Annotated in this window: 101 protein-coding genes and 3 pseudogenes (2 of these 104 cut by a window edge); 61 read left to right on the top strand and 43 right to left on the bottom strand. The window is 70.0% G+C overall.

All coding sequences use genetic code 11. The annotated features are described in order from the left end of the window. Together D456_RS27970 and D456_RS27335 are read left to right on the top strand one after the other, a co-directional pair. Nucleotides 1-372 carry the 3' portion of an IS1182 family transposase gene (locus tag D456_RS27970; RefSeq protein WP_017574295.1) on the top strand. Its footprint begins 105 nt before the window's first position, so the window shows 372 of its 477 coding nt (coding positions 106-477); its start codon lies off the left edge, out of view; the stop codon is at nt 370-372. A 2-nt stretch (nt 373-374) separates the two neighbouring features. Beyond that, nucleotides 375-698 carry a transposase gene (locus D456_RS27335; protein WP_040698417.1) on the top strand — a complete coding sequence of 108 codons (324 nt, stop codon included), beginning with the start codon at nt 375-377 and terminating at the stop codon, nt 696-698. Nucleotides 699-751: 53 nt separating this feature from the next. Here the strand turns inward: D456_RS27335 and D456_RS27330 are convergent. After that, nucleotides 752-892, bottom strand: a pseudogene (locus D456_RS27330) (transposase); the annotation flags it as partial. 57 nt (nt 893-949) lie between these two features. Between D456_RS27330 and D456_RS23430 the strand changes: the two are divergent. Next, entirely contained in the window at nt 950-1,963 is a 1,014-nt protein-coding gene (locus tag D456_RS23430; protein WP_338036316.1) for a transposase, read from the top strand. Continuing rightward, nucleotides 1,863-2,159 carry a transposase gene (locus D456_RS27865; RefSeq protein ID WP_308433802.1) on the top strand — a complete coding sequence of 99 codons (297 nt, stop codon included), beginning with the start codon at nt 1,863-1,865 and terminating at the stop codon, nt 2,157-2,159. The genes D456_RS23430 and D456_RS27865 overlap by 101 nt, the downstream gene beginning before the upstream one ends. Before the next feature lie 66 nt (nt 2,160-2,225). On the opposite strand, the gene D456_RS23425 is transcribed toward D456_RS27865, so the two are convergent. The 3 genes from D456_RS23425 to D456_RS0101040 all read right to left on the bottom strand — a co-directional run bounded on the left by D456_RS23425 (nt 2,226) and on the right by D456_RS0101040 (nt 6,149). Then, a complete protein-coding gene (locus D456_RS23425) occupies nt 2,226-2,399 on the bottom strand; it encodes a hypothetical protein (RefSeq protein ID WP_169335991.1) in 174 nt (57 codons plus the stop codon). A gap of 95 nt (nt 2,400-2,494) precedes the next feature. Further along, nucleotides 2,495-4,567, bottom strand: a complete 2,073-nt coding sequence (locus D456_RS0101045; protein WP_017574292.1) for a hypothetical protein — start codon at nt 4,565-4,567, stop codon at nt 2,495-2,497. Between the two features lie 328 nt (nt 4,568-4,895). Further along, nucleotides 4,896-6,149: a class I SAM-dependent methyltransferase gene (locus D456_RS0101040; protein ID WP_017574291.1), complete on the bottom strand. Its 1,254-nt coding sequence runs from the start codon at nt 6,147-6,149 to the stop codon at nt 4,896-4,898. A gap of 230 nt (nt 6,150-6,379) precedes the next feature. Here D456_RS0101040 and groES point away from each other — a divergent pair, with 230 nt between their 5' ends. The 9 genes from groES (at nt 6,380) to D456_RS0100995 (ending at nt 17,317) form a co-directional block, all read left to right on the top strand. Beyond that, nucleotides 6,380-6,688, top strand: a complete 309-nt coding sequence (gene groES / locus D456_RS0101035) for a co-chaperone GroES (protein ID WP_017574290.1) — start codon at nt 6,380-6,382, stop codon at nt 6,686-6,688. 119 nt (nt 6,689-6,807) lie between these two features. Then, nucleotides 6,808-8,403 carry a chaperonin GroEL gene (groL, locus tag D456_RS0101030; RefSeq protein ID WP_017574289.1) on the top strand — a complete coding sequence of 532 codons (1,596 nt, stop codon included), beginning with the start codon at nt 6,808-6,810 and terminating at the stop codon, nt 8,401-8,403. Between the two features lie 386 nt (nt 8,404-8,789). Then, the gene (locus D456_RS0101025) at nt 8,790-9,344 is read left to right on the top strand and encodes a sigma-70 family RNA polymerase sigma factor (protein WP_026115461.1); all 555 of its coding nucleotides are present in this window, start codon (nt 8,790-8,792) and stop codon (nt 9,342-9,344) included. A gap of 190 nt (nt 9,345-9,534) precedes the next feature. Beyond that, nucleotides 9,535-11,025: an IMP dehydrogenase gene (gene guaB / locus D456_RS0101020; RefSeq protein ID WP_017574287.1), complete on the top strand. Its 1,491-nt coding sequence runs from the start codon at nt 9,535-9,537 to the stop codon at nt 11,023-11,025. A 116-nt stretch (nt 11,026-11,141) separates the two neighbouring features. Further along, nucleotides 11,142-12,248 (top strand): GuaB3 family IMP dehydrogenase-related protein, encoded by a 1,107-nt coding sequence (locus D456_RS0101015; protein WP_017574286.1) that lies wholly within the window; start codon nt 11,142-11,144, stop codon nt 12,246-12,248. A gap of 46 nt (nt 12,249-12,294) precedes the next feature. Next, nucleotides 12,295-13,143, top strand: coding sequence for a lytic transglycosylase domain-containing protein (locus D456_RS0101010; protein ID WP_017574285.1), 849 nt, complete (start codon nt 12,295-12,297; stop codon nt 13,141-13,143). 235 nt (nt 13,144-13,378) lie between these two features. After that, nucleotides 13,379-15,106 carry a glycerol-3-phosphate dehydrogenase/oxidase gene (locus D456_RS0101005; RefSeq protein WP_017574284.1) on the top strand — a complete coding sequence of 576 codons (1,728 nt, stop codon included), beginning with the start codon at nt 13,379-13,381 and terminating at the stop codon, nt 15,104-15,106. 115 nt (nt 15,107-15,221) lie between these two features. Next, complete coding sequence (locus D456_RS0101000) at nt 15,222-15,908, top strand: response regulator transcription factor (protein WP_017574283.1); 687 nt, start codon at nt 15,222-15,224, stop codon at nt 15,906-15,908. Nucleotides 15,909-15,913: 5 nt separating this feature from the next. Further along, a complete protein-coding gene (locus D456_RS0100995; RefSeq protein ID WP_040698415.1) occupies nt 15,914-17,317 on the top strand; it encodes a sensor histidine kinase in 1,404 nt (467 codons plus the stop codon). 10 nt (nt 17,318-17,327) lie between these two features. Here the strand turns inward: D456_RS0100995 and D456_RS25300 are convergent. After that, a pseudogene (locus D456_RS25300) lies at nt 17,328-18,287 on the bottom strand (TAXI family TRAP transporter solute-binding subunit); the annotation flags it as partial. Nucleotides 18,288-18,442: 155 nt separating this feature from the next. On the opposite strand from D456_RS25300, the gene D456_RS0100985 reads away from it, so the two are divergent. The 7 genes and pseudogenes from D456_RS0100985 to D456_RS25295 form a co-directional block, all read left to right on the top strand. Next, on the top strand, nt 18,443-19,444 hold the full coding sequence (locus D456_RS0100985) for a TAXI family TRAP transporter solute-binding subunit (RefSeq protein WP_017574280.1): 1,002 nt from the start codon (nt 18,443-18,445) through the stop codon (nt 19,442-19,444). Continuing rightward, nucleotides 19,444-19,959, top strand: coding sequence for a DUF1850 domain-containing protein (locus D456_RS0100980; RefSeq protein ID WP_017574279.1), 516 nt, complete (start codon nt 19,444-19,446; stop codon nt 19,957-19,959). Before D456_RS0100985 ends, D456_RS0100980 begins: the two co-directional genes overlap by 1 nt. Before the next feature lie 43 nt (nt 19,960-20,002). Next, nucleotides 20,003-22,117 (top strand): TRAP transporter permease, encoded by a 2,115-nt coding sequence (locus D456_RS0100975; RefSeq protein ID WP_017574278.1) that lies wholly within the window; start codon nt 20,003-20,005, stop codon nt 22,115-22,117. A gap of 70 nt (nt 22,118-22,187) precedes the next feature. Then, a complete protein-coding gene (locus D456_RS0100970; RefSeq protein ID WP_051049375.1) occupies nt 22,188-23,225 on the top strand; it encodes a hypothetical protein in 1,038 nt (345 codons plus the stop codon). A 699-nt stretch (nt 23,226-23,924) separates the two neighbouring features. Then, complete coding sequence (locus D456_RS0100965; protein WP_017574276.1) at nt 23,925-24,119, top strand: hypothetical protein; 195 nt, start codon at nt 23,925-23,927, stop codon at nt 24,117-24,119. A 112-nt stretch (nt 24,120-24,231) separates the two neighbouring features. Further along, a complete protein-coding gene (locus D456_RS0100960) occupies nt 24,232-25,017 on the top strand; it encodes an SAM-dependent methyltransferase (RefSeq protein WP_017574275.1) in 786 nt (261 codons plus the stop codon). A 69-nt stretch (nt 25,018-25,086) separates the two neighbouring features. Further along, nucleotides 25,087-25,304: pseudogene (locus D456_RS25295) on the top strand (endonuclease/exonuclease/phosphatase); the annotation flags it as partial. A gap of 8 nt (nt 25,305-25,312) precedes the next feature. Here D456_RS25295 and D456_RS0100950 read toward each other — a convergent pair. Further along, entirely contained in the window at nt 25,313-26,050 is a 738-nt protein-coding gene (locus D456_RS0100950) for a polyamine aminopropyltransferase (RefSeq protein WP_017574273.1), read from the bottom strand. 234 nt (nt 26,051-26,284) lie between these two features. On the opposite strand from D456_RS0100950, the gene D456_RS26385 reads away from it, so the two are divergent. After that, the gene (locus tag D456_RS26385) at nt 26,285-26,410 is read left to right on the top strand and encodes a lasso RiPP family leader peptide-containing protein (RefSeq protein WP_017574272.1); all 126 of its coding nucleotides are present in this window, start codon (nt 26,285-26,287) and stop codon (nt 26,408-26,410) included. Nucleotides 26,411-26,765: 355 nt separating this feature from the next. Here the strand turns inward: D456_RS26385 and D456_RS0100940 are convergent, their stop codons facing one another. From D456_RS0100940 to D456_RS0100920, 5 genes are all read right to left on the bottom strand, one after another. Beyond that, nucleotides 26,766-27,512, bottom strand: coding sequence for an ABC transporter permease (locus tag D456_RS0100940; protein WP_017574271.1), 747 nt, complete (start codon nt 27,510-27,512; stop codon nt 26,766-26,768). After that, nucleotides 27,509-28,276 carry an ABC transporter permease gene (locus D456_RS0100935; protein ID WP_017574270.1) on the bottom strand — a complete coding sequence of 256 codons (768 nt, stop codon included), beginning with the start codon at nt 28,274-28,276 and terminating at the stop codon, nt 27,509-27,511. Before D456_RS0100935 ends, D456_RS0100940 begins: the two co-directional genes overlap by 4 nt. Then, nucleotides 28,273-29,172 carry an ABC transporter ATP-binding protein gene (locus D456_RS0100930; protein ID WP_017574269.1) on the bottom strand — a complete coding sequence of 300 codons (900 nt, stop codon included), beginning with the start codon at nt 29,170-29,172 and terminating at the stop codon, nt 28,273-28,275. The genes D456_RS0100935 and D456_RS0100930 overlap by 4 nt, the downstream gene beginning before the upstream one ends. Nucleotides 29,173-29,285: 113 nt before the next feature. Continuing rightward, nucleotides 29,286-29,981, bottom strand: coding sequence for a response regulator transcription factor (locus D456_RS0100925; protein WP_017574268.1), 696 nt, complete (start codon nt 29,979-29,981; stop codon nt 29,286-29,288). Then, complete coding sequence (locus D456_RS0100920) at nt 29,978-31,207, bottom strand: sensor histidine kinase (protein WP_017574267.1); 1,230 nt, start codon at nt 31,205-31,207, stop codon at nt 29,978-29,980. Before D456_RS0100920 ends, D456_RS0100925 begins: the two co-directional genes overlap by 4 nt. 190 nt (nt 31,208-31,397) lie before the next feature. On the opposite strand from D456_RS0100920, the gene galE reads away from it, so the two are divergent. Continuing rightward, nucleotides 31,398-32,426: a UDP-glucose 4-epimerase GalE gene (gene galE, locus D456_RS0100915; RefSeq protein ID WP_017574266.1), complete on the top strand. Its 1,029-nt coding sequence runs from the start codon at nt 31,398-31,400 to the stop codon at nt 32,424-32,426. Between the two features lie 92 nt (nt 32,427-32,518). After that, entirely contained in the window at nt 32,519-34,099 is a 1,581-nt protein-coding gene (gene guaA / locus D456_RS0100910) for a glutamine-hydrolyzing GMP synthase (RefSeq protein ID WP_017574265.1), read from the top strand. A 73-nt stretch (nt 34,100-34,172) separates the two neighbouring features. Here the strand turns inward: guaA and D456_RS0100905 are convergent, their stop codons facing one another. Then, complete coding sequence (locus D456_RS0100905; protein ID WP_017574264.1) at nt 34,173-36,167, bottom strand: serine/threonine-protein kinase; 1,995 nt, start codon at nt 36,165-36,167, stop codon at nt 34,173-34,175. A 259-nt stretch (nt 36,168-36,426) separates the two neighbouring features. On the opposite strand from D456_RS0100905, the gene D456_RS0100900 reads away from it, so the two are divergent. Further along, nucleotides 36,427-37,377, top strand: a complete 951-nt coding sequence (locus D456_RS0100900; RefSeq protein ID WP_083904465.1) for a 4-(cytidine 5'-diphospho)-2-C-methyl-D-erythritol kinase — start codon at nt 36,427-36,429, stop codon at nt 37,375-37,377. 64 nt (nt 37,378-37,441) lie between these two features. Here D456_RS0100900 and D456_RS0100895 read toward each other — a convergent pair whose 3' ends face one another. From D456_RS0100895 to D456_RS0100880, 4 genes are read right to left on the bottom strand one after another with little or no spacing between them, the layout of a single operon-like run. Beyond that, complete coding sequence (locus D456_RS0100895; RefSeq protein ID WP_017574262.1) at nt 37,442-38,335, bottom strand: carbohydrate ABC transporter permease; 894 nt, start codon at nt 38,333-38,335, stop codon at nt 37,442-37,444. After that, entirely contained in the window at nt 38,332-39,294 is a 963-nt protein-coding gene (locus D456_RS0100890) for a carbohydrate ABC transporter permease (protein WP_017574261.1), read from the bottom strand. The genes D456_RS0100895 and D456_RS0100890 overlap by 4 nt, the downstream gene beginning before the upstream one ends. Further along, nucleotides 39,291-40,649, bottom strand: a complete 1,359-nt coding sequence (locus D456_RS0100885; protein WP_026115458.1) for an ABC transporter substrate-binding protein — start codon at nt 40,647-40,649, stop codon at nt 39,291-39,293. The genes D456_RS0100890 and D456_RS0100885 overlap by 4 nt, the downstream gene beginning before the upstream one ends. Before the next feature lie 17 nt (nt 40,650-40,666). Beyond that, nucleotides 40,667-41,674 carry a zinc-dependent alcohol dehydrogenase family protein gene (locus D456_RS0100880; RefSeq protein ID WP_017574259.1) on the bottom strand — a complete coding sequence of 336 codons (1,008 nt, stop codon included), beginning with the start codon at nt 41,672-41,674 and terminating at the stop codon, nt 40,667-40,669. Nucleotides 41,675-41,875: 201 nt separating this feature from the next. Between D456_RS0100880 and D456_RS0100875 the strand changes: the two genes are divergently transcribed. The 5 genes from D456_RS0100875 to D456_RS0100855 all read left to right on the top strand — a co-directional run bounded on the left by D456_RS0100875 (nt 41,876) and on the right by D456_RS0100855 (nt 47,745). Next, complete coding sequence (locus D456_RS0100875; RefSeq protein WP_051049378.1) at nt 41,876-42,883, top strand: sugar-binding transcriptional regulator; 1,008 nt, start codon at nt 41,876-41,878, stop codon at nt 42,881-42,883. Nucleotides 42,884-42,930: 47 nt separating this feature from the next. Beyond that, the gene (locus D456_RS0100870; RefSeq protein WP_026115457.1) at nt 42,931-43,641 is read left to right on the top strand and encodes a thiamine pyrophosphate-dependent enzyme; all 711 of its coding nucleotides are present in this window, start codon (nt 42,931-42,933) and stop codon (nt 43,639-43,641) included. Between the two features lie 79 nt (nt 43,642-43,720). Further along, on the top strand, nt 43,721-44,620 hold the full coding sequence (locus tag D456_RS0100865) for a transketolase family protein (RefSeq protein WP_026115456.1): 900 nt from the start codon (nt 43,721-43,723) through the stop codon (nt 44,618-44,620). 579 nt (nt 44,621-45,199) lie between these two features. After that, entirely contained in the window at nt 45,200-45,925 is a 726-nt protein-coding gene (locus D456_RS0100860) for a VanZ family protein (RefSeq protein WP_017574255.1), read from the top strand. A 56-nt stretch (nt 45,926-45,981) separates the two neighbouring features. Next, nucleotides 45,982-47,745: an ABC-F family ATP-binding cassette domain-containing protein gene (locus D456_RS0100855; RefSeq protein ID WP_017574254.1), complete on the top strand. Its 1,764-nt coding sequence runs from the start codon at nt 45,982-45,984 to the stop codon at nt 47,743-47,745. A 21-nt stretch (nt 47,746-47,766) separates the two neighbouring features. Here the strand turns inward: D456_RS0100855 and D456_RS0100850 are convergent, their stop codons facing one another. Further along, nucleotides 47,767-48,357, bottom strand: coding sequence for a helix-turn-helix domain-containing protein (locus D456_RS0100850; protein ID WP_017574253.1), 591 nt, complete (start codon nt 48,355-48,357; stop codon nt 47,767-47,769). A gap of 81 nt (nt 48,358-48,438) precedes the next feature. Here D456_RS0100850 and D456_RS0100845 point away from each other — a divergent pair, with 81 nt between their 5' ends. Continuing rightward, the gene (locus D456_RS0100845) at nt 48,439-49,407 is read left to right on the top strand and encodes an NAD(P)/FAD-dependent oxidoreductase (RefSeq protein ID WP_017574252.1); all 969 of its coding nucleotides are present in this window, start codon (nt 48,439-48,441) and stop codon (nt 49,405-49,407) included. Between the two features lie 39 nt (nt 49,408-49,446). On the opposite strand, the gene D456_RS0100840 is transcribed toward D456_RS0100845, so the two are convergent. The 4 genes from D456_RS0100840 to D456_RS0100825 all read right to left on the bottom strand — a co-directional run bounded on the left by D456_RS0100840 (nt 49,447) and on the right by D456_RS0100825 (nt 53,076). Beyond that, nucleotides 49,447-50,463: a GDSL-type esterase/lipase family protein gene (locus tag D456_RS0100840; protein WP_017574251.1), complete on the bottom strand. Its 1,017-nt coding sequence runs from the start codon at nt 50,461-50,463 to the stop codon at nt 49,447-49,449. A 91-nt stretch (nt 50,464-50,554) separates the two neighbouring features. Next, complete coding sequence (locus D456_RS0100835; RefSeq protein ID WP_017574250.1) at nt 50,555-51,064, bottom strand: MarR family winged helix-turn-helix transcriptional regulator; 510 nt, start codon at nt 51,062-51,064, stop codon at nt 50,555-50,557. 85 nt (nt 51,065-51,149) lie between these two features. Then, nucleotides 51,150-51,815, bottom strand: a complete 666-nt coding sequence (locus tag D456_RS0100830) for a TetR family transcriptional regulator (protein WP_017574249.1) — start codon at nt 51,813-51,815, stop codon at nt 51,150-51,152. A 298-nt stretch (nt 51,816-52,113) separates the two neighbouring features. Further along, the gene (locus D456_RS0100825) at nt 52,114-53,076 is read right to left on the bottom strand and encodes an acyl-CoA desaturase (RefSeq protein ID WP_017574248.1); all 963 of its coding nucleotides are present in this window, start codon (nt 53,074-53,076) and stop codon (nt 52,114-52,116) included. A gap of 535 nt (nt 53,077-53,611) precedes the next feature. Between D456_RS0100825 and glmU the strand changes: the two genes are divergently transcribed. The 5 genes from glmU to pth all read left to right on the top strand — a co-directional run bounded on the left by glmU (nt 53,612) and on the right by pth (nt 59,417). Further along, nucleotides 53,612-55,075 carry a bifunctional UDP-N-acetylglucosamine diphosphorylase/glucosamine-1-phosphate N-acetyltransferase GlmU gene (gene glmU / locus D456_RS0100820; RefSeq protein WP_017574247.1) on the top strand — a complete coding sequence of 488 codons (1,464 nt, stop codon included), beginning with the start codon at nt 53,612-53,614 and terminating at the stop codon, nt 55,073-55,075. A 16-nt stretch (nt 55,076-55,091) separates the two neighbouring features. Then, entirely contained in the window at nt 55,092-56,060 is a 969-nt protein-coding gene (locus D456_RS0100815) for a ribose-phosphate diphosphokinase (RefSeq protein WP_017574246.1), read from the top strand. A 362-nt stretch (nt 56,061-56,422) separates the two neighbouring features. Then, the gene (locus tag D456_RS0100810) at nt 56,423-57,052 is read left to right on the top strand and encodes a 50S ribosomal protein L25/general stress protein Ctc (protein WP_017574245.1); all 630 of its coding nucleotides are present in this window, start codon (nt 56,423-56,425) and stop codon (nt 57,050-57,052) included. A 410-nt stretch (nt 57,053-57,462) separates the two neighbouring features. Continuing rightward, nucleotides 57,463-58,767, top strand: coding sequence for an RNA-guided endonuclease IscB (gene iscB / locus D456_RS0100805; RefSeq protein ID WP_017574244.1), 1,305 nt, complete (start codon nt 57,463-57,465; stop codon nt 58,765-58,767). Between the two features lie 29 nt (nt 58,768-58,796). Next, nucleotides 58,797-59,417: an aminoacyl-tRNA hydrolase gene (pth, locus tag D456_RS0100800; RefSeq protein ID WP_026115454.1), complete on the top strand. Its 621-nt coding sequence runs from the start codon at nt 58,797-58,799 to the stop codon at nt 59,415-59,417. Between the two features lie 55 nt (nt 59,418-59,472). Here pth and D456_RS0100795 read toward each other — a convergent pair whose 3' ends face one another. Then, the gene (locus tag D456_RS0100795; protein ID WP_017574242.1) at nt 59,473-60,627 is read right to left on the bottom strand and encodes an endo-1,4-beta-xylanase; all 1,155 of its coding nucleotides are present in this window, start codon (nt 60,625-60,627) and stop codon (nt 59,473-59,475) included. Between the two features lie 386 nt (nt 60,628-61,013). On the opposite strand from D456_RS0100795, the gene D456_RS0100790 reads away from it, so the two are divergent. From D456_RS0100790 to D456_RS0100775, 4 genes are all read left to right on the top strand, one after another. Next, on the top strand, nt 61,014-61,805 hold the full coding sequence (locus D456_RS0100790) for a 3'(2'),5'-bisphosphate nucleotidase CysQ (RefSeq protein ID WP_017574241.1): 792 nt from the start codon (nt 61,014-61,016) through the stop codon (nt 61,803-61,805). A 50-nt stretch (nt 61,806-61,855) separates the two neighbouring features. Then, nucleotides 61,856-62,788, top strand: coding sequence for a sulfate adenylyltransferase subunit CysD (gene cysD, locus D456_RS0100785; RefSeq protein ID WP_017574240.1), 933 nt, complete (start codon nt 61,856-61,858; stop codon nt 62,786-62,788). Between the two features lie 513 nt (nt 62,789-63,301). Further along, nucleotides 63,302-64,573, top strand: coding sequence for a sulfate adenylyltransferase subunit 1 (locus D456_RS0100780; RefSeq protein WP_017574239.1), 1,272 nt, complete (start codon nt 63,302-63,304; stop codon nt 64,571-64,573). Between the two features lie 387 nt (nt 64,574-64,960). Then, a complete protein-coding gene (locus D456_RS0100775) occupies nt 64,961-66,121 on the top strand; it encodes a S8 family peptidase (protein ID WP_017574238.1) in 1,161 nt (386 codons plus the stop codon). A gap of 211 nt (nt 66,122-66,332) precedes the next feature. On the opposite strand, the gene D456_RS0100770 is transcribed toward D456_RS0100775, so the two are convergent. From D456_RS0100770 to D456_RS0100760, 3 genes are all read right to left on the bottom strand, one after another. Beyond that, nucleotides 66,333-67,556, bottom strand: coding sequence for a phosphotransferase (locus D456_RS0100770; protein WP_017574237.1), 1,224 nt, complete (start codon nt 67,554-67,556; stop codon nt 66,333-66,335). 58 nt (nt 67,557-67,614) lie between these two features. Further along, nucleotides 67,615-69,315 (bottom strand): hypothetical protein, encoded by a 1,701-nt coding sequence (locus D456_RS0100765; protein WP_026115453.1) that lies wholly within the window; start codon nt 69,313-69,315, stop codon nt 67,615-67,617. A gap of 202 nt (nt 69,316-69,517) precedes the next feature. Further along, nucleotides 69,518-69,910: a hypothetical protein gene (locus D456_RS0100760; protein WP_017574236.1), complete on the bottom strand. Its 393-nt coding sequence runs from the start codon at nt 69,908-69,910 to the stop codon at nt 69,518-69,520. A 351-nt stretch (nt 69,911-70,261) separates the two neighbouring features. Here D456_RS0100760 and purN point away from each other — a divergent pair, with 351 nt between their 5' ends. From purN to D456_RS0100745, 3 genes are all read left to right on the top strand, one after another. Next, nucleotides 70,262-70,897 carry a phosphoribosylglycinamide formyltransferase gene (gene purN, locus D456_RS0100755; protein WP_017574235.1) on the top strand — a complete coding sequence of 212 codons (636 nt, stop codon included), beginning with the start codon at nt 70,262-70,264 and terminating at the stop codon, nt 70,895-70,897. After that, nucleotides 70,894-72,465 (top strand): bifunctional phosphoribosylaminoimidazolecarboxamide formyltransferase/IMP cyclohydrolase, encoded by a 1,572-nt coding sequence (gene purH / locus D456_RS0100750; protein WP_017574234.1) that lies wholly within the window; start codon nt 70,894-70,896, stop codon nt 72,463-72,465. Before purN ends, purH begins: the two co-directional genes overlap by 4 nt. A gap of 69 nt (nt 72,466-72,534) precedes the next feature. After that, nucleotides 72,535-73,392, top strand: a complete 858-nt coding sequence (locus D456_RS0100745) for a bifunctional methylenetetrahydrofolate dehydrogenase/methenyltetrahydrofolate cyclohydrolase (protein ID WP_017574233.1) — start codon at nt 72,535-72,537, stop codon at nt 73,390-73,392. Between the two features lie 71 nt (nt 73,393-73,463). Here the strand turns inward: D456_RS0100745 and D456_RS0100740 are convergent, their stop codons facing one another. Further along, nucleotides 73,464-74,168 carry an FHA domain-containing protein gene (locus tag D456_RS0100740; RefSeq protein WP_017574232.1) on the bottom strand — a complete coding sequence of 235 codons (705 nt, stop codon included), beginning with the start codon at nt 74,166-74,168 and terminating at the stop codon, nt 73,464-73,466. Between the two features lie 425 nt (nt 74,169-74,593). Between D456_RS0100740 and D456_RS27325 the strand changes: the two genes are divergently transcribed. Next, a complete protein-coding gene (locus tag D456_RS27325) occupies nt 74,594-75,040 on the top strand; it encodes a DUF3017 domain-containing protein (RefSeq protein ID WP_017574231.1) in 447 nt (148 codons plus the stop codon). Nucleotides 75,041-75,204: 164 nt separating this feature from the next. Then, entirely contained in the window at nt 75,205-76,422 is a 1,218-nt protein-coding gene (locus D456_RS0100730; RefSeq protein ID WP_017574230.1) for an NADP-dependent isocitrate dehydrogenase, read from the top strand. Nucleotides 76,423-76,966: 544 nt separating this feature from the next. Here D456_RS0100730 and D456_RS0100725 read toward each other — a convergent pair. Then, nucleotides 76,967-78,226 (bottom strand): LCP family protein, encoded by a 1,260-nt coding sequence (locus tag D456_RS0100725; protein ID WP_040698409.1) that lies wholly within the window; start codon nt 78,224-78,226, stop codon nt 76,967-76,969. A 123-nt stretch (nt 78,227-78,349) separates the two neighbouring features. Beyond that, nucleotides 78,350-79,471, bottom strand: coding sequence for a galactokinase family protein (locus tag D456_RS0100720; RefSeq protein WP_026115451.1), 1,122 nt, complete (start codon nt 79,469-79,471; stop codon nt 78,350-78,352). Nucleotides 79,472-79,699: 228 nt separating this feature from the next. Here D456_RS0100720 and D456_RS0100715 point away from each other — a divergent pair, with 228 nt between their 5' ends. The 5 genes from D456_RS0100715 to D456_RS0100695 all read left to right on the top strand — a co-directional run bounded on the left by D456_RS0100715 (nt 79,700) and on the right by D456_RS0100695 (nt 85,274). Beyond that, entirely contained in the window at nt 79,700-80,812 is a 1,113-nt protein-coding gene (locus tag D456_RS0100715) for a YihY/virulence factor BrkB family protein (protein ID WP_026115450.1), read from the top strand. Nucleotides 80,813-80,967: 155 nt separating this feature from the next. Then, complete coding sequence (locus tag D456_RS0100710) at nt 80,968-82,128, top strand: glutamate--cysteine ligase (RefSeq protein WP_026115449.1); 1,161 nt, start codon at nt 80,968-80,970, stop codon at nt 82,126-82,128. Nucleotides 82,129-82,169: 41 nt separating this feature from the next. Next, complete coding sequence (locus D456_RS0100705; RefSeq protein WP_017574226.1) at nt 82,170-83,408, top strand: amidohydrolase; 1,239 nt, start codon at nt 82,170-82,172, stop codon at nt 83,406-83,408. A gap of 139 nt (nt 83,409-83,547) precedes the next feature. Beyond that, nucleotides 83,548-84,648 carry an adenosine deaminase gene (locus D456_RS0100700; protein ID WP_026115448.1) on the top strand — a complete coding sequence of 367 codons (1,101 nt, stop codon included), beginning with the start codon at nt 83,548-83,550 and terminating at the stop codon, nt 84,646-84,648. Beyond that, nucleotides 84,645-85,274 carry a hypothetical protein gene (locus tag D456_RS0100695; protein WP_017574224.1) on the top strand — a complete coding sequence of 210 codons (630 nt, stop codon included), beginning with the start codon at nt 84,645-84,647 and terminating at the stop codon, nt 85,272-85,274. The genes D456_RS0100700 and D456_RS0100695 overlap by 4 nt, the downstream gene beginning before the upstream one ends. 471 nt (nt 85,275-85,745) lie before the next feature. On the opposite strand, the gene D456_RS0100690 is transcribed toward D456_RS0100695, so the two are convergent. After that, complete coding sequence (locus D456_RS0100690; RefSeq protein ID WP_017574223.1) at nt 85,746-86,570, bottom strand: purine-nucleoside phosphorylase; 825 nt, start codon at nt 86,568-86,570, stop codon at nt 85,746-85,748. A 190-nt stretch (nt 86,571-86,760) separates the two neighbouring features. Between D456_RS0100690 and D456_RS0100685 the strand changes: the two genes are divergently transcribed. Further along, the gene (locus D456_RS0100685) at nt 86,761-88,143 is read left to right on the top strand and encodes an NAD(P)H-quinone dehydrogenase (RefSeq protein ID WP_017574222.1); all 1,383 of its coding nucleotides are present in this window, start codon (nt 86,761-86,763) and stop codon (nt 88,141-88,143) included. A 162-nt stretch (nt 88,144-88,305) separates the two neighbouring features. Here D456_RS0100685 and D456_RS0100680 read toward each other — a convergent pair whose 3' ends face one another. Together D456_RS0100680 and D456_RS0100675 are read right to left on the bottom strand one after the other, a co-directional pair. Continuing rightward, entirely contained in the window at nt 88,306-89,559 is a 1,254-nt protein-coding gene (locus D456_RS0100680; RefSeq protein WP_017574221.1) for a hypothetical protein, read from the bottom strand. A 220-nt stretch (nt 89,560-89,779) separates the two neighbouring features. Then, the gene (locus D456_RS0100675) at nt 89,780-91,291 is read right to left on the bottom strand and encodes a dicarboxylate/amino acid:cation symporter (RefSeq protein ID WP_017574220.1); all 1,512 of its coding nucleotides are present in this window, start codon (nt 91,289-91,291) and stop codon (nt 89,780-89,782) included. Between the two features lie 564 nt (nt 91,292-91,855). On the opposite strand from D456_RS0100675, the gene D456_RS0100665 reads away from it, so the two are divergent. Then, nucleotides 91,856-92,482 carry a Uma2 family endonuclease gene (locus tag D456_RS0100665; RefSeq protein ID WP_040698404.1) on the top strand — a complete coding sequence of 209 codons (627 nt, stop codon included), beginning with the start codon at nt 91,856-91,858 and terminating at the stop codon, nt 92,480-92,482. A 54-nt stretch (nt 92,483-92,536) separates the two neighbouring features. On the opposite strand, the gene D456_RS0100660 is transcribed toward D456_RS0100665, so the two are convergent. The 3 genes from D456_RS0100660 to D456_RS0100650 all read right to left on the bottom strand — a co-directional run bounded on the left by D456_RS0100660 (nt 92,537) and on the right by D456_RS0100650 (nt 96,226). Next, the gene (locus D456_RS0100660) at nt 92,537-94,300 is read right to left on the bottom strand and encodes an acetyl/propionyl/methylcrotonyl-CoA carboxylase subunit alpha (protein WP_017574218.1); all 1,764 of its coding nucleotides are present in this window, start codon (nt 94,298-94,300) and stop codon (nt 92,537-92,539) included. 88 nt (nt 94,301-94,388) lie between these two features. Then, complete coding sequence (locus D456_RS0100655; RefSeq protein WP_017574217.1) at nt 94,389-94,619, bottom strand: acyl-CoA carboxylase subunit epsilon; 231 nt, start codon at nt 94,617-94,619, stop codon at nt 94,389-94,391. After that, a complete protein-coding gene (locus D456_RS0100650) occupies nt 94,616-96,226 on the bottom strand; it encodes an acyl-CoA carboxylase subunit beta (RefSeq protein ID WP_017574216.1) in 1,611 nt (536 codons plus the stop codon). Before D456_RS0100650 ends, D456_RS0100655 begins: the two co-directional genes overlap by 4 nt. Before the next feature lie 349 nt (nt 96,227-96,575). Between D456_RS0100650 and D456_RS0100645 the strand changes: the two genes are divergently transcribed. The 5 genes from D456_RS0100645 (at nt 96,576) to D456_RS0100625 (ending at nt 102,595) form a co-directional block, all read left to right on the top strand. Beyond that, entirely contained in the window at nt 96,576-99,137 is a 2,562-nt protein-coding gene (locus tag D456_RS0100645; RefSeq protein WP_026115447.1) for a phosphoenolpyruvate carboxylase, read from the top strand. Nucleotides 99,138-99,227: 90 nt separating this feature from the next. After that, nucleotides 99,228-100,082, top strand: a complete 855-nt coding sequence (locus D456_RS0100640) for a biotin--[acetyl-CoA-carboxylase] ligase (protein WP_017574214.1) — start codon at nt 99,228-99,230, stop codon at nt 100,080-100,082. Nucleotides 100,083-100,170: 88 nt separating this feature from the next. Beyond that, nucleotides 100,171-100,692, top strand: a complete 522-nt coding sequence (locus D456_RS0100635; protein WP_040698454.1) for a PH domain-containing protein — start codon at nt 100,171-100,173, stop codon at nt 100,690-100,692. Nucleotides 100,693-100,794: 102 nt separating this feature from the next. Beyond that, nucleotides 100,795-101,796, top strand: coding sequence for an adenylate/guanylate cyclase domain-containing protein (locus D456_RS0100630; protein WP_017574212.1), 1,002 nt, complete (start codon nt 100,795-100,797; stop codon nt 101,794-101,796). 163 nt (nt 101,797-101,959) lie between these two features. Then, a complete protein-coding gene (locus tag D456_RS0100625; RefSeq protein WP_017574211.1) occupies nt 101,960-102,595 on the top strand; it encodes an MBL fold metallo-hydrolase in 636 nt (211 codons plus the stop codon). A 407-nt stretch (nt 102,596-103,002) separates the two neighbouring features. Here D456_RS0100625 and D456_RS0100620 read toward each other — a convergent pair whose 3' ends face one another. Continuing rightward, nucleotides 103,003-104,022 (bottom strand): LysR family transcriptional regulator, encoded by a 1,020-nt coding sequence (locus D456_RS0100620; protein ID WP_026115446.1) that lies wholly within the window; start codon nt 104,020-104,022, stop codon nt 103,003-103,005. 131 nt (nt 104,023-104,153) lie between these two features. On the opposite strand from D456_RS0100620, the gene D456_RS26240 reads away from it, so the two are divergent. Genes D456_RS26240 through D456_RS0100605 form a run of 3 tightly spaced genes read left to right on the top strand, consistent with a single transcriptional unit; the run spans nt 104,154 to nt 107,500 of the window. Continuing rightward, nucleotides 104,154-104,810, top strand: a complete 657-nt coding sequence (locus D456_RS26240; RefSeq protein ID WP_017574209.1) for a succinate dehydrogenase cytochrome b subunit — start codon at nt 104,154-104,156, stop codon at nt 104,808-104,810. Continuing rightward, entirely contained in the window at nt 104,811-106,757 is a 1,947-nt protein-coding gene (locus tag D456_RS0100610; protein ID WP_017574208.1) for a fumarate reductase/succinate dehydrogenase flavoprotein subunit, read from the top strand. Continuing rightward, nucleotides 106,754-107,500, top strand: a complete 747-nt coding sequence (locus tag D456_RS0100605) for a succinate dehydrogenase/fumarate reductase iron-sulfur subunit (RefSeq protein ID WP_017574207.1) — start codon at nt 106,754-106,756, stop codon at nt 107,498-107,500. The genes D456_RS0100610 and D456_RS0100605 overlap by 4 nt, the downstream gene beginning before the upstream one ends. A gap of 83 nt (nt 107,501-107,583) precedes the next feature. On the opposite strand, the gene D456_RS27320 is transcribed toward D456_RS0100605, so the two are convergent. The 7 genes from D456_RS27320 to D456_RS0100570 form a co-directional block, all read right to left on the bottom strand. Next, entirely contained in the window at nt 107,584-107,742 is a 159-nt protein-coding gene (locus D456_RS27320; RefSeq protein ID WP_230479884.1) for a hypothetical protein, read from the bottom strand. Between the two features lie 236 nt (nt 107,743-107,978). Further along, a complete protein-coding gene (locus D456_RS0100595; protein ID WP_083904464.1) occupies nt 107,979-108,194 on the bottom strand; it encodes an Arc family DNA-binding protein in 216 nt (71 codons plus the stop codon). 82 nt (nt 108,195-108,276) lie between these two features. Further along, a complete protein-coding gene (locus D456_RS0100590; RefSeq protein WP_026115444.1) occupies nt 108,277-108,921 on the bottom strand; it encodes a GNAT family N-acetyltransferase in 645 nt (214 codons plus the stop codon). Between the two features lie 115 nt (nt 108,922-109,036). After that, nucleotides 109,037-109,666: a GNAT family N-acetyltransferase gene (locus D456_RS0100585; protein WP_026115443.1), complete on the bottom strand. Its 630-nt coding sequence runs from the start codon at nt 109,664-109,666 to the stop codon at nt 109,037-109,039. 53 nt (nt 109,667-109,719) lie between these two features. Further along, the gene (locus tag D456_RS0100580; protein WP_017574202.1) at nt 109,720-110,430 is read right to left on the bottom strand and encodes a TrmH family RNA methyltransferase; all 711 of its coding nucleotides are present in this window, start codon (nt 110,428-110,430) and stop codon (nt 109,720-109,722) included. Between the two features lie 21 nt (nt 110,431-110,451). Further along, nucleotides 110,452-110,841 (bottom strand): hypothetical protein, encoded by a 390-nt coding sequence (locus tag D456_RS0100575; protein WP_017574201.1) that lies wholly within the window; start codon nt 110,839-110,841, stop codon nt 110,452-110,454. A 22-nt stretch (nt 110,842-110,863) separates the two neighbouring features. Beyond that, nucleotides 110,864-111,262, bottom strand: a complete 399-nt coding sequence (locus D456_RS0100570) for a DUF3054 domain-containing protein (protein ID WP_017574200.1) — start codon at nt 111,260-111,262, stop codon at nt 110,864-110,866. Between the two features lie 229 nt (nt 111,263-111,491). Here D456_RS0100570 and D456_RS23410 point away from each other — a divergent pair, with 229 nt between their 5' ends. Further along, nucleotides 111,492-113,237 carry a serine/threonine-protein kinase gene (locus D456_RS23410; protein WP_051049374.1) on the top strand — a complete coding sequence of 582 codons (1,746 nt, stop codon included), beginning with the start codon at nt 111,492-111,494 and terminating at the stop codon, nt 113,235-113,237. A 41-nt stretch (nt 113,238-113,278) separates the two neighbouring features. After that, a complete protein-coding gene (locus D456_RS0100560; RefSeq protein ID WP_040698401.1) occupies nt 113,279-115,105 on the top strand; it encodes a serine/threonine protein kinase in 1,827 nt (608 codons plus the stop codon). A 70-nt stretch (nt 115,106-115,175) separates the two neighbouring features. On the opposite strand, the gene D456_RS0100555 is transcribed toward D456_RS0100560, so the two are convergent. Next, nucleotides 115,176-115,343 carry the 3' end of a S9 family peptidase gene (locus tag D456_RS0100555; RefSeq protein WP_017574199.1) on the bottom strand. It continues 2,031 nt past the right edge of the window, so the window shows 168 of its 2,199 coding nt (coding positions 2,032-2,199); its start codon lies off the right edge, out of view; the stop codon is at nt 115,176-115,178.

The following is a 115,343-nucleotide window of genomic DNA, read 5'->3' as shown; positions in this document are numbered from 1 at the left end:
CTGGGGCCGGTCTTCACCGACGAGCGCTTCACCACCGCGTTCTCCTACCGAGGCAGACCCGCCGTCTCTCCCGGATCGCTCGCGCTGATCTCGGTCCTGCAGCACGCCGAAGGACTCACCGACCGCCAGACCGCTGAGGCGGTCCGCTCCCGCATGGACTGGAAGTACCTTCTGGGACTGGAAATACACGACCCGGGCATCGCCCACGCCACCCTGAGCCACTTCCGCTCCCGCCTGCTCGAACACGGGCTGGAGAACCAGCTCCTCCAAGCCGTGTTGGAACGGGCCGACCAGATCGGGCTGCTCGCCACCGGTGGCCGCCAGCGCACCGACGCACCACCTCGACCAACCCCAAGTGGGGACGCTCGTTGACGATGCGCCGCCGGGCCCAGCACGAGGAACTGGCCCGGCTGCGGGCCGAGCAGAGCACCCAGGAGTGGAAACGGCGGTACGGGATGCGTGCGGGGGTGGAGGGGACCATGCGGCAGGCGACCACGACGTGCGGGAACCGGCGCAGCCGCTATCAGGGGCTGGACCGGACCCACCTGTCCCACCTGTTGACCGGGTGCGCGATCAACCTGAGAAGGATCGATGCCCGCCTGTCCGGCGCCCCTGCCGCGGGCACGCGTACCGGCCACCTGGCTACCCTCATCGCGGAGGCACCGGCCACGTCTGGCGCCCGAAACACGCCTTCTTGAACAGACTCGTTCACGCCCGGGAGGAATCGCTTCTCAAAGCTCGCGATGTACTCCTCGACCACGGCGAGCGGCGCGTCCCCGCAGGAGGCCGCGAAATAGGACAGCGACCAGAAGTGCTCGCTCCACAGGTACGTGCGGATACGGGAGGGCAAACCCCTGGCCCGGCCTGCGGGCGCAGGCGACGTGAGGACCACGTCGGATTTCCGGATTTGGCCCCCGAAGTGTCAGAGGGCGGCGCTACGCTCACGCGTGTGAAGATCACGGTGCAGGTCAAGCTCACCCCGGGCGCCGACCAGGCGTTGGCGCTGTCGGAGACCCTTCACGCGGTCAACGGGGCCGCCAACCGGGTCTCGGAGGCCGCGTTCGAGCGCGGTGTGCCGCGTGAGTACGAGCTGCGCAAGCACACCTACGCCGACCTCAAGGCCGAAGGGCTCGGCGCGCAGGCGGCCCAGCACGTGATAAAGAAAACACGGGATGCCTACACCACGCTGCACGCCAACATCCGGGCCGGGAACCTCGGCAAGCCGGGCTCCAAGCGCCGGGTCAAGGCGGAGTCCGAGCCCGTCGTGTTCCGGCCCGAGGCTGCCCAGCCCTACGACGGCCGGTGCCTGTCCTGGCAACTGGACGCGCAGACCGTCTCCATCTGGACCACGGCCGGCCGGGTCAAGAACCTCGGCTCCGCCTGTTCGGCCGAGGCACTCAAAATGCTCCAGGAACACCGGCAGGGCGAATCCGACCTCGTCGAGCGCGACGGGGTGTTCTACCCCCTGGCCACGTGTGAGGTGGCCGAGGCCGAGCAGTACGAGCCGGAGGGGTTCATCGGTGTGGAGCTGGGCATCGCCCACATCGCCACGACCTCCGCCGGCTACCAGGCCGCGGGACGCAAGCTCAACCGCCACCGCAGGCGCCAGCTCGCCCTGCGGGCCAAGCTCCAGAAGAAGCGCACCACGTCCGCCGAGCGGCGGCTCAGGGCCCGCGCCCGTAAAGAGGCGCGCCACGCCAAGAGCACCAACCACACCATCTCCGAGAGGATCGTGACCGAGGCTGAACGCACCGGGTGCGGACTGGTCCTGGAAGATCTCCAGGGCCTCCGCTCCCGGGTCCGTCCCGCCCGTCGCCCGCCACCACCCTCAAACGACGGCCTGCGGCCGCGGTCTCTTTCCGATGCCCCAACGGGTCGCGCTCCATTCCTGGGCCTTCGCCCAGCTCGCCGGCTTCCTCGCCTACAAGGCCCGGCGGGCGGGTGTGCCCGTGGTCTTTGTTGATCCTGCTTACACGTCGCAGACGTGCGCCGAGTGCGACCACGTCGGCAAGCGCAACCGTGTGGGCCAGGGGCTTTTTGTCTGCCGGGGGTGCGGGGTCGTTGCCCACGCCGACCGGAACGCTTCCCACAACCTCGCCACCCGCGGCCAGAGCGTGTGGAACGCGGGGCGTGAGTCACGCGCCCCTGTCACCCCATAGCGGGAGTGGCTGGACGGAGGGGCCCACCCAGCAGCCAGCTGGGCGCTACCTTCAAGCCCGGCTTCTTCAGGGCCGGGTCAAGTTGACGACCGAGAGCACACTCTTGACGAGGGCTTCCTCCCGGCCTTCCTCGCGTCCCTGGGCGGCGTAGGTGCGAGCGAAGTCACTCTGCCACTTGTAGGTGTCCACGGACATCAGGCCCTCCAGGTGGATCCGGGCGGCCTCTCCAAGGTCGGCCAACACATAGTCATAGTAGAACGCGCGTCGGTCCGGGTCGGGCACAGCGTGGGCCCGGCCGCGCTGCGACCGGGCCCTCAGCGAATGATGACGGGACGTTAGTCGTCGTCGTCCTCGTCGTCGAAACGGCGCTTCTTCTTGCCGTCACTGCCAGGACGCAGCAGCGCCTCGGCGAGCGCGAGCATGGTCTCCTCCAGGGAGGCCAGGCGCTTGCTCATGTCGTCGTGGGAGTTCTCCACCGCGTCGCTGACGGTCTCCTCGAACTCGTGCCGGTCCGGGCGCTGCTTGAGCTCGTGCAGGACGGGCTCCACGGCGGAGGTGACGTGGGAGTCGATCTCGTCGAGCTTCTCGGTGTTGTCGACCACGGGACGCTCCACCAGTTCGGTGATGCGCCGGTGCAGCTCACTGACCTCCAGGGTCTGCGGGAGCTGGTTGAGGCGCTGGTTGAGCGCTTCGAGACGGTCGTCGATGGCCTCCATGCGCCCGTCGACACCCTCGAAGTGGCCGTTGACCCCCTCGAACTGGCCCTCGACCCCGTTGACACGCCCGTTGAGCCCGTCCAGGCGGCCGTCGACCCGGTCCAACTTGCCCTCGACCGCCTCGAAGCTGCCCTCGAAGTGCCCCTCGAAGGTGTCGAAACGGTCGGTGAGCCGGCCGAGCTCGTGGTCGACCTTGCCGGTGATCTGCGACAGGTGCGAGTCGACCTTCCCGGTGAGGGACTCCCGCTGGCGCTCCAGGCGCTCGTCCAGGGCGGTGCGGTGCGTCTCGACCTGCTCGGTGAGGGCGTCGGTCAGCGACTGGTGGCGCTCGGTGTCCTCGCCCGCGGCGCGGTCGGTGCGCTCCTCGACGAAGGTGCGCAGTTCGGCGAGGTCGGCGGCGACCTTCTTCGCGTCCTCGGCGACGCGGGTGGTGAGGGCGTCGGTGCGCTCGGTGAGGGTTTCGCGCAGCTGCTCGGCGGTGGCCTCGTCCTGTTCCCGCGCTTCGGTGCGGGCCAGTTCCATCTGCTCGGTGACCTCGGACAGGCGCTGGCGCAGGTGCGTGCGCAGGTCGTTGAGGGAGGACTCGTGGGTCTGGCGGACCTTGGCCAGCGACCCGGTCAGGTCGGCGACGGCGGCGGTGGCCTCGGCGTGGTTCTCCTCGGCGAGGGTACCGAGCTCGCCCACACGTTCGGCGAGCTCGCCGTGGCGCTGCTCCGCGGCGCCCGCACGCTCGGTCAGCTCCGAGTGGAGGGTCTCGTGGCGTTCCTTGGCGGCGCTGGAGAGGGACTCCAGCTCCTCGGCGAGCTTCGTGGTGCGCTCACCCAGTTCACCGGTGTTCTCCTGCAAGCGCTCCAGCAGGGTGGAGTGCTGCTCGGCGGTGCGCTCCTCGACGAAGGTACGCAGCTCCGCGGCGGTGGTGTCGAGCTTGCCGGTGACCTCCTCGCCGAGCTCCTTGCCGGTGGCCGAGAGGCTCTCACGGGCCTCGGTCAGCGCGGTGGCCAGGGCCTCCCGGCCTTCCTTCACGGCTTCGGCGAGCTCGTCCTTGCCGCTGGTCAACGACTCGGTGATCTCGGTCCTGTTCTGGGCCAGGACCTCGGTGAGCGCCTCGTGCCGCTCCCCGGAGGACTCGCTCAGGGAGTTGAGCGTGGCCTCCACGGCCTCGGTGCGCTCGGAGAGCGCGGCCACGGCCTCGTCCAGGGAGGTCAGGCGGGTCTCGACGGTCTCGCTCAGCCCGGTGAGGCGGTCACCGAGCGTGTCGACCTGCTCGGCGGTCCTGTTGCCGGTCTCGGCCATGCGCTGCAGACGGGTGAGCGCTGTGTCGAGGTGACCGGCGATGCGGTGGGTGTCGGCCCGGAGGGAGGGCATGTCGGCGAGGGGCTTGACCCGCTGGCCGACGATCTCTATGTGCTCGGCAAGGGTCTCGGCCCACTCCGGAGGGCGGGCGAGGAAGTCGTCGATGCGGCCGTTGACCGCGTCGATCGACTCGGAGAGGGAGCTGAGTTCACGCTCGCGCAGTTCGCGCAGCAGCCACTCCATCCCCTCCAACCGCTGACGCATCTCCTCGCTGACCGCCCCTTGGGACTTCTGCTCGGAGACGTGTTCCTGCGCGGCCTGGGAGAGGAGGTCGCGCATCCGGTCGGAGATCCCGGTCTGACCTCCACCGTTGAGGAAGTTGTGATTGGTCTGTTCCACCGAGGTGCTCCTTATGGTTTCGGCGCTCCCGTACGTACCCGGGGGAGTGGACGGTGGTCCGGGCGGTCGGGACTCTCGATGCTCCCCGGGGAGGGCCCCGCCCCGCACAGGCACTGCCACAACGTGATGGAAGTGTGACTGAGGGTGTCAATCTCGGGCAGAGTTCTTGAACCGGTCGATCCGCGTCGCGGTTCGCTCACTGGGCCTTCCGGGGGAATCCATGAGAAGAGAAGGGTTCGCTCCCCAACCTTAACCAACCCGCCTCCGCTTGCCCCAGGGGACGAGGGAACTTCGGACTCGTCCGCATAACGATCCGGGAAGCCCGCGCTCAGGCCACCTCGCGGCACACCAGCGCCCAGGGGCGTTCGCCCACCCTCGTCAGGACCACCGTCGCCGCCTCCGGACCGGACGGGCGCAGGTCGCGCCGCAGCCGCTCGGTGTCCACCGCCGACCCGCGCTTCTTGACCGTCACCGTCCCGACCCCGCGTTCGCGCAGCGCCGCCCGCAGCTTCTTGAGGGAGAACGGCATGACCGCCTCGACCTCCAGCACCCGCCACAGCGGTGAGAACTCGGCCCGGTCGGAGGTGAAGTAGGCGATCCGCTCGTCCAGCAGGGCCCCGTCCACCCGTGCGGCGGCCTCCGCCACCAGGTGCGAGCGCACCACCGCGGGGTCGGGGTCGTACAGGTACCGGCGTGCCGGGGCCACCGGTGCCGGGCCCGCGTCCGGGTCGGCCTCCAGGTGCGCGGCCTCTCCCTCGCGCTCGCGCAGGCCCGGACGCTCGTGCAGCACCGTCGCGCGCCGCTGCCGGTTCTGCGCGAGCGCACCGAACCAGAGAGCGGCCTCCTTGAGCTCGCCGTCCACCGAGATCCACTCGGCTGCGGAGTCCTCCGGGAGCACCTCGTGCGGGATCCCCGGGGCCGCCTTCAGGCAGGCCGCCTGTGATTCCCGGGCCAGCTCCACCGCGGAGCCCCACGGCGGGGAGTAGGCATCGGGGTCGAAGACCCGGCCGCGCCCGCCCCGCCGCGCGGGGTCGCAGAACAGCACCGGGTAATGGCCCGGCGCCGTGACGGTGGCATCACCCTGCCGTGCCCGCGCGGTGTCCTCCAGGCCCAGGGCCGCGATGTTGGCGCGCGCCACCGCCACGGTCAGCGGGTCCGTGTCGGTGCCCTCGACCGGGACCCCGTGCTCGGCCAGGGCGATCAGATCGGCCCCGATCCCGCAGCAAAGGTCCCCTGCCGGACGCGCGTCCGAGAGCTGCACGCCGGCCTCCGCGAGGCGTCCGGCCCGGTAGGCGGCCACGCTCGCGCGGGTGGCCTGCTCGGCGCCGTCCGGGGTGAAGAACATCGAGGCCGCGCGGTCGCCGAATTTGGCCCGTGCGCGTTCACGCAGAGTGATCTGGGTGAGGAGTGCGTTGACCAGGTCGGAGGCGGGTAGGTCCGGCCGCAGGGCCGCGACGCCGGGCTCGGCGCGCAGGCGTGAGGCCACCGCCAATCGGTCGTTCGCGGCTTCCGTCGGGTCGATCCCTCCCAGGAGTTCCCGCCCCGCTTCGGTGAGCAGCGCCTCGAACGCGGCCGCGTGCATGGATCCCCCCGTGCGCGGTGATCTGTGGTGGTGAATGCGGGTCCCCGGCGGGGATCACGGTCTCATTTCCATTCTGGCACTCTCGGGGGTAGAGTGCTAATCGCGACGAGGCCGGTCTGGCACCCGCGACGACAGGCCGCCGCGGTCGCCCCTTTTTCTCGTAGAGGTCCACGCAAGAGGCGTGGGCCGTAGTGCAAGACACCAGAAACTGTGAAGGGGGAGGTCAGACAGTGTCGACCGCCACCAAGACCGTGCTGAAGCCGCTCGAGGACCGCGTCGTGGTCAAGACCCTGGAGGCCGAGCAGACCACTGCCTCCGGTCTGGTCATCCCGGACACCGCCAAGGAGAAGCCCCAGGAGGGCGAGGTCCTGGCCGTGGGCCCCGGGAAGCTCGACGACAAGGGCGCCCGCGTCGCCCCCGAGGTCAAGGTCGGTGACGTCGTCCTCTACAGCAAGTTCGGCGGCACGGAGGTCAAGTACGAGGGCGAGGAGTACCTGGTCCTCTCCGCCCGCGACCTCCTCGCGGTCGTCGAGAAGTAGGTCCCCGCGGCCCCGAGCCGCACCACGGATCACGCATCCCGCATCCGGTCGGCCCTCTGCCGGGCGGGGCGGGATGCTTTTCTTTCTTCTCACCAACGGCCCGACGAGGAGTCAGCCACATGCCCAAGATCCTGGAGTTCGAGGACGACGCCCGCCGTGCACTCGAGCGGGGCGTCGACCGCCTCGCCGACGCGGTCAAGGTGACGCTCGGCCCGCGCGGCCGCAACGTCGTCATCGACAAGAAGTTCGGTGCACCCACCATCACGAACGACGGTGTGACCGTCGCCCGTGAGATCGAGCTGGACGACCCCTACGAGGACCTCGGGGCCCAGCTCGTCAAGGAGGTGGCCACCAAGACCAACGACGCCGCCGGCGACGGCACCACCACCGCCACCGTGCTGGCCCGGGCCCTGGTCCGCGAGGGCCTGCGCAGCGTGGCCGCCGGGGCCTCCCCGATGTCCCTGAAGCAGGGCATCGACGCCGCGGCAGAGCACATCGCCAAGACCCTGGTCGAGCGCGCCGTCCCGATCGAGGAGCGCGAGGACATCGCCTACGTGGCGACCAACTCCGCCCAGGACGCCCAGATCGGTGAGCTCATCGCCGAGGCCTTCGACAAGGTCGGCAAGGACGGTGTCATCACGGTCGAGGAGGCGCCCACCTTCGGGCTCGACCTCGACTTCACCGAGGGCCTCCAGTTCGACAAGGGATACGTCTCTCCCTACTTCGTCACCGACAACGACCGCCAGGAGGCGGTGCTCGACGACGCGCTGATCCTCATCCACCAGGGCAAGATCAGCAACCTCAACGACCTCCTCCCGCTGCTGGAGCAGGTCCTGCAGAGCAAGAAGCCGCTCCTGATCATCGCCGAGGACATCGAGGGCGACGCCCTCGGTGCCCTGGTGCTGAACAAGATGCGCGGCACGCTCGACGTCGCCGCCGTCAAGGCGCCCGGCTTCGGTGAGCGCCGCAAGGCCATGCTGCAGGACATCGCCGTTCTCACCGGCGGCCAGGTCATCGCCGAAGAGGTCGGCCTGACCCTGCAGAACGCCGGTATGGAGACCCTCGGCAGCGCCCGCCGCATCACCGTCACCAAGGACGACACCACCGTCGTCGACGGTGCCGGCGAGCAGAGCGAGGTCGATGACCGCGTCCGCCAGATCCGTAGCGAGATCGAGAACAGCGACTCCGACTGGGACCGCGAGAAGCTCCAGGAGCGTCTGGCGAAGCTGGCCGGCGGCGTCTCCGTCCTGCGGGTCGGTGCGGCCACCGAGGTCGAGCTCAAGGAGAAGAAGCACCGCCTCGAGGACGCCATCTCGGCGACCCGTGCGGCCATCGAGGAGGGCATCGTCGCCGGCGGCGGCGCCTCCCTGGTGCACGCGGCCAAGACCCTGGACGGCCTGGGCCTGGAGGACGACGCCCGGACCGGTGCCGACATCCTGCGGCGCTCCTTGGTGGAGCCGGCCCGCTGGATCGCCGACAACGCCGGTGCTGAAGGGTACGTCGTCACGCACCGCATCTCCGAGCTGGAGGTCGGCCACGGCTACAACGCCTCGACCGGCAACTACGAGGACCTCACCTCGCAGGGCATCCTGGACCCGGTCAAGGTCACCCGTTCGGCCGTGCAGAACGCCGCGTCCATCGCGGGCATGCTCCTGACCACCGAGGCGCTGGTCGTGGACAAGCCCGAGGAGGACGAGGACGACCACAACCACTGATCGTCCTCGTGCTGGGCCTCGGCCCCGCTCCGGTCCGCCCGTCAGGTGCTCCCGAACCCGCCCTCCGGGGCGGCGAGGGTCCGGGGCGGGTTCCACGGGCCGGGGCCGGGCCGCGAGGGGCACAGGACCGTGGTTCAGGGGCGGGGCGCTTCCGGGCGCCCCGCCCCGCCCATTACCATGGGAAACACCCCATAGACAGAGCCTAATTGGGCGGTTTCGGGTTATTTTTGCAAAATGTGACCATTCCGTAGCGTCCTGTTGGAGCGGTCAGGTCCCGCACGCGGGGCATCATTTCTGACGTGACGGATGCAGGCGCCCCCAGAGGCGTTGCCGCGCAGCGGCCAGGAGCGCACGTGGCCGGGGAGGCCTCGGCGCCCGACCAGGGCCTGAACCACCTGGGAACACGTGCTGTGCAAGGTGAGGACGGGGCCATGGACTCCCTCCTCCGGGAGGTCCGCCCGATGGTGGTCCGCTACTGTCGTGCCAGACTGGCCCGGGTCTCCGGACTCGCCCACTACTCCGACGACGTGGCGCAGGAGGTCTGTGTCGCGTTGCTCTCGGCCCTGCCCCGGTACGAGGACAGGGGGCGCCCCTTCGCCTCCTTCGTCTACGGGATCGCGGCCCACAAGGTCGCCGACACCCTCCGTGTGGCGGGCCGGACGGAGACGGTGCCCACCGACACGCTCCCCGAGCGCGCGGACGAGGGCCCCGGTCCGGAGGAGGCGGCGGTCCGGGTCATCGAGGCCCAGAAGGCCCGAGAACTACTCGACGAATTGCCCGAACAGCAGCGCAGACTGCTCGTCATGCGGGTGATCGTCGGTCTGACAGCGGATGAGACGGGACATGTCCTTGGAATGTCGGCAGGAGCGGTACGGGTTGCCCAGCACAGGGCTATTGCTCGGCTTCGGAAGGTGGCCGTGGCGCAACGCCTCCTCCCATGAACCGCCCCGGCGCACCCGTTCCCGCCGAGTCTGTCCCTTCCGTCCCGTCCCGCGCAGCGGTTACTGCCGGCTCCCGGCGAAGTGATCGGTCGAACATCCTGTTTCACCTGGGCCGTGTGGACGAACGACCTAGGATGAGACGACACGCGGGGCTGCCGCCTTGAACGTTCAGGACAGCGGAGGTTGTGTCATGGGCCAGGAGTACAGCGACTACGGGGACAAACTGCTTCCTCCGGGGCTGACCTACGACGACGTGCTCCTCGTACCCGGCTATTCCGATCTTCAGCCCGGAGACGTCGACACCACCACTGCCCTCTCCCGAAACATCCAGATCCGCATGCCGCTGCTGTCGGCTGCCATGGACACCGTCACCGAAGCGCGCATGGCCGTGGCCATGGCCCGCCAGGGCGGGGCCGGGGTGCTCCACCGCAACCTCTCCGCCGAGGAGCAGGCCGGTCAGATCGACCTCGTCAAGCGTTCCGAGGCCGGTATGGTCACCGACCCGGTCACCTGCCAGCCCGACGACACCCTCTCCGACGTGGAGGGGCTGTGCGCCCATTACCGCATCTCCGGTGTCCCGGTCACCGATGCCGCCGGCAAGCTCGTCGGGATCGTCACCAACCGCGACATGCGCTTCGAGGACGACCGGGGCCGCCTGGTCCGCGACGTCATGACCACCGAGGACCTCGTCACCGCGCCGGTCGGTGTCTCCCGCGAGCGGGCCTTCGAACTCCTGCGCAAGTACAAGGTCGAGAAGCTCCCCCTGGTGGACCCCGACAATCGCCTGCGCGGGCTCATCACCGTCAAGGACTTCATCAAGAGCGAGCAGTTCCCCGACGCCACCAAGGACACCGACGGCCGCCTCGTCGTCGGTGGCGCCGTCGGGGTGGGCGAGGAGGCCGAGCAGCGCGCGAGGCTCCTCGTGGAGGCCGGTGCCGACTTCGTCGTCGTCGACACCGCCCACGGCCACTCCAGCGGCCTGGCGGACATGATCGCCAAGCTCAAGGCCAACTCCGGCGCCGACGTCGTGGCCGGCAACGTCGCCACGCGCGCAGGCGCCCAGCTCCTCGTCGACGCCGGTGCCGACGCCGTCAAGGTAGGGGTGGGCCCCGGTTCCATCTGCACCACCCGTGTGGTCGCGGGTGTGGGCGCACCCCAGCTCACCGCGATCCTCGAGTCCTCCCGGGCCTGCGGCCCCGCCGGAGTGCCGCTCATCGCCGACGGCGGCCTGCAGTACTCCGGTGAGATCGCCAAGGCCCTCGTTGCCGGTGCGAGCAGCGTGATGCTCGGCAGCCTCCTCGCCGGTGTCGAGGAGAGCCCCGGCGAGCTCATCTTCATCAACGGCAAGCAGTTCAAGGCCTACCGCGGTATGGGCTCGCTCGGGGCCATGCGCGGGCGTTCCTTCTCCAAGGACCGCTACGCCCAGGCCGAGGTCTCTGCCGAGGACAAGCTCATCCCCGAGGGCATCGAGGGCCAGGTGCCCTACCGCGGCCAGCTCTCCGCCGTCGCCCACCAGCTCGTCGGCGGTCTGCACCAGTCCATGTGGTACGCGGGCGCCCGCACCGTGCCCGAGCTGACCGAGCGCGGCCAGCTCATGCGCATCACCAGCGCGGGTCTGCGAGAGAGCCATCCGCACGACATCAAGATGACCGTCGAGGCTCCCAACTACAACGCGCGCTGAGACCTGTGCACCCCGGCGCCGTCCCCGGTTCCGGACCGATAGACTCACCTGCGCAATCCTGCGCCGGCCCTGTGGGCCGGTGACACACGTCAGAGGGGATCGAAGCGTTGGCTCAGGTGGAGATCGGGCTGGGCAAGAACGGGCGCCGGGCCTACGAGCTCGACGAGATCGGGATCGTGCCCGCCCGGCGGACCCGTGACCCGGAGGAGGTGTCGATCACCTGGCAGATCGACGCCTACAGATTCGACACGCCGCTGGTCGTCAGCCCCATGGACAGTGTCGCCTCGCCCGAGACGGTGGTGGCGGTCGGTCGGCAGGGCGGTCTCGGTGTTCTCGACCTCGAGGGGCTGTGGACCCGTTACGAGGACCCCACCCCGCTGCTCCAGGAGATCCGCGAGCTCGACGAAGAGGCCGCCACCGCGCGCCTGCAGGAGATCTACGCCGCGCCGATCCAGGAGGAGCTCATCGGCCGCCGGATCGAGGAGATCCGCAGCACCGGCCTGGTCACCGCCGCACGCCTGTCGCCGCAGCGCACCGCCCAGTACCACCGCGCGGTCGTCGACGCCGGGGTGGACATCTTCGTGATCCGCGGGACCACCGTCTCGGCCGAGCACGTGTCGGGGCGGGCCGAGCCGCTCAACCTCAAGCAGTTCATCCACGACCTGGACGTGCCCGTCGTCGTCGGCGGCTGCGCGACCTACACCGCCGCCCTGCACCTGATGCGTACCGGTGCCGCGGGCGTGCTCGTGGGCTTCGGTGGCGGTTCCGGCCACACCACCCGCTCGGTGCTCGGTGTGGCCGTGCCCATGGCCAGCTCCATCGGTGACGTCGCCGCAGCCCGCCGCGACTACCTCGACGAGTCCGGCGGCCGCTACGTGCACGTCATCGCCGACGGCGGTATGAGCGGCAGCGGGGACATCGCCAAGGCTCTGGCCTGCGGTTCCGACGCCGTCATGGTCGGCTCTCCGCTCGCGCGCGCCACCGAGGCGCCCGGCGGCGGCTTCCACTGGGGCAGCGAGGCCCACCACAGCGAACTGCCCCGGGGCCACCGCGTCGAGGTCGGCACCATCGGCAGCCTGGAGTCGATCCTGCACGGGCCCGCCTCCACCAGTGACGGCTCCATGAACCTCATGGGCGCCCTGCGCCGCACGATGGCCACCTCCGGCTACAGCGACCTGAAGGAGTTCCAGCGAGTCGAGGTCGTGGTCAACCCCCACGGCTGATCCGCCCTGTTCCCGGCCGAGGGCTCGACCCCCGATGGAGACACGTATGGGTGGCAGTACATCCGGAACCGTTCGTAAGGGGCGGGGGACCGTCATCACGGCCTGCGCGGCCCTCGTGGTGTGCCTGGTGCTCACAGGGGGCGTGCTCTACGTGGCCGGCCGTGTCTCCACGGCCCTGGGCGAGTGGGAGCCACCCGTGGGTGCACCGGTGGAGCCCTCGGACGGAACCATCCAGACCCCGCCGCACAGCGAACTCGACGGCCCGCCCGAACAGGCGGAGGTCATGGGGGAGAACGAGGGCGCCGCCGACGAGCGCTCCGCCCCCGAGGAGGCCTCGCCCCGGCCCGACGGTGCCTGGCTCGAACGGGTCGCCGACGACACCGGCATCCCGGCCCGAGCCCTGGAGGGTTACGCCGGCGCCCAGCTCGTCGTCGACCGGGAGACGCCCACCTGTGGCCTCTCCTGGCCCACCCTGGCCGGGATCGGGTTCGTGGAGTCCCGGCACGGCACGTTCGCGGGCGGGCAGATCGGTGAGGACGGCACCACGACCGTCGACGTCATCGGGATCCCGCTCGACGGCACCGAAGGTACCGAGGCGATCCCCGACACCGACGGCGGGGACTACGACGACGACACCGAGTGGGACCGCGCCGTGGGACCCATGCAATTCATCCCCAGCACCTGGGAGCATTGGGCAGAACCGTCGGAGGGCGGCGAACCCGACCCGCACAACATCGACGACGCCTCCTTGGCGGCGGCGCGGTACCTGTGCGCGGACCAGCGCGACCTCACCGCCGGGGAGGACTGGGAAGCCGCGGTGATGGACTACAACCGTTCCGGTGAGTACGTGACCGACGTGCTCGCCTACGCCCACGCCTACGCGGACGCCTCCTGAGGTGCCGCAGGATCCAGGCGGCCTCTCAGGAGCCCGTGTCCGGGCCCCGAGAGCCGAAAGATGCCGATTTCAGGTGGGGTAACCCACATGGCCGGACTGTCGGTGCAGGTCAGCGGCGTGTGTGTCTGAAGTGCCCCATGTGACCTGGGTAGCCTGATCCAGGCCGATCCGGTGGACGGGACGCGGGGTGGGTAGGCGCCCCTCAGAATACCTGTCGAGTTGAAGGGACTACCTCATGGCGACCACGTGGCTGGGGCCCAAAGGCCGGGACGCGGCACTCGCGTCCATGGCCGACGGGGAAGAAGAACTGGACGTCCTCGTCGTCGGAGGGGGCATCGTCGGCGCGGGCATCGCCCTGGACGCCGTCTCGCGCGGTCTCTCGACCGGGTTGATCGAAGCACGCGACTTCGCCTCCGGCACCTCCAGCAGGTCCAGCAAACTCATCCATGGCGGTCTGCGTTACCTGGAGCAGCTGGATTTCGAGCTCGTGCAGGAAGCGCTCCAGGAGCGCGGACTGCTGCTGAGCACCATCGCGCCGCACCTGGTCCGCCCGGTGCCGTTCCTCTTCCCCTTCAGTAAGCACTGGGAACGGTTCTACATCGGCGCAGGTGTCACGCTCTACGACGCGCTCGCGCACACCTCCCGCAACAACCGCGGGCTTCCCGCGCACAGGCACCTGTCCCGCTCCGGGGCACTGCGTGTGTTCCCGGCGCTCAAACGCGACTCCGTGGCCGGCGCCGTCCAGTACTGGGACGCCCAGGTCGACGACGCCCGCTACGTCACCACGGTCCTGCGCACCGCCGCGGGGCTGGGCGCGCACGTCGCCTCGCGGGTGCAGGCCGTCGGTTTCCTGCGTGAGGGCGAGCACGTGGTCGGCGCGACCGTCACCGACCTGGAGAAGGGCGGGGAGAAGCAGATCCGCGCCCGCCAGGTCGTCAACGCCGCGGGTGTGTGGACCGACGAGATCCAGGAGATGGTCGGCGGACGCGGGCAGGTCCACGTCAGCGCCTCCAAGGGCGTCCACCTGGTCGTGCCGCGCGACCGCATCCAGGCCTCCTCCGGGATGATCCTGCGCACCGAGAAGAGTGTGCTGTTCGTGATCCCGTGGGGCCGCCACTGGATCATCGGCACCACCGACACCCCCTGGGACCTCGACAAGGCCCACCCGGCCGCGAGCCGCACCGACATCGACTACGTACTCGACGAGCTCAACAGGGTCCTGCGCACCCCGTTGACCCACGACGACGTCGAAGGGGTCTACGCGGGGCTGCGGCCTCTGCTGTCGGGGGAGTCGGACGAGACCTCCAAGCTCTCCCGCGAGCACACGGTCGCCCACCCGGTACCCGGCCTCGTGCTCATCGCCGGCGGGAAGTACACCACCTACCGCGTCATGGCCAAGGACGCGGTGGACGCCGTCGCGCACGGTCTGGGCGGTGCCCTGCCGCCCTCGGTGACCGACAAGCTGCCGCTCGCGGGTGCGTCCGGATACCAGGCCCTGGTCAACCAGCGCCACGCCCTCGCCCACGACTCGGGCCTGCACGTCTCGCGCATCTCCCACCTGCTGCGCCGCTACGGGACCCACGCCCGTGACCTGCTCGACCTGGTGAAGGAACGTCCCGACCTGGGCAACCCGCTGGAGGGGTCCGAGGACTACCTGCGCGCCGAGGTCGTCTACGCGGTCGAGGCCGAGGGCGCCCGCCACCTCGACGACGTGCTCACGCGCCGCACCCGCATCACGTTCGAGACCTGGGACCGCGGTATCGCCGCCGCCGAGGAAGCCGCCCGGCTCATGGCCGAACCGCTGGGCTGGTCCGACGAGCAGGTCGAGCGCGAGGTCGAGTACTACCGCAAGGGCATCGAGGCCGAACGCGCCGCGCAGGAGCAGGACACCGACCGGGAAGCCGACGCCGTGCAGCACGGCGCCCCGGAGATCGTTCCGGAAGCAGAGGTGCACCGGATCTGATCCGGCGGCCCACTGTGGCCCAGGACACAGGCCCGCCTCTAGGGTGTGCAGGAAACACTCCCTCGGGGCGCGGTGACCGGACACCGCGCCCCGCCACCCGGAGGACCCGGACGCCATGATCAAGGTGCTGCTCGTCGAGGACGACGTCCGCCTCGCGGACGCCCTCGCCGGGGCCCTGGAGAGCAACGGTTTCGAGGTCGCGCAAGTGCGCACCGCAGCCGGTGCGCTGGAAGCCGCCCCGGTCGATGTCGTCCTGCTCGACCTCGGACTGCCCGACACGGACGGCCTCGAACTGTGCTCGCTCCTGCGTGAACGGAACGACTTCGGGGACACCGCGATCATCATGGTCAGCGCGCGCGGCCGCCGGCGCGAACGGGTCCGGGGCCTGCGTTCGGGCGCCGACGACTACGTGGTCAAGCCTCTGGCCGTCGAGGAACTCTGCGCCCGTATGGAAGCGGTCCTGCGCCGGACCCGGCGCCGCCACGATCCGGTCCTGCGGGTAGGACCGCTCCGGGTGGACCTGGACGCCCGCACCGTCGCTGACGCAGACGGCCCCATCGGACTCACCCGCAAGGAGTTCGACCTGCTTGCGGCCCTGATCCGGGAGGAAGGGGCGGTGGTCACCCGTGAACAGCTCCTGCTGCGTGTGTGGCGCACCAGCTGGCCGGGCACGCTGCGCACCCTCGAGGTGCACGTGGGGACCCTGCGTTCCAAGCTCGGGGTGGTGGGGCTCATCGAGACGGTGCGCGGGGTCGGTTACCGGCTCTCCACGACCGGGACCGCCGCGACCGGGCGGTCCTGACCCGCATGCGCCGGCGTGTGAGGACGGTGTACGTGACCCTGCTCGTGGTCACCTGTCTGGGCCTGGCCCTGCCCCTGTGCGGGAGCATCGCGGCCCGGGGCACCTCCGAGATGCTCCTCGACCGCATCAACGACACCGCCCGGCTGTCGGGGGTGGCCGAACCGAGTGTGCTCACCGGGTCGGTCGGCACATTGTCCGGGGAACTGGCCGCTTACGACGAGCTCTACGGGGTCGCGGGTGTGGTCCTGGACCGTGACGGCGGCGTCGTGGCCTCCTCCCGTGCCGGCTTCGACGGCACGGGACTGGAGGAGGCCGTGGGCGGGGCGCCCGCGGAGCTGCCCGCCGAGGTACGCACCGCGCTGGCCGGGGGCCGGGCGGGTGCGGACACCGTCGTGTGGCCCTGGAACACCGAACCGCTCGTGGTCGCCGAACCGATCGGTTCCGGGGAGATCGTGGGTGCGGTCGTGACCTCCTCGCCCACGGGAGGGCTGCGCCGGGCGATCCTGCTCCAGTGGCTCGGGGTGTGGGCAGTGGCCCTGTCCGTGCTGGTCGCGGGTATCGTCGCGGCCGACCCGCTGACCCGGTGGGTGCTGCGGCCCATCGACGACCTCGACGAGGCCACCCGGGCCGTCAGCGGGGGCAGCCTCGACGCGCGTGTGCCCGCAGGTGAGGGCCCCCTGGAACTACGCCGCCTGGGTGAGTCCTTCAACCGGATGGCCGACACCATCACCTCGATGCTGGAGAGCCAGCGCACCTTCGTCGCCTACGCGGGCCACCAGGTCCGCAACCCCCTCGCGGCACTGCGGCTCCGCGTGGAGTCCTTGGGGCGCCACCTGCCCGAGGCCGGAACCCGTGAACACCGTCTCGCCCTGGACGAGGTCGACCGCCTCACCCGCATCTGCGACAGCCTGCTCACCCTCGCCCGGAGCGGGGACACCGGTCACTCACTGGTGGAGGAGGAGATCCGCGAGGCGGCCGAGGACCGGGTCGCCGCCTGGCAGCCCATCGCCGAACGCGCCGGTGCCCGCCTGGAGTGCGGGGGCGACGGCACGGCCGTGGTCCACTGCGTGGAGGGCACCCTCGAACAGGCCCTGGACGCCCTCATCGACAACGCGCTCAAGTACGGCGGTCCCGGGGCGCACATCCGGGTCCTGGTGGAGGCCCCGGCGACGGTCCGGGTGGTCGACGACGGCCCCGGACTCCCGGCCGAACAACTGGCCGAGGCCACCCGGCCGTTCTGGCGCGACGGGGGCCCGGGCGGCTCCGGGTTGGGGCTGTCGATCGTGGTCACCCTGCTGGAGATGCAGGGCGGGACCCTCTCGCTCGGCCCCGCGGACCCGCACGGCATCGACGCGCGCGTCGACCTTCCGGTGACGGGGGGACCGCCCACGGGTCGTGTGCGTACTTGACCGAACGGTAGTGGTCGGCCGCTCCCGGATGCAGCGGAACCGGCCGTGTCGCGATCGCCGAACGCGGGTCCAGGTGCAGGGCCACCGGATGGACGGCGCTCAGGTCCGCCCGGGACTCGAACAGCGTCCGGGTCAGGTCGCGGGCGTCCTCCCCCGGCATGTGTGCGGAGACGACGAGCATGCTCGGCACCCCGATCGTGCGTACCGCCGGGACCCCCGGATAGGTGTGGGCGGGCACGGGCAGTTCGGAGAAGTACTCGCCGTACCCCTCCACGAGCTCGGGCACGTGCTGGGACAGGTCCAGCAGCCGGACCGGTGTCTCCTCGGCCAGTTCGGCCACGGCGCGGGTCGGCAGCCCGCCCGACCACACGAACGCCTCGACCTCACCCGAGGCCAGGGCCTCGGCGGACTCCTCGATCGCCAGCCGCCGCCGGTCCACCCCGGGACCGTCACTGCCCTCACCGATCCCCGCGAGCCCGAGCAGCCGTTCGGCCATCATCTCGGTGCCCGAACCGGGTGCGCCCACCGACACCGCCGTCCCCTCCAGGTCGGAGACTTCCTCGTAGGGCGAGTCCCGGTGCACGACCACGTGGGTGTGGTTGTCGTACAGGCGCGCGACCGCCGCCACCGGCAGGGGCCCGTCGAAGGGCGGCCGACCCGCCACCGACAGCGCCGCCACGTCGGCCAGGGTGAAGGCCGCATCGACCTCGCCGCGCGCCACCAGTTCCAGGTTCTCCACGCTCGCTCCGGTCACACGCGTGGAGATCTCGGTGTTCGGAGAGGCGGCCGTGACCTGGGCCAGACCGTCGCCGTAGACCTGGTAGACCCCGCCGGGGCCGCCCGTGCCGACCGTCACCCGCAGCACACGCGCGCCCTCCGGATGGGAGAGCGTCAACACGAGGACGAGTACCAGGGCGGTGCAGGCCGACAGGGGTGCTGTGCCTGGGCGCGGGGAGGGGGCCCGTTGCATGGCGTCACCCTAACCGCTGCGCCACGACCTCAGAAGAGGCTCAAATCCCGGCGCTGGGACTACGGAAGTCCGGGGTGCGGCGGTTAGGTTCCCTGCTGCGGAGTGGTGCGCGCCACACCCCGTCGACCGTCCGTCCCCCCGAGAGGACCCAGACCATGCGTCGCTCCCTGATGAAGGCCGCCGTGATCCCCGCCGGCGTCCTCCTGCTGTCCGCCTGCTCACAACCGGCCGAGAACACCGACGGGCCCGTCGAGAACCTGAGCATCGCCACCGGTGGCACCAGCGGCGTCTACTACCCCATCGGAGGGGTCCTGGCCACCATCATCGAGAGTGAGTTCGAGGGGCACCAGGCCTCGGTCGAGGCCACCGGCGCCTCCGTGGAGAACCTCCGCCTCCTCGACTCCGGAGACGCCCACATGGCCCTGGTCCAGGGGGACTCCGCCGACCAGGCCATCACCGGCACCGCCGACTTCGAGGGCGAGGAGATCCGGACCCGTACCCTCGCTGTGCTCTACCCCAACGTCTTCCACGCCGTCACGTTGGACTCCACCGCCGAGTCGGAGGGCTACGAGTGCTTCTCCGACGTGGTCGGTACCCGCTACTCCGTCGGTGACATCGGCAGCGGCAACGAGACCACCACCAACCAGGTGTTCGAGAGCCTCGGCATCGGCGAGGACGACATCGAGATGGACCAGCTCGGCTACTCCGAGACCGCGACCGCACTCCAGAACGGCCGGCTCGACGCCGGGTCCTGGGTCGTCGGAGAGGGGCACGCCGGCATCGTCGAACTCGGCACCACCGACGACATCGACATGATCTCCATGTGCGAGGAGGAACTCGACCAGGTCGTCGAGGGCGAGGGCGGCTACACCGAGCACACCATCGAGGCCGGAACCTACCCGGGCGTCGACGAGGACGTCACCACCGTCGCCACGTGGAACGCCCTCGTGGTCCCGGAGGACTTCGACGAGGACCAGGCCTACGAGATCACCGAGGCCGTGTTCGACAACATCGACGACGTCGTCGGTGCCTACGCCCCCGGCGAGGAGTACATGGTGCCCGAGACCGTGGAGAACGCGCCCGTTCCCGTCCACCCCGGCGCCCAGCGCTACTACGAGGAGCAGGGCGTCGAACTCTCCGAGGACATCCAGGGCTGATGCGCCTGCCGCCGTGGCCCCGTGCGGTGGCGGCCTCCGCCCTGGCCGTCGCCGTCCTGACCGCCCTGCTCTGGCCCGCCCGGACCGCGTTGCGTGTGAGCGGCCAGGACCGGCCCCTGGGACACCTGCCGTTGGCCGAGGGCGAGGTGCTGACCGTGGCCTACACCCACTCCATCGACGGGCTGCCCATCGAGGAGGACCTCCTCGTCGAGGACGGCCGCCTCGTCGTCGACGCCACCCGGCTGCACCAGTTCGGTGCCGGTATGGGACAGATCCCCGGCGAGGGCACCGGCCGCGCCGACGGGCAGTGGTGGGTCGTGGATGGCCTCGACCGCGACATCGGCACCGAGATGGTCCTGCGGGTCGGCTCCGCAGAGGTCGACCACCGGCTGCGGGTCCCCGGCGCCGAGGTGGAACTGTCCCCGTGCCTGGCCGGGGAACCCGTGACGGTCGAACCGGCCCGCATCTCCGTCCTGCGCTCGTGGTTCGGCAGCATCCCCCGGCCCGAATGCTGAACCCCTACGACCCCGAACCCGGCCCGACCACCCGAGGTGGACCATGACCCACACTCCGAGACAGGACCGGGGTGAGGCATCCGTACTCCCCGACGTCGAGGGACACGGCGCCGAACTCCCGCCCGTCTGGCGCCGCATCGCAGCCGAACGCTGGGGGAGCGGCCGCACCGCCGACACCGTGGGCCTGCTCGTGCTCGTGCTGGCCACGGCACTGACCGCCTTCCAGCTCTACGTGTCGCTGGCGGCGGGGATCGACGCACGCCAGCAACGCCTCGTGCACCTGATGTTCGTGATGCTGCTGGTGTTCCTGACGATGCCGCCGCTGAAGGCGGTCGAGGACGAGGACGGAAACCCCCTCGACACCGCCGGCAACCGCACCCGCACGATCCTCGGTGCCGGCATCGACCTCGCCGCCATCGGCCTGGCAGTGGTCACCAGCCTGTACCCGATCGTCCTCCAGGAGGAGCTGGCCTCCCGCGCCGGCGGCTACGAGAACACCGACTGGATCATGGGACTGCTCGGGATCCTCGTGCTGCTCGAGGCCACCCGCCGTGCCGTCGGATGGGTCATGGTCGTCCTCGTGTCGCTGTTCATGTACTACGCCTGGCTCGGGCCGCTGATCCCCGGCGAGTTCGGGCACACCGGCGCCACAGTCCAGCGCATCGCCACCCACAGTTACCTGGGCAACGACGGCATCTACGGGATGACCCTCGGCGTGGTCGTCACGTTCGTGTTCGTGTTCATCCTCTTCGGAGCGGTCCTGTCCAAGACCGGGGGCGGCAACTTCTTCGTCGGCCTCGCCTACGTGCTCACCGGACGCATGACCGGAGGCCCCGCCAAGGGTGCGGTGCTCGGCAGCGCCCTGATGGGGTCGGTCTCCGGCAGCGCCATCGCCAACGTCGTCACCACCGGCCCCTTCACCATCCCCCTCATGAAGCGGGTCGGTTACAAGAAATACGACACTGCCGGGGTGGAGGCCGCCGCCTCGACCGGGGGACAGGTCCTGCCGCCCATCATGGGCGCGGGCGCCTTCATCATGGCCGAGCGGCTCGGCGTCCCCTACGCCGAGATCGTCAAGGTCGCCATCATCCCCGCACTCATGTACTTCGGCGTGATGTTCCTGTTCGTGGACATCCTCGCCCGCAAACACGGGATCGGGGCCCTGCGCGCCGACGAGGTCCCCCGGTTCCGGACCGTCATGAAGGCCGGCTGGCACTTCCTCGCACCGCTCGTGCTGCTCATCGTGCTCCTGCTCAACTACGTACACCCCGCACAGGCCGGCCTCTACGCCTGCGGCGCCCTGCTCGTGGTCGCGATGCTGAGGGCGAGCAGCCGCCTGGGGGTGCGCGACTTCTTCGAGGTCTTCGTCATCGCCGCCCGGAACACCCTGGCGGTCTCGGTGGCCTGCGCCGTCGCCGGCATCATCGTCGGCGTGGTCGGCCTCACCGGGCTCGGGCTGGTCTTCTCCAACGTGCTCGTCACCGCGTTCTCCGGGAGCCTGCTGCTGACCATGGTCATGGTCGCCCTGGCTTCGCTCGTTCTCGGTATCGGCCTGCCGGTGACCGCCTCCTACGTGGTGTTGGTGATCCTGGCCGGCCCCGCCCTGGAAGAGCTCGGTCTGGCCCTGATCGTCGCGCACATGATCGTGTACTGGTACAGCCAGGACTCCAACGTCACGCCACCGGTCTCCTTCGCGGCCTTCGCCGCAGCCGGGATCGCCGGGTCCAAGCCCATGCGCGCGGGTGTGTCCGCGTGGAAGTTCGCCAAAGGCCTCTACCTCGTCCCGCTCCTCATGGCCTACTCGGCGCTCATGGCCCTGGACGGCCCTCCCGCCGACGTGGTAATCGCCGTGGTGACCGGGTGTGTGGCCCTGACGGCGTCGGCGGTGGCGATCGAGGGCTTCTTCCTGCGCAAGGTCGTGCTCGCCGAACGCCTCGGCCTGCTCCTGGCCGCGGTACTGGTGATGGTCGCCCCCGAATGGGCCGGGCTCTTGCAGGCCGTGCTGTCCCTGGACCTGCACCACTACTGGTTCGTGCTCACCGGGACCGCTCTCGGTGTGGTGCTCCTGGTCCTGCACGTGATCAACCACCGTCTGGCCCGGCGTTCCGGTCTGCCCGAGGAACGCACCGAGACCGCGGCCGGCGTCCACGCCGGCTGACTCGGCCCCCGGTGCGCGCGCCCGTCCTGCGCGCACCGGGCCCTTCCCACCACCCCCTAAGCTCGGTGGCATGTGGCGTTTCGGTTGGAATCGGAAGAGGGTGCTGGGCGGTACCGGCATCGGTGAACTCCTGGTGCCCGCCGGATACGGGACCGATCCGGCCGTACGTGCCGTGTGCGAAGCTGTCCTCGGGGGCGAGCTGGCCCCCGGGCTCACCCTGCTCGCCGACACCCGCGACGACCCCCACGCCCGGGTCCACGCGGCCGAGGCCCTCGGCCGCGCAGCGGTACAGCGCATCGGCGACGTCGCCGAGCTCGCCGAGGACGGCGCCGACCAGGCCGACGTGCTCCTGTGGGTGGGCCACACCCTGCTCGCCGGCGCCCAACGCCGCCCCGGATCCTCCCGTGCCGACCGCAAGGGTCTGGCGGCCGCACTCCAGGAGGTGCGCATCCCCCTGGAGACCTCCGCCGAGCTGCGTCCCGACGACGCCGCGCCCTGGACGGCACTGCAGACCGTCGCCATGGGTCTGGGCGCGAACCGTGACGAGAAGGACCGCCTCTGGCGCGAGATCACCGACCGCGCACCCGCGCTCTTCCCCGCGCACATGACCCGCGTGCGCACCCTCTCGCCCACCCGTGGCGGCACCACCGAGGAGATGTTCGCGAGCGCTGGTGCCTCCGCCGACGTCGCCCCCGAGGGCGACCCGCTGCCCGCCGTGCTCGCCCTGGCCCACGCCGAACACCTGCGCGGGGAGGAGAAACGCCTGGTCGCCGAAGGCAAGAACCCCGAGATCGCTCACCTGGGCCTGGGCCGCCTGCACGGCGAGCCCGTGCAGGAACTCTTCGACCTCGCCCGGTCCTGGGCCGAGAACGCCGTCCCGCACGTCTACGACACGCAGGCCCACCACCTGTTCGGCTGGGCCTTCCACCGGGCCGGCATGCCCGATCCCGCCCGCTGGCACCTGGGATCCGTCGGCCGCCACTCCTGTGACCTGCCGTGGTCCTTCTTCGGCGCACCCCGCGCCGAGACCGCCCGTGCCATGGCCGAACTCGGTGTCGATCCCACGGCCCACGACACCGTCGGAGGGGATCCGCGCCGCGATCCCTAGAGCGTTGATGGGGGTTCAGGGTAGGGAACGTGGCCCTGCGCGGGGGCGGACCCGGTGGGTCGGTGACCGGCCGGTGGAGGAGTGACAGGTGGGACGGGTCCATGGACCGGTGGTAGGTGGGTGGTGTTCGTCGGAGCGTCGAGCGTAGCCCGGCCGGGGCTTCCCGCAACCCGCATCGGCGCCCCGCCACATACCCGGCACCCGCTGAAGGGTACGGCGTTGTGGTGGGTTGTTCGCGGCGCCTCGGGGTGTGCGGTCCACCCCTTCCCCGGGCTGGCCCGCTCTCGCCGCCGAACACCCAACGGCCGCAGACCAACCATCCGCCCGAAGAAGTGTGGGGGCACGACCAACCCCCAGGGGCGAGTCACCGCGCACACGCCGCCAGCGGTGGTCACAATGGCCCGCCACAGGGGGAGGAAAGCGCCCACCGTTCCTTTGGCAGCCGGGCGCCGGGGTGTGGGGGTTCGTCGACAAGGGTCGGGAAAGCCCGGCGCAAAGGGTCGCAGCGCACACTCCGAGGCGCCGGGGCCAGCCCACCACACACCCGCCACCATGAGCACCGGGAATCAGAACCGGGGGCGGCGCCGAAGCGGGTTGCGCAGACCCGGCCGGGCTACAATTCCCGACCCCGACGAACCATCACCCGGCACCACAAGAAACCCCCCACACCCTGAGCCGCCGATCGGTCTGAGGGAGGGCGTGATCCATGTCGACGAGGACCGGATCCCGGACATGCTCACGCAGTTCGAGGGGTTCGACGGCGAGCGCTCGGTCGCTGTGCCGGAGAACGCACCCGCACCTGCATCGGGTCTCGAGGCAGTGGTCGCCGAAGGGGCCGCAGCGGTCGCCTACATCGCCGAGGACGGCGAACGCTATGTGGCGGGGCTGCAGTGAGCCATACCCGGCGCTACCATACGTGACGCGCCGCCCAGCCCCGAGGCCCAGGGCGGCGCGCCCGCCCCCCAGCCACCCGAACCGCCCACCCCCATGGAACGAGGCACCTCCCATGCCCGACGGTCCGCAGATCGACACCACCCGTACCCACTCCGCCCGTATCTGGAACTACTGGTTGGGCGGCAAGGACCACTACCCGGTCGACCGCGCCGCCGGTGACCAGGTGGCCGAGCACTTCCCCGAGATCACGGACCTGGCCCGCGGCGGCCGTGAGTTCCTCATCCGCGCCGTGACCCATCTGGCGCAGGACGCCGGCATCCGGCAGTTCCTCGACATCGGCACCGGGATGCCCACGGCAAACAACACCCACGAGGTCGCCCAGGCCGTCGCGCCCGAGAGCCGCGTGGTCTACGTGGACAACGACCCGCTCGTGCTCACCCACGCACGCGCGCTCCTCGTCGGCACCGAGGAGGGCGCCACCGACTACATCGACGCCGACCTCCGCGCCCCCGACAAGATCATCGAACGCGCCGCCCGGACCTTCGATCTCGACCAGCCGGTGGGGCTCATGCTCATGGGGATCCTGGGCCACATCCCCGACGAGGAGGTCGTGCCGGTCGTACGCCGACTCATGGACGCTCTGCCCTCGGGCAGCTACCTGGCCAGCTACGACGGCAGCAACACCAGCGAGGCCTACAACCAGGCCATCGAGGTCGGCAACGAACAGGGGGACGTGCCCTACATCCTGCGCAGCCCGGAGGAGATCGCGAAGCGATTCGAGGGTCTGGAGCTCCTCGACCCCGGTGTCGTCCCCTGCCCCCTGTGGCGGCCCCGCCCCGTCGAGGTCGGCAGCAACCGCGGGATGGACCAGTACTGCGGGGTGGCACGCAAGCCCTGATACGGGTCGAGCGGGGGCGGGACGGACGGAACCCACCGGGGTTCGCGTCCGACCTCCGCCGGTTCCGTCGACCTCAACGGCTTCCAGTTCTCCCGCACGCTGGAGGTGCTCACCGGGGACGGGCCGCTGCACGACCCGATGACCGGCCTGGACACCGGCGAGCAGTACAACTACGTGTTCGACGGCAGCTCGCAGGCCCTCGGCCACATCCCGGTCGCCGATCCGAGTTCCACGACCGGGTCAGCGACCACGACCCGCAGGTGATGTGGTTGGACACCCGCGGCTGACGCCGCACTCAGCCCCCGGTCCCGGTGCCGGGGGACACCGCCAGGTAGACGGTGTTGCTGGAATCGCGCTCCTGGATCGGGTTGGGGAAGCTGACGACCTCGGCCCTGACCCGGTCGAACACGGTTCCCAGCAGCTCGGTGAAATCCTCGTCCGGTGCGTCGTTGGACCACAGGGCGAAGACCCCGCCGGGCAGCAGGAGCTCGTCCCTGAGGTGCCGCAACCCCTCGTCCGTGTAGAGGACGGCGTGGCCGGGGTCGAGCACGTGGCTCGGTGAGTGGTCGATGTCGACGAGCACCACGTGGAACGGTTCCGGTGCGGGTTCGGGCACGGCTCCCGAACCCGCACCCACCATGGCGAAGAAGTCCCCGTGCACCAGTCGGCAGCGGGGATCCCGCACCAGTTCGGGGCCGAGGGGGATCAGACCCTGCCGGTGCCAGTCGATGACCTCGGCCAGGGTCTCCACCACGACGAGGGAACCGACCGCCTCGGCCTCCAACACGGCCTGCGCGGTGTATCCCAGGCCCAGGCCGCCCACGGCCACACGCAGGTCCGTGCCCTCCGCCTCGGCCAGGGCCAGCCGGGCCATCTCGACCTCGGCCACGGTGAACAGGCTCGACATCAGGAACTCGTCCCCGAGTTTGATCTCGTGCACCTCGGCCCGGAAGAGCGGGTCGTAACGGCGGCGCAGGCTGAGTTCCCCCATGGGAGTGGTCCGCCAGTCGAGCTCCTGGAAGCGGGCGCTCATCATTGTCTCCTGGGGTCGGTCGTCCGGTTCGCACCGACCGTAGCGCGGCGGCGGGACCAGCGTGTGTGTTCTCCGGGGGAAGAGCGGAGGAACCACCTGGACACCCTCGGGTCGAAAGATGGTCAGGGCTCAGGAAGCGTGGACCGCGAGGGTGGGCACCAGCACCGGGCGCTGACGGTTTCCACAGCGGGAAGCGCTCGAGTGTGGTCCACTCCCGAGAGATTGAGGAATGCGATGAACGGGAACGTCGAGATCTACGAGCCCCCGCAGATCGCCGATGTCGGCGACTCCGCAGAGCTGACGCGTATCACCTCCAGCGGCGGCTGGATCGACAGCCCCGGCTGGGGCTGGTGGCTCTGACGGTACTCTGGCCCCTCGGAGCCGGTGGCCGTGCAGAAGAAGGCGGACCTCGTGGCGGGGTCGGCGACGCCGGGGCCCTCCAGGCCCTGGCGGTGGCGGGGGTGATGTCGGTGCGACCCTCTGGACCTTCCCGTGGCTGGTGCTGCCCTTGGTGGGGGTCTTCGGTCTCGCCGTTGCGGTGCCGGGTGCGTTGTTGGCCACGCGCGGCCTGATGCGCTCCCTCTCCGAATGAAAGGCGCGCCGTCACCGCTCTCACAGCCGTGACGGCGCGCACGCGGCTCACGTGACCGTGCGGCTCAGGGGGCATGTATGGCTGACGGGCCGACTGCGGGCACATCCGTGTGGGAGCCGGGGTTCACCGCATCTCCCGGCGGGCCAGCAGCACGGCCGACAACGCCCACACGGCCGCGGTCAGGGCCCCGGCGGCGGCCACGATCGTGCCCACGGCGCCGGGATCCAGCGACGCCGAGTCCGCGACCGCCGTGTTACCGAGGAAGAGCGCCGAGGACACCAGTGCCTGCGGCACCAGGTGGCTGAGTACACCGCCCCCGCCGCCGAGCAGTACACCGGCCCCGGCCACGCACCCGAGCAGACCCAGGGCGACGGGAGCGGCGAACGAGCGAATGGACATCGACAGCAGCGACTGCACCGCGATCACCGGTGTCGCGGCGACCACGGCCAACCCCGCCACGGCGGCCTGTTCCCACGGCGGCATCCCCTCCAGGCCCAGGACGAGACGGCCGACCACTGCGACCAGTACCAACAGCACCAGCTGCATGAACGCGACCACGAGTGCGAGCGCCGCGATCTTGGCGCCCACGATCGCAGCAGGGCGGATGGGTGTGGACATCAGCAGGTTCCAGTTGTGGCCGCGGTGCTCCATGCGCCAGGCGGCCGAGGCCAGGACCGCCACCCCCATCGACAGGAACAACAGCCCGTAGAACAGCACCACCTGTGACCAGAACGGCGCCCACCCCGACGACAGCATGCTCCGGTTGCCGGCGTAGTTCAGCGCCCCGGCCGTCACGGTCAACACGGGCAGAACCAGTGCGACCAGCCACAGGGCCGAACGGCGTAGTTTGACGAGTTCGGCGAGGATCATGCCGGACCCTCCTCAGCACGGTCGAAGCGGCGGCAGGCCACGGCGAACAGCACCACCACGGCGCTCAGGTACGGCACCAGCACCCCGTAGGCGGGGGTGACGGCGGCCAGACCGCCGTCCGGTCCGGTGCCCAGCGGAGAGATCGCCGCGTAGTGTCCCCAGGGGAGCGCCAGAGCCACCCACGCCGGCATGAGCAGGGCGAAGACCGCGTAGAACGCCCCGAGCAGGCCGACCCCCAGGCCGACGAACTGGTTGTCCACGCGAGCCGCCAACCACAGATGCAGGAAGAGCACCACCAGGTTCACCAGTGCCAGGGTGAGCGTGTACCGCGCCCACATCCCCGCGGGGAAAGCCACTTCGACGCCGGCGAGCAGCCCGGCCCCGGCGACCAGGGCGGACTGGACGGCCACGGCCAGGGTCAGCACGGCACCCAGCACGAGCGCCTTGGCCCGGCACAGTTGTCCCGGCCCGAGGCCGCACACACGGGCCAGCGTCCACCCCTGTCCCTGGTGCTCGATGTCGACCTGACGCGAGGCCAGTACCGCGACCACGACCGGGGAGGTCATCGCGGCGACCACGACGTGGTTGAGCAGCAGCTGTTCCCACGGTTGCGCGGAAGGGTCGCTCAGGTCGGCCCGCATCGAATCGGAGAACAGGTTCGCCGAGGACAGGGCCACGACCGCGATCACCATGACCGCGAGTACCGGAACGACCCGGGCGCGGCGTGTCTTGCGGAGTTCGACCGCCACTGCGGTGCGGTTCACGACAACCCCTCCCGCCCGGTCAGGTCCATGAAGACCTCTTCCAGGGACTGCCGCACCCGTCGCACCCCGTGGACCGGTACCTCATGGTGGACGAGCTGCCGCACCAGGTCGGCGGTGGCCGCGTCGTCGAACCCGGACAAGCGCAGACCCCCGGGCCCGCGCACCGCCGGCAACCCGAGGTCCAGGGCGCGCTCGGGCTCGGGGGTGTCCACGAGCAGGTCGGGAACGCTCCGGTCGAACAGTTCCTCCCGGGTGCCCTGGAAGATCAACCGTCCCCGACCGAGGACCCCCAGCACCGACGCCATCCGGTCGACCTCGTCGAGCAGATGGCTGGAGACCATCACGGTGATGCCCCGGTCGGCCAGTGACACCAGCAGTTCGCGGATCTCCTCGATCCCGGCCGGGTCCAGGCCGTTGGTGGGCTCGTCCAACACGAGCAGGCGAGGGTCCCGGGCCAACGCCGTCGCGATGCCCAGCCGCTGCTTCATGCCCAAGGAGTAGTCGCGCACACGTTTGTCCATGTGCTCGCCCAACCGCACGATCTCCACGGCGCGTGCCACCTGGCGGTCGCTCGACCCGAGCATGCGCTGGACGACCGCCATGTTCTCCCGGCCCGTCAGGTGCCCGTAGCCGGGAGGGGCCTCGATCAGGGAACCGATGTGCGGGGACAGTTCGTGTCGTGTGCGGTGATCGACGGGACGGCCCAACACGCTGATCTCGCCGCGGGTGGGCCGCACCAGCGACAGCAGCATCTTCATCGTGGTCGACTTGCCCGATCCGTTGGGACCCAGGAACCCGTAGACGCAGCCCTCGGGCACGCGCAGGTCCAATCCGTCCACGACGGTGCGTGAACCGTAGGTCTTGGTCAGACCTTCGGTGGTGATGACGTGACTCATGGATGCTCCTTCCACGAAGAAGCCTCCGTCACCGCATCCCTCCCGCACATCGGGCCGCGGTACCGGATCCGTCCTCGTACCCGGGGAGGAGGAACACGGGAGGCCCGGGCGCTTCAGGGGCCGCGGAGCAGGTCCTCACGGTCCACCAGCCCGGTCCGGAAGGCGAACAGCACCGCCTGCACCCGATCGCGCGATCCCGTCTTGGCCAGCACGTTGCCCACGTGTGTCTTCACGGTCGGCATGGACAGCACCAGCAGGTCGCAGATCTCGGTGTTGGTGGATCCGCGTGCCACCGCCACCAGCACCTCGCGCTCGCGCAGGGTCAGTGACTCCGACGCCCGACGCAATTCCCGGTCGGGCGGGGAGGACGGGCCCGAACCGCCCCCGAGCAGGGGCCGTACGTGTTGCAGCAGGCGCCGTGTGGAGCTCGCCGAGATCACCGAGTCGCCCCGGTGCACCGTGCGCAGGGCCGCCAACAGTTCCTCGGGCGGGGTGCTCTTGAGCAGGAACCCCGCTGCTCCGGCCTCGATGCCCTCCACCACGTACTCGTCGGTGTCGAACGTGGTCAGCACGATCACCCGGCAGCGCGACCCGGAGGCGACCAGGGTTCGGGTGGCGTCCAACCCGTCGGTGCCGGGCATCTGCACGTCCATGAGCACCAGTTCCGCGGGGTCCTCCTGCTGGGCACGTACCGCTTCGGCGCCGTCCCGTGCCTGCCAGGCCACACACAGATCGGACTGGGAGTCGATCACCATGGCCAGGCCCGCGGTGAAGAGCTGCTGGTCGTCGGCCAAACCCACCCGGATCACGGTCGCCCCCAGTGCAGGGTCGCGTGCACCCGCCAGCCGCCGGTCCCCTCGTCCGGACCGGCTTCCAAAGTGCCCTCGTGCAGGGCCACCCGTTCGCGCATGCCGGCGAGGCCGTGCCCCGCGGGAGCGTCCTCGCCGCCTCCGTCGCCGGGGAGATTGGCCACGATCACGTCGACCCGGTGCGGCGACCACGCCAGTTCCACCCGCACCACCACCGGCCCGGCGTGTTTGAGCACGTTGGCGAGGGCCTCACGGACGATGCGGTGCACGGTCAGGGACACGCTCGTGGGTACGTGGTCGGCCCCCTCGGCCCCGCCGTCTCCCGGAGGAACGCCGCGGAGCACGTGGCGCACGTCCAGGCCGGCGCTCCTGTACTCGTCGAACAGTTCCGGAAGAGCGGCCACACCAGGCACGGGGGCCGGCCCGCGCTCCTCGTCGGCACGGAGCACACCGAGGAGCTGGTGCAGCTCCCGGGCGGACTCGCGCCCCACCCGGCCGACCGTCTCCAGCGCATCCACCGCACGGCCCGGGTCGGAGGCCGCGGCGTAGCGGCCCCCGTCGGCCTGGGCGATCATGACGTTCAACGAGTGCGCGAGCACGTCGTGCATCTCCCTCGCGATCCGTGTGCGTTCGGCCAGCGCGGCCAGGCGCACCTCCCGGTCCCTTCCCTCCTCGAGGAGCCGTGCGTGCTCGACCACCCGCTCGACCTCCTCGCGATTGCGCCGCCGCACCGTCCCGAGCAGGGTGAACAACAGGAGGAAGGACCAGCTCGAGGCCACGGTGGCCATCCTGCTCCCCAGGTCGTCACCGCCCGTCCAGTCCGGGATGATGAACACGGCCCAGGCCGCCCCCGCCAGCAGGAGCACCACCGCGACGGGCCGCCACCGGGGCGACAGCTCCGTCTGCGAGGTGTAGGCCGCCACCAGGGCGCAGACCAGGCTCAACACCGTCAGTTGGCTCATCCACAGGTACTGGAGCGTCACCAAAGCGGCCAGGGCCGAGAGGGACGCCAGTGGACGCAGGCGCCGCACGGCCAACGCCGAGCAGCACGCCGCCGCCAACAGTACGTACAGGAGGGAGTCGACGGCGGAGAAATAAGTCAGCGGCCAGAGCGAGACCGACACGGTGAACCAGAGCACCGCCCCGCACACGTCCACGGCGAGCGTGTGCCCACGGGCCCAACGTGTCACACGGTCCATGAGCGGGCGCGGAGACGTGGTGGGCATGGGCACCAACGCTATCGACCCGTCGCACGCATGTCCTCGTACCCCGGTATGAGACCGCGCCCGCGCTCGAGGAACCAGTGGCGGGGTTCACCCCTGGCCCGGTCGGGGCGCGTCCTATGCTGGGGGCGTCCGCGGGCCGCCGGAGACCCGGTACGGCTGCCACACCCGGCCACGAGCGAGGGAACCAACGTTGAACGTGCTGCTCACCGGAGGTGCCGGCTACATCGGTACCCACACGGCCGTCGAGCTCCTCGAGGCCGGGCACGGCGTCGTCGTCGCCGACTCCCTCGTCAACAGCCACGAGGAGGCCCTGCGCCGCGTCGAGCGCATCACCGGCCGCGCGGTCGCCTTCCACCACGCGGACTGCACCGACCCCGACGCCCTGCGCCGTGTGCTGTCAGAGCACGAGGTCGACGCCGTCGTCCATCTGGCCGGGCTCAAGGCGGTGGGGGAATCGGTCGCCCAGCCGCTGCGCTACTACCGCAACAACCTCGACGCCCTGCTCACCCTTGCCGAGGTCATGGGTGAGTTCGGGCTGCGCGACCTGGTCTTCAGCTCCTCGGCGACCGTCTACGGCGACCCCGGGACGGTGCCGATCCCCGAGAGTGCCGGGCTGGAGAGCACCAACCCCTACGGCACCACCAAGCTCTTCATCGAACAGATACTGCACGACCTGGCCGCAGCCGACCCGTCGCTGCGCATCGTCTCCCTGCGTTACTTCAACCCCATCGGCGCCCACCCCAGCGGTCTCATCGGTGAGGACCCCCAGGGCGTGCCCAACAACCTCTTCCCCTACATCGCGCAGGTCGCCGCCGGGCGCCGCGAGTACCTCGGTGTGTTCGGCGACGACTACGACACCCCCGACGGCACCGGTGTGCGCGACTACCTGCACGTGGTCGACCTCGCCCGCGGCCACGTGGCCGCCCTGGACCACCTCGCCGACAGCACCGGGCACCGCGTCTACAACCTCGGTACCGGACGCGGTACCTCCGTGCTGGAGTGCGTGCGCCTGTTCGAGGAGGCCACCGGGGTCCACGTGCCCTACCGCGTCACCGAGCGCCGTCCCGGCGACATCGCCGTCTGTTACGCAGACCCCACCGCAGCCGGCCGCGACCTCGCGTGGAAGGCCCGGCTCACGGTCGCCGACGCCTGCGCCGACGCCTGGCGGTGGCAGTCCGCCAACCCCCGCGGTTTCGCCGGCCCCCCGACCGGGAGTTGAGCCGGAGCGCACATCCGCGAGTGAACCCCTGAGCACGCTGGACACCCTAGAATCGACGGAGATCCCTTTACTCCTGCGGAAGGTCCTCCGTCGTGTCCGTTGGTGATGACACCACGTTCGACACCGTCCTCGTCGTCGACTTCGGCGCGCAGTACGCGCAGCTGATCGCACGGCGGGTGCGGGAAGCGCACGTGCACAGTGAGATCGTTCCCTCGACCATGCCGGTCGAGGAGATGCTCGCCAAGAAACCCAAGGCCATCGTCCTCTCCGGCGGGCCCTCCTCGGTCTACGCCGAGGGCGCCCCCGACGTGGGCGCAGAGCTGTTCGAGACCGGGGTCCCGACCTTCGGTATCTGCTACGGCTTCCAGGCGATGACCCGGGCCCTGGGCGGGACGGTCGCCCGCACCGACCTCAGCGAGTTCGGCCGGACCGAACTCGCCGTCGAGCCCGGATCGGTGCTCTTCGAGGGCACGCCGGCCGAGCAGCTCGTGTGGATGTCGCACGGGGACTCCGTCGTCGAGGCCCCCGCAGGGTTCGTCACCACCGCACGTACCGCGGGCGCCCCCGTCGCTGCTTTCGAGGACACCGACCGCGCTCTGTTCGGCGTCCAGTTCCACCCCGAGGTCCTGCACACCGAGCACGGCCAGGAGATGCTGCGCCGCTTCCTGTACGAGGGGGCCGGGTGCCGTCCCACCTGGACGATGGTCAACATCGTCGACGAGCAGGTCGAACGCATCCGTGAGCAGATCGGCGACAAGCGTGTCATCTGCGCACTGAGCGGCGGCGTGGACTCCGCGGTCGCCGGCGCCCTGGTCCAGCGTGCTGTCGGAGAGCAACTGACCTGCGTCTTCGTCGACCACGGCCTGCTGCGCAAGGGCGAGGCCGAGCAGGTCGAGAAGGACTACGTGGCCGTCACCGGCGCCAAGCTCAAGGTGGTCGACGCCCAGGAACAGTTCCTGGAGGCGCTGGCGGGCGTGAGCGACCCCGAGGAGAAGCGCAAGATCATCGGCCGCGAGTTCATCCGCGTCTTCGAGCAGGCGGCCCGCGAGGTCGTCGCCGAGAGCGGGGACGCCGACAGCCAGGTCGAGTTCCTGGTCCAGGGCACCCTCTACCCCGACGTCGTGGAGTCCGGCGGCGGCAACGGCACCGCCAACATCAAGTCGCACCACAACGTCGGCGGCCTGCCCGAGGACCTGCAGTTCACCCTCGTCGAACCGCTGCGCGAGCTGTTCAAGGACGAGGTGCGCAAGGTCGGTGAGGAACTCGGCCTGCCTTCCGAGATGGTCTGGCGCCAGCCCTTCCCCGGCCCCGGCCTGGGCATCCGCATCATCGGCGACGTCACCCGCGAACGCCTGGAGACCCTGCGCGACGCCGACGCCATCGCCCGCGAGGAGCTCACCCGCGCCGGCCTCGACCGCGACATCTGGCAGTGCCCGGTCGTGCTGCTGGCAGACGTGCGCTCGGTCGGTGTGCAGGGCGACGGCCGTACCTACGGCCACCCGGTCGTGCTGCGTCCGGTCAGCAGTGAGGACGCCATGACCGCGGACTGGTCGCGGGTTCCCTACGAGGTCCTGGCGCAGATCTCCAACCGCATCACCAACGAGGTCCGGGAGATCAACCGCGTCACGCTCGACGTCACGAGCAAGCCCCCGGGAACCATCGAGTGGGAGTAGGCGCCGCTCCCGCGCACGGACGGGTCCGGTCGCATCGCGCGGCCGGGCCCGTTCCCGTAGGGGGGAGCTCCCCTCAGTAGTCCCCGAACTCGTACTCCTCGGCGCGCTCCACGAGGTCGCCGACGAGCACCTCGTCGTAGCGGTCGAGGTTCTCACCCGGGAGCTCGCCCTCCGGGAGCTCCTCGGTGGTCAGCAGGAGCCGTTCGGGGACCTGATCGCTGTGGATGATGAAGACCATCGGCCCCGTGACCTTGTCGCCGGGGTGGATGGTGGGGTTCCACAGGGGCGCGTTCGCCTCCGCGGTCGAGGGTTCGCGCGCCGTCTCGGTCTTCTCGTCGGTGGCCATGATCTGGTTCTCGTGCCGCATGCGTACGGTCTCGTCACCGTGGTTGGTCACGGTCAGTTCGACGACGCAGTACTCTCCATCGCCGACCCGGACCGCCGAGTGCAGACCGACCTGTTCCATACCGCAGGTGATGGCCGTGACATCGAAGTCGACAGGTCCGTCCCCGGCCTGGTCCTGGGGACCGTCGGGGGCCTGCTCGGCGGAGTCGTCGGTCCCGTCCCCCTCGCTCCCGGAGTCGTCGGAACCGTCCCCCTCGCTCCCGGAGTCGTCGGAGCCGAACCACAGCGGCCCCGAGCCCGGGTTGAGCACACTGAACAGCAGGAACAGGATCGCTGCCACGAGCGCGACCCCGCCCAGTCCCAGAGCCAGGAACAACCCTCTGCGGCGCCCGGGTTCGGTCGGACGGTGCGGTGGGGGCGGCACCGGGGGCACGTACGGCCGCGAAGCCGGTTGGGCCTGCTGGGCGTGCTGGGCGTGCTGGTGCTGAGGCTGTTGTGCTCGGGCGTGGTGATGCGCCTGCGGGTTCTGCTGCTCGGCCGGCGCCACCATCGGGATCGGCCCCGTGGAGGCCGGGTGCTGAGCGGGTGCGGGCCCGCCCCGGGGCTGCTGTGCCTGCTGCGGCGCCCCGGAAGGGTGTGAGGCGGGCTGCGGGCCCCCGGGCGGCGGCCCCTGCTGCGAGTGCGCGAAGTTCCCGGTCTGGTTGCCGGGAGGTACCGGCGGACCGTTCTGTTGGAACTGGCCCGGGGGAGGAGGGCGGCGCATCCCGCTCGCGGTCTGGTGCGCACCCTGCGGAGGCTGGGGCGGCGCACCGGGGCCGGGCGGGATGGGCGGCAGCTTCGGGTGCCACGAATGGTGCAGCGCGTCGGAGACCATGTCGTTGCCGTTGTCCTCACCGCCGGTGAGCTCCAGCAGCAGGTCCTGCGCGGTGGGGCGGCGGCCCGGTTCCTTGGCCAGGGCCTGGGTCACCAGCCGGTCCAGAGGGCTGGTGATGTTGCCCAGCTGCGGCTCGGCGAACAACACCCGTTTGCCCAGCGTCATGGCGTCGCCGTTACCGAACGGGTGTGTGCCGTTGCCGGCGAAGGCCACCAGGCACCCCCAGGCGAAGATGTCCGCGGAGGTGGTGACCTGCTCCTCCAGCAGCTGCTCGGGCGCCATCCACCCCGGGCTGCCCATGACGATGCCGGTCTGGGTGTGGTTCGTGGCGGTGTTCATCGCCCGGGCGATACCGAAGTCGATCACCCGCGGACCCGACAACGACAGCAACACGTTCGCGGGCTTGAGGTCGCGGTGGACCAGCCCGGTGCGGTGGATGGCAGCCAGCGCCGCGGCCACGCCCAGAGCGAAGCCGTGCAGCGTCGAGGAGTCCAGCGGACCGTTCTCGGAGACGTGTTCGGCCAGCGCTGTCCCGGCGATGTACTCGGTGACCATGTACGGCCGGTTCTCGAAGGTTCCGTGGTCCAGAACCTTCGCGGTGCAGAAGGAGGCGACCTTGCGGGCGTTCTCCATCTCGTCGCGGAACCGGGCCCGGGTCTGCTCGTCGAAGGCGAGCTCCGGGCGGATGACCTTGATGGCTACCTGGTTGCCCCGCTCCGGCATGCTGCCGAGGTAGACGGTACCCATGCCGCCACTGCCCAGTTTTCCGGAAAGCACGTACGGGCCGATGGTGGCCGGATCTCCGGCAGCCAGCGGTTCCAGGTTCTTCGGGAGCCCATCCGACGGCAAGCGACCCTCCCCGACGGTGTCCAAACCCCGCCTTGCCCCAAGGTAGCGGTGTTTGTGCCCGGATTCCCATTCGGAGACCTGATCGGGTCCCTCAGGGGACGGGCGTTGACTGACATGACAGTGGTGACGGTCCCCGGTGCGAGGGGCCCCGGGTTCCCGTGCGGCGGTGTCACCGCCGCTGGGAGGCGGTGAACACGGGGGTGCCCCTTCGGGGGCTCGTGTTCACGCAAGGTGGGGGTTCCTTTACGATTGGGGACTCGTGACCGTTAATACCACCGTAACCGTGCGGGTTCCCGCGAAGGTGAACCTCCAGTTGGCGGTGGGGCCCGGACGTGAGGACGGGTTCCACGACCTCGTCAACGTGTTCCACGCCGTCTCGCTGTTCGACGAGGTTACCGCCCAGGACGCGTCGGCGCGTCGTTCACGGCCCCTCACAGAACTCACAGCCGATGGTGGGACGGGGACCCACCTTGCACGGGTTCCCCTCGACTCGTCGAATCTTGCTGCCCGGGCGGCCGTTCTCCTCGCCGAGACCACGGGGAAGAGTACGCCAGTCGATCTGAAACTGATCAAGCAGATCCCCGTCGCGGGCGGTATGGCGGGCGGCAGTGCCGATGCCGCGGCCGCCCTGGTGGCCTGCGACCGGCTCTGGGACAGCGGCATGTCCCAGGAGGACCTGGCCGGGCTCGCGGCCCGCCTGGGTAGTGACGTCGCCTTCGGACTCGTGGGAGGCACGGCGGTCGGTACCGGACGCGGCGAGATCCTCACCCCCATGGACAGCCCCGGCCGGTTCCAGTGGGTCTTCGCGCTGTCCCCGCACGGCCTCTCCACCCCCGCCGTCTTCGGCGAGTACGACCGGCTGTTCCCGGACGCGCCCGAGCCCCGTGAGAGCCCCGCCCTGCGCAGGGCCCTGGCCGAGGCCGACACCGCTGCCCTGGGCCGGGCCCTCGACAACGACCTGCAACCCGCCGCGCTCTCGCTGCTGCCGGAACTGGAACGCACCCTGGACACCGGGCGCGCTGCCGGTGCCGTCGGTGCGCTGGTCTCGGGCTCGGGTCCCACGTGTGCCTTCCTGGTGGGAGGCGGCGACGAGGACCCCGGGACCGTCGAGGCGCGCCGCCGCGAGGTCGTGGCGTCCTTGGAGGGCAGCGGCCTGTGCGAGTCGGTCGTCACGGCCGAGGGCGATGTCCCCGGGGCCGTCCTGGTGTGAGGGAGTTCATGCTCCGGGCCGGGCGGCGAGACCTGCGGGAGGCAGTCGGAGCCCGGCCCGCCGATCACTTCACCGCACCCATCGAGAGGCCGCGCACGAGCTGGCGCTGGGCGCTCCAACCCACGATCACGATCGGCAGCGAGGCCATCACCACCGCGGCCGAGAGCTGGGCCACGAACAAGCCCTCGCTGGTGACGAAACCGGTCAGGAACACCGGCACCGTCGCCGCCTGGGCCGCGGTCAGGTTCACCGCGAAGAAGAATTCGTTCCAGGCGAAGATCATGCAGATCAGCGCCGTGGCGGCGATACCCGGGACCATGATCGGCAGCATCACCGACCACAGGATCCTCGGCAGGCCCGCGCCCTCGACCCGGGCGGCCTCCACGATCGCGGTCGGCACCTCCAGGAAGAACGACCGCAGCATCCACACCGCGATGGGCAGGTTCATCGCCGTGTAGAGCACCACCAGGGTCCACACGTTGTCCAGGACCGACAGGTGCGCGGCCGCGACGTAGATCGGCACCACGACCGCCACCACCGGCAGCATCTTCGTGGAGATGAAGAAGAACAGCACGTCCTTGGTGCGCTCGACCGGGGCCACCGACAGCGCGTAGGCGGCCGGGACCCCCAGGGCCAGCACCAGCAGCGTCGAGGCCAGCGTCGCGATCAGCGAGTTGCCGAGATAGGGCGCGAAGTCCGACCCCAGCACGGCCGAGAACCGGTCCAGGGTCGGGGTGAAGAACAGCGTGGGCGGGTCGGTGGCGGCCTGGTTCTCCTCCTTGAAGGCCGTCAGGACCAGCCACAGCGCCGGGGACACGAAGAGCAGGCCCACGGCCCAGGTGAACACGGTCAGGGCGCCACCGCGCACGTTCGCGGCGTTCGGGAACCGGCGGCGCGGTTCCGGTGCGGCGGACCCGTCACCGGACCGCGCGGGTCGTTCGGCGGCTGGGGCGGTCACGATCGGGCCTCCTGTGCGTCCATGAACGTGCGGAAGATCAGCCGCAGGGCCAGCAGCGCCACGAGGATGGTGCCGACCACCACCACGACGCCCATGGCCGCGGACTGTCCGATGTCGAACCCCAGGAAGGTTCGCTGGTAGATGTAGAAGGGCAGGTTGGAGCTGGCGGTGCCCGGACCGCCCTGCGTCATCATGTAGATCGTGTCGAAGGTGTTGACCACGTAGATCGACCCCAGCAGCACACCCAGCTCGATGTAGCGGCGCAGGTGCGGCAGGGTGATCCACGCGAACATCTGCCACTTCGAGGCGCCGTCGACCTGCCCGGCCTCCAGCACGTCCGCGTCCTGGCTCTGCAACCCTGCGAGCACCAGCAGCGCCATGAACGGTGTCCACTGCCACACCAGGGCGATGACCACCGACAGCACCGGCGCCTGCGAGACCCAGTCGAAATCGGCGAACCCGAACGGTGTCAGCACGAAGTTGACCAGCCCGAAGACCGGCTCCAGCATGATGTGTTTCCACAGCAGAGCCGTGGCCACCGGCAGGATCAGGAACGGGGTGATGACGAGCGTGCGCACCACGCCCCGGCCCCAGAACCTGCGGTCCAACAGGAGTGCCAGCCCGATGCCCAGCAGCATCGCCACGATCACGCACGAGGCGGTGATGAGGACCGTGTTGGCGGCCGCGCCCAGGAACTGGCGATCGGTGAACACGGCCGTGTAGTTGGCCAGGCCCACCCACGCCTGGGAATCGGGACGCAGCAGGTTCCACGACCGCAGCGAGTAGACGATCGTGGCCAGGAACGGCAGCTGGGTCACGACCAGCGTGAACACCAGGGCGGGCAACAGCGGCGCGCGCCGCACCCACCCCTGGCGGCGGGCCGAGGGGGACGGGCGCCGACGGCCCCGGGGCGGGCGTGCCGCGGCCTCCTCGCGCTCGGGGGCGGTCGGGGCGCTCATCGCTCCTCCTCCCTGTAGGTCTCGCCGACGGTCTCGGCGTACTCCTGGCCCTGCTCCAGCGCTTCCTCGACGGTGACGCGCCCGGCCACGGCCGCGCTGAGCTGTTGGCTCACCCGGGTACCCAGGTCCTGGAACTCGGGGATGGCCAGGAACCCGATGCCCTCGTAGGGGACGGGACGGGTCCCGGGGTCGGCCGGATCGGCGTCCTCGATGCCGGACAGCATCGGTTCCGCATAGGCGCCGGCGACCTCCTGGTAGGCGGGCTCCTCGAAGGTGGAGAGGCGGTTGCCGGGCGGGACGCGCTGCCAGCCGTACTCCTCGGCGACCGTCCGTACGTAGTCCTTGTCGGTCATCCACTCCAGGAACGCCCAGGCCTCCTCCTTGTGCTCGGAGGTGGAGGGGATCCCGAGCGACCAGGTGTACAGCCAGCCGCCGTAGTCGGTCTCGGCCACGGGCGCGGGTGCGTAGCCGTTGAGTCCGGCGACCGTACCGGCGTTCTCGTCCTCGATGGTGCTGACCATGGACGTGGAGTCGTAGAACATCGCGGAGCGGCCCTGCGCGTACTGGTTGAGGCAATCGCCGAACCCGCTGTTGGCGGCGCCGGGCTGGCCGTGCTCCCGCACCAGGTCGACGTAGAACCCAGCGGTCTCGCGGAACTCGGGCGAGTCGAGTTCGGCGTTCCAGTTCTGGTCGTACCAGCGGCCGCCGAAGGTGTTGAGGATGCTGTTGAACGGGCTGAGTACCTCGCCCCACCCGGCGAGGCCGCGCATGCAGATGCCCGACACCCCGGGTTCGACACCGTCCATCTCGGCCGCGAGGTCTGCGATCTCCTCCCACGTGGGGTCCTCGGGCATCTCGGCCCCGGCCTCTGCGAAGAGGTCCTCGCGGTAGGCCACGAACGAGGACTCCCCGTAGAAGGGCACCGAGTACATGTCGCCCTCGTGGGAGAGGTCGTCGCGGATCGAGGGGATGAAGTCCTCGGGGTCGTAACCCTCGGCGTCGTCGATGTGGGGTTGCAGGTTCTCCAACCAGCCGTACTCGGCCCACTGCCGGGTCTCGTAGTTGCTGATCATGACCGCATCGAACTCGCCTCCGCCCGTGGCCACCGACGTGGTGATCTTGGCGCGGGCCTCGTTCTCGGGCAGGGACACGAAGTCGACCTCGATACCGGGGTGCTGTTCGCGGAACTCCGACTGCAGGGAGATCGCGTCCTGCATCTGGGGGTTGGACACGATCGCCACGGTCAGCCGTACGGTGTCCTCGCTCGACGCGGTCGCGCCCGCACCTGCGCACCCGGTCAACAGGAGCCCCGCTGCGGCCGTGGCCAACACCGGTGTGCCTGGTGTACTGCGCATTCCGGTTCCTCCCGGGTTCAGGCGGCCGTGTCGGCGTCGGGAACGACCTGGACCTTGACGCCGGTCCCGGCGCGCATCATCGCCAGGGCCTCGGGGAACTCCTCCAACGGCAGCGCGTGGGTGAGCAGCGGGGCCGTCTCGATGCTCCCGGAGGCGATGAGGTCGACGGCAGCGCCGAAGCTGTTCAGTACCGCCATGGACCCCACGACGGTGATCTCCTCGTTGTAGATGCGGAACGGCGACAGCGAGACCCGGGCGTCCTCGTCGGCGACCCCGAAGACGAGCAGCCGCCCGCCCTTGCCGAGCGCGTCGACGGCGGCCTCGATCGCCGGGACAGCGCCGGTGACGTCGACGGCGGCGTCGAAGGTGCCCGTCGCGATGCCGGCGGTGTCGGCGGCCGTGGCGGCTGCGCCCAGGTCGGCGGCCAGGCGCAGGCGTTCGGTGTTGCGGTCCACGACCGTCACACGCGCGCCGGAGTTCTGCAGGAGCTGTTGCAGGAGCAGACCCATGGTTCCCGCGCCGACGACGAGGAACTCCTCACCGGTCTCCACACCGATGCGGCGCATACCGTGCACGGCGCAGGAGAGCGGTTCGACCAAGGCGCCCTCGCGCATGCTCACGGAGTCGGGGAGCCGGTAGCAGTTGGCCGCGGGCACGGCCACGTACTCGGCGAAGGCGCCGTCGACGGTGTCGCCGATCGCGCCCCAGTTCGCGCACAGGTTGCCGCGGCCGGCCCGGCAGTACTCGCAGTGGCCGCAGAAGAGCGAGGGGTCCACGGCCACGCGGTCGCCCGGTCGCAGACCGCCGGGGGCACGGTCGCCCACGGCGGTGACGGTGCCGGCGAACTCGTGCCCAGGGACCAGCGGGTACGGGCTGGGCGGGAACTCGCCGTCGGCGATGTGCAGGTCGGTTCCGCAGATTCCGCAGGCACCGACCCGGACGACCACTCCGTCGGGTTCTGGGGCGGGCGCGGGCCGGTCCCCCACGGTGAGGGAACCCGGCTCACTGATGATGGCGGCACGCATGGCTGGGGTACTCCCGGACTGTCATAGTGCTCATATGAGCGACCTTTGTCACATTTGTTTGGATCATTGAAAGCCCGAGTGGAACCTGGTGTCAATGGGTGTAGCTCAGCCGAGTACACTTCCGCACATATGAGCAATCGGGGGCATGGAGTGCAGACCGGTACCCAGGGGCCCGAGGCCGCACCCCTGGGGCCCGCGGAGATGCTGCGGCTGGCCGCCGTCGCGCGGCGCTTCTACCTGGACGGGCGTTCCAAGGTCGAGATCGCCGAGGAGTTCGGGATCAGCCGGTTCAAGATCGCACGCGACCTCGATACCGCCCGGGAACGCGGCATCGTGCACATCGACATCCGGCTGCCGGCCCGCCTCGACGGGCAGCTGTCGGAAGAGCTGAGAACCGCCTACGGCCTGCGCCGCGCCGTCGTCGTGGACACCCCCGCGGGTGCGGACGGCGTCTCCGACCCCGAGGAGACCCGGCGGGCGCTCGGCTCGGCCGCGGCCCGCCTGCTGGCCGAGATCGTGCGGTCGGGGGAAGTGCTCGGTCTGGCCTGGAGCCGGGCGTTGCAAGTCATGGGTTCGGACCTGGTCGACCTGCCCGAGTGCACGGTCGTGCAGCTCAACGGGGTGCTCTCCGAACACGCCGGAGCAGGCGGGTCCGTGGAGACCGTGCGCCGGGCCGCGGCGCTGAGCGGTGGGCCCGCCTACCCGATCTATGCACCGTTGATCCTGCCGGACGCGGCCACTGCCGCCACCCTGCGTTCCGACCCCGGGATCGCGAGCGCCTTCGCGCACTACGACCGGCTCACGACCGCGGTGGTGGCCATCGGCGGCTGGGACGAACGGAACTCCACCGTGTACCAGGCGCTGGACCCCGAGGCGCGGGAACGGTACACGGGGCTGGGCGTGCGCGCGGAGATGTCGGCGCAGCTGTTCGACGGCGCCGGCAACCAGATCCACAGCGACCTGGCCGAGCGCATCATCAGTGTGCGCGCCGAGCAGCTGCGGCGGGTGCCCGAGGTCGTGGCGGTGGCCGGGGCCGGGGACCGGGCCAAGGCGCGGGCGGTGAGTGCGGCGCTGCGCAGCGGGCTGGTCTCCACACTGGTGACCGATAGCGAAGCCGCACGGGTACTGCTGGCCGAGGAGGACACGGGGGACGCGGACACGGGGGACGCGGACACGGGCCGTGCGGAGGCCGGGTCCGAGGACAGCTGAACCCGGAGGTTGACCTCAACCAAACTTGAGGGCGAACACTGGTGGACATGACCACCGCAGCCGCATTCAGCCGTTACGCCGATCTGCCCTCGCTCGTCGGCCTCATGGAGGGCGACGAGAAACACTTCGAGGCCGCCCACTCCACGCTCGACGTCATCTGGACGCTCTACGACCGCATCCTGCGGGTGAGCCCCGAGACCGCGGACGCACCCGACCGCGACCGGTTCCTGCTCTCCAAGGGACACGGACCGGCCGCCTACTACGCCGTGCTCGCCGCCAAGGGGTTCCTCGACGTGTCCACCCTGCGCGGATGGGGGGCCTACGACTCACCACTCGGGTTCCACCCCGACCGCACCCTCGCCCTCGGCGTCGAGATCAGCAGCGGATCGCTCGGGCACGGGCTGCCCCTCGCCCTCGGCAGTGCCCTCGGACTGCGTGCCCAGGGGATCCGGCGCGACGACGGGACCCGGCCCCGCGTCGTCGTGCTCGTCGGCGACGGTGAGCTCCAGGAAGGAAGCAACCACGAGGCCATCGCCGCCGCAGCGCGTCTGGGGGCCGACAACCTCACCGCCGTCGTCGTCGACAACCGTTCGGCCACACCGCCCTGGCCCGGGGGTGTGGGAACCCGCTTCGAGGTCGAGGGCTGGGAGGTGCGCAGCGCACGCGGGCGCCACCACGACGCCGTCCACCGCGCCCTCACCGAACCGCACCCCGGGCGGCCGCTCGCCGTCGTCGTCACCACTCCGTCGCAGAGCTGAGGGAAGAACCTTGAACACACCCGTGCAGACGCACGTGCCCGCGCAGTCCATGGACATCCACACGGCGTCCGGGGCCTCGATGCGTGACGCCTTCGCCGCTACTGCGCGCGAGGCGATCGACGAGGACCCCCGGGCCGCGCTCGTGCTCGCCGTCATCTCCGGGGACAAGTTCCGCGAGTCCGCCGCACGGCATCCCCAGCGGGTCATCGACGTGGGGATCCGGGAGCAGGCACTGGTCGGGGTCGCAGGCGGACTCGCGCTCACCGGGATGCGGCCGATCGTGCACAGCTACGCGCCCTTCCTGGTGGAGCGGCCCTTCGAGCAGCTCAAGATCTCCCTGTCCCATCAGGGTGTGGGCGCGGTCCTCGTCGGTATCGGGGGTTCCTACGACGCCTCCTTCGCCGGACGCACCCACCAGTCGCCCGGCGACGTGGCACTCGTGGACAGCCTGCCGGGGTGGGCCGTGCACGTGCCCGGCCACCCCGACGAGGTGCGGGGTCTGCTCCGGCAGGAGATCGCCGGCGAGCGCCCCGTCTACCTCCGGCTGTCGTCGGAGACCAATCGGGCGCCGGTGCCGGTGTCCGAGCGGCTGACCGTCGTGCGCCAGGGGTCCGGGCGTTCCGCCGGGGTGGTCGTCGCCGTGGGGCCGATGCTGGACCGGACGTTGGAAGCCACCGCCGGCCTCGACGTGACCGTCGCCTACGCCTCGACCGTGCGGCCCTTCGACCGCCAGGGCCTCAACCGCATCACGGCCGCCGCGGGCAGCGCAGACGTGCTGCTCGTGGAGCCCTACCTGGAAGGCACCTCGGCCCACGAGGTCTCCGCAGCGCTCTCCGACCGGCGTCACCGGCAGCGCGGTCTCGGCGTCACCCGGGACACGGAGCTGCGGGCCTACGGCGACCCGCACGAGCACGACCGCGCTCATGGCCTCGATGCCGAGGGCATCGCCGGGGCCGCGCGGGACTTCTTCCTCTTGTGAGGCGCGAGCGGGGTGCTCAGCAGGGGCGGGCACCCCGCTCACGGGCCGGCCGGTGCGGCGTGTCCCTTAAAGCCCCGGATTCCGTGCGCATTATGCGCGCGGGGATGAGCGCACCGTACTCGGCCGTGCGGGGACGGCGCCGAGTGAGAACCTCTGGTCGGGTCCTGGCGTCCGGGAGCCACGGGGCGGTTCCGTCCCACGGCCGCCGGGGGGAGTCCCGGCCTCGGCGTCGGATCCCCGTTCACCTGCGCTGATCCAGAGGGCGTACATGGGCCGGGGCCGTTCGGCCGCGCGCCCCGGCGAACGCACGTATCCGCATGTGTGCGCCCGTGCCGCCCCTTCCCTCTCGTGGGCACACGCGCGGGAACCCACGTGGGTTTTCATGGTATGCACCTTGCGGGTATTACGTCGCACGCGAGATGAATCTCCGATTTAGCTAGGTTGTTGCGAGCGGATTCGGTCGTATGTGTCCTCCTGTTTCGTCGATGGAAAGCAGAGAAACCTTCATGTTCAGGGATTCTCTGTGTGTACAGTTTCAAGGCCGATCCAGGAACTCGGCTTTCTTCGCACGGAGGACATATGGGGAACCTGCTCTTCTACGTCACCCCTCTGACGGTGGGGCTCGTGCTCGTGGCGCTCCTGGTCGGCGCCTTCTGCCTCGCACGGAGCGAACTGCGCTCGTCCACCGGCCTGCCCCGGGGGCTCCTCGCCGCGTGCACCCTCGTCTTCTTCCTGTTCATCGCCGCTCCTTTGGGGGAATGGGACCAGATGGGCTCGCACACGCGCGATCTCGACTGGGACCCGGTGGGCGACATCAGTGAGGCCTTCGCCGACACCGGAGCGAACGGAGACTTCTCCACGGAAACCACCGACGGCCGCCTCGACCAGCACACCCCCGAGACATCCTCCGCGGACGGTCGGGCGGAATTCCCCGGCCCCCACGGAACGGCCTTCTTCCTGCACGGTGACACAGGAAACATCGAGGTCGTCGGCCCGGAGCGCGACAAGGCGCCCGAACATCTCCTCGGTCTGCTCCTGTTCGTCCCCGTCGGAATTCTCGCCTTCCACTCCTTCACCCGGTGCTGGGCACGCCTGTCCTTCGGACCCGCGCTGTCGGTGGGCGTCGAGAGCGTCCAGTGGGCCATGGCCGCGGGCAGTACGGCCGACACCGCCCACGTGATGCTCAACACCGCGGGTTCCGTGGCCGGCACGGTCATCGCCGTGGTCTGCCTGAGGGCGGCCCGCAGGGTCCACACGGGGGGACCCGACCGGTCACCGTCACCGATGCACCCGGTGGCGGACTGACCCCGGGGGCCTCCGTGGGCGCGGGCACTGCGGAGAGGGGACCACAATGGGGAGTGATGAATCTGGTCAATCTTCAGGACGTGTCCCTGGCCTACGGGCCGCTCGTGCTCCTCGACGAGGTCTCGCTCGGCATCGAGGCAGGTGAACGCATCGGCGTGGTCGGCCGCAACGGCGGCGGCAAGTCCACGCTCCTGTCGGTGCTCTCCGGCCTGACCGGACCCGACTCCGGCCGGGTGGTGCACAACCGCGGCCTGCGGGTCGGGTTCCTCCACCAGCGCGACGAGTTCCCCGACACCACGGTGGGCCGGTTCGTCCTGGGCGAGATGGCCGAGCACGAGTGGGCCGGCAGCGCCCGGATCCGCGACATCCTGCGCGGACTGCTCAGCGGCTGGGACCTGGACCTGCCCCTCTCGGAGCTCTCCGGCGGCGAGCGGCGGCGTACCGGACTGGCCCGCCTCCTGGTCGACGACCACGACCTCATCGCACTCGACGAGCCCACCAACCACCTCGACATCGAGGGCATCGCCTGGCTCGCCCAGCACCTCAACGGCCGTTCCGAGGCGCTCGTGGTCGTCACCCACGACCGCTGGTTCCTGGACGCGGTCACCACCCGCACGTGGGAGGTCGGCCGCGGCACCGTCGAGCGCTACGAGGGCGGTTACGCCGCCTACGTGCTCGCCAAGGCCGAACGCGAACGCCAGGCCGCCGCCGCGGAGGACCGCCGCCAGAACCTCATGCGCAAGGAACTCGCGTGGTTGCGCCGGGGTGCGCCTGCGCGCACGTCCAAGCCCAAGTTCCGGGTCGAGGCCGCCAACCAGCTCATCGCGGACGAGCCGCCGCCGCGCGACAGCGTGGAGTTGGTGCGCTTCGCCAGCTCCCGCCTGGGCAAGTCCGTCATCGACCTCGAGAACGTCTCCTACTCCGTTCCCGACCGCACCCTGCTGGACCACCTGACCTGGCAGCTGGGGCCGGGCGACCGGGTCGGCCTGGTGGGGGTCAACGGTTCCGGCAAGTCCACGCTGCTGAAGCTCCTCGCCCGGGAACGCGAGCCCGACACCGGAACGGTGCGGGTGGGTCGCACGGTCAAGCTCGCCCACCTGTCGCAGAACGTCGCCGAGCTCGACCCCGCCCAGCGTCCGCTGCAGGCCGTCAAGGACGTGCGTGAACACGTCACCATCGGCAAGCGCGACTACTCCGCCGGGCAGATGCTGGAGCGTTTCGGGTTCCGCGGCGACCGCCAGTGGACCCCGATCGGTGACCTGTCCGGCGGTGAGCGGCGCCGGCTGCAGCTCCTGCGCCTGCTCATGGACGAGCCGAACGTGCTGCTGCTGGACGAGCCCACCAACGACCTGGACATCGAGACCCTCACCGAGCTGGAGGACCTCCTCGACGGCTGGCCGGGCTCGCTCGTGCTGGTCACCCACGACCGGTACTTCCTGGAGCGCATCACCGACCGGGTCATGGCGCTCATGGGCGACGGGAGCCTGGCGTTCCTGCCCGGGGGAGTGGAGGAGTACCTGCGGCGCCGCGAGGAGACCAGCGGCCCGGCCGAGGTCCCCGGCACGGCCGAGCAGGCCCCCAAGGAGCAGCCGAAGGTCTCGGCCGCCGACCGCCGTGCGGCCCGGAAGGAGATGCAGCGGGCCGAGCGGCGCATGGACCGCATCACCAAGCGCGAGAACGAGCTCCACGAGCTCATGGCCGCTGCCGCCGACGACTACGCCGAACTCGCCGAGCTGGACGCCGAGGTCAGGGCCCTCACGGCCGAGCGCGAGGAGCTCGAGGAGGTCTGGCTGGAGCAGGCCGAGACCGCGGGCGACTGACGGGCGGGGCCCGCCCCGGTCTCACTTGCGCACGGTGCGCGCCCGCAGGTGCACCCGTTCGCCCTGGGGCCCGAACAGGGTCAGGTACTCGGTGACCGCCGGGCCGGGGTTGCGGACCGCGTGCGGAACACGGGTGTCGAACTCCGCGGCCTCACCCGACTTCAACAGGGTCTCCTGATCACCCAGGCTCAACAGCAGCTGCCCGGAGAGCACGTACAACCAGTCGTAGCCCTCGTGTGTCTGCAGGTCGGCCGGGGGGAGCGGGCCCTCCGGCGCAGGCACGACGAACTTGTACGCGCGCAGACTCCCCAGATCGTTGGTGAGCGGCACGATCGTCTGCCCGCCCCGCGTCACCGGCTTCGGGTGGATACGCGGGTCGCCGGTGCGGGGCGCGTCCACGAGTTCGTCGAGCGGCACGTCGTAGACCCGCGCCAGCGGCAGCAGGAGTTCCAGGGTGGGGCGCCGTCCACCGGACTCCAACCGGGACAGTGTGCTGGTCGAGATGCCCGTCCTGGCGGAGACGTGGGTCAGTGTGAGTTCGCGGTCCTTGCGCAGGTCGCGCAGTCGCGGACCGACCACGTCGAGGACACGGGAGAGGTCGTCGTCGTTCATACCCGATATTGCCGCATTGGCAAGAAAGATTGTCAACCTGGGGATCGTTCGCCGATCCTGCTCGGCATGGGAGGACACGACATGCAGACACAGAGCAGGACCGAACTCTTCGACACGGTGATCGTGGGCGGCGGCCCCGCCGGTCTCAGCGCCGCCGTCACGCTCGGCCGGGCCCGCCGGTCGGTGCTGGTGGTCGACGACGGCACCCCGCGCAACGCCCCGGCCGAGCACGCCCACGCCTACCTGACACGCGAGGGCGCCGCACCCGGCGAGATCCTCGACCTGGGGCGTGCCGAGGCCGAGGGGTACGGCGTCCGTTTCCGACACGGGACGGCCGTCCGTGCCGAGCACGAGGGCGAGGCCCTCACGGTGGTGCTCGGCGACGGCAGCGCGGTGCGCGGCCGCCGCCTGCTGGTCACCACCGGACTCGTCGACGGGCTTCCCGACATCGACGGTCTGGCCGAGCACTGGGGGAGCGGTGTACTGCACTGCCCCTACTGCCACGGGTGGGAGGTCCGGGACCAGCGGATCGGTGTGGTCGCGAGCAACCCGATGGCCGTGCACTCGGCCCTGATGTGGAGCCAGTGGAGCGACGACGTCACGCTCTTCCTGCACACCGCGCCCGACCCCACCGACGAGCAGTACGAGCGCCTGGCCGCACGCGGCGTCACGGTCGTCGAGGGACGTGTGCGTTCGGTGGAGTCCGCCGACGGTCGGATCCGCGGCCTGCGCCTCGCGGAGGGGTACCAGTTCCCGGTGGAGGCCGTCGTCGTCGGGACCGCGATGAACGCCCGTTCCGCGGTCCTGGAGTCCTTGGGGGTGGCGACCGAACCGCTGGAGGCGGCGGGGGAGGTCTTCGGCAGCAAGGTCCCCGTCGATGCGATGAGCGCCACCTCGGTACCCGGCGTGTACGCGGCCGGCAACGTCGCCGACCCCTCGGGACAGATCGTGGCCGCTGCCGCGGCCGGAACGAGGGCCGGAGCCGGCATCAACGCCGATCTCGTCGAGGCCGAGACCGCAGCTGCGGTCTCGGCCCGAGCCGCCGTCTGAGACCCGGGGCCCGGTGGTCGTCCACCGGGCCCGCACTGGTCAGCGCAGCTGGTCCTCGAAGGCCCCGGCGATCTCCTGGGCTCCGGCCTTGTTCGTGTGGATGTCCGGGCCGACCGCTGTGTCGCACATCCAGGTCCAGTCGCAGATCGCCTGCACGTTCGCGGGCATGCCCGTCTCGCTGTTCTCGGGCACGTCGAAGTCGGAGGAGTCGAACAGGTCGGCCACGTCGGCGACGTCGATGCCGTCCGCCGCGTAGGTCTCACGCATCGACTCGTTCATCTCCTCCAGGACCCCGGTGGCGTACTCGACCACGTCCTCGTCGCCGGGAAGTTCGCCCTCGACCTCCCCGTCGCCCTCGGGGGGCTCCTCGTCCGTGGCCTTGCCCTCGGGGCTCTCCTCGTCCCCGGAGCCTTCCTCGTCCTCGGCCTCTTCCTCGTCCTCCAACAGCAGGGCGGCGAGGAAGGGGTTGTAGTAGGTCATAGCGACGATCCGGGTGTCCTCGCCGGCGGCCGCGCTCAGCCGCTCGGTGATCTCGGGCAGCTCCGTCCCGATGCGTTCCAGGCCGTCCTCGACGCAGTCGACGTCGACGGTGGGCCCGTCGCCCTCCTCGATGTCGAGATCGTCCACGCAGCCGGTGAAGTTGTTACCGCCGATGGTGAGGGTGACCAGTTCGACCCGGTCCCCGTGTTCGTCGAGGAAGTCCTCGGCGGCCTCCATCTGGGACGCGCCCCCGTACTCGTCCTCGCACTGGCCGTTGCCGCCCCGGAGGAAGGAGGTGGTGTCCTCGCCGCCGCAGCCCATGCGCTCGTGCTGGAGGGTGGAGTCGGTGTCGTAGAGGTTCCTGTACAGCACGTCGGTGTAGCCGTCCCGGGTCTCCTGCAGGGTCCCGTTGTCGTCGGGTTGCACACCGACCGTGAGGGAGTCCCCCAACGACAGGTAGTAGCCGGGCTCGTTGCCGGACGCTCCGTCGCCGCCGCTCCCGTCGTCACCGCCACAGGCCGTGGCGACCAGGATCGTGGCGGTCGCGGCGGTCAGCGCCGCCCATCGCGTTCTCACTGTGGGACTCCAACCGGTGTGCTCGGGGGAAGGGGCCGCGCCCGGGGCGGACACACCGGCGTTGAGAGCGCTGTGTACCGCCGAGTGAGGACTAGCTTCGCGGACCCTCGGGACCTTTGTCGAGAGGTGCGAGAAGGCTTCTCAGTAACGATGCGAGCTGTTCGCGGTCCTCGGCCTGCATGGGGGCGAGGAGACCCTCCTCGTAGCTCAGGAGGGAGGCGAGGGCGTCGTCGATGTGCTCGGCACCCTTGTCGGTGAGCCGCACGAGCACCCCGCGTTTGTCGGCCGGGTCCGGGCGGCGGCGTACGAGACCGGCCGCGGCCAGGCGGTCCACCCGGTTGGTCATGGTCCCGGAGGTGACGAGGGTGGCGCGCAGGAGACGGCCGGGACTGAGCTCGTAGGGAGGCCCGGAACGGCGCAGTTCCGCGAGCACGTCGAACTCCCAGGGTTCGATGGCGTGCTCGGTGAAGACCGTCCTGCGGGCACGGTCCAGGTGCCGGGACAGACGCGAGACACGGCTGAAGACTTCCAGCGGCCGTACATCGACGTCCGGACGCTGGCTCCGCCACGCCTCGATCAACCCATCCACCTCATCGCGCATGGGCCCAGTATATCTCTTGACATCAAGATAGTGGGACGGGTATGCGAAGTGCGCACCCGTCCCACGAAGCTTCGTACCCGGAAGATCAGCGTCCCGAACGGCGCCCCTTCGGCTTCGCCGCCAGCTTCGGCTTGGCCTCCAGGCTGGACAGGCCGTTCCAGGCCAGGTTCACCAGGTGAGCGGCGACCACCTCACGGCGGGGCCTGCGCACCTCGAGCCACCACTGGCCGGTCAGGGCCCACATGCCCACCAGCGCCTGTGCGTACATGGGTGCCAGGGAGGGGTCGTAACCGTGCTCCTCGAACTCGGCCACCATGATGTGCTCGACCTGGCTGGCGATGTCGTTGATGAGGCCGGCGAAACTGCCGGTGCCCGAGGCGACGTGGGAGTCGCGGGTCAGGACCCGGAACCCCGTCGTGTTCTCCTCGACGTAGCGCAGCAGCGCCAGCGCGGCCTTCTCGATCTTGCTGCGGGCCTGGTCGGCGGTCAGGGCCTCGCCCATCATGTCCAGCAGCAGGCGCATCTCACGGTCGACGACGACCGCGTAGATGCCTTCCTTCCCGCCGAAGTGCTCGTAGACCACGGGTTTGGAGACACCGGCCCGTGCTGCGATCTCTTCCACGGAAGTCGCGTCGTACCCGCGCTCGGCGAACAGCTCGCGGCCGATCTCGACGAGCTGCTGCCGACGCTCCTTGCCCGTCATGCGCTTGCGGCGCACGTGGACCTTCTGATCGCTGTCGGCTACTCCCATGATGGCTACCTGTCTTGTCCGAGAGCGCTCCGGTCTTCAGACCGGAGGTGAATCGGCTCTGCTCTGCGCGGTGGGTTCTTGGTTGCGTACTTTCTGTATTTCCGGTGGGTGAGAAGCAAACCCGTCGGCAGGTCGCCGCCGGGCGGGCGGAGATCCTGAACGCCTGCGGAGGCAGGGTAAGACCACATCTTCCGGATGGGGCGCCGGCCGATGGAACAGGAACCGGCGGACGCCGTGAGGCGCTCCGCGCCTACAGTCGCGAGGCTGTGGGAATCCTCCGGGGAGGACGTCAACGATCCTAGACCTTCACGCGCTTGGCGGCGAGTCGGTCGTTGTTGGGCCAACGGACCTTGGTCGCCCAACCGAGCTTCTCGAAGACCCAGATGGTGCGGGCGGAGATGTCGATCTGGCCCTTGAGCGCACCGTGCCGGGCGCAGGTGGGGTCGGCGTGGTGCAGGTTGTGCCAGGACTCACCGAAGGAGGGAACTGCCAGCCACCACACGTTGCGGGAGCGGTCGCGGACCTCGAAGTTCTCCTCACCGATGGTGTGGCAGATGGAGTTGACCGACCACGTCACGTGGTGCAGCAGGGCCACCCGCACCAGGCTCGCCCAGAAGAACGCGGTCAGGGCGCCCCACCAGGACATGGTGACCAGGCCGCCGATGAGGGCGGGGGCGAACAGGGAGAAGAGCACGATCGGCAGGAACAGCTTGTCGATGAGGGCGATGTCGCGGTCCTTGAGCAGGTCCGGTGCGAACCTGCGCGGCGAGGTCTTCTTCTCGTCCAGGTACATCCACGCCATGTGCGCGTAGTAGAGGCCCTTGGCGACCGACTTCCAGTCCTCGCCGAAGCGCCACGGCGAGTGCGGGTCGCCCTCGGCGTCGGCGTACTTGTGGTGGCGGCGGTGGTCGGCCACCCACTTGACGACGCTCCCCTCGATGGCCATGGAGCCGGCGATCGCCAGCGCGATCTTGAGCGGCCGTTTGGCGCGGTAGGAGCCGTGCGTGAACAGGCGGTGGAAACCGACCGTGATGCCCAGACCGCTGATCACGTAGAAGACCGCGGCGATCGCGATGTCGAGCAGGGAGAGCCCCCAGCCCCAGAAGAAGGGGACGGCGGCGAGCAGGGCGAGGAGCGGGACGAACACGAACGCGAAGACCGTGTAGCGCTCGGCCTTGCCACGGGGTTCGGGCTCGTACTCCGGGATCGGTTCGCGTTTCTTCCGGGGCTCGGTGACGGGTGCGTCTGGAGCAGCGGTCATGGCACTCATACCTCGGGTCTGCGGGGCCGGATGGCGTTCTATCGCTGGTCAGGGCATGTGTGGGCCGGACTGGCAGACCCCTCGCGGTGGCCTGACCTATACTTACGTAACCGTAACCTACGTAGGCGTAGGTTTGGCAAGTCCCCGTGGAAACGCGCTATGTTTGGTCCGGAGCGGACGGGCGCGACGACTTCTCGCCCGCCATCCCGGATGATGTAATGGCAGCATGTGGGGTTTTGGTCCCTATCGTCCAGGTTCGAGTCCTGGTCCGGGAGCTGGGAAAGGCCGCCGACCCGCGAGCACGGGTGTACGCGGCCCATCTCACACACACGCGCTGAACGCCTCCTGACGGGCGAGGGCCGGATCGAACCCCCGCCACCGGGCGTGACGCCCACTGAGGCGGAGGTGAGGCGCATGTATCCTTCCCATGTTGGCCGCAGGTCTCGACGGCCGCCCGTGCGGCACCCGCGGGTCGCGCGCCGCCGGAGGGTGAGCCGACACTTCAACCGCCAGCTATCACGAGGGGTCTCCTTCTGTGAGCGTGAACCGACCGGCCGCAGTCATCGTCCTCGCAGCGGGCGAGGGCACCCGGATGAAGTCGAAACTTCCCAAGGTCCTCCACGAGATCGGTGGCCGCAGCATGCTCGGCCACGTCGTCGCGGCGGCCCGGGAGGTCGAGCCGAGACACTCGGTCGTCGTGGTCGGTCACGCCCGCGAGCAGGTCCGCGCCCATCTGGCCGAGGTCGCTCCCGGGGTCGACACCGCCGTCCAGGAGGAGCAGAACGGCACGGGCCACGCGGTACGCATGGCGGTCGAGCACCTCGCCGACGCCGGCGCCGACCTCTCCGGAACCGTCGTCCTGACCTGTGGGGACACCCCGCTCCTGCGCGGTGACACGCTCGGTGAGCTGGTCGCCTCCCACGAGAACGAGGGCAACGCCGTGACCGTGCTGTCGGCCCGTGTGCCCGACGCACACGGCTACGGCCGTATCGTGCGCGAGGCCGACGGCTCCGTGGCCGGCATCGTCGAACACTCCGACGCCTCCGAGACGGAGCGCGCGATCGACGAGATCAACTCCGGCATGTACGCCTTCGACGGTTCCCTGCTGGCCAAGGTCGTGCAGCGCCTGTCCACCGACAACGCCAAGGGCGAGGAGTACATCACCGACGCCCTGTCGATCCTGCGGGGCGACGGCCACCGGGTCGGCGCCTGGGCCGCCGGCGACCGGCACGAGGTCCAGGGCGTCAACGACCGGGTCCAGCTCGCCGAGGCCCGCCGTCTGCTCAACAACCGTGTCGTCGAGCAGCACATGCGCTCCGGTGTCACCGTGGTGGACCCCGCCACCACATGGGTGGACGTGCAGGTGCGCATCGGCGCCGACACCGTGATCGAGCCGGGTTGCCGGCTCATGGGCACGACCGCCATCGGTGAGGACGCCCTCGTCGGGCCCCGGGCCGTGCTCACCGACACCACGGTCGGAGACGGGGCCGAGGTCCGGGAGACCACCGCAGAGCGGGCCGAGATCGGCCCCGGCGCCGACGTGGGCCCCTACACCTACCTGCGGCCGGGCACCAGCCTGGCCGAGCGGACCAAGGCCGGCGCCTTCGTCGAGGTCAAGAACTCGACCGTGGGCACCGGCTCCAAGGTTCCGCACCTGACCTACGTGGGCGACGCCGACATCGGTGTGAGCAGCAACATCGGCTGCTCCTCGGTGTTCGTCAACTACGACGGGGTCAACAAGTCCCGGAGCACCATCGGCGACCACGTGCGCATCGGCAGCGACAACACCATCGTCGCTCCGGTGCAGGTGGGCGACGGAGCCTACTCCGGTGCGGGGAGCGTCGTGCGTGAGGACGTCCCGCCCGGGGCACTCGCGGTCTCCGAGGGGCATCGCCAGCGCACCATCGACGGATGGACCCAGCGCAAGCGGCCCGGGACGGCAGCCGCGGAGGCGGCCGACAATGCGGAGCGGCGCAGAGCCGACGACAATCAGCAGTGAGTGTGGGGGAAAACACGTGACCGGGATGAAGGCCACCGGCCAGAAACAACTGATGCTCTTCTCGGGGCGTATGCACCCGGCCCTGGCCGAGGAAGTGGCGAAGGAGCTGGGGATCGAGGTGGTCCCCACCCGGTTCGACACCTTCGCCAACAGCGAGATCTTCGTCCGCTACCTGGAGTCGGTGCGCGGCAGTGATGCGTTCGTCCTCCAGACCCACGCGGACCCGGTCAACGAGTCGATCATGGAGCACCTGATCATGGTGGACGCGCTCAAACGGGCCTCCGCCAAGCGCATCACCGTGGTCTCCCCGTTCCTGGGATACGCGCGCCAGGACAAGAAGCACCGCGGCCGCGAGCCCATCTCGGCCCGCCTGATGACCGACCTGTTCCGGACCGCGGGCGCGGACCGGATGATGGCGGTGGACCTGCACACCGACCAGATCCAGGGCTTCTTCGACGGCCCGGTCGACCACCTGTTCGCCCTGCCGATCCTGGCCGACTACGTGGCCGACGAGCTGAACCTGTCCGACATCACCGTGGTCTCCCCGGACGCCGGCCGTGTGCGCACCGCCGACCGCTGGGCCGACCGCCTGGGCTCGCCCTTGGCGATCATCCACAAGCGCCGCGACCCGGACGTGGCCAATCAGGTCAAGGTGCACGAGGTCGTCGGTGAGGTCGAGGGCCGCACCTGTGTCCTGGTGGACGACATGATCGACACCGGTGGCACCCTGGTCAAGGCCGCCGAGGCCCTCATCGAACAGGGGGCCGCCAAGGTCGTGGCCGCCGCCACCCACGGCGTGCTCTCCGGGCCGGCCGTCGAGCGCCTGCAGAACTCGCCGATCTCCGAGGTGATCGTCACCAATTCCCTCCCGATCTCGGAGGAGCGCTCCTTCGAGAAGCTCACCCAGCTGTCGATCGCCCCGCTGGTGGCCCGTGCCGTCCGTGAGGTCTTCACCGACGGCTCCGTCACGAGTCTGTTCGAGTAACCTTTCGGGGGAATATCGAGACCCCCCTGCGAGGGAGCGCCTACACACGGTCGCCGGCGGGCGTCCCCCCTTCAGGAGCCCGCCGGTGGGTGTGTACGGAGTCGTCGCTGAAGCCAGTAGACTTGGCTGAGTGTCCCCGTGTCCAGCGGAGCCCTCCGGGCTGCGCGATCGAGCGGGCAGGGGTGCGCGACGAGCGTTCCCGGGCCGGACGGGTCCGGTGACAGCTCGCCGGGCACGTCTGGAACCAGGGTGGTCGTGTCCCCCGACGGGGTGACCCCGCCGTATCCCCGCCTCGGCGGGATTCGTTCGTACTACTGGAGTCGTGTCCCCGTGCTGCGGGGTTGAACCCGAGGAGTTTTGTCGTGTCCGAGGTACGTATCGCTGCCGAGCCCCGCACGGAATTCGGCAAGGGCGCTGCTCGTCGCGTCCGCCGCGCGGGCCAGGTGCCGGCCGTCCTCTACGGCCACGGCACCGAGCCCCGCCACCTGAACCTGCCGGGCCACGAGCTCATGCTCGCCCTGAAGACCCCGAACGTCCTGATCCGTATCGACGGCGTGGGCAAGGACAACCTCGCCCTGCCCAAGAGCGTTCAGCGTGACGCGATCAAGGGCTTCGTGGAGCACGTCGACCTCCTGGTCGTCGCCAAGGGCGAGAAGGTCGAGGTCGAGATCCCCGTGACCGTGACGGGCGAGGTCCAGACCCCCGGTGTGCTCAATCAGGAGCTCGTCGCCGTGGCCGTCGAGGCCGAGGCCACCCAGATCCCCGAGAGCGTCGAGATCGACGTCGAGGGCCTGGAGTCCGGTGAGCACCGGACCGCAGGCGACCTCAAGCTGCCCGCGGGCACCACGCTGGTGACCGACGCCGAGACCACGGTCCTCACGGTCTACACGCCGCAGACCGAGGACGAGGCAGCCGAGGAGGAGTCCGCCGAGGGCCAGCCCGAGGCCGCCGCCGAGGGTGCCGAGGGCGAGAAGGCCGAGGCCGCCGAGTAGGCGTCCACGCACCATCGCTTCACCGAGCGCGCGGTTCCGGCTTCCGGAACCGCGCGCTCGTCGTAGGGTCGGTGCCGTAAAGGGATCTCGGCCCTGAAGGGCCGGGCTGTCAGCTCTTGTGGCTGAGAGCCGCCTTTACCAGCACCAGCCGACCCACGAGGGAGGTGACCCGGTTGGCTACGTTCCGCGCAGGACAGAAGACCCACCAGGCTGTGCTTCCTCAGCAGCCTGCTCTGGAATCCGAGTCGGCAGACACGCCCCGGATCGGGCACGAAACGGGACCCGGACCCCGCCCCACGGCGGAACCCGGCGCGGACCATGTGCGAGGGGAGACCACCCGCATCTCACCTGATGCCGGTGGCGTCACCCCCAACTCTGTTGGGGAGAAGCCGCGTGAGCGGCACCCGTCCGTGTTCGTCCTCGACAAGGACCACACACCGCTCCAGCCGTGCCACCCGGCCAGAGCACGCAAGCTCCTGGCCAAGGACCGTGCCGTGGTGGCCCGGCACACCCCCTTCACCATCCGGATCAAGGACCGCAGCGTCCAAGCCTCCGAGGTCGACGGTGTGCAGGTCGGTATCGACCCCGGGCCCAGGCACACCGGTATCGCCGTGTTCACCGCCCAGGGTGGTGAGCGTCGGGGCCGGTACAGCATCCAACTCGACCACCGCGGCGCGCAGATCCGCAAGAAACTGGGGCAACGCTCCGCCTACCGGCGGCGGCGCAGGTCGGCGAACCTGCGCCACCGCGCCCCGCGGTTCTCCAACCGCACCCGCCCCCGGGGGTGGCTGGCCCCGTCCCTGGAACACCGGGTGCAGACCACCACCGCCTGGGTGGCCCGGATCGCCCGGTGGGCGCCGGTCACGGCGGTGCATGTCGAACGGGTCGTCTTCGACACCCATGTCCTGTCCGCCCGAACACCCCTGGAGGGGGTCGAGTACCAGCAGGGCACCCTGGCCGGCTACGAGGTACGCGAGTACCTGCTGGCCGAGTTCGACAGGGCATGCGTGTACTGCGCAGCCACGGACACGCCCCTGAACATCGACCACGTCCACCCGCGTGCACGGGGCGGGTCGGACCGGGTGTCCAACCTGGTGTTGGCGTGTATGCCCTGCAACCGGGCCAAGTCCGATCGGCCGGTGGAGGAGTTCATCACCGACACACGCACCTTGGCTCGGATCCTGGCCCGGGCCAAGGCCCCCTTGCGGGACGCGGCGGCGGTGCAGTCCACCCGGTGGGCGCTCTGGCGCGCCCTGGATGAGCGCCTGCCCACCCGTGTGGCCTCGGGCGGGCGCACCAAGTGGAACCGGACCCGCAACCACCTGCCCAAGTCCCACACCCTGGACGCCCTGGCCGTGGGCAAGGCCGACACCCTCACCCGGACCGTGTCCCGGGTGAGGGTCGCCGGGTGTGCGGGCCGGGGCTCCTACGCCCGTACCCGCACCGACAAGCACGGGTTCGCCCGTCTGCGTCTTCCCCGGACCAAGGGGTTCTTCGGGTTCAGCACCGGGGACCTGGTCCGGGCCGTGGTCCCGAAGGGGAAGAAGGCGGGCACCCGCACCGGGCGCGTGGCGGTACGCGCCTCGGGCAGCTTCAACATCACCACCAGCCAGGGCACCGTCCAGGGCATCAACCGCAAGTACGTGCGTCTGCTGCAAAGAGCGGACGGCTATGGCTGCACATGGAAAGGAGAGGGCGTTTCCTCCCGGCCCTGAAGGGCCGGGTTCCCACGCCCAACAAAACGATGAAGCGCCTACTGCACGCATTGGGGACCAGGAAGACCGAGGACATGACCGAGCGCTGGCTGGTGGTGGGGCTGGGCAACCCCGGGCCCAAGTACGCCGGGAACCGACACAACGCCGGGTTCATGGTGGTGGACGCGTTGGCCGCCGCCGAGCACGAGCGTTTCAGGGCGCACCGCTCCAACGCCGAGATCGCGGAGACCCGGTTGGACGGGGTTCCGGTGATCCTGGTCAAGCCGCGCACGTTCATGAACCTGTCCGGTGGCCCCGTGGCGTCGTTGGCGCGTTTCCACAAGGTGCCCACCGAACGCATCATCGTGGTGCACGACGAGTTGGACGTGGACTACGGGGCCCTCAAACTCAAGGAGGGCGGTGGTGCGGGCGGGCACAACGGCCTCAAGTCGCTCACCGCATCGCTGTCGGGCCCCGGCTACCTGCGTGTGCGTTTCGGTGTGGGACGCCCGCCCGGCCGGATGGACCCGGCCGCCTACGTGCTGCGGGACTTCGCCGGCCCCGAGCGCGCCGAGCTCGACCTCAACGTCGAGCGGGCCGCCGACGCGGTGCGCACGATCCTCGCCGAGGGCCTGGGCAGGGCGCAGAACATCTACCACAGCGCTGCCTAACCGTGTCCCCGGGCCTTCCCGCCTCCACCGGCCCACGGGCCCCGTCCCCCTGCACTCAGCCCACGGACCCACCCGCGTGTCCCGCCCCGGGATCCCCGCCGGCGTTCTGGCGGTGGTGGTCCCGGAGGGTGTCCTCGAGGGCGCCGTAAGCGGGCTTGCGGGTGAAACCGTCGTCCATGACGGTGGCCGCGCCCGTACCGGGAAAGGTCACCGGGACCCACGAGTACCGGTCGGTGAAGCTCCACATGGTGAAGGACGTGCAGCTCTCGGCGTTCAGGCAGGCCTCCAGGGCGCGTGAGTAGAAGTCGGCCTGCTCCGCCAGCTGCCCGTCCGTGGGCGCGGATCCGTTCCGGGGCATCTCCACACGCACGTCCACCTCGGTGAGTGCTGTGTGCAGTCCCAGGTCGCCGAAGCGGTCGAGGTTTTCCTCCATGCTCTCGGGAAAACCAGCGTCGGTACTCAGGTGGGTCTGCACGGCGAGCCCGTGTACCGGGACATCGGCGTCGAGCATCTGTCCGACGAGTTCGAGGTAGGCGTCGCTCTTGTCGTTGATCCCCTCGATGCTGTAATCGTTCAGGAACAGCTCGGCCTCCGGGTCGGCCTCGTGCGCCCAGCGGAAGGTGTCGACGAGTACGTCCGGTCCGAGCTCGCGCAGCCAGAAGTTGTCCTCGGTGCGCAGGCGCCCCTCGTCGTCGATGACCTCGTTGGCCACGTCCCACTGGTGGATGCGGCCCTCGTAGCGGCCCACGACCGCGGTGACGTGTTCGCGCAGGATCTCCCGGAGCTCATGTTCGCTGTGGTCGCCCTCCTCGAGCCAGTCCGGGTTCTGGTCGTGCCAGAGCAGGGTGTGGCCGCGTACCTCCTGGCCGTTGCGTTCGGCGAAGTCGACGATCCTGTCGGCGTCGGAGAAGTCGTAGGTGTCCTCGGAGGGGCGTAGGTCGGACCACTTCATCCGGTTCTCCGGGGTGAGGGAACCGAACTCCTGGCCGAGGAGGGCGGTGTAGGCCCTGTCCTCGGTGAAGGGGTCGGGGTAGGGCTCGGCTTCGTGGTGGCCGCCGCCGGCGACGGAACTCCCGATGAGGAACCCCTCGGGTGCCCTGTCGTCCAGGGGCTGAGCGTTCCCCCCGACGGCCCCGGGCGGACACGACAGCAGTACGAGGGGGAGCGCGGTGGCGGCGGCGAGCGATATGGAGAAGCGTCGTATCGACATGGATGCCTCCGAATCGTGTGTCCGTCGGTCGAACCGGCCGGATCCTGAGATGTCGATCTCGCCACGGTCCTCCGTGATGCGTGTTCTGTCCGACCAACAAGCCGATACCGACTGTGATTTTCCCGGCACTTTCCGCTACTGTTCTCCGGGTCGGTCCGCTCCGTGACCGCTGGGTCGTCCTCTCCGGTCCGGCAGCGGATTCCGTACGATGGAGCCCGGAACGGGCGAGTCAGAGGGCGTGTGGGCCGACGGAGGTTCCGAACCCTGCTGGGGGAACCGAGCCGTCCCGGTCCGCGTCCGTGGAACACTGGTCGCCGACGTCAGGCCTCCACGAGTGGACGACGTGGGCGGAGGCGACGGTCCGTGAAGCGGGAGCATACGAGTCGGTGAAGAGCATCCGGAACGATCATGAGGTGGCCCGTGACCTCGCGGGCGAAGCAGGCCAGTTGTTGCTGCGTCTGCGCGCCCGGCACGGCTTCGACGAGCCCGAGGTCCTGCGGACGCTGGGGGACCGTACATCGCACGAGCTCCTCTTCTCCGCTCTCGGGCGTCTGCGTCCGAGCGATACGGTGCTGTCCGAGGAGGGCGTGGACGACCAGGCGCGGTTGAACGCCAGGCGGGTGTGGATCATCGACCCGCTGGACGGCACGCGTGAGTTCGCCGAGCCGGGGCGCACCGACTGGGCCGTGCATGTGGCCCTGTGGGAGAACGGTGAGCTGGTCGCCGGTGCGGTCGCGCTGCCCGCGCAGGGCAGTACGTTGTCCACGGTCGATCCGCCGTGGCTGCCCGAGGAGCGCCCCACCGACCAGCGGTTGCGCATCACCGCGAGTCGGACCCGGGCGCCGGAGTTCGTTCAGCGCATGGCCACGCAGATGGGTGCCGAAGTGGTGCCGATGGGGTCCGCGGGTGCCAAGATCTGCGCGGTGCTGTTGGGCGTGGCCGACATCTACGTGCACGCCGGCGGACAGTACGAATGGGACAGCGCGGCCCCAGTGGCGGTGGCCCGTGCGGCGGGTCTGCACACCTCGCGCATCGACGGTTCCGAGCTGAGTTACAACGAGGCCGACCCCCGTCTTCCCGATATCCTTGTATCCCGACCGGAATTGTCGGGTATGTTGTTGGCAAGCATCCGCGACGGTGCGGGTCTGGACAACGCCGGGCCGCACGCGGGGGGCTGACTTCGTACGCCCCACCGCCGTCGGCCGAGTCGGTTAACGAAGGCGGTTACATGGGTCAGACGAGTCAGCAGGCACCCGGGCGTCACCAGCTCTCCCAACTGGACGTCCTGGAAGCCGAAGCCATCTTCATCATGCGCGAGGTCGCCGCCGAGTTCGAGCGGCCCGTGCTGCTCTTCTCCGGGGGAAAGGACTCCGTCGTGATGCTCCGGCTCGCGGAGAAGTCCTTCTGGCCCGGGGCGGTCCCGTTCCCGGTCATGCACGTGGACACCGGGCACAACTTCCCCGAGGTCATCGAGTTCCGGGACCGCCGCGTCGCGGAAGCGGGGGTGCGCCTGGTCGTGGCCTCCGTGCAGGAGCAGATCGACGCCGGCAAGGTCAGTGAACCCAGGGGCCGCTGGGCCGGTCGTAACCGCCTCCAGACCCCCGCGCTGCTGGAAGCGGTCGAGGAGAACGGCTTCGACGCCGCGTTCGGCGGTGCTCGCCGCGACGAGGAGAAGGCCCGGGCCAAGGAACGGGTCTTCTCCTTCCGGGACGAGTTCGGCCAGTGGGACCCCAAGAGCCAGCGCCCCGAGCTGTGGAACGTGTTCAACACCCGCATCGAGCGGGACGAACACATCCGGGTCTTCCCCCTCTCCGACTGGACCGAGCTGGACGTGTGGGCCTACATCAGACGTGAGGGCCTGGAGCTGCCCTCCATCTACTTCGCGCACGAACGCGAGGTCTTCGAGCGCGACGGCATCCTGCTCTCCGACTCGCCCGTCATGAACCGGGGCGAGGGCGAGGAGGTGTTCACCGAGACCGTCCGCTACCGCACCGTCGGCGATCTCACCTGCACGGGCGCGGTCAGGTCCCGTGCCGTCGAGCTGGACGACATCATCGCCGAGACCGCCGCGACCCGGCTCACCGAACGCGGGCAGACCCGGGCCGACGACCGGGCGAGTGAGGCCGCCATGGAGGACCGCAAGCGCGAGGGCTACTTCTAGGCCGTGTTCTTGCGTCATTCCGGTCCCGCACCGTCGTCCGCCACCGCCATCGACGGGCGCGCCGGCGCGCGGCAGTGTTGCCGCGAAACCACCAGCTGCCTCTCGCTGTGCCTCTGTGCTCGTGAAGCACAACCGGGCGGGCCCCCGCTGTGTGCCCCTGCGGAGCTTGCGTAGCAGGGCACAGTAGGGGCGACGGCCGCTCGCTGATCCGAAAGCCTTCTACAAAACACCCCTGGCCGTGTTTCCCTCGGGCCTCCGCTCCGCCCCCGCGCACCTCGAGGCACGTTCCTGCCCGTTCCGCAGCCGTCCTCGTTCCTGTCGCGCCTGCTCCGAGGCCTCCGGAAACACGCCGGCCCCCGAGCGGGATCCCCGGGGAGCAGCACCGCCCGGGAGCACGCTCCGCGCCCCCGGGAGCGGGACGGGCTCCCCGGGGCCCGGGAGCGTCGGCCCCGGCCTCCCGCTCGTCTCCAGTGGTCCCTCCACCAGATCCCTTCACACAGGACCGGTCAAGCAATGAACAACGACATCCTGAGGTTCGCTACGGCGGGCTCCGTCGACGACGGCAAGAGCACCCTGATCGGGCGGCTGCTGTACGACTCCAAATCCATCTTCGAGGACCAGCTCCACGCGGTGGAGCGCACCAGCGCCGCACGCGGTGAGGAACGGACCAATCTGGCGCTGCTCACCGACGGCCTGCGGGCCGAACGTGAGCAGGGCATCACCATCGACGTGGCCTACCGCTACTTCGCCACCCCCGAGCGGACCTTCATCATCGCCGACACCCCCGGGCACGTGCAGTACACCCGGAACATGGTCACCGGCGCTTCGACCTCCGACCTCGCGATCATCCTCGTGGACGCGCGCAAAGGACTGCAGGAGCAGAGCCGCCGGCACGCATTCCTGGCGAGCCTGCTCCAGGTCCCGCACCTGGTCCTGGCGGTCAACAAGATGGACCTGGTCGACTACTCCGAGGAGCGCTTCGAGGAGATCAGGAGGGAGTTCTCCGAGTTCGCGGCAGAGCTCGGCACCCGCGAGGCCACGTTCGTGCCGATCTCCGCGCTGCACGGCGACAACGTGGTCACCACATCGGCGAACACGCCCTGGTACGAGGGCCCTTCCTTGCTGCACCATCTGGAGAACGTGCCCCTCGCCTCCGACGACAACCTCGTCGACGCGCGGTTCCCGGTGCAGTACGTGATCCGTCCGCAGAAGTCCCTCGACCCGGAACTGCACGACTACCGGGGTTACGCCGGGCAACTGGCCGGCGGCGTGTTCCGGCCCGGGGACGAGGTCGTGCACCTGCCGTCCGGGTACACGAGCCGGGTCTCCAGGATCCTCACCCCCGACGGTGAGCTGGAGGAGGCCTTCCACCCGATGTCGGTGACGCTCCTGCTGGAGGACGACATCGACATCTCGCGCGGCGACATGATCGCCCGGGTGGACAGCCGTCCCGAGGCTGCCCAGGACATCGACGCGATGGTGTGCTGGATGACCGACGGCCGCAAGCTCGCACCGCGTTCGCGGCTCCTGGTCAAACACACGACGCGGACGGCGAAGGTGAGGATCGAGGAGCTCTACCACCGGTTGGACGTCAACTCCTTGGACCGGGACGAGAGCGCCGAGGAGCTGGCGTTGAACGAGATCGGCCGGGTGAGGCTGCGCACGGCCCGCCCGCTGTTCGTGGACGGGTACGACCGGAACCGGCGGACCGGCGGTTTCATCCTCATCGACGAGGCCACCAACGCCACGGTCGGAGCGGGGATGGTGATGAACGCAGAATCATGAGCACGCGCTAAACATCTTCGCTCGGAAGAATATTGTAATTTCTTTCGGGGTTGTGTTCATCGCGGGATTTCACAGGGCAAGCAAAAGCCTGATCCCGTGGAGTCCTGTTCCGGTCCGGGGCCGCTCGCACCTCCAGGCGCGGGCGGCCCCGAAGCATGCGCACCGGCGGCCTGTCGGGGGGATTCGGTTCCAAGTGTGACTGGCGACCCAAAAGCGCTGTGCTGAACATCCGGTTCGAAGTTGCCCCAAAAAATTTGGTCAGACTATGGCAATGGGTCGATCTTCTTACTAAAGTGTCGAACTGCACTAAAGGTGCAACTGGGCGAATACGCACAGTAGTACCGGAGGTGTGCTATATCCCCGCTAACCCCCTCAAGGAGAAACACCTTGAAGAAGCACCAAACCCGCAGAACCGTGGTCGGTTTCGTCGCGGCGGGCGCTCTCTCCGTCCCCTTCGCCCTCGGCGGTGCTGCCACCGCCGGCGCTGACGACATTGCGCCCCTGCACACGAGTACGGACGCGGTGTCCGGCGAGTACTTCGTGGTCCTGGAGGACATGGTCAGCGCCTCCTCGGTGACCCCGTCCTCCATCGGGATCTCCTCGGACCAGGTCAACCACACCTACGACGATGTGCTCAACGGCTACTCGGCGTCCCTGAGCGACGCCGAGGTGCAGGAATTGCGTGCGGAATCCGGTGTCGCCTACGTCGAGCAGGTCGGCGAGGCCCAGGCCCTGGCCCCGTGGGGCCTGGACCGTATCGACCAGGAGGACCTGCCGCTCGACGGCGAGTACTCCACCCAGGCCGACGGCTCCGGGACGACTTCCTACATCCTGGACACCGGCATCGACCCCGACCACCCCGAGTTCGGCGGCCGCGCCGAAGCCGGCTGGGACGCCAGCGGCGGTGACGGAGAGGACGTGCAGGGCCACGGCACCCACGTGGCCGGCACCATCGGCTCCGACAGCTACGGTGTCGCCCCCGGCACCGACCTGGTCGGCGTGAAGGTCCTCGACGACTCCGGTTCGGGCAGCTACGACGACATCATCGCCGGTGTCGAGTGGGTGGCCGACAACGCCGGTGAGGGCTCCGTCGCCAACATGTCGCTCGGTGGCCCTGCCTCGCCCGCCCTGGACGAGGCCGTGAACGCCCTCGCCGACTCCGGCGTGTTCGTCGCGGTCGCCGCGGGTAACGAGGGCCAGGACGCCGGCAACGTCTCCCCGGGTGGTGCCGAGGGCGTCGTGACCGTCGCCGCCTCCGACGAGAACGACACCTCGACCTACTTCACCAACTACGGCAGCGCCGTGGACATCTACGCCCCCGGCCAGGACATCGAGTCCACCGTGCCCGGTGGCGGCACCGACAGCCTGTCCGGTACCTCCATGGCCAGCCCGCACGTCGCGGGTGCCGCGGCGCTCTACCAGGACGCCAACGGCCCCGCCGACCAGGACACCGTCCTGAACTGGCTGGTCGAGAACGGCGGTTCGGACAAGCTCAGCAGCGTCCCTGCCAACACCCCCAACGTGCTGCTCAACGTCGAAGGCCTGTAAGGCCGGAGCCGGTACCCCCGGCCTTCGTTGACACGGGGGCGCGGCCCGACCGCGTCCCCGGACCCGCACCCCGGCCCCGAGCCGACCGGACCCTCCGGCTCGGGGCCGTTGCCGTGTCCGGGGGCGGCACAGGGCCGGCGAACGGGCCGTTGCGACCGACCAGATCCGGACGCCCTCCGGAGGAGGCGGACGCGAAGAGCCGCACGAGACCTCAGCCCGTCCGAGTGGCCTCGTGGTCGGCCCGGACCCGGAGCCCGTCCAACGCAGGAAGCAACCAGTCGTCGACGGCCGCCACGACCCCGCTGCTCCCCGGCCGCAGGTCGGTCAGGAAGCGTGTGGCCAGATCGATCAGGTAGAGCGCCATGACCGTGGACACGGTGTGTGGGAGCAACCCGGTCGCGGCCATCAGCGGATCGCGCAGCAGCCGTGAACCGCTGTCCAGCCACCGGTGCACCCCGGGATGCACGCCGGCCTGCACTGCCTCGTTGAGGTCGTAGTGCAGCGCGTCGAACCCGGCCGGGGCGTCCAGGGCGAGGCGTTCCCAGTCCCACACGAACGCCCGCCGCGAGGTACTGGCCACGTTCCACCGGGTCAGGTCCCCGTGCCAGGCCCCGAAGGGCACCCGCACGTCGGGCAGGCGGCTCAGCGCCTCGCGCAGTGGCTGTGCCTCGGGACGGGCGCCGAGCAGGGTGATGCGTTCCTCCAAGGACCGCCGGTACGGGCTATCGGACAGCCACCGGGTCCGGACCGCGCCCAGCCCGACGATCTGTGTGACGCACCGCAGGAGCTGGTGGCGGGTCGGGCGGTCGGTCTGGTCGCCCACGGGCAGCGCCTCCTGCACCAGGAACGGATGGCCGTTCCACTCGCCCTCGTGCAGCAGGCGCGGTACCGTCACGTCCTTCAAGAGGGCCCCGTCGAGGTGCTGCAGCGCGCGTGTCTCGGTCCGCACCAGGCGCGAGGTCAGGTCGTTGGTGGCGACCTTGGCGTAGCCGATGGTGCGCCCACCGGGGGTGAGCAGCAACAGAACGGGTTTGCGGTTGGCTCTGGGCGGCCCGAGGTGGATGGCCACGGACACCTCCCGGTCCAGGGCCGAGGCGAGGGCGTGCTCGATCCCCGGACCCGCTCCCACGTAGAGGCGATCGCGCAACAGCAGCGGTGCCAGCCCGGTCGCGAACGCCCCCGTCAGCGCCAGCGACCGCACCCGTTCCCCGAAGGAGTGCCCGTGGGAGAAGGAGGAGATCCCGCGGACGGCAGCGGTGCGGTTGTGCGCGGGCAGGATGACGCGCGGGTTCCGGGCGCTGGGTACCGGAAGGTACTGGCTGCCGCGCTCGTGCCGGGCCAGGCGGGTGCCGGTGAACTCCCCGGGGCCCAACAGGCCTCCGCACGGCCACAGCACGGCGGCCAGGTCGGTCAGATAGGTCGTTTCCCTGTTCACCGGGGACCCCCGCGAGCACGGTCGGACACGGATGCGGTGTGGAGGCGGGCGCGCGGCATCAGCGGCCGGCCCCCGAGGCGGCGCCGGGAGCTGAGCCCCCGACGGGCTCCTCGTCCGCCGGGCCGGTGTTCTGTTCCGTGCCGTCGGCCGTGGGCACTCGCGTGCGGTCGTGCTCGGCGACCCGGCAGGCGGGGACCGTGCCGGAGGCGACCGGGGAGGGGGCCGGGGTCCTGGAAGCGGCCCCGTGTGTCAGGACCACCACACCGGGCACAACGGTGCCGGTGAGTTCGGCGGCCCGCACGAGTGCGGCCAGGTCGTCGCGGCGCGACCGTCCGAGCTCCACCACCGGTACGAGTGCGTCAGCCGCTCCCAGGAGGGATTCGACGTCGGCGCGTCCGGTCCCGGCGGTGCTGGTCAGCACGGTGTGGTCGGAGTCGTGGAGCAATAGCTCCAACAGGTCGTGCATCACGGTGCCCTGGACGGGGGCGGCGGACCCGGGCCGCCCGTGCCTCAACACACGCAGGAGCGGCAAGGAGTCGGGGCGCACGGTGAGAGCGCCGGGGTCCTCGCCCTCCGTGAGTGCCTCGGCCAGGCCGGGCCCTTCGGGCAGCCCGAACGGGTCGGGGGAAGGGTCGGTGCACACCAGGAGCGTCTCGGAGCCGGTCCTGGCCAGGGCCGAGGCCAGGTCGACGGCGGCCCTGGGGCCGGAACGTCCGGGGGTGACCGAGGTGACCAGGACCGTCCGGCTGCTCTTCGCGGATCCCCCGGCGGAGGTGTCCGTGAGCTCCACCGAGCCCTCGTCGCCCGACCGGGCCGTCCGCAACCGCGATCTGAGCAGGTGGGCGCACGCATTGGCCTTCTGTCCGGCCCGCGTGTGCTGTTCGAAGGGCTCACAAGGCAGTTCGTCCAGGTGAGCGGGGGCCGGCAGTTCCACCAGGACGGGGCGCCCGGCCAGGCGTGCGGCCTGTTCCCCGTCGCGGACCAGCGGATCGGACCGGTCGCGCAGGAACGCTGCGGCCAACCCCAGCACCAGGCCGAGAGCGGGACCACCCGCCGCCCACAGCACCGCCGGGGCCGACAACACCGACCCCGGTGTGCTCGCCGGGCCGACGACCTTTCCGGGGTCCACGGTCTGCGAGAGCGCGGTGAGCGAGGCCGCGACCCTGCCCAGGCCGGTGATCTCCTGCTCGAGCGCATCGGTCCGCGGGGCGTCCTCCCTGCCGGCCTCGTCCAGTTCGGCGTAGAGCGCCGCCTGCTCGTCGCGCAACGTGCTCACGCGCGTGGCCAGCAGAGTCTCGGCCTCCCGTGCTCGGGAGAGGAGGTAGGCCTCGGCCAGCGCGTCGGCGCCGGCGCGGGCCTCTTCAGGGGTGGGAGCGGAGAAGCGGAACTCGAGGACATCGCCGTCGGAAGGCACGCTCACTTCCACGCGGTCGGCCAGTTCCGTGGGGGAGAGGGAGATGTCGGCCCGCTCGGAGAGGGTTTCGGACAGCAGTTCGGTGGTGTGTTCGGAGGTGGCGAGCCGGGCCTGGGCCTCCAGGTCGAGCCCGTCGGCGGGTGCCCTTCCGGTCTCGGCCGCGCCCGTGGGGCGCACCTGGACCGAGACGGTGGCGGTGTGGGGGGAAGGGAGGGTCGCCAGAGCCGCCACGGCCACGGTAAGGCCGCTCAGTAGGCCGGTCAGGACGATCCGTCGGCGGCGACGGAACAGAGCGGTCCGGTTCTTCGGCACCGGACCTGCAGAGCCGGGGACGTCGGTGTCCATCGGGTCCTCTCGGGCAGAGGTGAGGCACTTTTGGTGAGTGATTGAATACTAAGTGTAATACCTTTGGGTGTGCCCGCTGCTTTGCGAAGCAGCCGTTTTGCCGAGACAAAACGACCGGAAAGCGCGTCCCGGTGCCGACATGGCGGAAGGGGCGACGCAGCCTTGTCCGTCGCCCCTTCCGGAATCCTGTGTGTGGGTGTGCTCAGCCGCCGATGACCTGTGGCGGGAGCCCGGTGTCCGCCTCCCATGCCTGGTCGCACGCGTCCTGGGTGGAGACCGTCTGCGCCCGGGCCGTGCAGTCCCGGTACTCGGCCACCTCGTCCTGGTGCATGAACAGCACCGCAGCCATCGCCGCCGACAGGACGACACCGACCGATCCCACGAACACACTCGCCATCGCCATCGGTGCCTCCACACTCCGGCGCCGGGCGGCACGGCGGGCACGGAAACCCTGGACCAGGCCGAAGAGCGACAGAAGGATCCCGTACGGCGGGAGCAACAGGCCCATCGCGCCGAAGAACAGGCCCCACAGCCCGCCCCTCTCGGACTTGGGCGGCTGCCCGTCGTTCTGCGGATCCGGGCTGTTCTCGCTCACGGGTGACTCTCCTTTGGGGCGCCGGGGCGCCGTGTGACCGGGACCAGGGTCTGCTCGGCAGGTACCGCATGGTCTGACTGGCGCGGAGCGTACCCGGTCCCGTTCTGCGGGCAGGGGCGGGAACCGGGAGAGCCGTCACACAACCCCAGGTCCCCGTCGGCCCGACGCTACCCGGGCCGATAGGGTGGGAGTGCGGACGGGGCCCGCTGCGGGCCCGGCCCTGGTGCCGCCTTGTGCGGTGCACCTGATTTTCCTCCGGATGCTGCGCTGTCCCCCAGCGCCCCCGGGAGCGGGAGCTCGACTCCCGTGCTGTTCTTCTACACACGAGGGAGAAGCACACTGTCCGCGCGAGTGGTGGTCCTCATATCGGGCACGGGCAGCAACATGTCCGCCCTTTTGGACGCGTGCCGGGCCCCCGAGTACGGGGCGCAGGTGGTCGCTGTCGGTTCGGACCGTCCCGGAGCCGGAGGGCTGGAACGGGCCGAGGCCGACGGCGTGCCCACGTTCGTGGTCCCCTTCCGCGACTACACCGACCGCTCCGAGTGGGACACCGCGATGTCCGACCGGATCGCCGCCTTCGAGCCCGACCTGGTGGTCTCGGCCGGGTTCATGCGCATCCTCGGGCCGGCCGTCGTCGGACGGCACGCCGCGATCAACATCCACCCGGCGCTGCTGCCCTCCTTCCCCGGCGCGCACGCGGTACGCGAAGCGCTCGCCCACGGTGTCCGTATCACCGGCACCACCATCCACTTCCTCGACGAAGGGGTCGACTCCGGGCCGATCATCGACCAGGCCACGGTCCCCGTCGAGGACGGCGACGACGAGGCCGCCCTGCACGAGCGCATCAAGATCGTGGAGCGGCGCATGCTCGTCGACACGGTCGGCGAGCTCGCGCGGCGCGGCTGGAACGTCGACGGCAGACATGTGCGGCTGGGCCGCACCGAGCAGGGCCGCACGAACGCGAGCGAGACGAAGGAGACCCCGTGACCCAGCGGGCCATCAGGCGGGCGTTGATCAGTGTGTACGACAAGACCGGTCTGGAGGGGCTGAGCGCCGGGCTCGCCCAGGCCGGAGTGGAGATCGTCTCGACCGGCTCCACCGCAGCGCGACTGCGCAAGGCCGGGATCGAGGTCACCCCCGTCGAGGAGGTCACGGGCTTCCCCGAGATCATGGGCGGCCGCGTCAAGACGCTCCACCCCCACATCCATGGCGGCCTCCTCGCCGACCAGGACGACCCCGGGCACATGGAGACCGTCGACGGCCTGGGCATCGCGCCCTTCGACCTCGTCGTGGTCAACCTCTACCCCTTCGGCGACACGGTGGCCTCAGGGGCCTCCGACGCCGACTGCGTCGAGAAGATCGACATCGGCGGCCCCGCCATGGTGCGCGCCTCCGCCAAGAACCACGGCAGCGTCGCCGTGGTCGTGGACCCCGGTTCCTACGACGAGACCCTGCGTGCGGTGAGCGAGGGCGGTTTCACCCTCGACCAGCGCAAACGCCTGGCCGCGCAGGCCTTCCAGCACACTGCGGAGTACGACGCCGCAGTCGCCACCTGGTTCGCCGAGTCCTACGCACCCGATGCCGAGGCCGAGGGGTCCGGCTGGCCGGCGTTCTTCGGGGACGGTCACGAGCGCGGCCAGGTGCTGCGTTACGGCGAGAACCCCCACCAGAGGGCGGCCCTGTACACCGTCTCCGGGGCCGCGGGGACCGGCCTGGCCGGGGCGGAACAGTTGCACGGCAAGGCGATGAGTTACAACAACTACGTCGACGCCGACGCGGCCCTGCGTGCCGCCCACGACTTCTCCGAGCCGTGTGTGGCCATCATCAAACACGCCAACCCGTGCGGTATCGCGGTCGGTGCCGACAACGCCGAGGCCCACCGCAAGGCCCACGCCGGCGACCCGGTCTCCGCGTTCGGGGGCGTCATCGCCACCAACCGCCCGGTCGGGGCCGACCTCGCAGAGCAGATCGCGGAGATCTTCACCGAGGTCGTGGTGGCGCCCGAGTTCTCCCCCGAGGCGGTGTCCGTGCTCACCCGCAAGAAGAACATCCGTCTGCTGGTCGTCGAGGGCGCCGCGGGTGTGACCGGTGGTTTCGAGCACCGCCAGATCAGCGGCGGGCTGCTCGTCCAGGCGCGGGACGCCGTCGACGCGCCCGGTGACGACCCAGAGAAGTGGACGTTGGCCACCGGGACCCCCGCCGATGCACGAACCCTCGCCGATCTGCGCTTCGCCTGGCGTGCGGTGCGAGCGGTCAAGTCCAACGCGATCCTGCTCGCCGCCGACGGCGCCACCGTGGGCGCGGGCATGGGCCAGGTCAACCGGGTCGACTCCGCCCGCCTGGCGGTCTCGCGCGCCGGGGACCGCGTACACGGTTCCGTGGCCGCCAGTGACGCCTTCTTCCCGTTCGCGGACGGTCTGGAGATCCTCACCGGTGCGGGCGTGCGCGCGGTCGTCCAACCGGGCGGGTCCGTGCGTGACGACGAGGTCGTCGCTGCGGCCGAGGCCGCCGGGGTCACGATGTACCTGACCGGCACCCGGCACTTCTTCCACTAACCCGCGCTCGGCGGGCACCGAGTGCGAGCGCCTGCCGAGCGCACGATCGTTCGGAGACGAGGAGTTACGATGAGCGCGACCGTTCTCGACGGCAAGGCCGTCGCCAAGGCCATCAAGGAGGACCTGGCCGAACGGGTCTCCGAGCTGCGCGCCAGAGGTCTGACCCCCGGACTGGGCACCGTGCTGGTCGGTGACGACCCGGGCAGCCACACCTACGTGCGCGGCAAGCACCGCGACTGCGCCCAGGTGGGGATCGCCAGCATCCGCCGCGACCTGCCGGCCGACGCCCCGCAGGCAGAGGTGGAGCGGGCCGTGCGCGAACTCAACGAGGACCCGGCCTGCACCGGTTACATCGTGCAGCTGCCCCTGCCCCGGGGTATGGACGAGGGCCGGGTGCTCGGCCTCATCGACCCGGTCAAGGACGCCGACGGCCTCCAGCCCGCCAACCTGGGCAAGCTCGTCCTCATGGAGGAGGCCCCGCTGCCCTGTACCCCGCGCGGGATCGTGGAGCTGCTGAGCCGTTACGACGTCCCGCTCAAGGGTGCCGAGGTCGTCGTGGTCGGCCGCGGTGTGACCGTGGGCCGCCCCCTGGGTCTGCTGCTGACCCGACGTTCGGAGAACGCCACTGTCACCCTGTGCCACACGGGCACCCGTGACCTTGCCGAGCACACCCGCAGGGCGGACGTGGTCGTCGCCGGTGCCGGCGTGCCCGGCCTCATCACCCCCGACATGGTCAAGCCGGGCGCCGCTGTGCTCGACGTCGGTGTCACCCGCACCGACGACGGGCTCGCCGGCGACGTGGCCGCGGGCGTGGACGAGGTGGCCGGGTTCCTCTCGCCCAACCCGGGCGGTGTGGGGCCGATGACCCGGGCGATGCTGCTGGTCAACGTGGTCGAGAACGCAGAACGTCAGGCCGCCGCGCTCTGAGAGCCGGCGTTCCGGTCGTCCGTGGGGCCCACACGACCGTACGGGCCCCACGCGTGCGTCCGGGGCCCGGCTCAGCTGGCCCAACGCTCGGTGCCCACCGGCATCGGTCGCACCAGACCCAGGGAGACCACCTCGTTGGCCAACCGGGTGCGCCGGTTCTGCCCCTCGGGAACACGGAACTTCTGATAGAGGCGCAGCAGGTGCTGTTTGACCGCGGCCTCCGTCACCACCAGTGCTTCGGCGATGTCGCGGGCCGTGGCGGGTGCCACGAACGCCTCGTCGGACAACGCGGGCCGGCACAGGACGGTGAGGACGTCGAGTTCGCGCCGGGTCAGGTCGGGTACGGCCTCGCGCCGCAGTTCGAGGTCGGGGCGCAGCTGCTCCCGGGGCAGCCCGCCCACATGGCAGCGGGCGGTGCCGAAGGTGAGGACGTCGCCGTCCTTGAGTACACGGCGGGCCACGGGGCGTCCGTTGACCCGGGTGCCGTTACGGGAGAGTCCGAGGTCGACGACGTAGACGTAGGGCCCGCGCCGGACCAGCTCGGCGTGCAGTTGGGAGACGGTCAGGTCGCGCAGGTGGATGTCGGTACCCTCACCGCGGCCGACGGTGGTGACCTCGGCCGAGAGGGGGTGGAGGTCACCGGAGGAATCGATCCTCAGGTGAGGGCCCTCGACCGGGGTCTCGGCCGTGGTGGCCGGCGGTCGGGGGTGCTGACGACGGTGGGGGAAGGACGGTCGGGGAGTGGTGGTCCGGTCCGCGCTAGGAGTGGGCTTCATGGGGGGGTCCTCGCTCACCGTGGCACTGGAACACCACTTGGGTTACCCGGGCTGCACTGGTTCTACGCGCTTACTCCGTAGTTAGGCGGACAAGGCGCGGCAAATATGGCTCTGTGGCCGCCATGAGGCAGGAAACGGACATAGTCGCTCCGGTGGGGGTAAGACCGTTACCGTGAGCTCTGGGGCCGGGGTGATCCGGGCCAATACAATGACGGTGGTCCTCCCCGGCTATCACGGCCTCGCCCCGCGCCCGGTTCCGTGGCCGCACGGCACACGGACAGCCGCGCCGTTTTCGGACACCCCGTGACGTGCGGGTGGCCGGTCCGGGCCAGAGCCGGGGAACGACCGTGGTAACGAGCAGCGCGGCGGCCAAGCACATGAACCGAACGGGTCGGTACGCGGTGGACAGGGCGGAGCAGACGCAAGTGGCGGACTCGGGCACGCCGGACGACGACGTCCCCCAGGACAACACCCCCGGTGACGGTGGAAGCCGCGCCGAGGACCCCCAGGGGGAAGAGGAACACCTCCCCGAGCAGGCGCAGGAGGACGGTGCGGAGGAGGCGCAGGGGGCGGGAGCCGACGATCCCCCACAGCCCTCCAGGTTTCCCCCGTGGCTCGTCCAGATGCCGTACGCGCTGGTGCTGTCCGGCCTGGCAGCGGGTATCGCCGTGGTGGGGTTCGCCTACTTCAAGCGCGGCCCGGCTATCATCGCCGGGACACTCGTACTCGCGGCCGTGTTCCGTCTGGTGCTTCCCAAGGACTGGATCGGGATGCTCGCGGTACGGCGCAGATGGGTCGACCTGACCGTGTTGGTCGGGCTCGCCTGCCTGCTCATCGTGTTCGCGTGGGTGGCGCCGCAACTGTCCACCTAGGCGTCGAATAAGCTTGATGTCGAGATACCGCGACCGCCTCTCCGGTGTACACGGACACCGGAGGGATCGCCGTGCGCGGAGCCGGCCACGCCCCGGTCACGAGCCGGTGCGTGTCCTCCGCCGTACGAGGCGGTTGCCGAGATTGAAGGGACAGCCACACAGCCATGGCCAAGATCAAGGTCGAGAACCCCGTAGTCGAGCTCGACGGTGACGAGATGACCCGGATCATCTGGTCTTTCATCAAGGACCGACTGATCCTTCCCTACCTCGACATCGACCTGAAGTACTACGACCTCGGCATCGAGGAGCGCGACCGCACCGACGACCAGGTCACCGTCGACGCGGCCCACGCCATCAAGGAGCACGGGGTCGGTGTCAAGTGCGCCACCATCACCCCGGACGAGGCCCGGGTCGAGGAGTTTGGCCTGAAGAAGATGTGGCGGTCGCCCAACGGCACCATCCGCAACATCCTCGGCGGCGTCGTCTTCCGTGAGCCCATCATCTGTGAGAACGTTCCGCGCCTGGTCCCGGGCTGGACCCAGCCGATCATCATCGGCCGCCACGCCCACGCCGACCAGTACAAGGCCACGGACTTCAAGGTCCCCGGCGCCGGCACGGTCACCATGACCTACACCCCGGAGGACGGCAGCGAGCCCATCGAGTTCGACGTCGCCGAGTTCGGCGAGGCCGGCGGTGTGGCCATGGGCATGTACAACTTCCGCAAGTCCATCGAGGACTTCGCGCGTGCCAGCCTCAACTACGGCCTGGACCGCAACTACCCGGTCTACATGTCCACCAAGAACACGATCCTCAAGTCCTACGACGGCATGTTCAAGGACGTGTTCCAGGAGATCTACGACAACGAGTTCAAGGAGCGGTTCGAGGCCGCGGGCCTGACCTACGAGCACCGCCTCATCGACGACATGGTCGCCGCGGCGCTCAAGTGGGAGGGCGGCTACGTCTGGGCCTGCAAGAACTACGACGGTGACGTGCAGTCCGACACGGTCGCCCAGGGCTTCGGTTCGCTGGGCCTGATGACCTCGGTCCTGCGCACCGCTGACGGCCGCACCGTCGAGGCCGAGGCCGCGCACGGCACGGTCACCCGCCACTACCGCCAGCACCAGGAGGGCAAGCCCACCTCGACCAACCCGATCGCGTCCATCTTCGCCTGGACCCGCGGTCTGGAGCACCGCGGCAAGCTCGACAACACCCCGAAGGTGGTCGAGTTCGCCCAGCAGCTCGAGGACGTCGTCGTCAAGACCGTCGAGGGCGGCCAGATGACCAAGGACCTCGCCCTGCTCGTCGGCAGTGAGCAGGAGTGGCTCACCACGCAGGAGTTCCTCGCGGCCCTGGACGAGAACCTGAGCAAGCGCCTCGCCTGAGACACGCACCACCGGGGGAGCGGGCCCCGAGCCGGGCCCGGCCCCCTCCGGCAGGGGCGGTGACCCCTTTGCCCGGGAACGACGCGCCCGGCCGACCCCGAAACGGGTCCCGGCCGGGCGCGTTCGTGTGCGCAGGGGCGTGCGGGAGAACTTCCGGAGCACGTTTGCCGTGTTCGGCGGGTGCGTGGAGCGGTTCGGTGACAGGATGAGGGGTGCGTCGTCCGTGCCTCGACGATGCGACCTATAACACGTGCGTACGATTCGCGTCTTTGGCGAACCTTGACTTATTGTAGAAACCAGTCGGTGAGAACCGGCAGGCCAGAGCGGGTTTCGTCCCGCGAGGCCACAGACCGACGTGCCGGCAGTGCGCCCGCTGGGGGGTAGGCGCGCACAGCTCGGAACGTCACAGAAGGGCCCGTCACTCCGGTGGCGGGCCCTTCGCTCTGCTCCAGGAGGCACGTAGCCCGGGAGCCCCTGCTCCCGGGAGCGCTCACGCGCCGCCCTCCCCCGCCTGCGGGCACGGGGGAGAGCACAGGACCGGGGGTCAGTCCTCCATGGCCTCCTCGGGGATGGGCTCGCCCTCCCGCATCGCCTCGAACATCATCTCCGAACGGCTCTCGTCCCACACCACGACCGAACCCACGTTCGGCAGGGTCGGTGTCTCGGCCACGGGGATCGACGTCGTCCCGATACCGCCGCGCATGTCCAGCAGCATGCCGGCCAGGTGCCGGAGCTTGTCGCCCTCGTCGACGGTGAACGTGTCGGTCCCGGCGATCACGAGCGGGCCCGCACGGAACGGGTTGAACATCGTGGAGGGGGCAGTGGCCTCCTGGATCAGCGCGGAGAAGAACTCCCGCTGGCGCTGGATGCGGTCGAGGTCGGCGCGGGGGCTGTCCCGGGTGCGCACGTACCCGAGCGCGGTACCGCCGTCCATCTCCTGGCACCCGGCCTCGACGTCGAGGCCGGCCTTGGGGTCGGACATGGGTGACTCGGGGCACAGTTCCACCCCGCCGACGGCGTCGACGAGGTTCACGAACCCGCCCATGCCGATCTCGACGTAGTGGTCGACCTGTACACCGGAGGCACGTTCGAAGGTCTCCACCAGGGGTGCCGGCCCGCCGCAGATCTCCTCGCCCTCCTCGTCCGTGCCGCACGTGGAGTCCGCATAGGCGGTGTTGATCTTGTTGTCGGCGTAGCCGGGAACGGCCATGGGCACGTACGAGTCGCGGGGGACGCTGACGATGGTGGAGTCGCCGTCGCGCGGGGTGTACAGCAGCATGATCGTGTCGGTGCGCTGTCCCTGGGCATCGCCGGTCGCCAATTCCTGCATCCGGTCGTCGTCCATGCCGTCGCGGCTGTCGGAGCCCACGACCATGTGTACGGTGCCGCGGCCGTCGTCGGGGCGGCCTTCGTAGTCCTGGAGGGCCTCGACCCTTTCCAGACGCGAGTCCGCCCACAGGTAGAACCCCAGGGGCACGATCAGGAGCACCACCGCGGCCGTGATCAGGACCGTCCGGAACCTGCGCTTGCGCTTCTCCCGGGCTCGGCGCTTGATGCCGCGGCCGTCGTACTCCCGGGGATCGGAGTGGGTGCGGCGACGCTTCTTCTCCCTGCGGAGCGGAGGGACCTCGTCGGCCGGGGGCATGCGCCGGGTCTCACCCACCACACGCTGCTCGGACTCACGCGGGCGGTAGAGCTTCTCGAACTCGTCGGGGGATCCGGGGTCGCCGCCGCGGCGGAACACCCCTCCCCGGTCGTGTTCCCCGGTCGAGCCGTGCCCGCCCGGACCTCGTCGATCAGCCATGGATCCGCTGTCCCCGTTCCGCGTGATGGTTGTGCCGTCACCCCTGTGGGATCGCAGACAGCGTAGCCGGGTTCGCAGAAAGACCGGTCCGCTTCGTCCGTTCGGTGAAACCCTTCTCCCGGATCAGCGCAGACGGTGTGCCCCGGCGGCCGGAAGAGCGGTCCGCAGGCGGGGAGCGCGTGGCCCGCGGCCGGAGAAGGCCCGTTCCACGTTCGCGCGGACCCTGTCCGACCGGCCGTCGCCGACCAGGGCGAACGCGGCGCCCCGCCAGCCGGTCATCCGGGCACCGCGTGCACCGGCACGGGAGGCGGCCTCTGCGACCAGGTCCACGTCCGGTGTGGGCAGTTCGAAGCGGCGCAACGACAGGTGGGAGGCGGACAGGACCGGACCGAGCTCACCGAACCGTTCGGCGCGCAGCAGCCCCACGGCCGCGTTGAGGCGGTGCACCTCGGTGACGGCGTACTCCACCCGGCGTGCCAGGGCCGCTTCCGGGAGGCGGTTCAGCGCCTCGGGCAGGTCCTGGACGGCGCGCAGGGGCCCCAGGGCCAGTGCGGCCCGGCGGAGCTCCTCCTCACGTACCCGGCGCAGGTCACGGCGGGGCAAGGCGCCGGTGTCGGCCACGAGCAGGTGCAGTTCCTCCGCGGCCAGGTCGAAGGGGAAGACGGTCGTGCGCAGGCTCTTGTGGTTGACCCGCACGGCACAGCCGGGGCGGGCGACCAGCGCGACCCGCTCGTCTGCGTCGGCCCCCTCGGGGGGCGGGGCCCCGCTCAGGTCGGACAGGGCCAGTGAGGTGGCGGCCCGGAGCGCGGCCGTGCGGCCCAGGGAGGCGTGCGCGGGCAGGTCGGTGTCGACGACGGCACACACCCCGGTCCCGGGGGGTGCCGTCCCCTCGCGGCGGGCACGCTCGACGGTGCGGGCCACCACAGTGGCCGTCGTGGACCGGACACGCACGGGGCCCCCGGGCCGGCAGACGTGCACTCCACCGTCCTCGGACGGCCCGAGAGCCACCGTCACGCCCCACGGCAGTGCGGTGTACAGGCCCACGCCCTCGCTCGCGACCGTGTGTTCGCCCATGAGCGCCAGACGGCCCGGGGCGTGCCAGACGCCCGCCGGTGGTGCCGCGAAGCGCTCGTGGAAGACCTGGGCCAGTGTGTCCGGGTTCGGCGGGGTCTCCGGCCAGGGCCCCCGTGGCCCGGCCGCTCCCGCACCCAGCATCGCGCGCAACCGTGCTCCCGCGCCCCCCACCGCACGTCTCCTTCCTCTGCCCGGCCGCCGTTCACACTCCAGGATGCACCGCCCCCGGCGCGGGTCGTGCGTGGGCGTGGTCACTTCGACGGCGTGCGCCCCACGCCTAGGCTGTGGCCCCGGACCCGGCTCGGGCGGTCCTTCCGCAGGTGAGTACGGTGCTCTGAGGCCGGCCCCCGGGTGTGGCTCCGGAGAACGACGAGGGTCGCCGGGCAGGGAAGGGGACAGATGACGTCGGTGGCCGAGCGGGCCCGCGGTGCCGCACAGCGTGCACAGAACAAGGCGATGGACACCTTCTGGGACCTGCGCCGGCGCAGGCCCGCCGTGGACCATCTGGTGCGTGCGGCCGAGCGGTACTCCGACCAGAAGGGCAGCCAGCTCGCGGGTGCGGTGACCTACTTCGCGTTCCTGTCCTTCTTCCCGCTGCTCGCGCTGGCCTTCGCGGTCGTCGGCCACTTGACTGCGGTCGACGTCGAGCTCCGGCAGTACCTGGAACAGGTCCTGGAGGACGTGCTGCCGGGGTTGTCGCAGCGGTTGCCGGTGGACCAGATCGCGCAAGCACGCCTGGGCGCGAGCCTGATCGGTGCGCTGGGTCTGCTCTACGCGGGGCTGAACTCGGTGGCCTCACTGCGCGAGGCCCTGCACGCTGTTTGGCTGCGCAGTCTGCGACAGGGCCCCAACTACGTCGTGCGCAAGGCCTCCGACCTGCTCGTCATGCTGGGTCTGGGCACGGCGCTGCTGCTCACGGTCGCCTTCACGAGCGTGGCCCAGACCGCGACACAGTGGGTGCTGTCACTGATCTCCCTGGACGGTTCGGTGGTGGCGGGGCTGACGTTGCGCCTGTTGGCCGTGGCCATCGCTGTCGGCATGAACATGCTGATCTTCGTGCTGGTCTTCTCGCTGTTGTCGGGGGAGGGGCGTCTCACACGTCCGATGTGGCGGGGCGCGCTCATCGGTGCGGTCGGGTTCGAGATCATCAAGTCGGCCGCTGCGATGCTGCTGGCCGGGACCCTCAGCAACCCGGTCTACGCCTCTTTCGCCGTGCTGGTGGGGTTGCTGGTGTGGATCAACCTGGTCATGCGACTGGTCATGTTCAGTGCGGCTTGGACGGCCACGTGGCTCTCGTCCCCGCCGCCCTACACCGGGACGCTGCCGTTGCCCGAGGCCAGCGGTATGGACTGGACCCGCAGGGTGGAGGTGCTACGGCTCCCGCCGCGGGAGCTGGCCGAGCGGCGTCTGGCGCAGCGGATCCTCGCGGCGCTCGTGGCGACCGCGGCGGCGTCGGTCACGGCCGGTGCCGCGGCGGTGCTCACGCGTTCGGAGGAGGAACGCCGCGGGTGAGCACTGCCCGTTCCACCCAGGATGAAGACCGTTCGTCCCCTGCGGGGGTTTCGCTCCGTATACGGCGGGCTCCGGCGGGGTAGTCCTTATCTGTCCCGGTTCACCGGGGCAGGTCGGCTGGAAAAGGCCGCAAAATCCCCCCTGGAGGACGAAAGATGGCTATTTCGTTCACGTCATCCGAACGCCCGACGATCGGAGTGGAATGGGAGCTCCAGCTCGTCGATCGCGAAACCCGACATTTGCGCCAAGAGGCACATAAACTACTTGCCGCTCTCCCGGACCTCAGTTCCGGAAGTGCGCATCCCCCGTTGCGCCACGAACTCATGCAGTCCCAGGTCGAGGTCGTCACCGGCATCTGCGAGACCGTCGAGGAGGCCAAGGGCGACCTCGCCCGCAACATCGACCGCATGCGGGAGGTCCTCCACCCCTGGGGCACCACCCTCACCTGCTCCGGCACCCACCCCCTCGACGACTGGCGGGACCAGGAGTTCAGCCCCGGCGAACGCTACGGCGAGCTCCTGGACCAGATGCAGTGGCTGGTCAGGCGCATCCTCACGTGCGGTGTCCACGTCCACGTGGGGGTCCGTGACCGGGAGAAGGCCGTGCCCATCGTCAACGCCCTCTGCCACTACCTGCCGCACTTCCTGGCCCTCAGCGGCTCCAGCCCCTACTGGGGCGGCAGTGACACGGGACTCGCCTCCGCACGGTCGATCATCTTCGGGGCGCTGCCCACCTCCGGGCCGCCACCGAACCTTCCCCACTGGCGAGCTTTCGAAGAATACCTCGAAACACTACTCAGGGCAGGTACCATCGCCTCCATCAAGGAAGTGTGGTGGGACATCCGTCCGCACCCTGATTTCGGCACGATCGAGATCCGGATGTTCGACGGAATTCCCACACTGCGCGAGGTGGGAATGGCCGCCGCGCTCTCCCAGAGCCTGGTGGAACTGTTCGATCACCAGCTCGACCGCGGGTACGGGCTGCCCAGTCCGCCCCCCTGGGTCGTGAAGGACAACAAGTGGCGAGCCACCCGCTACGGGCTCGACGCCCGGGTCATCACGGACGCCCGCGGAACCACCGTTCCGCTCCGTGACGACCTCTACGAGCTCGTTCGAGAACTGGGGCCGACCGCGGCCCGCTTGGGCTGCGCCGAGGACCTGGACCTGGTGTCCGAGGTCATGGACAAAGGGGCCTCGTACGAGCGCCAGCGCGCGGTCGTCGCGGACGGCGGATCGATCTCCGACGTCGTGGACCTGCTCGCTGCCGAACTCCGTAGCGGTGATCCCACTCGCGCTGTGTCCGTGCCGGTGACCTGACCGGCTGCGCGGTAAGACGTGAACGAAGAGGGGACCCTCGCATGCAGGGACATGACCTGCCGGAACAGTTGACGGCCTTCCTGGCCCGCAACGAGCGAGAGCTCATCGGCTTTCGTCGGGACCTGCACATGCACCCCGAACTCGCCTTCGCCGAACACCGCACCACGGGCCGCATCGCCGAACGCTTGCGGGCGGCCGGGCTGCAGCCCGAGATCCTTCCGGTGGGCACGGGGCTGGTCTGTGACATCGGTTCCGGCCCCGGTCCCGTCGTGGCCCTGCGCGCCGACATCGACGCGCTGCCCCTGACCGACGAGAAGGAGGCGACGCCCTACCGCTCCACCGTGCCGGGGGTCGCGCACGCGTGCGGACACGACGTGCACACCACGGTGCTGCTCGCGACCGGCCTGTTCCTGGCCCAGCGGGACCGGGCCGGCGCCCTGCCCGGTCGGGTCCGGCTGTTCTTCCAACCCGCCGAGGAGCTGCCCGGTGGCGCAGTGGAGGTCGTCGAGGCCGGCGCCATGAAGGACGTGGAGCGGGTCTTCGCCCTGCACTGCGATCCCCGCCTCCCGGTCGGTGAGGTGGGTCTGCGCAGTGGCGGCATCACCGCCGCCTGCGACCAGCTCCTGGTGCGTCTGTCCGGTCCCGGCGGCCACACCGCGCGCCCGCACCTGACCGCCGACCTCGTCTACGCGCTGGGCAAGATCGTCACCGAACTGCCCGCTGCGCTCTCCCGCCTGGTCGACCCCCGTGCCGGGTTCAGCCTCGTGTGGGGGCGCGTCAGCGCCGGATCGGCACCCAACGTCGTCCCCGACGACGCCGTTGCGGAGGGGACCGTGCGCTGCCTGGACGACGAGGCCTGGCACGAGGCCCCCGACATCCTCAAGGGCCTGGTCGAATCGGTGGCCTCCGTCTACGGGGCCAGCCCCGAGGTGACCTACCGGCGCGGGGTCCCGCCCACCATCAACGAGGCGACCAGCATCGAGCTCATGCGCGAGGCCACCGCTCTCGCACTGGGGCCGGAAGCGGTCACCTCCACCCCGCAGAGCCTGGGCGGGGAGGACTTCGCCTGGTACCTGGAGCACGCTCCCGGCGCCCTGGCCCGGTTGGGAACCCACTCGCCGGACCGGGACGGGCCGATGCTGGACCTGCACCGGGGCACCTTCGACGTGGACGAACGCGCCATCGGGGTGGGCACCCGGTTCGCTGCCGCCACCGCGTTCACCGCACTGTGGGAGGCGGCCCGGTCCGGGGGACGGCTCGGCAGCGAGGCCATGGCCTGAGTCGCCGACGCCGTGTGCAGGGCGATCCCCGCGCCGTGTTCCGTACGGAGCGGGGGAGGGGCCCCGCCCGTCCGCCGAACCCCCGGTATTTTCCCCCGCGGTGGCGGAGGGGACCCCGGCGGGTGGCATGCTGTGGAACATGAACCAGCCACTCACTGTTGAGCAGATCCGGCAGGCGCCGAAGGTACTCCTGCACGACCACCTCGACGGCGGGCTGCGCCCGGAGACCGTCGTCGAGCTGGCCCAGGCCTCCGGATACACCGGTCTGCCCACCTATGATCCCGTGGAACTGGGCAACTGGTTCCGCGAGGCCTCCGACTCGGGCTCCCTGGAGCGGTACCTGGAGACCTTCGCCCACACCACCGCGGTCATGCAGACCCGCGAGGCGTTGGTCCGAGTCGCCGCCGAGTGCGCCGAGGACCTGGCCGCGGACGGTGTCGTCTACGTGGAGTCGCGCTACGCCCCCGAGCAGCACCTGGAGGGCGGACTCTCCCTGGAGGAGGTCGTCGAGGCCGTCCAGGAAGGGCTCGAACTGGGCGAGAAGCGCGCCGCCGAGCAGGGCAACCCCATCCGTACCGGGCAGCTCGTGACGGCGATGCGCCACGCCGCGCGTTCCTCGGAGATCGCCGAACTCGCCGTGCGTTACCGCGACGCCGGGGTCTCTGGCTTCGACATCGCCGGTGCCGAGGCCGGGAACCCGCCCACGCGCCACCTGGACGCCTTCGAGTATCTGCGCCGGGAGAACTTCCACTTCACGATCCACGCGGGCGAGGCCTTCGGGCTGCCCTCCATCTGGGAGGCCCTGCAGTGGTGCGGCTGCGACCGGCTCGGCCACGGCGTGCGTATCGTCGACGACATCGACCATGACGGGAACGGCGCACAGGTGCTGGGCCGTCTCGCGCAGTACGTGCGCGACAAGCGGGTGCCGCTGGAGATGTGCCCCAGCTCCAACGTGCAGACCGGTGCTGCCCCCTCCATCGCGGAGCACCCCATCGGGATGCTGCGCGACCTGCGTTTCCGGGTCACCGTCAACACCGACAACCGGTTGCAGAGCGGCACCAGCCTGTCCGGTGAGTTCGCCAAGCTCAGCGAGGCCTTCGGTTACGGCTGGGACGACCTGCAGTGGTTCACGGTCAACGCGATGAAGTCGGCGTTCCTGTCCTTCGACGAACGGCTCGCCCTCATCAACGGCACCATCAAGCCCGGGTACGCGCGGCTGAAGTGGGCGACCGAACGGTGACCGCCGCGGAGAGCACGACGCACTACGCCACCTCCACACGGGTGATGGGCGTGGTGTGGACCGTCATCGCCCTGCTGCTCCTGCTCGACGTGCTGTTGCGCGGGGAGGGGCGCACGGCCTGGATCGCAGCTGCGCTCCTGGCCGCAAGCGTCGCCGGCGTGTACATCGTGTGGTTGCGGCCCCGTGTGGTCTCCACCGGGCGCGGTCTGCGCGTGATCAACCCGGTGCGCGAGGTGTTCGTGCCCTGGAGCGCGGTGGAGTGGATCGACGTCCTCGACGTGCTGCGTGTGCACACCTCTTCCGGGGTGGTGCGTTCCTGGCCGCTGCGTGAGTCCAAGCGTTCCAAGGTGCGGGAGAACATGCGCCGGGACGCGGGCCACATCGACACCGATGTCGACGACGACCCCGGGAGCGCACGGCCGGTCGACCTCATGGCGCGGGACCTGCGCCGGGACGCCGAACGGTACCGGGCCCGGCCCCTGGGTGGCCCGATCGAGGACGTCGACGAGGCCGGCCCTGCCGCGATCGGTGCCGAGGACCGCCCGCAGACGATGGTGCCGGTCGAGGTGATCGTCGTGCTGAGCCTGACCGCAGCGATGCTGGTGGCGGTGTTCCTCCTGGCCTGAAGCGCCTTCCGGCGGACATGCCCTCGGACCCGGTCCCCGCACCCGCGGGGCCGGGTCCGACCTGTGTGTCCGGGGTTGACGCGGCACTGCCGACTCTGGTTAGGTAAGGCATGCCTAAGGGAGATGTTCCGGGTGGGCTTCGCGCGGATGGCCCGGTTCGGAGCAACCCCCTCAGGTACGTGCGGTTCGTCCGCCCAACGGGAAGAGAAGGTGACGTACGCCGCGAGTCCAACGGGGTCTGCGGGGACCCTGCGCGGCGGCCGCCACCGGGGTGCGAGTCCCCGACCCGCCCTGGCAGTGCCCGGTGCTGTCCACCCCATGGCCTCGGGGTGCACGCTCGCCACGCCGGCTCCGGCGCCGCCGGGGCGGGAACTCTTCCCGGGCGCGAACGTGTACGGCTCCTCGAACAGATCGACGGCCCCGCCGAAGGGTTCGCCCTCGGCGGGGCCGTGGCTGCGCGGGACGCCCGGGTCAGACGCGGGAGAGTACGCGGTTGAGGAACTCCCCGAGCCGTTGGGCCCGCTGGGTGACGACCTCGAGGGCGTGTTCGGCCTCGAAGGGTTCGAAAACCGCGCTCATGGCGTCGTTGCTGACCATGGCCAACGCCAGCACGTCGGCCCCTGCCCCCACGGCTGCGATGGCCTCCAACGCGATCGACCGCCCGACGACGTCCGCACCGGACTGGCGCAGCACGTTCAGTTCCGCCGGGGTCTGGAACTGCGGCCCGACCGTGGACACGTACACCCCTTCGGCCAGGGACGGGTCCACCTCGCGGGCCACTTCCCGCAACCGTTCGGAATAGGCACGGGACAGATCCACGAAGGTGGCGCCCACCAGCGGAGAGCGGCCGGTCAGGTTGATGTGGTCGCGCACGACCACGGGTTGGCCCGGGGCGATGTCGGCACGCAGCGAACCGGCCGACCCGGTCAGGACCACGGTCCTGGCCCCCGCTGCGATGCCGGTGCGCACCGCGTGGGCCACATCCAGGGCGTCATGGCCCTCGTAGAGATGGATGCGGCCCATGAAGACCGCGACCCGTTTCTCACCCACCCACATGCTGCGCACAACGGAGGTGTGGCCCTCGGCCGTGGGCGCGTGGAACCCGGGAAGGCCCGTCACGTCCAGTTCGATGTCGGGCGTGCCCAGCGTGTCCACCGCGCCGGCCCAGCCCGAGCCGAGCACCACCATGGCGTCGAAGGAATCGGCTCCGGCAAGGGACAGCAACTCGTGTGCGGCCGAGCCCGCCAGTTCCTCCGCCTGCTCGGTCGTACGGGGCGGCTGCTCTGTATCGCTCACGGGACGGATGCTATCGCTGTGTGACGAGGCTGTTCCGGTACGCAACGCTGGGTGTCATGCGGACGGAACGACGGTTCACATGGCCGACAATGGGAGGAAGCGATAAAACCAGGTGGAGCCCGTCCATGCCCGAACATCGTCCCCGACCGGGAACGGGTGTGCGGGCCGCCCGCAGAGGGAGTGAAGCAGCGTGACGAAGGTCGTGATCATCGGAGGAGGTCCCGGGGGCTACGAGGCGGCACTGGTCGCAGCACAGCTCGGCGCGGACGTGACGGTGGTGGAACGCGACGGAATCGGCGGCGCCTGCGTCCTCACCGACTGCGTTCCTTCCAAGAGCCTCATCGCCACCTCCACGCGTACCACCTACGTACGCGAGTCCGAGCACCTCGGCATCCACCTCTCCAGCGTGCACGGGCACGCATCGGGTGTCGAAGCACACGTGGACGAGGTCAACCCCAGGATCAAACGCCTGGCCGAGGCGCAGTCCGAGGACACGCACGCCCGGCTCGTCAAGGAGGGCGTCAAGGTCGTCAGCGGCGAGGCCCGGTTGGTCGACCCGCACATCGTCGCCGTGGACGACCAGCGGATGCGCGCCGACGTCGTCCTCCTGGCCACCGGAGCCCACCCCCGTGAACTGCCCACCGCGCGCCCCGACGGGGAGCGCATTCTCACCTGGCGCCATCTCTACGACCTCGAGGAGCTGCCCGAGCGCCTCGTCGTCGTCGGCTCCGGTGTGACCGGTGCCGAGTTCGCCAGTGCCTATCAGTCGCTCGGGTCCGACGTCACCCTCGTCTCCTCCCGTGAACTGGTCATGCCCACTCAGGACGCGGACGCCGCCGAGGTCCTGGAGGAGGTCTTCATGCGGCGCGGCATGACCGTGCTCAGCCGCACCCGCGCCGAGTCGGTCGTCAACACCGGCGAAGGGGTGGAGGTGACCCTCTCCGACGGCCGTGTCGTCGAGGGCAGCCACTGCCTCATGACGGTCGGCATGATCCCCAACACCGACGATCTGGGCCTGGAGGGGGCCGGGGTCCGCCTGGCCGACAACGGGTTCATCGACGTCGACCGTGTTTCCCGCACCTCGGTCCCGGGTGTCTACGCGGCCGGCGACTGCACCGGGGTGAACATGCTCGCCTCGGTGGCGGCGATGCAGGGCCGGATCGCCATGTGGCACGCCCTGGGTGAGGCCGTGGCACCGCTGAAGCTGTCCACGGTCGCCTCCACCGTCTTCACCCACCCGGAACTGGCCGCCGTGGGCGCGAGCGAGAACGACGTGCGCAGCGGCCGGATCGACGGGCGTTCGGTCACCCTGCCCCTCAACACCAACCCCCGGGCGAAGATGAACGACGTCGAGGACGGCTTCGTCAAGCTCATCTGCCGACAGCACACCGGGATCGTCCTCGGCGGTGTCATCGTCGGGCCCCGGGCCAGCGAGCTCATCCTGGCGGTGTCTGTGGCCGTGCAGCAGCGGCTGACCGTGGACGACCTCGCCCACACCTTCTCGGTGTATCCGTCGCTGTCCGGCAGTGTCACCGAAGCGGCCCGCTCCCTGATGTTGGCCTCCCCGGAGTAGGTCCGACCCCTCCCCGGCAGTACTCACAACGGCTCCCGCGCCTGCTGCGGAGGGAAGGGGGCCTCCCGTGTGCCCCGGGCCTGGAGCGCACACGGGAACGGGCGCGCCGAGCCTGTGCTCGACGCGCCCGCGAGGGAGTGTGGGGCGGGGACGGGCCCGCTGTCAGAAGTCGAAGCCTCCGAAGTCACCGAAGTCGCCCCCGGCGTCGCCCATGTCCTCGGCCCCGGCGCCCATCATGCCGCCGCCCATCATGGACCCCATCATCGAGCCCATCATCATGCCGGTGAACATGCCCGTCATCATGTTCAGGCCGAAGTAGCCGCCCGCGTAGGGCGAGTAGGCCGGACCGGCGTCGTAGTACGGGCGGCGTTCGCCGTCGACCTCGACCATGCGTACGTCCGGCTGTCCGCCGAGGCGCACGGCCTGCGCGCACTGGTCGCACGCGGTGACCTCGCGCGGGCTGCCGCCCGGCGGGGCCCAGGTGACGTCCTGGGTGGAGGGCCCGTGCTGCGGGTTGAAGAAGCAGGGACCTCGGCGCTCGGGAACCTCCTCGCCGTTGAGGCGGGCCCGGGTGGCGGCCATGTAGTAACGGCCGTCCTCCAGAGCGCCGGTGACCAGACGCACCTGGTCGGGCTCCTGAATGGTGTCGAGGAGGGACTTGGCCTGGTCGTAGGAGTCCATGGCCCGTGTGTAGTCCTCACGGGTGGCCTCGTCGACCGCGGACAGGTCGATCTCGAAACGAGAGACGTCCTCGCCGAGGCGCACGACGTCCTCGGTGGCCATCTGCTTGATCTCCTCGAGCTGTTTGGCCTTCTCGGCCTCGCGCTTCTTGCGCTGGTTGTGGACGAACCAGCCGCCGGCGCCGATGAGCAGAACGAGGACGGCCAGCAGGACGAAACCGGAGACGGCGTTGGCGTCCTGGGCCTCCTCGAGCTCGGTCGTGGCCTCGGGAACCGCCGCGAGTGTGTCGATCGGGTTGGGGGTGCCCGTGGCCCCACCGCCCTCCTGGAGGGACAGTTCGCGGATCTCCTCGGTGTTCTCGAGGTTCGGCGAGGTGACCTCGAACGTGTCGACCCCGGAGAGGACCCCGTAGGCGCCGTCCCCGACCTCGGCCATGACGGGATCCATGAACGCGTTCACCCCGGCCTCGGAGGTGGTGTTGCCCCCGGGGACGAGGACGTAGTAGACGGGCGTGTCGGCTTGGGCGGCCGCGTTCTCGAGGACGGCGATCTCCCCCTCGGGGATCGCGTCCTCACCGGTCCCGACATCGATGGCGGGATCGACGTACACGCCGTCGTCCTCGAGCTCGCTGACGACGTCCTGGGTGTCGGGCAGGCCGGCGGTTTCGTCGGTCTCGGCGGCAGCGGATGCCGCCGGGACGGTCATTGCCGCGGCGGCGAGCCCGGCGGTGAGCATTGTGGGTGTTACCAAACGGCGCAACATGATCGTTTCTCTCGCCTCCCTCATCCCCGAAGACGAATCACGGATCCTCATAGTTCCTGGTGGGCTCGACCGGCTCTGCCCCGTGCGGGACAGGGCCGGGGCGGGGGCGGAAGCACACGCGCGGTGGCGGCCCCGGAGCCTTTCCGTGGCCGCCACCGTGTTCTCGGGCGTTCGCCGTACGGGCGGGTCCGGGTCAGCCCTTGGCCGTCGAGGCGGAATTCTCGGCGGCCGCCCCCGTGTCCCCGTCGGCCTGCGCGGGGTCGTCTGCGGAGCCGCCCTCCGAGGTGGTGCCGGCCGAGTCGGCCGTGCCCTCCTGGGCACCGTCCGCTTCGGCCGTGTCCTCCTCGTCGAGGGGCACGAAGCCGGATCCGCCGCGCGGGGTGTGGTAGCGCTCCAGATCGAGGATGCCCTCGCGCTTGGCGACGATCGCGGGGATCAGCGCCTGACCGGCCACGTTCACGGCGGTACGGCCCATGTCGAGGATCGGGTCGACCGCCAGCAGCAGGCCCACACCCTCCAGGGGCAGACCCAGCGTGGACAGGGTCAGCGTCAGCATCACGACGGCACCGGTCGTACCGGCGGTGGCCGCCGAACCGATGACCGAGACCAGGACGATGAGCAGGTAGTCGGTCAGGCCGAGACTGATCCCGGGGAAGAACTGCGCGATGAAGATCGCCGAGATCGCCGGGTAGATCGCCGCGCAACCGTCCATCTTGGTGGTGGTGCCGAAGGGTACGGCGAAGGACGCGTAGTAACGGGGCACGCCCAGATTCTGCTCGGCCACCTTCTGGGTGATGGGCAGAACACCCATGGAGGAGCGGGAGACGAACCCCAGCTGCACGGTCGGCCAGACCCCGGAGAAGTACTTGGCCGGGGACAGCCCGTGCAGGCGGGCCAGTACCGGGTAGACGACGAAGAGCACCAGTGCCAGCCCGATGTAGATCGCGAGGACGAACTGGCCGAGCGCACCGATGGTGTGCCAGCCGTAGCTGTAGACCGCGTTGCCGAGCAGGCCGACGGTGCCGATCGGGGCGAGGCGGATGATCCACCACAGGGCCTTGAGCACGACCTGCAGGGCCGAGTGCATGAAGTCGATGAAGGGCTCGGCGGGCTTGCCGACCTTGACAGCGGCGATACCGAGCACGACCGAGATGACGATGAGCTGCAGGACGTTGAACGACAGTCCCGTGGTGAGGTCGTCGCCGACACCGCTGGTGTCGGCCTCCAGGCCCAGGATGTTGGCCGGGACCAGGCCCTCCACGAAGTCGAGCCAGGACACCTCGCGACCCGGGTCGTCCTGGGAGGCCGGGTCGACCCCGCTGTTGACGCCCGGGCGCAGGGTCAGGCCGAGTGCGATGCCGATGGACACGGAGACGAGTGCGGTGATCGCGAACCACAGCAGGGTCTGGCCGGCCAGGCGCGCAGCGTTGGTGACGTTGCGCAGGTTCGCGATCGAGGTGACGACCGCCAGGACGATCAGCGGTGGGACGGCCGTCTGCAGCAGTGTCACGAACGTGCTGCCGAACAGGTCGAGTGCTGTGGCCAGGCCGTTGGTGGCCTCACCGTCGCCGTCGGGCGGGCTGATCCGGAAGGCGACGAAGCCGAGGGCCACGCCGAGGAACAGTGCGGTGAAGACCTGGACGGTGAAGGAGGGGATCCAGATCCTCCGCCGCGCGGGCGCTTCGGTGGTGCTCTGTGCGGACACGGTGTTGCTCCAGGTGGTGTGCGAAGAGCCGAGGGCACACCTGTGGGCCCTGCCTCATGGGGTGTGCGCTCGGCGAGGGGGTCGGAGAGGGGATCACCGTCGGGTGACGCGGGACGTGCAGCGGCTCCGGAGGATGCCTCGGCGCCGCCCGTGGTCGGGCGCGCGGGCGGGGTCACGGGCCGCGGTCAGCTACACGCGTGGCTGGAGCAACGGCACAGGTCGATGTGCCACCGTCGTGTCAGTCCCCAGATGTTCGTCACGATTGAGCACGATAACCCGGTTCGTTCACCTTTTCCATACACGGAAGCCCGATGATTCGACGGGCATCGAACAAAACCCCTCATGTGCCGGGATCCGCGTGCTTCTTCCCGGGAGCGTGTGAGGTGAGAATCACCAGCCCCGTGCCCGTGTCGGCGGTGGTTCCGGGCCGCTGGAGCGGGAAGGTTCGTCGGCACGCTCGCCCGTCGTGGCCGGGATGGGACAATCCGAGGAAAGCACCGTTACGGAGTGGCAGGGGTGGCTACCGTGAGCGACGACAGAGATCCGACGACCGGAGGCGAAGAGATGTCTGCTCCCACCGTGGCCCGACCACAGGTCTCCGAGTTCGAGGACCGGCGAAGTATTCCCGTCCCGCCGGAGGCCGGGTTCACCGCTGAGGACCTCGACCGTATTCCGGATCTTCCGCCGCACACCGAACTCATCGACGGAAGCCTGGTACTGGTGAGTCCGCACAAGACGTTCCACATGTTCGTGCTCAAGCTTCTCGAGCGTCAGATGGACGATCAGATCCCCGCCGGTCTGCTTACCTACCGGGAGTGCACTGTGGTTCTCGGGGAGCGGCAGAGGCCCGAGCCGGACCTGATGCTGGTGGACGCGGAAGCATTGACGAGCATGGACGACACCTGGGTCGCTCCGGACGCCGTTCGACTGGTGGTGGAGGTCGTCTCCCCGCAGTCGGAGGTACGTGACCACGAACGCAAACCCCAGCTGTACGCAGGAGCCGGGATCCCCCACTTCTGGCTCGTAGAGAAGGAAGATGCGGAAGGCGCCGTGGTGTACGCCTACGAGCTCGACCCGGTCAATGGGGGATACACGATGACCGGTGTGCACAGGAAACGCATGAAAGCTGACGCACCATGTGAATTGGATATCGACCTCACACGGCTGCCTCGCACGGGGCATTCGGGCTGAAAGAACCTCAGCGGGAAGGGAAACTCGCTCCCTCCCCTCCGTGGCGTCCGCCGCTCAGGCCTCCTTGATCTCGCAGACGACCGCGCCGTTGGCGACGCTCTCGCCCGAGCCGATCTTCAGCCCGGTCACCACACCGGACTTGTGCGCGTTCAGCGGCTGCTCCATCTTCATCGCCTCGATCACCACGACCGTGTCCCCCTCGGCGACCTCGGCCCCCTCCTCGGCCACGAGCTTGACCACGGTGCCCTGCATCGGTGAGACCAGCGCGTCACCGCTCGCGGCGGAGGTACCCCCGCCGCCCCTACGGCTCGCACGCTTCTTCCTGCCACCGGCCTGCGTGGCCTGGGGTGCCGCGCCGAGGGAGGCCGGGAGCACGACCTCCACACGCTTGCCGCCCACCTCCACGGTCATACGCTCGCGTTCGTCCCCGGCCGCCTCGCCCGGGGTGCCCGACCACGGCTCGATCCGGTTGTCGAACTCGGTCTCGATCCACCGCGTGTAGACGGAGAAGGTCTGTTCCGGGTCGGCGGGGGCGAAGGCCGGGTCGGCCACGACCGCCTCGTGGAACGGGATCACTGTGGGCATACCGCCGACGGTGAACTCCGCCAGGGCCCGCCGTGAGCGCTGCAGGGCCTCGGCACGTGTCCGCCCGGTCACCACCAGTTTGGCCACCATCGAGTCGAAGGCCTGCGGGACGGTGAAACCGGCCTCGCAGCCGGTGTCCACGCGCACGCCCGGGCCGCCCGGGAGCGACATCTCGGTGATGGTGCCCGGGGCCGGCATGAAGCCCCTGCCGGCGTCCTCGGCGTTGATCCGGAACTCGAAGGAGTGCCCGCGCACCGGCGGGTCCCCGTACCCCAGCTCCTCGCCGTCGGCCACCCGGAACATCTCCCGCACCAGGTCGATGCCGGTGACCTGCTCGGTGACCGGGTGCTCGACCTGCAGACGGGTGTTGACCTCCAGGAACGAGATGGTGCCGTCGGTACCCACCAGGAACTCGCAGGTACCCGCACCCACGTACCCGGCCTCGGACAGGATCGCCTTGGAGGCGGCGTACAGGCGCTCGTTCTGCTCCTGGGTCAGGAAGGGGGCAGGGGCCTCCTCGACCAGCTTCTGGTGGCGGCGCTGCAGCGAGCAGTCCCGGGTGGAGACCACCACGACGTTGCCGTGGGCGTCGGCCAGGCACTGGGTCTCCACGTGGCGGGGACGGTCGAGGTAGCGCTCCACGAAGCACTCACCGCGCCCGAACGCGGTCACGGCCTCGCGCACCGCCGACTCGTAGGCGTCGCGCACCTCGTCCAGGGTGTGGGCGACCTTCAGGCCGCGTCCCCCGCCGCCGAAGGCGGCCTTGATCGCGATGGGTAGGCCGTGCTCCTCGGCGAAGGCCACGACCTCCTCGGCCGAGGAGACCGGATCGGGGGTGCCCGCCACCAGCGGCGCGCCGACCTTCTGGGCGATGTGGCGGGCCCGGACCTTGTCGCCCAGGGAATCGATCGCCGACGGGGGCGGGCCGATCCAGGTCAGACCGGCATCGATCACGGCCCGGGCGAAGTCGGCGTTCTCGGCCAGGAACCCGTAGCCGGGGTGGACGGCGTCGGCACCCGACTCGGCGGCCACCGCCAGGAGTTTGTCGATGTCCAGGTAGGACTCGGCCGGGGTGCTCCCGCCCAGGGCGTGGGCCTGGTCGGCGATCTTGGCGTGGGGGGCGTCCAGGTCGGGGTCGGCGTAGACCGCGACACTGGCCAGGCCGGCGTCGCGGCAGGCGCGGGCGATGCGTACGGCGATCTCGCCGCGGTTGGCGATCAGGACTTTGCGCACGGTGGGAAATCCTCCTGCGGGAACGTGGAACGGTGACGCGCCGACCGCTCGACGGGGGTTTCGTACATCGGGAATCGCGGACTGCCGGCTAACGCATGCTCAAGCGCCACGCGCCCGGCCCGGGCCTGGGGGAGACACGGCCCCGCAGGCCCTGTGCCCGGTCGCGCCAGCCCGACACGGGCTCGGGCGGTGGGTTCTCCGCGGCGGTCCGGGCCGCCGCGGCACGTGCGCTGAGCACCGCGGTGAGTGCGGCGAGTTCCTCTGTGGTCGGCTCGCCCCTGACCACGGTCAGGTGCGGCGCGTTGCTGTAAGCGCTCACAGCGGGATGTTCCCATGCTTCTTCGGCGGAAGCTGCTTGCGCTTGTTCCGCAGTGCCTTGAGTGCCTTGGCCACCTGGTCCCGTGTCTCCGAAGGCATGATGACCCCGTCCACGTAACCGCGTTCGGCCGCCGAGTACGGGTTCAGGAGGGTGTCTTCGTACTCGGTGACGAGGCGGGCCCGCTCGGCCTCGACGTCCTCGGCGTCGGCCAGGGTGCGCCGGTGCAGGATGTTCACCGCGCCCTGGGCCCCCATGACCGCGATCTGGGCCGTGGGCCAGGCCAGGTTGACGTCCGCGCCCAGGTGCTTGGAACCCATGACGTCGTAGGCGCCGCCGAAGGCCTTGCGGGTGATGACGGTGATGAGGGGGACCGTGGCCTCGGAGTAGGCGTAGAGCAGCTTGGCGCCGCGGCGGATGATGCCGTCCCACTCCTGGTCGGTGCCGGGCAGGAAACCGGGCACGTCGACGAAGGTCAGCACCGGGACGTTGAACGCGTCACAGGTACGCACGAAACGCGCGGCCTTCTCGGAGGCGTCGATGTCCAGGCAACCGGCCAGACTCTGGGGCTGGTTGGCCACCACACCGACGGACCGGCCGTCGACGCGGCCGAAACCCACCACCAGGTTGGTCGCGAACCGGGCGTGGACCTCCAGGAAATCACCGTCGTCCAGCACCGACTCCAGCACCGTGCGCATGTCGTAGGGCTGGTTGGCGGAGTCCGGGACGAACGTGTCCAGCGCCAGGTCGGAGTCGGTGACCTCTTCGGCGGGCGCCTCCTCGGGCGGGACCGGGGGCGCCTCGTCCAGGTTGTTGTCGGGCAGGTGCGCCAGCAGGTCCTTGACGTAGTCGACGGCGTCCTGCTCGTCGGTACCCATGTAGTGGGCCACGCCGGAGCGGGCCGTGTGCGTGGCGGCGCCGCCCAGCTCCTCCATCGACACGTCCTCGCCGGTGACGGTCTTGATCACGTCGGGGCCGGTGATGAACATCTGCGAGGTCTGGTCGACCATCACCGTGAAGTCGGTGAGCGCCGGGGAATAGACATGGCCGCCGGCGGTGGCCCCCATGATCAGGGAGATCTGCGGGATCACCCCGGAAGCGTGGGTGTTGCGGCGGAAGATCTCGCCGTACTGGCCGAGCGCGACCACACCCTCCTGGATGCGGGCGCCTCCGCCCTCGTTGATGCCCACGACGGGGCAACCGTTCTGCAGGGCGTGGTCGAGGACCTTGACGATCTTCTCGCCGTAGACCTCGCCCAGGGACCCGCCGAACACGGTGACGTCCTGGCTGAAGACGGCGACGGGCCGTCCGTCCACCGTCCCGTGGCCGGTGACGACACCGTCGCCGTAGGGACGCTTGTCCTCCAGCCCGAAACTGGTGGAACGGTGCCGGGCCAGGGCGTCGAACTCGACGAACGAGCCGGGATCGAGCAGGGCGTCGATCCGCTCGCGTGCGGTCATCTTGCCTTTGGCGTGCTGTTTCTCCACGGCCCGCGCCGACCCCGCGTTGACCGCCTCGTACCGGCGGCGCTGCAGGTCGGCGAGCTTGCCCGTGGTGGTGTGGATGTCGATCTCGTCCGTGGGGAGCGGTTCAGGGGCTTCGGTGGCCATAACAACGCAGGTTAACCCTGTGCCTCACAGGGTTTTGCACGCGGCCCACGGTTATCCGGCACTGTCCGGGGCCCTGCCTGCTGACGGGGGACCGGGCGTCCCCGGCCGCTCCCGGCGGCCTGTCGCCCGGGCGCCCCAGGACAGGAATAGCGGTGAACTCTGTGCAAAAGAGGCGAAGAATCACAATAATTCACGCCGCTGAGGAATGCGAGAAATGCGCCCCCGCTCGTATTGTGCGGTCGTTGTTCTCTGTAGGCTCGGGCCCATGACAGCGGTGAACGCGGAACGCGACAGTGCACGGCAGGAAGTCCCCGAGCAACTCCGCAGCGATGTGAAACTGCTCGGTGAGATGCTCGGGACGATCCTCGCCGAGAGCGGGGGCGCCGATCTCCTCGAGGATGTGGAGAAACTCCGGCACGCGGTGATCGGTGCACGCGAAGGCACGGTCGAGGGCGAGGAGATCACCCGCCTGGTGGGCGCTTGGCCCCTGGAACGGGCCAAGCAGGTCGCCCGCGCCTTCACCGTCTACTTCCACCTGGCCAACCTGGCCGAGGAGCACCAGCGCATGCGGGCCCTGCGCGAGCGGGACGACGCCGCGAACCCGCCGTCGGAATCGCTCGCCGCGGCCGTGCGTGCGGTCCGCGAGGAAGGCGGCGGCGAAGAGACCCTGGAGAACCTCCTGGAGGGCATGGAGTTCCACCCGGTCTTCACCGCCCACCCCACCGAGGCCCGGCGCCGCGCCGTGTCCACCTCGATCCTGCGCATCAGCGCCCAGCTGGAGGCCTGGCACGACGCACACGAGGGCAGCAGTGCCGCAGCCGAGGCGCACCGGCGCCTGCTGGAGGAGGTCGACCTGCTCTGGCGCACCTCCCAGCTGCGCTACACCAAGCTCGACCCGCTCGACGAAGTGCGCACCGCCCTGGCGGCCTTCGACGAGACCATCTTCTCCGTCGTCCCACAGGTCTACCGCTCCCTGGACGCCGCCGTGGACCCCGAGGGCACCGGCACCCGCCCGCCGCGCGTCCTGCCCTTCGTGCGTTACGGCAGCTGGATCGGCGGCGACCGCGACGGCAACCCCTTCGTCACCCACGAGGTCACCCGTGAGGCCATGACGATCCAGTCGGAGCACGTGCTGCGCGGACTCGAGTCCGCCTGCGACCGGGTCGCGCGCACCCTGACCGCCTACTCCAACCTCACCCCCGCCGACAAGGCCCTGCACGAGGCCATCGCCACCGCCAAGGCCGGACACCCCGGACTCATGGCCGAGATCGGCAGCCGCTCACCCAACGAGCCCCACCGTCAGCTCCTGATGCTGGCCACCGCGCGCCTGCGTGCCACCCGCGAGCGCGACGCCGACCTGGCCTATCCCGACGTCGACGCCTTCCTCGCGGACCTGCGCACCGTCCAGAACTCCTTGGCCGAGGCGGGCGCGGTCCGCCAGGCCTACGGGCAGCTGCAGCACTTGGTGTGGCAGGCCGAGACCTTCGGTTTCCACCTCGCCGAACTCGAGATCCGCCAGCACAGCGAGGTGCACGCCGCGGCGCTGGCCGAACTGCGCGCCGGGGAGCGCCCCTCGGAACGCACCGAGGAGGTCCTGGCCACGATCCGGGTCATCTCCTGGATCCAGGAACGTTTCGGGGTCGACGCCTGCCGCCGCTACATCGTCAGTTTCACCCGCTCGGCCGAGGACATCTCCGCCGTGCACGAACTGGCCTCCTACGCGCTGCCGGAGGACCGCAGGCCCGTCCTCGACGTGATCCCGCTCTTCGAGACCGGCGCGGACCTGGAGGCGTCCCCGCACGTGCTCGGCGGGATGCTGGACCTGCCCCAGGTACAGCGCCGTCTGGAGGAGACCGGGCACCGGCTGGAGGTCATGCTCGGCTACAGCGACTCCGCCAAGGACGTCGGCCCGGTCAGCGCCACACTGCGCCTGTACGACGCCCAGGCACGGCTGTCGGAGTGGGCGCGCGGGAACGGGATCCGGCTCACCCTCTTCCACGGTCGCGGCGGTTCCCTGGGGCGGGGCGGCGGACCCGCCAGCCGGGCCCTGCTCGCCCAGGCACCCGGGTCGGTCGACGGCCGGTTCAAGGTCACCGAGCAGGGCGAGGTCATCTTCGCCCGTTACGGCCAGGACGCCATCGCCCGCCGCCACATCGAACAGGTCGGCCACGCGGTGCTGCTGGCCTCCACCGACCGTGTGCAGGAACGCGAGCGCTCGGCGGAGCAGGAGTTCCGCCCCTACGCCGACACCATCGCGGCCGCCGCGCAGGAGACCTACCTGGATCTCATCGGTACCGAGGACTTCGCCGTGTGGTTCTCCCAGGTCAGTCCCTTGGAGGAACTGGGAGAACTCCGTCTGGGGTCGCGCCCCTCGCGCCGTTCGGCCGCCAAGGGCCTGGACGACCTGCGTGCGATCCCGTGGGTGTTCGCCTGGACCCAGACCCGCGTCAACCTGCCCGGCTGGTTCGGCCTCGGCACAGGGCTGGCTGCCGTCCAGGACGTGTCGTTGTTGCAGCGCGCTTACCGGGAATGGCCCATGTTCGCGTCCCTGTTGGACAACGCGGAGATGAGCCTGGCCAAGACCGACCGGACCGTCGCCGAGCGCTACCTCGCCCTCGGCGGACGCCCCGAGCTCACCGAGAAGGTCCTGGCCGAGTACGACCTCACCCGCGACCTGGTGCTGCGGGTGACCGGGCACGGGCGCCTGCTGGAGAACCGCGCGGTCCTGTCCCGCGCCGTCGACCTGCGCAACCCCTACGTGGACGCGCTCTCGCACCTGCAGTTGCGTGCTCTGGAGGCCCTGCGCGGGGAGGAGGCCGACTCCCTGTCGGAGCAGGACCAGCAACACCTGGAGAGGTTGCTCCTGTTGTCCGTCAACGGTGTGGCCGCCGGTCTGCAGAACACCGGCTGACCCCGGACCCGTACGCGAGGGTGCCCCGGCCCCGGAGAGGGGGAGCGGTGCACCCTCCCGGCGGATTCCCGATAGTGCTGTAATGGGCGTATGGACCTGGACCGGACCCGTCGGACACCGCTCTCGCAGGACGAACTGGCCGCCGCGCTCGTGCGGCCCGGAGGGCCGTGGCGGCGTGTGGAGGTGCTGCCCGCGGTGGGCTCCACCAACACCGAACTCCTCGCCCGTGCCGAAGAGGGTGAGGAGGAGGGCACGGTCCTGGTCGCCGAGCACCAGACCGCCGGGCGCGGACGGCTCGGGCGCGGGTTCCTGACCCCCCGGGGGGCGGCGCTGACCTTCTCCCTGTTGTTGCGCCCGCCGGTGGCCCCGGACGTCCTGGGATGGCTGCCCGCGCTCATGGGGGCGGCGGCTGTGGGCGCAGTGCGCCGCACCACCGGTGTCCGGGCCGCGCTCAAGTGGCCCAACGACCTCATCGTCCCCGCCGGCCTGCGTGCGGAGTCCGCCGAGACCGACGGCAAGCTCGCCGGGATCCTGGCCGATGCGGACCTGGTGGCCGAGGCCCCGGCCGTGGTCATCGGCATGGGGCTGAACGTGTCGCAGAGCCGTGGAGAACTGCCCGTGCCCACCGCCGTGTCCTTGAGGAGCGAGGGCGCCACCGCCCTGGACCGGAGCTCGCTCCTGGGTTCCTTCCTCGGTGAGTTCGAGGAGCTCTACACGGTGTGGACCGCTGCCGGGGGTGACGCGGAGGCGAGCGGACTGGCCCCCCTCTACCGGGACCTGTGTTCGACCGTGGGCCGCCGGATCACCGTGCACCTGCCCGGTGGTGAGCTGCTGGATGCCGACGCGACCGGGATCGACGAACAGGCACGTCTGGTGGTGACCACCGCGGCGGGGGAGAAGGCGCTGAGCGTCGGCGACGTCGTGCACGTTCGTCCCCGGGCCTGAACCCCGGCCGTGGAGACCGGGCCGTGTCCGTCCACGGGCCTTTGCTCCACCTTCACGGCCCGGTCCGGCTTGTGCCATGATCACCGGTATGGCTATCGCGGACCGTCATCTTGCCGACGACGAGGAGCTCGTCCACGTCGCACGCCAGCACTGGACCGTTCTGGTGGGCGAGTTCGCGGTGCTGGTCCTCGTCCTCGCGGTGGTCGGTGCCGGGTTGTGGTTCATGCCGTGGAACGAGGAGTGGAGCACCGTGGCCGCCCTGGCCATCGGTGGTGTGGCCGCCCTCGCCACGATCGTCTTCTGCCTGGTCCCGATGCTGCGGTGGGCCACGACCGTCTACGTCCTCACCACCCAGCGGCTCATGACGAAAGAGGGCATCGTCTCCAAGCAGGGCCGTTCCATGCCCCTGACCCGGGTGAACGACGTCTCCTACAACATCTCCCTCTGGGAACGTCTGATGCGGTACGGAACGTTGTCAGTGCAGTCGGCTTCGGAGAACGAGAGCATGACGCTGCAGCGTGTGCCCCGTCCTCAGTGGTTCCAGGCCGAGATCTACCGCCAGGTGAGCTCGGCGCAGACCCCCGGGTACCCGTCGGCCCCCTCCGCCTGACCTGGGGCCGGGGATAAACTGGGATCCCCGGAACTCAACGAGCCGTCGATGGAAGAACGTGCTCCTCGCACCCTCGCGGGGACGGGCAGTGAAAGAGAACGTATGCCGTCGAGTCCTGACCCGAAAGAGATCGAGGCCGTCCTCCTGGGCGGTGAGGCGGTGTACACCCGGGCCCAGGCCATCGAGCTGTCCGGTGTCGATCCCGAACTCGCCGGCCGTATCTGGCGCGCCCTGGGTTTTCCCACCCAGGGTGACGACGAGGCCATCTTCGCCGAGAGCGACGTCGAAGCCCTGCGTGTCACCAACGCCCTGCTCCAGGGGGGTGCGCTCGACGACGAGGGCGTGGTCCGTTTCGCCCGGGCGATGGGCCAGACCATGGCCCGCCTGGCCGACTGGCAGACCAGCATCCTGAGCACCCTCATCTTCAAGGACGGGGAGGACAACGCCGACAACCCCTTGATGGGGCAGGTCAAGGAGTTGTTGCCCGAGGTCGAGCGCCTCCTGCTGCACATCTGGCGCCGTCAGCTGGCCGCCTCGACCTCGCGCACCCTCGCGGTGATGTCCAACAGCAACGACATGGTCCCGAACTACTACCCGCTCATCGTGGGCTTCGCCGACCTGGTCTCCTTCACCACCCTCAGCCGAGAGCTCGACGAGGTCGAACTCGCCGGTGTGGTCGAGTCCTTCGAGGCCGCGGCCGCCGACATCGTCGCTTCCGGGGGCGGGCGTGTGGTCAAGACCCTCGGCGACGAGGTGCTCTACGTGGCCGACTCGGCCGCGGAGGCCGCCGACATCGCACTCCGACTGGCCTCCGGGGTCCGTACCCACGTGGAGGTTCCCGACGTGCGGGTGGGGGTGGCCTCGGGTCCGGTCCTGACCCTGCACGGCGACGTGTTCGGCACGACCGTGAACCGCTCCAGCCGCCTGACCTCCTTCGCCCGGCCCGGAACCGTCCTCATCGACGACACGCTCGCCGGCGACCTCCAGGGCGTCGAAGGGCTCCAGGTGGTCCAGGTCCGAGCCCGGCACGCGCACGGTCTCGGACTGATCCAGCCCTACGCACTGCGACGCAACTTCGAACCCGGCGGCCACACCCAGGACTGACCGGCGGGTGGATGTCGTTCCACATGGGTTCGGGTTCCGAAATGTTCGAAAATCCACAAAGTCAAACTCTGCTCTTACCCGACACGCACGTATCGACGGGGCTCGCGGGATAGGCTCTTCCCGCGCCGTGTCCGACCGTGAGACGTTTCTTGGTGGTGAGAGAGTGGACTCCCCTTCCCCTGTCGAGCGTCTGCGAACCTCGGGTGTGGTCAGCCTCGAGGGCGTCGAGTTCGATGTGGAGAACAACGTGTGGATCGTCGGCGACGACGAGAACGCCGTTGTCATCGACGCCTCGCACGACCACGAGGCGATCGCACGTGGTCTGGGCGACCGTGAACTCATGGCGATCGTCTGTACTCATGGGCACAGCGACCACGTCAACGCCGCCGCTGGCCTCGCCGACCTCACCGATTCACCGATCCTGCTGCACCCCGACGACACCGAGCTGTGGCACCGCGTGCACCCGGGTCGCGAACCCGATGCCCCGCTCCTGCACGGGGAGGTACTGCGCGCGGGCGGCGTGGAGCTGCAGGTGCTGCACACCCCCGGACACACCCCGGGCGGGGTCAGCCTGTACGCGCCGGAGCTCTCGACGGTCTTCACCGGTGACACCCTGTTCCCCGGCGGTCCGGGCGCAACGGAGCAGGCCTCCTCCGACTTCCCGCGGATCATCGCTTCGATCCGCGAGCACCTGGTGTCCCTGCCCGGCGAGACCGTCGTCCACCCCGGGCACGGGGAATCCACGACCGTCGCCGAAGCGACCGAGAACCTCGAGGTCTGGGCCAGCCGAGGGTTCTGACCCCTGGTCAGAGGCGCAGATCGAACTCTGCCGATGGCTTCACCGTCCCGTTGACCTGCACCTGCACCAGGTGTGTTCCGGTGCGGCAGGTGCGTGTGCTGACCGGCCGGACCGGATGCCGTCTGCGCAGGCGCCCGGGGTGCGGGCTTCGCGCGGCCGCTGCCGTGGAGCCCCCTCCCGGCGGAGTGTTCCGGAAGGCCGCGGTGGAACCCGGTGAGCACGGTCGTAGTACGGAGCCCGGGAAAACCTCGGCAAGAATGTGAAGTGCGACACCAGGACGGTGTTCGGGCCCTTCTGCCTTCTGGCCGGGCCGGGGCTCTCCGCGGAGGAAAATGTCGGAGAGCAGGGGGCCCTGCTGTGCAAGGGGCCGCGGAATTCCGAAGGGCCTTCTGCGGCGCAGGAGGCCCTCACCCGGAATGCTCGGGAGGTTCCCACTCGGCGGCCGTGTCCTCCGACGGTGACAACCGGCCCCGTTCGGGAGCACCGGCGTCCACGGCGGAGATGAGTACCTCCAGGTCCGGGCCGAGCTGTTCCGGGGGCAGTTCCAGCAGGTAGGTGTTCAGGTGCCGCCGGAAGGCCTCCGCCGAGTGGGAGGGTTCCACGTCCCTCCGGCGCGCCAGGGCGACCGTGCGCAGGAGACGGGGCCGCGCCAACGGGGTCCCCCGCAGACCGGGACGGTTCTTGAGCACCATGCTCGGCACCACGGCGAGGCCCAGGCCGACCTCCACGAAGCGCAGGACCGCATCCATCTCCCCGCCCTCGACCGCCAACGCGGGCTCGAACCCTGCGGCCCGGCAGGCCCGCAGGGTCGCCTCGCGCACGTCGTAGCCGCGGCGGAACATCACCAGGGGGCGTTCGCGCAGCTCGGTGATGCGCATCGACGCCCGTTCGTTGGGGGAGGGGTCCGCCATCGAGCTGGCCACTACGAGGCTCTCGCGCAGGATCGGTGTGGTGATGAAGTCCGGGTCGCTGCTCTGCAGGGGCAGGATGATCAGCGCCAGGTCCAGTTCGCCACGGCCGAGGTCCCTGATCAGGTCGCGGGAGCCGCTCTCCTCGACGTGGAGTTCGATGCCGGGAAAGCGGGTATGGAAATCGGAGAGTACGTCGGCGAGCAGGCCTGCGCACAGGGACGGTGTGGCACCCAGCCGCACCCGGCCACGGCGTACTCCGGCCAGTTCCGCCACTTCACGGCGGGCGGTCTCCAGGTCGGTGAGCATGCGTTGCGCGAGGGGAAGCAGTGCCTCACCCGCCGGGGTGAGTGTGATGTTTCCCCTGGCACGACTGAATAACGGTGCGCCCAACTCCCGTTCGAGGCTACGGACCTGTTTGCTCAAACTCGGCTGTGCAACACCGGAAACCTCGGCTGCGCGGGTGAAATGGCGTGTGCGGGCCACGGCGAGAAAGTATGCGAGCTGTTGGAACTGCATACTTCATAGCCTACGGCTATCGACACCAGGGCCACCATGACTTGGACGCCGGGCTTAACGCGAATTTAAAGTGACAGGTTGTGGCGAACAGTACCTTGACCAAGAAGCGGTCTACGGCCTACGGGTCCACGGTGGCGCTCAAGGCAGCGATGGCGGTCACCGGTGCGATCCTCGTGCTGTATTTGATCGTGCACATGTACGGCAACCTGAAAGTCTTCTCGGGCCAGGAGGCCTTCGACGGCTACGCCCACGGCCTCCGCGAGCTGGGTGAACCGTTGCTGCCCGAGAGCGGTTTCCTGTGGCTCTTCAGGCTCGTCCTTCTGGCGAGCGTCCTGATCCACATCTACGCGGCCGTCAGTCTGTGGCTCCGCGCACGGCGGGCACGGCCGGCGTCACAGCGGTACCAGGTGAAGAAGCGGGTGCACCGCACCTATGCCTCCTACACCATGCGGTGGGGCGGCGTGCTGATCGCGCTCTTCGTGATCTTCCACGTCCTGCACCTGGCGGTGAACGTCATCTCGCCGGGCGGTGCCTCCGACAGCCCCTACGAGCGGCTCGTCAACGGCTTCCAGCCCCAGTTCTGGTTCGTGACGCTCTTCTACATCGCGGCCGTCATCGCGGTCGGCTTCCACCTGCGGCACGGTATCTGGAGCGGTCTGGCCACGCTCGGCGTGAACCAGGCCAACCGGCAGCCCGTGCTCAACACGGTGGCCACCGGCATCGCGCTGATCGTGACCGTCGGTTTCCTGCTTCCGCCCCTGGCGGTCACCTTTGGACTGGTGAGTTAATTGTCTGAGAACGACCTCTACATCGAGGGCGACCCGATCCGGGACGAGAAGGCCCCCGAGGGCCCGATCAACGAGCGCTGGGACCAGCGCCGTTTCTCGGCCAAGCTGGTCAACCCCGCGAACCGGCGCAAGCTCTCCGTCATCATCATCGGCACCGGCCTGGCCGGCGCCTCCGCCGCCGCGACCATGGGCGAGGCGGGCTACAACGTCACCACGTTCTGCTACCAGGACAGCCCGCGGCGCGCGCACTCCATCGCCGCGCAGGGCGGCATCAACGCTGCCAAGAACTACCGCAACGACGGCGACAGCATCCACCGTCTGTTCTACGACACCGTCAAGGGCGGCGACTTCCGTTCGCGCGAGTCGAACGTGTACCGCCTGGCCCAGACCAGTGTCGAGATCATCGACCAGTGCGTCGCCCAGGGTGTGCCCTTCGCGCGTGAGTACGGCGGCCTGCTCGACAACCGCTCCTTCGGCGGTGTCCAGGTCTCCCGCACCTTCTACGCCCGGGGCCAGACGGGCCAGCAGCTGCTGATCGGCGCCTACCAGGCCCTGGAGCGCCAGATCGCGGCCGGCAGCGTCCAGATGCACACCCGCCACGAGATGCTCGAGCTGATCGTCTCCGAGGGCAAGGCCCGCGGCGTGATCGTGCGCGACATGCTCACCGGTGAGATCGAGACGCACTTCGCCGACGCCGTCGTCCTGGCGACCGGTGGGTACGGGAACGTCTTCTACCTGTCCACCAACGCCATGGGCAGCAACGTCACGGCGACCTGGCGTGCGCACCGCAAGGGCGCGCACTTCGCCAACCCGTGCTACACGCAGATCCACCCGACCTGCATCCCGGTCAGCGGCGACTACCAGTCCAAGCTGACCCTGATGAGTGAGTCGCTGCGCAACGACGGCCGCATCTGGGTGCCCAAGGAGAAGGGGGACAAGCGCGACCCGCGCCAGATCCCCGAGGACGAGCGCGACTACTACCTGGAGCGCAAGTACCCGGCCTTCGGCAACCTGGTGCCGCGTGACATCGCCTCCCGCGCCGCCAAGAACGTCTGCGACGAGGGCCGCGGTGTCGGCCCCAGCGGTCTGGGCGTGTACCTGGACTTCGCCGACGCCATCGAGCGCATGGGCGAGGAGGCCGTCGAGGCCAAGTACGGCAACCTCTTCGACATGTACCAGCGCATCACCGGCGAGAACCCCTACGAGGTTCCGATGCGCATCTACCCGGCGGTGCACTACACCATGGGCGGGCTCTGGGTCGACTACGACCTGCAGAGCTCCATCCCCGGCCTCTTCGTCACCGGTGAGGCCAACTTCTCCGACCACGGCGCCAACCGCCTGGGCGCCAGCGCGCTGATGCAGGGTCTGGCGGACGGATACTTCGTCCTGCCGAACACCATCAACGACTACCTGTCCCAGGGCCCGTTCGAGAAGATGGACGAGAGCCACCCGGACGCGCAGGAAGCCAAGGAGCAGGTCACCTCACGCATCGACAAGCTGCTCTCCATCCAGGGCTCCCGCACCGTCGACTCCTTCCACAAGGAGCTCGGCAGCATCATGTGGGAGTACTGCGGCATGGAGCGCACCGAGGAGGGCCTGCGCAAGGCCATCGAGCTCATCCGCGACCTGCGTGCCGAGTTCTGGCGCGACGTCAAGGTGCTCGGTACCAACGAGGAGCTCAACCAGGCCCTGGAGAAGGCCGGCCGTGTGGTCGACTTCCTCGAACTGGGCGAGCTCATGTGCATCGACGCCCTGCACCGCCGCGAGTCCTGCGGCGGCCACTTCCGCGCCGAGAGCCAGACCGAGGACGGCGAGGCACTCCGACACGACGACGAGTTCGCCTATGTCGCGGCCTGGGAATTCGGTGGCGATGACAGCAAGCCCGTACTCCACAAGGAGAACCTGGAGTACGAGTACGTCGAGATGAAGCAGCGGAGCTACAAGTGAACATCACCTTGCGCGTGTGGCGCCAGAAGGGCCGTGACGACGAAGGCCGGATGGTCACCTACAAGCTCACGGACGTCTCGCCCGACATGTCCTTCCTGGAGATGCTCGACGTCCTCAACGAGAAGCTCACCCTGGAGGGTGAGGAGCCGGTCGCGTTCGACCACGACTGCCGTGAGGGCATCTGCGGCGCCTGTGGTGTCGTGATCGACGGCGAGGCGCACGGTCCGGAGCGTACGACCACCTGCCAGCTGCACATGCGCAGCTTCAACGACGGCGACACCATCACCGTCGAGCCGTGGAGGGCCAGCGCTTTCCCGGTCGTCAAGGACCTGGTCGTCGACCGCGGCGCGTTCGACCGCATCATCCAGGCGGGCGGCTACGTCAGCGCCCCTACGGGTACCGCGCCGGACGCCCACGCCAACCCGATCCCGAAGCCGGATGCCGACCGCGCGTTCGACGCCGCGACCTGCATCGGCTGCGGCGCCTGCGTGGCGGCCTGCCCGAACGCCTCCAGCATGCTGTTCACCGCAGCCAAGGTCACGCACCTGGGCATGCTCCCTCAGGGCCAGCCCGAGCGGGCCTCCCGTGTGGTGCAGATGGTGAACCAGCAGGACGCCGAGGACTTCGGCGGCTGCACCAACATCGGTGAGTGTGCCGCGGTCTGCCCCAAGGGCATCCCGCTGGACACGATCTCCCAGCTCAACCAGGACCTGCTGGGCTCGCTCAGCAAGGGCATCGGCTAGTACCGGTCCCACCTGGACACGACGAGGGCCGCGCTCCCCTTGGAGGGGGCGCGGCCCTCTGTCGTCACCTCGCTCGGATCCGCTCATCCGTGTTCTGGCGCGAGTTTGCGGAGTCTGTCGGCGATCCCGGGCACGTCCGCCAGCTCACCCGTAGTGACAGCGATGACCAGGTCGTAAGCAGCGTCCTCAACGGTGCAGTGGAAGTCCACACCGTTGAGACTGAGGAATGCGTCCGTGCTCAACCAGGCCAAACGCTTGTTGCCATCGGCCAGGAAAGCGGCCGATGACGATGCTCTGCATCAGTGCGGCCGCCTTCTGCCACGGATCCGGGTACGCCTCCTCCTGGAGAGCGGTGGCCTGCGGGCGTTGCGCAGCCGCATGGAGTTGACCGGCGTCCCGGAAGGAAACTGACGGCAGTGCCGGCTCGGCGATCTGGCGGAGTTCGTCAACAGTGGGGTACTTCGCCGTGTCCCGCCGATCACTCAGCGAGCCGTGCGAGAAGGCTGGAGTCTCGTGCCATGGTTTCCTTCACCCGCGCCATGCCCCTCTGGGTCTGACGACGTTCGAGGAAATCGGTGACGGCGTTGGAGATCTCGGTGTTGACGCTGTTGCCGTCCTCCTCCGCCGCTGCCTTGAGCCTCTCGTGCGTGTCTGTTCCAAGGCGCAGGTTCACACTGCGTTGGGTTGCACTCATGACTCCGTGATACATAATCCTGGGGTCGTGATGTGGTGCTGTTATATGGTTTCTTCGGGTGGGTCTCGGATCTGATCCTGGGTCAGGAGCCGGCCGGGCGGAGCATGCTGTAGGCGGTGGGGGTCCCGGTCTCGTCCATGATCTTCGTGACACGGAACCCGTGGCGCTCGTAGAAGGGCAGGTTGTCGGGGTTCATCGTCTCCAGGAAGACGGGAAGCCCGTCGGCATCGGCGCGCTCCAGCCCGGTACGCATGAGCGCCGAACCCGCACCGGCCCCCTGCGCCACCGGGTCGGTGCCCAAGGCGGCCAGATACCAGTGCGGTTCGTTCGGACGCGCCTCGCCCACCCGCGCGAAGTACCGCGAGACCGCCGGCAGCCGGGAGAGGCCGACCAACCCGGCCAGATGCGGGAGGCTGCGCAGCAGGAACGACGGACGGGACTCCGCGTCGTGGCCCGGTGCGTCCCACCACGCGGCCCCGCGCACGACCGGGTGCGGCGGCGACTCCACCTGTTCCTGGACCACGTCCACGGTCCCGTCGGGCACGTACGCGAACCCGGCGAAGAGCGCATGGAAACGGACCGTTCGGGCGCGGCGGGTCATGGTGTCCGGGAACAGCCACCGGTACAGGGGATCGTCCCAGAACGCGAGACCGAGGGCCCGGGCGATGCCGGGGACGTCCTCCGCCGTCGCTGAACGCACGGTAGGGGCCGTTGCCGCGTGACTCATGAGCGGAAACCTCTCTGACGTGGCCTTATGTCGCTCATGGTAGGTCAGGGGTCCGCCTGCGGCCGTGCACCGTGCAGCCGCGCTCCGGGACGAGGGGAAGTGGGGCCCTCCGGGCTCAGCCGCGCTGGAGGAAGTGGGTGATGCCGCCCTCCAGGTGGTCGACCTCACGGACCACCTCGAAGCCGAACCGCTCGTAGAACCCGAGGGCCTTGTCGTTCATGGTCTGGGTGAAGACCGGCATCCCTTCGGCGTCAGCACGGTCCAGGCCCTGCGAGAGCAGGGCGCCACCGATGCCGGTACCGGCGACCACCGGATCCACACCCAGAGCGGCGAGGTAGAGGTGGGGCTCCTGCGGAGCGGCCAGTTTCCACTCCGCGAAGACCCGCACGAAGGGGGCGACGCGTCCGCGTCCCAGCAGCGGCCCCCAGTGCGGCCACAGGCGGGGGGAGACCAGTGGGCCCTCGGGGTTGCTCTCGGCCGGGGCCCACAGCGCCGCCGCCCGCACCACGGACTCACCGGCCGTGGACTCCGCGGCCTCGGTGACCCGGACGTCGCCGTACGGCACGTACCCGAACCCGGCAGCCATGGCGTGGAAGCGGCGGATCCTGGCCAGGCGGGTCCGTGTCTCGGGGAACAGCCATTGGAAGAGCGGGTCGCCGTGGGTGGCCCGGCTCAGGACCCGGGCCACGGAGGGGACGTCATCGATCGTGGTGGGGCGGGCGGACGCGGTCACGGTGACGCTCATGAGGAACTCTCCGGGCTCGGGGGCGGCTCCGCCCATGGTAGATCACGTTCGGATCACGACAAGGTGGGGAACCCGCTCCGGGAGGGCGTCCCGTCCACGGGTTGGTCGAACACGTGCGCCCGCACCCAGGCGTGCATGGCGACCGCCGCGGCTGCACCGGCGTTGATCGAGCGGGTCGACCCGAACTGGGCTATGGAGAGCACGGCCTCGCAGTCGCGGCGCGCCTCCTCCGACAGCCCCGGGCCTTCCTGACCGAACACCAGCACGACCGACCGCGGCAGGGGATGGCTCTCCAACGGCACGGCACCGGGGAGGTTGTCCACACCGATCAGGGGGAGTTCGCGCTGGTACGCCCATTCCAGCAGGGCAGCGGTGTCGGGATGGTGGTACACGTGCTGATAGCGGTCGGTGACCATGGCGCCGCGTTTGTTCCACCGACGGCGGCCGACGATGTGCACGCCGGCGCAGTTGAACGCGTTCGCGGTACGCACCACCGAACCGATGTTGAAGTCGTGCGACCAGTTCTCCACCGCGACGTGGAACGGATGGCGCACGGTGTCGAGGTCGGCGACGATCGCCTCGCGGCGCCAGTACCGGTACTGGTCGACGACGTTGCGGCGGTCGCCCTTGGCCAGGAGTTCGGGGTCGTAGTGGTCGCCCTCGGGCCAGGGGCCGACCCACGGGCCCACACCGACCTCGCGTGCCTCGTCCTCACCATTGGCCGTGGAGGGCGGGTCGGGTTCGGGTGCGGGTGGCTCGTTCATCACAACCAGCTTACGGAATCATCAGAGTCGGAGGTCACCGTGGAAGTCCCGGCCCTGGACGACTTTCGCCTCGTCGGAGACCCCGCCGTGGACGGTGTTGACCACCGAGTCTGCACCCCGGTCCTCGACGGCCCGGCGCAGCTCGGCCATCAGCCGGGCGATCTCCGGATCCTCCTGTTCGGCACGGTGCAGGTGGTCGGCGACCGCTTCCAGGGCGGAGCCGTCCTCGCTGTCCAGGCGGACCCCGTCCAGGGCCTCCTGGGCCTCCGGGAGGCCGCGGAAACGGGCGAAGACCTTCTTGCACAGGGACTTGAAGGCCTCAGCGGTGCTGTCGGACACGGAGTCGCTGATCTTCTGCACGGTACCGGTGGCGATGGCTGTGATGATGGCGATGCCGGCCGGATCGGACACGGTCTCCTCCAGATGTGAGGGATCAACTCGTCCCAGTCTGCCCCGAACGCGCGCCCGTGTGGCCCCTGCGGGAGACAACGCGAGCGATCGTGCGCCACCCGAGCATGGTCACAGCGAGGAAGGATGCCGTCACCACGACGAAGCTCGTGGGCGCTCCCTCGCCACTGAGCAGGCGCAACACCATGCCGCCCGCGACGGTGACCGCCCACACGAACATCCCGGATGGCCAGATGCGGACAGGCATGCGCCAGGCCAGGGTGACCACCCATCCCAGAACCAGTCCGCCCAGGAACGGCCACGCGGTGCCCGCGACCGCGCCCAGGGCTGTCCCGGTCTCGTGATCGACCTTGCCGAGCACGACGAAGACGAGCACACACAGGAAGTCGGCCGCGAAGGCGAGCGGCACCGTATACGAACGCATACGCCCAGGCTAGAACGCTCATTCCGGAACCCCGAACCAGGGCCGCAGGGAGGAGGACCCGGCCTCCGGCTTCGGCGGAGCCGCGGAGGTGCGCACGCCCGGAGCCGAGGATCTCCTTCCCCGAACGTTTCCCGCTCCGAACGCCTCCTACGTACGATGGCGCTCAGTCCCCGCGACAGAACGGTTCCGTATGTTCTCCCCTCCCCCTTCCCCCGAGGGCGCAGGCCCGATGCCGTCGCTGCCCCCCGGTGTGCAGCCTTTGGACGGGCGTGACCCGCGCCGGGTGGGACCGTTCCGTCTGGTGGGGCGCTTGGGGTCGGGCGGGATGGGTGTGGTCTACGCGGCGCTGGACGACGAGGACCGGCGAGTGGCCGTCAAGACCGTGCACCGGGTCTTCGCCTCCGACGCCGAGTTTCGCACCAGGTTCGCACGCGAAGTGGCCCTGGTGCGGAGGGTGCGGGCCGCATGTGTGCCGCGGTTCCTCGAGAGCGACACACGCGCCGAGGTGCCGTGGCTGGCGACCGAGTACGTGGCCGGGCCGACCCTGGCCGAACACCTGCGGGACCACGGTCCGCTGCGGGAGACCGGACTCGTCCTCTTCGCCCTCGGGACGGCCGAAGCGCTGACCGCGATCCACGCGGCCGGAGTGGTGCACCGCGACCTGAAACCCGGCAACGTGATCCTGGCGCCGGACGGGCCCAAGGTGCTGGACTTCGGCATCGCCCGGGCAGTGGAGGAGACCGCGCTGACCCGGACCGGCGGTGTGGTCGGCACCCCCGGATGGATCGCCCCCGAGCAGTACAGGGGTGAGGACGCCACAGGGTACTCGGACGTGTTCGCCTGGGCCTGCCTGCTCGCCCACGCCGCGACCGGGCGCGAACCGTTCGGGAGCGGCAGCACCGGTGCCGTCGTCACCCGGGTCCTGGGCGGGGCCCCCGACCTCGACGGTGTCCCCGGGGCCCTGGCGCTGAGCCTGGAACAGGCGTTGGCCAAGGACCCGGACCGGCGCCCGCGAGCGGATGCACTCATGCGGGAGCTCGCGGTACTCGTCCCCGAGGAGGCCGCCCCGGACGGTGGGGTCGACGTCACGTTCGCCATGGGCCAGGCCTGGCAGGGGTCGCCCGTGCGGTCGGGGGCGGGCCCCGGAGCGGGGCCGGAGAGGTCCGGGAGCGCGGTGGGCGCTGAGATCGACCGGTGGATCGCACACGCGCCCCCGAAGGAGCCGTGGGTGCGCCGCCACCGCCGGGGACTCGCCCTCGGCGCGGGTGCGCTGGCGCTCGCACTCCTGGCCGCAGTGGGGCTCGGGATGTGGGCCGGGCGTGCGGACGGCGGTTCGGCGGTCCCACAGACGCCCCCGGACGGTCGGAACAGCCAGGGCACCGGGGACCAGGACCGGGAACGGGCCACGGAGATCCCCGAGGACGTCCCCGACCAGTACCGCGGGCTCTATGAGAGCGGCACCGTCGTGGTCGAACCGGTCCCCGGGGACGGGACCACCCTCGTCCGCTCGCTCGTCTCCGAGGACGGCGGGGAGCAGCTCGACCAGTTGCGGATCGATGTCTACGGCGGCGACAGCTGGGAGTCCCGCCAGAGCGTGAAGGTCGAGCTCGAGTACCTGCTCGACTTCGGTTCCGTCCACGTGCGTCCTTCGGACTTCGGCTGGGCGGAGCGCATCGCCCCCGGCCAGGACCACATCGAACTGCTCCGGTGGGAGGAGCCGGTGCAGTCGAACCTCGCGATGTCACCGGACAGCGGGACCCGCAGGTACTCGATGAGTTTCTCCACCACGGGCGACGGTGTCGTCTACTACGCGCCGGAGGAAGTGCGCGAGGACGGGCAGGTCCGGGACCTGGACTATCCGGGAGGGGTCTGCCACCTCGGCGAGGTGTCCGGACCGGACACCGTCCTCTTCCCGCACGACACGACCTCCTCCGACGGTGTGCCCCGCAACAGCTGCATCTTCGACGGCACCTGAACAGCTCGACCCCACCGCTCCCCTGCATGGAAGGCCCGAGCATGGCTCGATCCCCCTCGTCCGAACCCTTCGACCGGGACCGGCTCCCACCGGGTGTCGAACCGGTGGCCGACACGGACCCGAGAACCCTCGGCCCCTACACGGTCGTGGGCAGGATCGGTGCCGGAGGCATGGGGGCCGTGTACGCCGGTATCGCCGAGGACGGAAGACGGTCGGCGCTCAAGGTCGTGCACCCCCATTTCGCCCTGGACCCGGAGTTCCTGGCCCGGTTCGGCCGTGAGATCGACCTGGTGTCGCGGGTCGACGCCTCCTGCACCCCGGACTTCCACGGCGCCGACCTGTCCGCTGCCACCCCGTGGTTGGCCACGGAGTACGTTCCCGGCCCGACCCTGCGCGGACACGTCCGTGAGAAGGGTGCTTTGAGCGGCGGGATGCTCATGGCCGTGGCCGTCGGGCTCGCCGAGGCGCTCCGGGCGATCCACGCAGCGGGTGTCGTCCACCGTGACCTGAAACCCGGGAACGTGATCATGTCCCCCGAGGGCCCGAAGGTGCTCGACTTCGGGATCGCCCGAGCCCTGGAGGGAACGGCCCTGACCTCGACCGGCGGGATCATCGGTACCCCCGGTTGGATGGCCCCCGAGCAGTACGAGGGCACGGAGGCCTCGCCGAGTTCGGACATGTTCTCCTGGGCGGCCCTGGTGTATTTCGCTGCCACCGGCCGCGAACCCTTCGGCAGGGGAGCGGTCGACGTCGTCTCCCACCGGACACGGAACGAGCCCCCGGACCCGACCGGGCTGCCGGAGGAGGTCCTCGGTCCGGTCCGGGCCGGCCTCGGACCCGACCCCGCGCGGAGGCCGACCGCGGCCCAGGCGCTGGACGAACTCACCCGGCGCTGGTCCAGGACCCAGGTGGGGGCCGGAGCGCAGGAACCGGCGCACGAGGCCACGGTGGTGATCGCCGTCGAGTGGTCCGGGGTGGAGGTCCCGGAACCGAGGAAGGTCCGGCGCCGCCGGCGGGGCCCCGTCCTGCTCCCGGCGGCTGCCTCCCTCCTCCTGGTCCTGGCCCTGATCGGGTCCTGGTCCCTCCTCGCGCCCGGGAGTGACGGCCCGGACGGGGACGCGGCGGACGAGGAGGAGAACGTTCCCGCAGTGGAGTCCGCCCCCGAGGACGCGGTGGCCGTCGCACGGGAGGCGGTCGCACTCGCGCGCGGGGCGGCGAGTTTCGAGAGCGCCTATTTCATGTCCGGGACAGAAATGGGGGATCCGCCGTGGCAGGAGTTCGCCTACACGGAGGACCCCGAGCCCGTCTACTGGCAGAGCGATCTGGGCGGCCCCGCACTGGTCGAGATCATCGAGATCGGTGAAGGACCCGACGACGTCGTCCGCAACTCCAGGATGAGGAACGAGGGGGCCGAGGACGCCTTCTACCGAGACCCTGCCGACGAGGCCTACGACACCAGGCGTGAACTGTGGGAGGACCGGTTGGTCCAGATCACCGAGGTGGTGGACCAGGCCCGGGAGGTCACCTACGGAGGGGTCACCGAGGTGGGTGCGGCCGAGAGCGCCGTCGAACACGAGACGGTCGACGAGCGCTCGGCCGGCTCGGCGGGCCACCACTACACGGGAAGCCTCCCGTCATCGATCGAGGAGGGGGAGTCGGACGAGCACTTCTTCCACCTCTGGGTCGGGGAGGACGGGTACCCGCAGCTTCTCCACACACACGAGAACTGGACGGTCGAGGGTGCACAGGGGGCATTCGAGAACCGCACCAACGAGTACGTCCTGTTCGAGCAGTTCGGCGAACCCGTGAGCCTCGCGCTCCCCGACGAGGCCGAGATCGCGGACGGACCCCCGAACACGGGCCTCTGACCCGCCTGCCGTGCGGCCGGACCCCGCGCACGGGAGACCGGCCGCACGGCAGGCGGGAGCGGCACGGGGTCTACCCCTCCACGCCCAGACACTCCTTCAAGAACTCCACCTGCAACAGCAGCAGGTTCTCCGCGACCGTCGGGTCCGAGGGCGAGTGCGTCACCCCCGACAACGGGAGCACCGTGTGCGGGCGGCCGGCGGCCAGCAGCGCCGACGACATCCGCTGCGTGTGCGCGAA

The organism is Nocardiopsis kunsanensis DSM 44524 (assembly GCF_000340965.1).
Classification (GTDB): domain Bacteria; phylum Actinomycetota; class Actinomycetes; order Streptosporangiales; family Streptosporangiaceae; genus Nocardiopsis; species Nocardiopsis kunsanensis.
This window is presented reverse-complemented; position numbering and strand designations above follow the sequence as displayed.

What these genes read in the sequence shown, in the direction of transcription:
- D456_RS27335 (WP_040698417.1), top strand. Translation starts at nt 375, where the DNA reads ATGCGCCGCCGGGCCCAGCACGAGGAACTGGCCCGGCTGCGGGCCGAG.
- D456_RS27865 (WP_308433802.1), top strand. Translation starts at nt 1,863, where the DNA reads ATGCCCCAACGGGTCGCGCTCCATTCCTGGGCCTTCGCCCAGCTCGCC.
- D456_RS0101040 (WP_017574291.1), bottom strand. Translation starts at nt 6,149, where the DNA reads ATGCACGCGGCCGCGTTCGAGGCGCTGCTCACCGAAGCGGGGCGGGAA.
- groL (WP_017574289.1), top strand. Translation starts at nt 6,808, where the DNA reads ATGCCCAAGATCCTGGAGTTCGAGGACGACGCCCGCCGTGCACTCGAG.
- guaB (WP_017574287.1), top strand. Translation starts at nt 9,535, where the DNA reads ATGGGCCAGGAGTACAGCGACTACGGGGACAAACTGCTTCCTCCGGGG.
- D456_RS0101010 (WP_017574285.1), top strand. Translation starts at nt 12,295, where the DNA reads ATGGGTGGCAGTACATCCGGAACCGTTCGTAAGGGGCGGGGGACCGTC.
- D456_RS0101005 (WP_017574284.1), top strand. Translation starts at nt 13,379, where the DNA reads ATGGCGACCACGTGGCTGGGGCCCAAAGGCCGGGACGCGGCACTCGCG.
- D456_RS0101000 (WP_017574283.1), top strand. Translation starts at nt 15,222, where the DNA reads ATGATCAAGGTGCTGCTCGTCGAGGACGACGTCCGCCTCGCGGACGCC.
- D456_RS0100995 (WP_040698415.1), top strand. Translation starts at nt 15,914, where the DNA reads ATGCGCCGGCGTGTGAGGACGGTGTACGTGACCCTGCTCGTGGTCACC.
- D456_RS0100985 (WP_017574280.1), top strand. Translation starts at nt 18,443, where the DNA reads ATGCGTCGCTCCCTGATGAAGGCCGCCGTGATCCCCGCCGGCGTCCTC.
- D456_RS0100980 (WP_017574279.1), top strand. Translation starts at nt 19,444, where the DNA reads ATGCGCCTGCCGCCGTGGCCCCGTGCGGTGGCGGCCTCCGCCCTGGCC.
- D456_RS0100975 (WP_017574278.1), top strand. Translation starts at nt 20,003, where the DNA reads ATGACCCACACTCCGAGACAGGACCGGGGTGAGGCATCCGTACTCCCC.
- D456_RS0100970 (WP_051049375.1), top strand. Translation starts at nt 22,188, where the DNA reads ATGTGGCGTTTCGGTTGGAATCGGAAGAGGGTGCTGGGCGGTACCGGC.
- D456_RS0100960 (WP_017574275.1), top strand. Translation starts at nt 24,232, where the DNA reads ATGCCCGACGGTCCGCAGATCGACACCACCCGTACCCACTCCGCCCGT.
- D456_RS0100950 (WP_017574273.1), bottom strand. Translation starts at nt 26,050, where the DNA reads ATGAGCGCCCGCTTCCAGGAGCTCGACTGGCGGACCACTCCCATGGGG.
- D456_RS26385 (WP_017574272.1), top strand. Translation starts at nt 26,285, where the DNA reads ATGAACGGGAACGTCGAGATCTACGAGCCCCCGCAGATCGCCGATGTC.
- D456_RS0100940 (WP_017574271.1), bottom strand. Translation starts at nt 27,512, where the DNA reads ATGATCCTCGCCGAACTCGTCAAACTACGCCGTTCGGCCCTGTGGCTG.
- D456_RS0100930 (WP_017574269.1), bottom strand. Translation starts at nt 29,172, where the DNA reads ATGAGTCACGTCATCACCACCGAAGGTCTGACCAAGACCTACGGTTCA.
- D456_RS0100920 (WP_017574267.1), bottom strand. Translation starts at nt 31,207, where the DNA reads ATGCCCACCACGTCTCCGCGCCCGCTCATGGACCGTGTGACACGTTGG.
- D456_RS0100890 (WP_017574261.1), bottom strand. Translation starts at nt 39,294, where the DNA reads ATGAGCGCCCCGACCGCCCCCGAGCGCGAGGAGGCCGCGGCACGCCCG.
- D456_RS0100885 (WP_026115458.1), bottom strand. Translation starts at nt 40,649, where the DNA reads ATGCGCAGTACACCAGGCACACCGGTGTTGGCCACGGCCGCAGCGGGG.
- D456_RS0100880 (WP_017574259.1), bottom strand. Translation starts at nt 41,674, where the DNA reads ATGCGTGCCGCCATCATCAGTGAGCCGGGTTCCCTCACCGTGGGGGAC.
- D456_RS0100875 (WP_051049378.1), top strand. Translation starts at nt 41,876, where the DNA reads ATGCTGCGGCTGGCCGCCGTCGCGCGGCGCTTCTACCTGGACGGGCGT.
- D456_RS0100870 (WP_026115457.1), top strand. Translation starts at nt 42,931, where the DNA reads ATGACCACCGCAGCCGCATTCAGCCGTTACGCCGATCTGCCCTCGCTC.
- D456_RS0100865 (WP_026115456.1), top strand. Translation starts at nt 43,721, where the DNA reads ATGCGTGACGCCTTCGCCGCTACTGCGCGCGAGGCGATCGACGAGGAC.
- D456_RS0100860 (WP_017574255.1), top strand. Translation starts at nt 45,200, where the DNA reads ATGGGGAACCTGCTCTTCTACGTCACCCCTCTGACGGTGGGGCTCGTG.
- D456_RS0100855 (WP_017574254.1), top strand. Translation starts at nt 45,982, where the DNA reads ATGAATCTGGTCAATCTTCAGGACGTGTCCCTGGCCTACGGGCCGCTC.
- D456_RS0100850 (WP_017574253.1), bottom strand. Translation starts at nt 48,357, where the DNA reads ATGAACGACGACGACCTCTCCCGTGTCCTCGACGTGGTCGGTCCGCGA.
- D456_RS0100845 (WP_017574252.1), top strand. Translation starts at nt 48,439, where the DNA reads ATGCAGACACAGAGCAGGACCGAACTCTTCGACACGGTGATCGTGGGC.
- D456_RS0100835 (WP_017574250.1), bottom strand. Translation starts at nt 51,064, where the DNA reads ATGCGCGATGAGGTGGATGGGTTGATCGAGGCGTGGCGGAGCCAGCGT.
- D456_RS0100830 (WP_017574249.1), bottom strand. Translation starts at nt 51,815, where the DNA reads ATGGGAGTAGCCGACAGCGATCAGAAGGTCCACGTGCGCCGCAAGCGC.
- D456_RS0100825 (WP_017574248.1), bottom strand. Translation starts at nt 53,076, where the DNA reads ATGACCGCTGCTCCAGACGCACCCGTCACCGAGCCCCGGAAGAAACGC.
- pth (WP_026115454.1), top strand. Translation starts at nt 58,797, where the DNA reads ATGAAGCGCCTACTGCACGCATTGGGGACCAGGAAGACCGAGGACATG.
- D456_RS0100795 (WP_017574242.1), bottom strand. Translation starts at nt 60,627, where the DNA reads ATGTCGATACGACGCTTCTCCATATCGCTCGCCGCCGCCACCGCGCTC.
- cysD (WP_017574240.1), top strand. Translation starts at nt 61,856, where the DNA reads ATGGGTCAGACGAGTCAGCAGGCACCCGGGCGTCACCAGCTCTCCCAA.
- D456_RS0100780 (WP_017574239.1), top strand. Translation starts at nt 63,302, where the DNA reads ATGAACAACGACATCCTGAGGTTCGCTACGGCGGGCTCCGTCGACGAC.
- D456_RS0100765 (WP_026115453.1), bottom strand. Translation starts at nt 69,315, where the DNA reads ATGGACACCGACGTCCCCGGCTCTGCAGGTCCGGTGCCGAAGAACCGG.
- D456_RS0100745 (WP_017574233.1), top strand. Translation starts at nt 72,535, where the DNA reads ATGAGCGCGACCGTTCTCGACGGCAAGGCCGTCGCCAAGGCCATCAAG.
- D456_RS0100740 (WP_017574232.1), bottom strand. Translation starts at nt 74,168, where the DNA reads ATGAAGCCCACTCCTAGCGCGGACCGGACCACCACTCCCCGACCGTCC.
- D456_RS0100730 (WP_017574230.1), top strand. Translation starts at nt 75,205, where the DNA reads ATGGCCAAGATCAAGGTCGAGAACCCCGTAGTCGAGCTCGACGGTGAC.
- D456_RS0100725 (WP_040698409.1), bottom strand. Translation starts at nt 78,226, where the DNA reads ATGGCTGATCGACGAGGTCCGGGCGGGCACGGCTCGACCGGGGAACAC.
- D456_RS0100715 (WP_026115450.1), top strand. Translation starts at nt 79,700, where the DNA reads ATGACGTCGGTGGCCGAGCGGGCCCGCGGTGCCGCACAGCGTGCACAG.
- D456_RS0100710 (WP_026115449.1), top strand. Translation starts at nt 80,968, where the DNA reads ATGGCTATTTCGTTCACGTCATCCGAACGCCCGACGATCGGAGTGGAA.
- D456_RS0100705 (WP_017574226.1), top strand. Translation starts at nt 82,170, where the DNA reads ATGCAGGGACATGACCTGCCGGAACAGTTGACGGCCTTCCTGGCCCGC.
- D456_RS0100700 (WP_026115448.1), top strand. Translation starts at nt 83,548, where the DNA reads ATGAACCAGCCACTCACTGTTGAGCAGATCCGGCAGGCGCCGAAGGTA.
- D456_RS0100680 (WP_017574221.1), bottom strand. Translation starts at nt 89,559, where the DNA reads ATGCTCACCGCCGGGCTCGCCGCCGCGGCAATGACCGTCCCGGCGGCA.
- D456_RS0100665 (WP_040698404.1), top strand. Translation starts at nt 91,856, where the DNA reads ATGTCTGCTCCCACCGTGGCCCGACCACAGGTCTCCGAGTTCGAGGAC.
- D456_RS0100650 (WP_017574216.1), bottom strand. Translation starts at nt 96,226, where the DNA reads ATGGCCACCGAAGCCCCTGAACCGCTCCCCACGGACGAGATCGACATC.
- D456_RS0100645 (WP_026115447.1), top strand. Translation starts at nt 96,576, where the DNA reads ATGCTCGGGACGATCCTCGCCGAGAGCGGGGGCGCCGATCTCCTCGAG.
- D456_RS0100640 (WP_017574214.1), top strand. Translation starts at nt 99,228, where the DNA reads ATGGACCTGGACCGGACCCGTCGGACACCGCTCTCGCAGGACGAACTG.
- D456_RS0100635 (WP_040698454.1), top strand. Translation starts at nt 100,171, where the DNA reads ATGGCTATCGCGGACCGTCATCTTGCCGACGACGAGGAGCTCGTCCAC.
- D456_RS0100630 (WP_017574212.1), top strand. Translation starts at nt 100,795, where the DNA reads ATGCCGTCGAGTCCTGACCCGAAAGAGATCGAGGCCGTCCTCCTGGGC.
- D456_RS0100620 (WP_026115446.1), bottom strand. Translation starts at nt 104,022, where the DNA reads ATGCAGTTCCAACAGCTCGCATACTTTCTCGCCGTGGCCCGCACACGC.
- D456_RS0100595 (WP_083904464.1), bottom strand. Translation starts at nt 108,194, where the DNA reads ATGAGTGCAACCCAACGCAGTGTGAACCTGCGCCTTGGAACAGACACG.
- D456_RS0100590 (WP_026115444.1), bottom strand. Translation starts at nt 108,921, where the DNA reads ATGAGTCACGCGGCAACGGCCCCTACCGTGCGTTCAGCGACGGCGGAG.
- D456_RS0100585 (WP_026115443.1), bottom strand. Translation starts at nt 109,666, where the DNA reads ATGAGCGTCACCGTGACCGCGTCCGCCCGCCCCACCACGATCGATGAC.
- D456_RS0100580 (WP_017574202.1), bottom strand. Translation starts at nt 110,430, where the DNA reads ATGAACGAGCCACCCGCACCCGAACCCGACCCGCCCTCCACGGCCAAT.
- D456_RS0100570 (WP_017574200.1), bottom strand. Translation starts at nt 111,262, where the DNA reads ATGCGTTCGTATACGGTGCCGCTCGCCTTCGCGGCCGACTTCCTGTGT.
- D456_RS23410 (WP_051049374.1), top strand. Translation starts at nt 111,492, where the DNA reads ATGCCGTCGCTGCCCCCCGGTGTGCAGCCTTTGGACGGGCGTGACCCG.
- D456_RS0100560 (WP_040698401.1), top strand. Translation starts at nt 113,279, where the DNA reads ATGGCTCGATCCCCCTCGTCCGAACCCTTCGACCGGGACCGGCTCCCA.